This window comes from Phenylobacterium sp. (genome assembly GCF_031984885.1).
In the GTDB taxonomy this organism is placed as follows: Bacteria; Pseudomonadota; Alphaproteobacteria; order Caulobacterales; family Caulobacteraceae; genus Phenylobacterium.
The window spans coordinates 1-112,925 of sequence record NZ_DAMABV010000002.1 but is presented as its reverse complement, the minus strand read 5'-3'; the positions used below and the strand labels follow the sequence as shown (position 1 = coordinate 112,925).

The window sequence follows — 112,925 nt, the reverse complement described above, 5'->3', positions numbered from 1 at the left end:
TGTCCGGCGAGACGATCGGGATCGCGAACTCGAGATAGGCCGAGCTGACGGTGCGCGAACCCTTGGTGTCGGGCGACGGGCTCGACCCGACTAGGTCGTTTTCGTAGGTCACGCCGGTGTTGGCGTTGGTGAAGGTGATCGTGCCGTCCAGGCGGGCGTCGCGGTCGTCCTTCTGGGTTTCGCGGCGATATTCGACGCCCGCGGCGAAGCCGACGTCGCCGCCCGGCAGTTGGAACAGGTCGACCTTCGAAACCTTGAAGTCGGCCAGGGCCAGGGTGCTGGTGTTCTTGCGGACGGTCTGGACGCGGATGGCGTCGATCGCCGCCTGCGAGCTGGGGCGGTTGTCGCCGATGCTCGGATTGTCCAGGCTGCCGCCGTTGAACGGGTTGTAGGCGTCCGGCGTGGCCAGGGCCATCTGGCGCTGCAGCGCGGTGGCGCTGATGCCGTCAGAGGTGTCCTCGACCTGGGCCTTCGAATACAGCAGCGCGCCTTCCCAGTTGAAGCCGAACTTCTGGCCCTTCAGGCCGGCCAGGAGGCGCCATTGCTCGTTCTCGACATCGACGCGGTTCGGGCCGACGTCGACGAAGTTGTAGGCGTTCATCGTCGAAGCGACGCCTTCCGGACCGATGCTCAGGCCGGCCAGCCGGTTCGGGTTGGCCTGGCCGTTGATCGTCGTCGCGCCGAAGGGGTTGTAGTAGTTCGACGCCGCGATCGCGATCGGCAGGGTGCTGAGGTTGGTGGTCGAGGTCTGCACCGCATGGGTGGTGGCGGTGTAGTAGCCGAGCTCGCCGAACGCACGCACGTCGTCGGTGATGTCGTACTTGCCGGTCAGGAACAGGTTGACCCGTTCCAGCTCGGGCATGACCGAGGTGTTGAAGGTGGCGGAGTCGAAACGCAGGTTGCGGTCGGCGCCGGTCGCCGAGGTCGCCGCAGCGCCCGAGGCCAAGCAGATGTCGCCGCCGAGCTGGGCCGCGCAGGCCGAGTTCGTCGAGGGCTGGATGTGATAGGCGCCGGCCGCGGTGGTCAGGGCCACGCCGTTCTGGCGGATGATGCCGCCCAGGGCGGTCAGGCTGCCCCACGGCGTCGCCGTCAGGCGGTCGTCGAGGGTGACGTTGCCGGCATAGGACGTGCCCACGAACAGCGGGGTCTTGTCGAGCGACGAGGTGTAGTCCTGGTCCCAGGCGTTCAGCGCGGTGCGGTTGGCGTAGCTGGCGGACAGGCTGATGTTGCCGCGGCCCTCGTGGAAGTTGTGGCCAGCCTGCACGTTGAACTCGTACTCGCGCAGGTGGGTGCCTTCGGCGGATCCGTACTGCGCATCGACCGTCAGGCCGTCGAAGTCGTCCATCAGCACGGTGTTGACCACGCCGGCCACGGCGTCCGAGCCGTAGAGGGCGGCCGCGCCGTCACGCAGGACTTCCAGGCGCTTCAGGCCGTTCACCGGGATGGCGTTGGTGTTGTAGGTCAGCACCGGCACCAGGTTCTCGTCGGCGCGGCTGGTCGGGTGAGCGACGACGCGGCGGCCGTTCAGCAGGACCAGAGTGTTGCCGACGCCGAGGTTGCGCAGGTTCACCGAACCGACGTCGCCGCGGGCGCTGTTGCTGGAGTTCGGCAGGTAGCTCGTGTTGAAGCTGACGTCGCCCATCTGCGGGATCGAGCGGAACAGGTCATCGCCCGAGGTCGCCGCGACGTTGGCCAGTTGGGCCTGGTCGACCACGGTGACGGGGAGAGCCGCCGTAACCTTCGCGCCCTCGATCTGCGACCCGACGACGACGATTTCCTCGACCGTGGCGTCCGAGGTCTGAGCGGAAGCCGCGCCCGCCATCGAGAGGGCGCAGAGCGCCGAGGTCGCGAGCATGGCGTGACGCCAGGACATGCGAGAATTCATAGAGATTATCCCCTCAACCCATAAGTGTATCGTGGCGAATTGCAGCCCACACCACAAAGATCGCCGTCGGGGCGACAAACACATGATCATTGCCGCCTCGTCACCCTCCTCGCTTTGACTCAGCGAGAAATAACGGCGTCTGTGGCATTGCGGCCACCAAACCGCCGGTGATTGGCCCCTGTACTGGTCGAAATTGAACGGAAACTTAAGCCCGCCCGCAACTCACCACGCAGCATCACGCACGCGGCGGCAGGGCCGTCGCGTGCGCTCGATAGACAAGACGCAATGGAAAGTCGGAACCTCAGTAGAAACTGAGGTTGTCGATCTCGAGCCACATCTTCTCGCCGGCCCCGCGGCCGCCGTCGACGGTGACCTCGAGAACGTCGTCGCCCGTCCAGGGCCCGACGCCGGCGCCGCGGCCCGAGGTGCGCTTCAGGGCGCTGAACGGAACCTCGACCACGCGCCAGTCCGGCCCCGAGGCCACTTCGCCGATCCAGCGGCCGTTGAGCGTATTGATCCCGAGGTCATAGGCGCCGCCGTCGCCGCGCACCTCGAAGCGCACGCCCTTGTAGGCGCGGACGTCGACCGGCTCCACGGAACCACGGCTCAGCGGGATGATCACGCCGGCGTTCGGATCGTCCTTGGCCGACATGCGCGCCGCGATGCTCAGCGCGTGGTCCGTGGCCGTGCGGTTGATCACCTGCGCCACCTGGACGGTGCGGTCGATGCCGCCGTCCATGTCGTCCATCCGCAGGGTGTCGTAGTTCGAGCGGGGACCTTCGAAGTCGTCGATCAGCGGCCCCTTGGCCTTCACGACCGGCATCGCCTTCTGGCTGTTGGCGGGCGGCAGCTTGGTCCCCGCCCCATGCACCTGCACGCCGTCCACGAACACGCGGTCGGTCTTGTAGACGTCGGAGATGTTGGTCCACGGCTGGCCGGCGATCAGCACCAGGTCGGCGCGCTTGCCCTTCTCGATGGTGCCGCGGTCGTCCAGCTCGCCCAGCACCTTGGCGCTGCTGGCGGTGCCCGCGATCAGGGCTTCGGCCGGCGTCAGGCCGGCGCGCACCAGCAGTTCCATCTCCTTCAGCGTCGAGACGCCGTGCGGGGTGCCGACCATGCCGGCGTCGGTGCCCAGCGCGATGGTGACGCCGGCGTCGTGCAGGGCCTTCACGTTGTGCAGGGCGTAGCCGAACTTCACCTCGCTGCGCTGGCGCGCCTCGGCGCTCGCCGCGACGCCGCCCTTGGACGGATCGTAGACGGCCAGGGTCGGGGCATAGGCCGTGCCGCCGGCCTTGATGGCGTCGATGGCCGCCTGGTCGATCTCGCGGTCCTGCAGGCTGTGGGCGATGACGTCGACCTTCGCCCGCCCGGCGATCGCGCCGCGGTCCACGGTGACCGTGTGGGTGAGGACCTTGAGATTGTTGCGGTGCGCCTCATCGACCAGGGCGCTCAGCGTTCCCTCGTCCATGCTGGTGTTGTCCGCCGAGACGCCGTAGCGCCAGCCGTCCGCGAACGCCTTGATGAAGTCGGGCTTGTAGGGAACCAGCGCCTTGACTTCCATACGCGCCGCTTGAGGCGAGTTCACCCACTTGGTCGTGGCGCGGTCGGCCCAGTCGGCGCCGTGGCCGCCCGGCGTGCTCATCCGCGCGACGAAGTTGACGTGCGGCGCGGCCATCGAGCCGAGCCAGCGGCGGCGCGGCTCGAACGATTCCGGCTGCTGGTGGAAGTCGTTCACCGTGGTGACGCCCGCGGCGATATAGGCGTTGGCGATCTCCGGCGAGATGCGCGGCTCGCCGCCCGGGGTCCAGTGCGTGTGCACGTCGAAGAAGCCCGGCAGCAGGGCCTTGCCCTTGGCGTTGACGACCACGGCGCCGCGCGGCGCCTTCACGTCGGGGCCCACCTCGGCGATGCGCCCGTCCTGGATCACCACGTTGGCCAGACGCGGCGCCGCGCCCGTCGCATCGAACACCATTGCGCCGACGATGGCCACCGGCCGTCCTTCAGCCTGCGCCGCGCCGGCGAAAGCCACGACGCCGCTCGCCGCGACCAGTCCAACCGCACGCCAACCGTTCCGAACCACGCTCACTCGAACCCCCCGATACTCGCCACTAGAACTGCGGAACGAGCTCCGCTCATCCCTAGAATAGGTCCAGTTAGGCCGGGGGTGGCAAGAAAGCGATTCATATCGCCGTTCCGAGGGGACGAATTTGCCCTCTCGCCGCGCCGCGGACTCGACGCCGGCCCGACAACGTCTTCATTTGAACGCAACGCAGGCCCATGTAGCCTGGGCGCTGAAAACCTCCTCCCCTGGCGACCTCCACATGAAGCAATTCCTCCTCACCATGGCCGGCGTCTTCGCGGGTCTGGTGCTGTTCCTGATCGGCGTTCCGTTCCTGCTGATCGTCATGGCCGCCGGGGCCGCCAAGCCGGCGCCGACGCCGGCCCAGACGGTGCTGGCCCTGGATCTGCGCGACCCGCTGACCGACCAGGATCCGGTCAATCCGTTCGCCTCGATCGGCCGGCGCTCGATGTCGGTCATGTCGGTGATCGAGACCCTCGATCGCGCCGGCAGGGACGGAAAGATCAAGGCCGTGCTGGTGCGCCTGCCCGAGGGCGGGATGCCCCCCGCCGCGGCCGACGAGATCCGCCTGGCGCTGAAGAAGTTCCGCGCCACGGGCAAGCCGGTGGTCGCCCACAGCCAGGGCCTATACCCCTCGGGGGTGATCACCTCGACCTACATGGTGGGTGCGGCCGCCGACGAGTTCTGGATGCAGCCGGGCGCCTCGCTGCAGGCGACCGGCCTGGCCGCCGAGGACGTGTTCTTCAAGCGCTTCTTCGACAAGTACGGCGTGAAGGCTGACTACGAGCAGCGCTACGAGTTCAAGAACGCGGTCAATCCCTACCTGTACAGCGACTACACGCCGCCGCACCGCGAGGCGCAGCTCTCCTGGATGGGATCGGTCTACGGCACGACGCTCGTCAACGCCGCCACGGATCGCAAGCAGGCCCCGCAGGCCCTGCGCACCAGCCTGGAGGCCGGCCCCTACCTCGCCGAAGACGCCTTGAAGCTGAAGCTGATCGACAAGGTCGGCCAGGTGAAGGACGCCGAGACCGCCGTCCTGGCCAAGGCCGGCAAGGGCGCCGAACTGGTCGAGTTCGAAAAGTACATGCGCGCCAGCCGCGAGCGCGTGCCGCGGCCCGGCCCCGCCATCGCGATCGTCGAGGGCGAAGGCGCGATCATGACCGGCCACGACGGCACCGCCAATCCGTTCTCCTCGTCGTCGGCCATGTACTCCGACGACATCGCCGAGGCGCTGTACGACGCCATCGAGGACAAGGACGTGAAGGCCATCGTCTTCCGCGTCTCCTCCCCCGGCGGGTCCGACACGGCTTCGGAGCAGATCCTGGCCGCCGTCCGCGCCGCCAAGGCGGCCCAGAAGCCCGTCGTGGTGTCGATGGGGACCTATGCGGCCTCGGGCGGCTACTGGGTCTCCAGCGAGGCCTCGGCCATCGTCGCCCACCCCACGACCCTCACCGGCTCCATCGGCGTGTTCGGCGGCAAGTTCGCCCTCGGCCCGGCGCTGGAGCGCTTCGGCGTCGACGTGCGCCAGGTCAGCGTCGGCGGCGACTATGCCGGCGCATTCGGCGCGGGCGGCGAGATGAACCAGGCCCAGCGCGCCGCCTTCGCCGGCTGGATGGACCGCATCTACACCAACTTCGTCGACCGGGTGGCCGAAGGCCGCAAGCTGTCGCCCGAGCGGGTGCGCGAGATCGCCAAGGGCCGGGTCTGGACCGGGGCCCAGGCGCGTGAGATCGGCCTCGTCGACGAGGTCGGCGGCTTCTACCAGGCGGTCGACAAGGCCAAGGCCCTGGCGGGCTTGAAGGGCGACGTGCGCCTCAAGCGCATGACCACCCAGGTCTCGCCGTTCCAGGCCCTGGAAAGCGCCCTCGGCGTCTCGGCCAACTCGGCCCGGACGCTTGCGGCGGCGGCCTGGATCTTCGGCGATCCGCGCGCCAAGGGGCTGCTCGACGAGATGGCCCAGGAGCGCATGCGCAGCTCGGGCGCCATGGTGCTGGCCCCGACCCCGGTGAAGTAGGGATCAGGTCGTCGGGCGACGGCGGCGCGGGCTGCCGGCCGGCAGGGTGAAGATTACCTGCCGGCGCCCGTAGTCCAGGGTGATGGCGTCGAACTGCCGCATGGCGTCGATGCCGATCAGCAGGCTGGGCTTGGCCTTCAGATCCCAGATGTCGAAGACGTGCAGGTCCGCGAACACCGTGGTCAGCCCGGTGATGTCGAGGCCGCCGATCCTCAGCAGCGGCAGCACCGCCAGCTCGCCCCGGGCGGTCTGCCCGGTGGCGCTCAGCACCGGCACCACGTAACGCGGGGCCCGGATCTCGGTCGTGCCGAGCACCAGCCTGCGCAGCGCTGCATTGCCGACCGTGCTCTGCGAGCCTGAGTCCATGAAGGCGGTGACGGGCCGTCCGGAGACGTCGGCGCCGATGATGATGAGTTGACCGAAGCGATAACGCGCCGGGACCACGATCTGACGGCCCGAGAGCGCGTCCGCCTGGGGCAGCCGGCTCGCGGCCGCGGCGCTCAGCGCCAGGTCCGCCTTCGGCGCGCCCGGCCCCCGCGACGGGGTGATCCGGAACTCGTTCTTGAGGAAATCCACCGTCACCCGCCGCCCGCGCAGGACGTCGACGCCCAGCAGGCCGTCCGCGCCGAGGCGGCTGCGGCTCAGGGTCGGGGCCCGGATGGACCGCGTCTCCACCGCGTCGACCTGCAACAGGTCGATCGTCGCGGTGTTGGAGGGCTCGACGCCGGCGACGCCGTGCACGTCCGCGGGGCCTGCGTCCGGCAGACCCAGCCGGGCGGCGAGCTCGCTGGTGATGACGGTGCGATTGGCGCCGGTGTCGACCACGAAGTCGAACGGTCCCTGCCCGTTGATGCGAACCGGCGCCGTCACTCGTCCCGACATGTCGGCGTCGGTCGCCAGTTCGGCGCCGTCGTCGCCCGGTGCGAGGATCGGCGGCGGCGGCACGTCGGCCATGTTGATCAGGACCGGCGGCGGGCGCGGCGCGGCGCAGCCCGTCAGCGCCAGCAGGCCAAGCCCCATCGTTCGCCGATCGATCGTCTGCACGCCATCCTCCCGCGCCGCCTCCGGCGCAATGCGCAGGGGTCCTTGCCCAAAGACATGGCGAGGCCGCGGCGGCATGTCCACGCCCGACATCACCCCTGCGGCGAGCCGTGCGCGCAAAGAAAAAGGGCGGCGGATTGCTCCGCCGCCCTTCGCCTCCCTTGAGGGGGATGCGTCTTAGAAGTTGGCCGTGAAGCCGATGAACATCTTGCGACCCAGCAGATCGTAGGTCGGGTAGGTGTTCGGCAGACCGGTGCCGGCGATACGCGAGTTCACCAGCGGCGGGTCTTGGTCGAGGATGTTGTTCACACCAGCGCGCACCGTGAAGGTGTCGTTGATGTTCCACACGCCCGACAGGTCGAGGTAGCTGCGAGCCGGCAGCAGGTGGTTGAACGGGTCGTTGCCGTTCAGACCGATCGTCGGCTCGTTGGTGTCACGCTCGAGCTTCACCTCGCCGATGTAGCGCCAGGCCGCCGAGAACGTCATGTCCCACGGCGTGGTCCAGTTGACGCGCAGTTGGTGACGCCACTTCGGGTTCACCGTCTGGCATTGCGGGCCGAAGAGGCCGGCGCAGTCGTATTCCGGATCGCCCGGCAGCGGAACCGTGGTCGCCTCGATCAGGTAGGCGCCGTTCAGGGCCAGCGAGACGCGGCCGTAGTCTTCCAGACCGATCTTCTCGATCGGCAGGTTGTAGTTGATCTGAACGTCGACGCCCGAGGTGGTGCCCGAACCGATGTTGACGTTCGCGCCGTTGATGTAGCCGCCGGCGTCGATGTCGTCACCGAACAGCGAGCCGTTGACCCGGTTGCGCACGATCTGGCTGCAGAACGCATCGTCGCCGGTTTCCAGGCAGCGCGTCATGATGACGCCGAGCGGGATGTTCCCGATGGCGCCTTCCAGGTCGATCGTGAAGTAGTCGACGCTGGCGGTCAGGCCGCTCAGGAACGTCGGGGTCAGGGTGAAGCCGACCGAGTAGGTCTTGGCTTCTTCCGACTGCAGGTTCGGATTGCCGCCCGTCAGCACCGCGCACTGGCCCGAGGGGCATTGCACGATCAGGTTGGTCGAGCCGCCGTTGCCGTATTGGCCCTGCGTAACCCCGGTGCGCATGCACTGTTCAAGCGTCGCGGTGGCCGGCGCGCCCTGGTTGGGCGCACAGGGGTCGACCGACACCTGGCTGGTGTTGGTCACCGACTGCGGCGTGTACAGCTCCATCAGGTTCGGAGCGCGGATCGCCTGCTGGAAGGAGGCGCGGAACCGGATGTCGTCGATCGGCGCCCACTGCAGAGCCACCTTGTAGGTGTCCGCGGTGATGCCGGTCGAGTAGTCCGAATAGCGGTAGCCGACGTCCAGAACCAGATCGCGGGCGAACGCCGCGTCCTGGATCAGCGGGATGCGGGCTTCACCGAAGCCTTCGGTCACCGCGATGCTCTCGTCGATGGTCACCGAGGCGCCGCCGGCGCCCGACAGGTCGCCGCTGAGCTGGGCCACGTCGGGCTTGTATTCCAGGTGCTCACGGCGGGTCTGGAAGCCGAAGTTGACCGCCACGCCGTCATTGGCCCACGGCGACTTCACGCCGTACTCCGACAGGTCGCCGGTGACCGAACCTTCGATGATCCGCTGGCTGACCGCGCCGCGCGAGGTGCCGGCGATGTCGAGATAGGCCAGGGCGTCGGAGGTCACGCCGCCGTCTTGGAAGATGTTGAACGGCACGCAGCCGTCCGACTCGTCGATACAGACCGGGCCGTTCGGGCCTTGCACCACCTGCAGGGCGTTCTGGATCTTGGAGATCGAGAGGTAGTTCTGCGAGGCTTGGTACAGGCTGGTGTAGTAGTACGAACCGTACAGGTCGTAGTTCCAGGGGCCGGTGATGTTGCCCTTGGAGCCCAGGACCACGCGGTAGTTCTGGTGCTCGTAGAAGCCGTTACGCCCGCCGCCTTCGATGTTCCGGCGGCCGATGTACATGTCGACGCTTTCGCCGTTGGCGATCATGGTCGGCGTACAGCCGATGGCGCCCTGCTGCTGGCCGCTCATGAACGGGTTGTCGCAGTTGACCAGGAAGCCGCTCGTCGGCGACGGGCCGCTGCCTTGGAACAGGCCGGTCGGCGCGATCTGCACGTTCGTCCGGTCGTTCATGAACGAGAAGTCGGAGTACAGCTTGAAGTGATCGTTCACGTCGTACTTGGCGAAGAAGCCCGCGGTGTAGCGGGTGCTTTGCTGCATCAGGTACGAGTATTCGTTCGAGTTGAAGAACGGCGGAGGCGTCGTCGACGCATTCGCGTCCCACGGCACGAACTGGTTGCCGACCACGGCCAGTTGGCCGCCGGTGCCGTCGGCGCGGAACCACTGGTTCGAGTTCGGCGAACCGGCGCAGCTAGCGACCCCGGTCGCGGTCGCGACGACCTGACAGGCCGACCAGTCGCGCTTGCCTTGGAGCACCGGCTCCTGGTCGTGATAGGTGAAGAAGGCGGTGACGTTGCCGCGGCCGTCTTCGGTGTTGGCGCCGTAGACGATGCTCATGTCACGCGACGCGCCGTCCCAGGTGTTGTCCTTCGGGCGGGCGATCGTCGGGTTGTAGAGGCTCTGAACGAAGTCGTTGTGCTGGTTGTGCTGATAGATGCCCCAGTTGGCGTCGATCTGCAGACCTTCGAAGTCGCGCTTCATGATGAAGTTCACGACGCCGGCGATGGCGTCCGAACCGTAGGTCGCCGAGGCGCCGCCGGTCAGCACGTCGACGCGGTCGATGAGCTGGCTCGGGATCTGGTTGATGTCCGGCGACGGGTTCGGGTTGCCGGTGTTCGGGTCGCCGAGGCCGAGACGACGGCCGTCGACCAGCACCAGGGTCCGGGTCTGGCCCAGGCCGCGCAGGTCGATGGTGGCCACGCCGCCCGGACCCGACAGCGGGTTCGAGGTCGAGGACAGGCCGCTGGCGGCGTTCTGCGAGATTTGCGGCAGTTGGTTCAGGAAGTCCGCGGTGACCGGACGGCCGCCAAGGGTGACTTCCTGCGAGCCGACCACCTGAACCGGGCTGACGCTGGTCAGGTTCGGCTGCGGAATGCGCGAGCCGGTGACGACGATTTCGGAAACTTCCGACTCTTGGGCGGCCGCATGGCCGGCGCCGAGAGCGACGATTCCGCAAATCATCGACGACGCCAGCAGGCGTCCACGTTGCGTAGTCATTTTCAAGGTCTAGATCCTCCAGCGGTCCGCCTACCGCGACGGTGGCGACTCCCGCTCCCCACAAAAGGTTCGGTCCCGGATTCGCATTCGAACCCGGTTACCTTGGAGTTACGGGGCTTACACCGAGAGGGTCAACGCAGTTTGCGCGGCTGCAATCTTGTGGACGCCAACCTGTCGCATTCTGGTCACAGATTGTGCCCTAGCACCGCTTGCGCGCACGATTTTACCCTTTGGGCGTAACAGAATCCGCCTTCGGGGGCGTGCTGTCGGTGACACACCAGTATCGCGCACGGTGCTGGTCGACGATGTTGTCGACGAACCCTGTAACCTTCGGCGACACCAGATTCTTGTTCACGTAGAAGTAGATAGGCGCAACCGGGGCGTCATCGAGCATCAGCGCCTCGGCCTGGGCGAGGTAACCTGCGCGAACCTTGGCGTCGACCTCGGCGTCGGCCTTGGCCAGCAGGGCGTCATAGGCGGGGTTACGATAGTCGCCATAGTTCTGCGGCCCGGTGGCCGACTGCTGCAGATAGAGGAAGCTCATCGCGTCGTTGTAGTCGGCGATCCAGGCCGCATCGGCGACGTCGAAGTCCCTGGAGCGGAAGGCGGCATAGGCGATCTGCGCCTCGTTCTGCACCAGCCGGGCATCGACGCCGATCGCCTTCCAGTCGGCCTGGATGGCCGGCATGAACAGCATCGGATCGGGGGTGTTGCGGTGCTTGATCTCGAAGCGCAGCGGGTTCTTCGGGCCGTAGCCGGCCTGGGCCAGCAGCCTGCGCGCCTCGGCCTGGCGCTTCTCCAGCGGCCATGACGCCCAGGCGGGCGGCGTCGCCGGCTGGTACTCGGCCACCCCCGGCGGCACGAAGGTGTAGGCCGTCTTCTGGCCGCCGCGCAGCAGCTTGTCGGTGATGAAGTCGCGGTCGATCGACATGGTGAGCGCCGTGCGCACCCGCTTGTCCTTGAACGCCGGAACCTTCGAATTGAACGCCAGATAGGTCACGCCCAGGAAGGTGTGGGTGCGCACATAGCCCGGCATGGTCTCGCGCAGGAACGCGATCCGGTTCGACTGGATGTCGGCGTTCATGTCCAGTTCGCCGCGGGCGACGCGGCGCTCGGCCATGGCCGCGTCGGGCGTCGGGTAGAGGTAGATCTGGTCCACGCAGACCTTGTCGGCGTCGTAGAACCGCGGGTTCTTCACCAGCCGCACATAGTCGCCGAGCTTCCAGTCGGTGACGACGTAGGGGCCGTTGGAGAGATAGGTCCCCGGCTGCACCCACCGCTCGCCGACCTTGTCGAGCAGGTGCTTGGGCAGGGGCGACATGGTGTGGTGCTTGGCCAGTTCCGGCAGGTAGGGCGCGGGGTGGTTGAGGGTGATCTCGAGGATCTTCGGCGTCACCGCCCGCACGCCCAGCGCCTCCTTGGGGGCCTTGCCCTCGTTCACCGCCTGGGCGTTCTTGATGAGGTAGAGGACCGAGGCGTACTCGGACGCCGTCTCGGGCAGCAGGATGCGGCGCAGGGAGAAGACGAAGTCGTCGGCGGTGACCGGCGCGCCGTCGGACCAGTCGGCGTCACGTAGATGGAAGGTCCAGACCAGTCCGTCGGGGCTGGTGGTCCAGCGCTCGGCCATGCCGGGGACCGCCTTGCCCTCCGGATCGGAATCCGTAAGCCCGATCAACAGGTTGGCGATGATCCGGTCTTCCCAGGTCCCGGTGGACTTGTGCGGATCGAGCGTCACCGGCTCGGAGACGTTGCCGGCCTGGATGCAGACCTGGCCCTGCGGACAGGGCGGCCGCGAGGGCCCCTTGGGCCCGCAGGCGGCCAGCGAAAACGCCGCGAGGCCAAGCATCAGCGTATTGCCGAGCGCCCGGAGCGCCCTATCAATGCGGAACATCGAAACCATGGGTCACGGATGACACACTTTCCCACGCGCTCAAAGTTGACCGCCCTCGCCCTGCTGGCCGCCCTCGCCGGCTCCGGGCAGGCCGCCGCCCAGGCCCGCCCCGAAGGCCGGGCCGCGGTGCTGCAACGCCTGCTGGACTGCAAGACCATGACCGACCCGGCCGAACGCCTGGCCTGCTACGACGCCGCGGCCGGCGCCATCGACACCGCCGAGCAGAAGGGCGACATCGTCGTCGTCGACCGCGAGCAGGCCCAGGCCGCGCGCAAGCAGGCCTTCGGCCTCAGCCTGCCGACCCTGGACATCTTCAACAAGGCCGAGGCCACGCCCGAGGAGGCCAACCGCATCGAGGACACCGTCGAGCGCGCCTATCGCGGCGGCGACGGCAAGTGGGTGTTCGAACTGACCGGCGGCGCGGTCTGGCAGTACTACGACGCCGCCGACCTGGGCCGGCAGCCGAAGAAGGGCAGCAAGGTCGAGGTCCGCAAGGGCGGTGTCGGCGGCTACTTCCTTAGCGTCGACGGCCAGTCGGGGGCGCGCGCAAAGCGTTTGCGCTGAAGGGTCAGCGGTCCTTCGGGTCGATCGCGTCCCGAAGGCCGTCGCCGATGAAGTTGAAGCTCATCAGGGTCACGACCATGGTGAGCGAGGGGAAGATCAGCAGCCAGGGCGCCAGCTCCATGTCCTGGGCGCCGCCGGCGATCAGGGTGCCGAGCGAGGCCATGGGCGGCTGCACCCCCAGCCCGAGGAAGCTCAGGAAGCTCTCGGCCAGGATAACGGCAGGTATCGTCAGCGTAACATAGACCACCACCGGCCCCAGCAGGTTGGGGATGATGTGGCGCGAGATGATGCCGCCCTGGCTGAGCCCGGCGGCGCGGGCCGCCTCCACGAACTCCTTGTGTTTCAAGCCGAGCGTCTGGCCGCGGACGATGCGGCTCATGGTCAGCCACTCGACCGCGCCGATGGCGATGAAGATCAGGATGATGTTCGAACCGAACGTCACCATCAGCAGGATCACGAAGAAGATGAACGGAAGCGAGTAGAGCACGTCGACGACGCGCATCATCACCTCGTCGAGCACCCCGCCGACATAGCCGGCCACCGCGCCCCAGGCGATGCCGATGGCCAGGGAGACCAGGGTCGCCACCAGCCCGATGGCCAGCGAAACCCTAAGCCCCATAAGGAGTCTGGCCAGCAGGTCGCGGCCCAGCGAGTCGGCGCCCAGCAGGTGGCCGGCGGTCATGGGCGCGGCCCAGACGTCGTTCTTGTTGATCTGATCGTAGCTGAACGGGACCAGGTGCGGGCCGACGATCGCGACCAGCACCAGGACGGCGAGCACGGCCATGCCGCCGACCGCGGCCCAGTTGCGCAGCAGGCGGCGAAGGGCGTCGTCCCACAGGCTGCGGCCTTTCACAGCCTTTTCCATGACTTGCGCGCCGGCGCGCGAACCGGGAGCCAGGATCAAGACAGCCTCACACGCGGATCAAGCGCCGCATAGAGCAGGTCGGCGATCAGGTTCAGGACGAGGATCAGGGCGGCGTAGAAGATCACCATGCCCATGACCACGGTGTAGTCCCGCTGGAGGGCGGAAATGACGAAGAATTTGCCCAGTCCCGGCAGGTTGAAGATCTTTTCCACCACCAAGCTGCCGGTTAGAAGTCCAGCGCAGGCCGGGCCGAGATAGCTGACCAGGGGCAGGATCGCCGCGCGCAGCGCGTGCTTCCAGACAATCCTGTGTTCCGGCAAGCCCTTGGCGCGGGCGGTGCGCACATAGTTGGAATGCAGCACCTCGATCATGCCCGCGCGCGTCAGCCGCGAAATGATCGCGATCTGAGGCAGGGCCAGCACCGCAACCGGCAATATCAGGTTCGCCAGCGCCCCGCCGTTCCAACCCCCGGAAGGCAAAAGCTGCAATTTCGAGCCGAAGAACAGCACGAGCAGCGGCGCGGTGACGAATGTGGGGATGCAGACCCCGATGATGGCCACCGCCATGACCCCGTAGTCGACCAGCCGGTTCTGCCGCAGGGCGGCCAGGACGCCGAGCGTCACCCCCACCACCGCGGCGATGATGATCGCCGAGAGGCCCAGGGTCAGGCTGACCTTGTAGTTCTCCTTGAGGATCTGGAGGACGCTCTTGTCCTTGTACTTCAGGGACGGCCCGAAATCGCCGCGGGTCACGTCCCGGATGTAGTTGAAGTACTGCTCGTGCAACGGCTTATCCATGCCGTACTTGGCCATCACGTTCCGCTCGATCTCAGGCGAGAGCTTGCGATCCATGTCGAACGGGCTTCCCGGGGCGGCGCGCATCATGAAGAAGGCGACGGTGACCACCAGGAACAGGGTCGGGATGGCCACCAGCAGGCGGCGGCCGATGAAGCGGAACATCAGGGGCTCAAGGTGACGGCCGATGATCGGCCGGGCGTTGCGAAACTTTCACCGGCCCCCGATGATGTCAAACGATCGCCCCTCTCCTCCTACCGGTATTGCAGATGACTGACTTTCGACGCGTCACGGACCAGCTCTCGGTCGCCCCCCAGATCTCGACCGCCGACCTGGCGGAGGCGGCGGCCCAGGGCTTCAAGCTGGTGATCAACAACCGCCCCGACGGCGAGGATCCCAGCCAGCCGACCAGCGCCGAGATCGAGGCCGCGGCCCGCGCCGCGGGCCTGGACTACGTCCACATCCCGGTGCGCGGCGGACCGACCCCCGACCAGGTCGAGGCCAATTATCGCGCCGTCGAGGCCGCCGGCGGCCCGGTGCTGGCCTTCTGCCGCTCGGGCACCCGCTCGATCGTCACCTGGTCGCTGGGCCAGTTCCAGGCGGACGAGCGCTCGGCCGACGAGTTGGTCGAACTGGGCGCCCAGGCCGGCTACGACCTCTCCGGCGCCTTCCCGCGCTAGGCGGGCGCGGAGGCGGCGCGATCGCATGTGGCGCTGTCGTCCGCCGCCTGCGATCGTCATCCCCGGCCGCGTATGCGTGCCGGGGATCCATACGCGCCGACGATTTGCGACAAGGCTCAGCGTCTATGGATGGCCGGGACCTGGCGGCCCGGCCATGACGATCCATGGAACATCCATATGCAGCACCCTGCCGCGCTAGGCGGGGCCGCAGGCCGCCCAGGCGCGGTCGCGGTAGCGCTCTATCGCATCGCGCAGCGGCCCGGCCTGCGGCCCGCGCATGAGGATGTCGCGCGAGACCGAGGGCAGCACCCGCCCGCGGGCGGGTGCGAACTTGCGGCCGGTCTCGTCGATGTCGGCGCCCTGCGCGCCGACGCCGGGGGCGAGGATCAGGGCGCCCTTGAGCCGCTCGACCAACGCGGCCTGCGCCCAGTCGATCGTGGCGCCGACGACGGCGCCGACCGCGCCCGGCGCGGCGAGGTCGGCCGCGGCGACATTGTCGGCCAGCGCTTCGGCCACGGTGCGCCCATCCTCGTGGCGGGCGTCCTGCAGCGACCGCCCCTCGGGATTTGAGGAATGGACCACGACGAACACGGCGGTTCCGGTCGTCCGTGCGCGCTCGAAAGCCGGCCGCAGGGCCTGGAAGCCCAGATAGGCGCTGAGCGTCATGGCGTCGCCGCCGAAGCCGCCGCCCGGCCCCAGCATCGCCTGGGCGTAGCCGGTCATGGTCCCGGGCACGTCGCCGCGCTTGGCGTCGATGAGGCTGAGCACGCCCTGGCCGCGAAGCCTGACCGTGACCGCGGCGAGCTCAGCCATCCCTGCCGGCCCGAACCGTTCGAAGAAGCCGGCCTGCGGCTTGACGACCGCCACCCGATCGGCCGCCGCGTCCAGAACGGTCTGGCAGAAGCGATGCAGCCCTTCGGCGTCGCTGGGCAGGCCCCAATGGCGGAATACCTCCTCGGAGGGGTCCAGGCCCAGGCAGAGCGGAGACCGCTGCGACGCCAGGCTCGCGAAGCGTTCGGCGAAAGTCCTCATGGGCGCTGCTCCCTCGTCGCGCCCGATATGCGGCCCCTGTGGACTTGGCGGCAAACGACAAGTCCGTCGCAGATTGTTCGAAAATCTCACATGCTGAAGGGCGCGTGACGCGGGGTCGGGCTATCTCGCCGCCCGAGCCTGGGCTAGGGCTGAGCGGTGAGTTGAACCCGGGCCGCGCCCATGCTCACCTGTTCGGGTTCGCAGCTCGCTACGGCCAGCAGCAATTGCGCCGCAAGGAGACAGAGCAGCGCGAAGGCCGCCCGCTGGAGCCGTTTTGATACATAAATCGCCGCGTCCGCCGCCATGACCGACCTCGTTCCCCAGGTTCGAGAGGGTCAGAGCAAGCCGGGCGCCGCCGCAGGATGTTTTCGATGATCCCCTATGTTCGCGAGATCCATTTCGAGTACGGCGCCTGCGACCAGGTCTCGCCGCTGATCCGCCGGGTGGTGGCCAACAATCCGGGGCCGTTCACCTATCTGGGCACCGGCACCTACATCATCGGCAAGGGCGAGGTGGCGGTGATCGATCCCGGCCCCGACCTGCCCGAGCATCTGGACGCGCTGATGGCGGCGCTGGAGGGCGAGACGGTCACCCATATCCTGGTGACGCACCATCACTCCGACCACTCTCCCCTCGCCCGGCCGCTGCAGGAGAAGACCGGCGCGAAGATCTACGGCTGCGCGGTGGGCGCCAAGGCCGGCGACTCGACGGTGATCACCGAGGCCGGGCACGACCTTTCCTTCACGCCGGACATCGACATCTGCGGCGGCGGGGCGGTGTTCGAGGGACCGGGCTGGACGCTGGAGGCGATCGCCACCCCGGGCCACACCTCGAACCACATCTGCTTTGCGCTGCGTGAGGAGAACGCGCTGTTCTCCGGCGACCACATCATGGGCTGGTCGACGACGGTGGTCTCGCCGCCGGACGGCGACATGACCGCCTATATGGAAAGCCTGGACAAGGTGAAGGACCGGAACTTCGACATCCTGTGGCCGACCCACGGCCCGCCGGTGCTGGAGGTCCGCCCGTTCATCGAGGCCTATATCGCCCACCGCCGCGCCCGCGAGGCGCAGGTGCTGAAGGCGCTGGGCGAGGGCCACGGCAGGATCAAGGACATGGTTCCGGTGCTGTACGCCGAGGTCGACAAGCGGCTGTGGCCGGCGGCGGCCCGCTCGGTGCTGGGCCACATGATCGACCTGGCGCGCCGCGGCGTGGTGCTCACCGACGACCGCCAGCCGGGGCTGGACAGCGACTACCGGCTGGCAGGGTGAGCAGCGAATCCGGCGTCATCCCGGTTTGCGAAGCAAGACCGCGATCCATTGGCGCCGTTCGGACGGGCTGGACGATGCCGAGCCGAGATTTGCGGGGGCAGGTGTTGATGGGTCCCGGTCTTCGGCTTCGCCGAAACCGGGATGACGCCGTGGCGTTTCAACGGGCTTCCATGTGAAGCTGTCGCGCTCTAGCGCGCGACGCCGGTGATTTCCTTGATGGCGGCCTGGACCGAGGCCTTCTCGCCCGCGCCCCAGAGGTTCTTGAGGTAGGCCAGGGTGCGGCCGGCCGGGCCGTCGAACCGCCACTCGCAGTCCTGGAAGCGGCAGTGTTCGAAGATCGGCGGCTCGCCGCCGGCGTAGATCAGGCGGGACTTGAGGAATTCGCAATCGGAGAAGATCTGCCCGTCGAGGCTGACCGTCTCGTGGCTGTACACGACGCTCGTCGACATGGGGCTGTTCAATCCTGATCGGTCTGCGGCGGCGCCGATGCGGCCCGCGCGCGTTCACGCTCTTCGCGCTTGTCGGCGGCCTTGGCCGCATTCTTGTTCGCCTTCTGGCGTTCGCGCTCCATGCGCTCGAACTGATAGTTGGGCTTTCTCACCATCGACGCTCCTTGCGGGGTTGGGACTTACTGGCGGGCCTTGCGGGCGGCGTAGCGCTGGTCGCGCTTGGCCTTCTGCTCGGCCTTGGTGAGCGCCTTGCGCTCCTTGCGTTCGCCACGCTTGGCGTCGAGCGAGGCGGCGGCGGCGGCTTCGTCGGCCTGGCGCGCGGCCTCGGCGGACTCGGCGGCGGCCTGGAGCTTTTCGGCCTTGGCCTGGCGACGCTCGGCGCGCACGCGCTCGAGTTCGGCGGCGCGCGCGGCGCTGCGGTCGGGGGCCTGGGCGGCGGTGATCGTCGGCTTGGGACGGAGCTTGGCGAGAAGCGCCTCGCGGGCGAGCGCGGCGGTCTTCAGGCGCTCCGAAAAGCCAGTGCGTTCAAGTTCGTTCATGAGTGCTTTCGAATGTCAGTCGGCGTGCTGCGCCGCCGCGCCCGGCCTGAAGGCCGCCAGGCAGATGGCCTCCAGGTGGCCCCGCAAGGCCCGCGGCGCGAGCAAGGCGTCCACGGCCCGACAACCATCGGCCTCAAGCTGGCGCTTGAGAGCGGCGATGTCGCGCGCCTGGCCCGACCGCGCGATCTGGAACGCGCGTTCAATGGTGGGTGTCGTCATGGGCTTAGGAGCCTCTCCGCCGGGCGAGCCCGGCGGAGAGAACGACCTTAGGCGGCCTGCAGCGAGACAGCGGACATCTTGCCGCTGCGCGCGTCGCGTTCCAGGTCGTAGCCGACCTTCTGGCCTTCCTGGAGCGAGCCCAGGGTGGAGCGTTCCACGGCGCTGATGTGGACGAACACGTCCGAGCCGCCGTCGTCAGGTTGGATGAAGCCGAAGCCCTTGGTGGGGTTGAACCACTTCACAATACCGGTCGTCATAGTTTTCACCTTTCAGGCGCAAGTTTTCGTGCGCCCCGGATGGAGCGTCAGATCAAATTTTCGGAAAGGTCTTGGTCGGCTCGGGCTCGATCCGAAGAACAAGCGAGGAGAACAACCGAGCCGAAAGCGATATTCGATTTTGTCTTTGTAGCGGAAATATGGGGGCAAGGCTAGCGGCAATTATTCTGCCGTTCGCCGACGCGCCTGCACACCGCATATTTTGGCGGATTTATTGGAGTATTTCGGGGAAATACGGGCGCTGCGAAGGCCCCGCGCCTAGTCCCGGCGGGCGGCGAAGGCGGCCTCGACGCAGGGCATGACCAGCCAGTCGATCTTCTCGCCCACGGAGTTCAGCTCCTTGGCGGTGCTCGACGAGACGTGGAGGAACTGGGCCTCGCAGATGAAGTGCACCATCGGGATGGTCGGGTCGATGCGCCCGGCGACGCCGTGCAGGGTGAACTCCTCGTTGAAGTCGCTGGCCTCGCGCAGGCCGCGGACGATGTGGGTCGCGCCGATCCTGCGGGCGTAGGCGACCAGGCTCTGGTTGGTGAATTCGCCGACCTGCAGCGCGCCCTCGAACAGGGTGTCGGCCTGGGCCTCGCCCGCCGCCTGCGGCCAACGCTCGACGATCGAGCGGAGGATGAGCTGCTGGCTTTGCGCGACCCCGAAGGTGCGCGACTTGCGCACATTGGTCCCGATGGCGACGTGCACGGCGTCGAAGGTCAGCAGCGCCTTGCCGATGATGTCGAGATGTCCGCGCGTGACGGGATCGAACGAGCCCGCATAGAGGGCCTTCGTCATGCCGGACTTGCGCATGTGGACCACCGCTCCCGTGTACCCGCCCGAGTTTCGCGCGGCGGGCGGGAAAGGCAAGCGCGGCGCTAGGACGGCGGCGCGGCGCAGACGTTTTCGCTGGGCGGCTCGCCGCGCAGGCGGGCGTCGAGCCAGGCGAGGATGCGATCCCGGGCGGCGGGCATGATGCTGCGATGGTCGCCGCCTTCGATCCAGTCGACCTCGAGCCGCGAGCCGGCGGCGCAGGCGCGCTGCTGGTAGAGCCGGGTCCCGGCCGGCAGGACGATGTTGTCGGCCGTGCCCTGGACGACGAGCACCGGGGGCGCGGAGGCCTGGCGGCCGGCGTCGTTGCGCTGGAGCGCCTCGGTCCAGCCGGGGGCGGCGGTGACGTCGCCGACCACGCCGGGCGCCGTGGAGCGGCCGATCTGCTTGAAGAGTTCGAGCACGCAGCCTTCGCCGGCGGCGGCGGTCAGCTCGCGGCCGCGATCGGTGAGCATGTCGAGCGGCAGGCCGTAGGCGGCGCCATAGCCGCTCAGGATGCTGTAGCCGTGCGGCGTGCCGGCGCGGAAGAACGGGTCGATCTGGTCGTGCCAGACGACGGCGGGCGGCGCGAGGGCGGCCACGCCGCGGACCGTCAGGTCGGGCGCGTAGGCGCTCGCGATCTCGCCGGCGAAGAGGGCGGCCTGCCCGCCCTGCGACCAGCCCAGCACGGCCACGTCGCGCCCGGCCCGGGCGGCCGGGAGACGGGCGGCGGCGCGGGCGATGTCGAGCGCGCCGCGGGCGGCGGTCTCGCCGACCAGGTACTGGTGCGCGCCGGGCCCGCCCTGCCCCTGATAGTCGGTGGCGACGACGACGTAGCCGCGGGCCAGCAGTTCATCGAGGTAGAGCCCGCCGATATCGACCGGGAAGTTGGCCGCCCCGCCGCGCGGCAGGAAGCTGCGCGCGGGATCGGGCGCCAGCGAGGGGGCGCAGCCGCGGGCGACGCCGGTGGTGCCGTGGGCCCAGGAGAGCACCGGCCGGGGCCCGGGCGCGGCGGCCTCCGGCGCGGCGATCCAGCCGGTGACGGCGACCGGGCGATCGTCCCAGGTGCGCGAGGCGTACATGACCCGCCAGGCCTTGGCCCCTGGCGGCGCGGCGATGGGCTCGGACTTCAGCAGGTCGCCCGGCCTGGCCGCATCCAGGCCGGCGGGGGCCTCGTAGAACGGGGTCAAGGGCAAGGCCGGCGGCACGCTGGCGGCCGCCTCGAAGCCTTGCAGGGGCTGGGCCAGCGCGGCGGTGGCGAGGGAGGCGACGGCCAGGGCGGCGAGCGCGCGGGAGATCATCGGCGGGGTGAAACCTCGGCGGCGGGCGGCGCGGCCTGCGCCGCGCCGGATTGTCGATCCCAGACATAGGCGCACAGCGTCGCGGTGGTGATGGCCAGCACCAGCAGGGCCCGCAGCCAGTACCTGGCCAGGCCGGCCCACACGGCCGCCGCCACGCCGAGGATCCCGGCGGCGACGCCGGCGAGCGCCAGTTGCGGCGCCCACGCCATGGCCAGGACCCCGATCCCGACGCCTTCGCTCATGAGACCGAGCCTGGGGGCGATCACCCCGACGGCGACCAGCACGGCCGGCGCCAGGGCGAGCAGGGTCGCGCCGTGCAGGTAGACGTCCGCAAAACGGCGCGAGATCACCGGCGGCTAGGCGTCGTCGCGCCCGGCCTCCGAGGCGGGCGGCTCGGGCGCGTAGATCTTCGGCTCGGGCGCCGCGGCCAGGGCCACGGCGCCGGTCGCGGTCGGCAGGACGTAGTCCTTCATGCGGTCGCGGATGATCTTCTTGTCGATCTTGCCGGTGGCGCCGAGCGGGATGTCCTCCACGAAGGCCACGTCGTCAGGCATCCACCACTTGGCGATCTTGCCTTCCAGGAACTGCAGGAACTCGTCGCGGGTGGCGACCTCGCCGGCCTTGAGCTTGACCAGCAGCAGCGGCCGCTCGTCCCACTTGGGGTGGGCCACGCCGATCACGGCGGCCAGCTCGGCCTTGGGGTGGCCGGCGGCGATGTTCTCGATCTCGATCGAGGAGATCCACTCACCGCCGGACTTGATCACGTCCTTGGCGCGGTCGGTGATCTGCATGAAGCCGTTGGCATCGAGGGTGGCGACGTCGCCGGTGTCGAAGAAGCCGTCCTCGTCGAGGATGTTCCCGCCCTCGGACTTGAAATACTGGCCGACCACGAACGGGCCCGAGACCTTGAGGCGGCCGAAGGTGTGGCCGTCGTGCGGCAGCGGCTTTTCCTCGTCGTCGACCAGCTTGAGCTCGATGCCGAGCGGGGCGCGGCCCTGCTTAAGCTTGGACTGGAGCTGGGCCTCCTCGTCCAGGGCGGCGATCGCCGCGTTGGGGGTGGCCAGGGTGCCGAGCGGCGAGGTCTCGGTCATGCCCCAGGCATGGGTGACGTCGACCCCGAACTCGTCGCGGAAGCCGCGGACGATGCTCTCGGGCACCGCCGAGCCGCCGATGACGACGCGCTTCAAGGTGGTGAGCTGGCCCTTGGTGGCGCGCAGGTGCTGCAGCAGCATCTGCCAGACGGTCGGCACGGCGGCCGAGAAGGTGACGCCCTCGGTCTCCAGCAGCTCGTGCACCGAGGCGCCGTCGAGCTTCTGGCCCGGCATCACCAGCTTGGCGCCCACGGCCGGGGCCGAGAAGGCCAGGCCCCAGGCGTTGGCGTGGAACATCGGCACGACCGGCAGCACGGTGTCGGTGGCCCGGATGCCCAGCACGTCCGAGCCCATGGTCACCAGGGTATGGATGAAGTTCGAGCGGTGCGAGTAGAGCACGCCCTTGGGATTGCCGGTGGTGCCCGAGGTGTAGCAGAGGCCCGCGGCGGTGTTCTCGTCGAAGCCGCCCCAGGCGGCGTCGGGCGAGGCCTGCTCGATCAGCGTCTCATAGGCCAGGGCGCCGGGGAGCTGGTCGCCCAGGTGCGCGGGGTCGGTGAAGACCACGAATTGCTTCACGCCGGGGATCTGGTCGCGGATGCCGGCCAGGATCGGCAGGAAGGTCAGGTCGGTGAAGATGACCTTATCGTCGGCGTGGTTGATGATGTAGACGAGCTGCTCGGCGAACAGGCGCGGGTTGAGCGTGTGGCAGACCGCGCCCATGCCCATGATGCCGTACCAGGCCTCGATGTGGCGGCCGGTGTTCCAGGCCAGGGTGGCGACGCGCTCGCCGGGCGCCACGCCCAGGGCCTTGAGCGCGTTCGACACGCGCTTGGCGCGCTCGTGGATCTGCGCATAGGTCGTGCGGACGATCGGCCCTTCGACCGAGCGGCTGACGACTTCGCGGCCGCCATGCCAGGCCTTGGCGTGGTCGAGGATCTTGTCGACCGTCAGCGGCCAGTCCTGCATCAAACCTTGCATACTCTCAGTTCCTCCCGACAACGCGGCCCTCTCATGGGGCTGGCGCAAGCTAGATTCCCCAAAGCCTTAACGCAACGAGACTCGCCGAACACGGGGCTTGTGCAGGTTTGGTCCTGCGACATGCTGGCCGCCGGCGTTGACATCGCCGGCCCGCTCCTATCGAAGGGCCGACTTCCTTCCTGCAGGCGCGAGGGCCGAGTGGATCAGTTCGACGTCGTGGTGATCGGCGCCGGCGCGGCCGGCATGATGTGCGCCATCGAGGCCGGCAAGCGCGGCCGCCGGGTGCTGGTGATCGACCATGCCCAGGCGCCGGGCGAGAAGATCCGCATCTCCGGCGGCGGGCGCTGCAACTTCACCAACGTCAACGCCGCGCCGGCCAACTTCATCTCGGCCAACCCGCACTTCGCGATCTCGGCGCTGCGCCGCTACACCGCCAAGGACTTCGTCGCCTGGGTCGAGCGCGAGGGGATCGCCTATCACGAGAAGACCCTGGGCCAACTGTTCTGCGACGACTCGGCCAAGGACATCATCGCCATGCTGACCGGCGCCATGCGCAAGGCCGGCGTGAGCTTGCGCCTGAAGACCAGCGTCGAGCGGGTCGAGCAGGAAGACGAGGGCTTTTCCCTGGCGACCAGCGGCGGACGGGTGACCTGCCAGGCGCTGGTGATCGCCAGCGGCGGCAAGTCGATCCCGAAGATGGGGGCCACCGGCTTCGGCTACGAGATCGCCCGCCAGTTCGGGCTGAACATCGTCAAGACGCGCCCGGCCCTTGTGCCGCTGACCTTCGAGATCGGCATGCTGGAGCGGCTGAAGCCGCTGGCGGGCGTGGCCGTCGACTCCGTGGTCGCCAGCGGCAGGACGACGTTCGCCGAGGCGATGCTGTTCACCCACCGCGGACTGTCGGGTCCCGCGATCCTGCAGATCTCGTCCTATTGGCGCGAGGGCCAGGCGATCACGGTGTCGATGGCGCCGGGCGTCGACATCGCCGCCACCCTGAAGGCGGCGCGCCAGACCCGCGGCAGGCAGGCGGCGATCACCGTGCTGTCCGAACACCTGCCGCGGCGGGTGGCGCAGATGATCCTGGAGGACGCCGCCGCCCCGGCCAACGCCGGCGACCTGTCGGACAAGGCCATCGGCCGGATCGATGCGGCGGTGAACGCCTGGACGGTGAAGCCGGTCGGGTCGGAGGGCTATCGCACGGCGGAAGTGACGCTGGGCGGCGTGGACACCAACGCGCTGGAGTCCAAGACCATGCAGGCCAAGGCCGCGCCCGGCCTCTACTTCATCGGCGAGGTGGTCGACGTCACCGGCTGGCTGGGCGGGTACAATTTCCAGTGGGCCTGGTCCTCGGGCTGGGTGGCGGGACAGGCGGTTTAGCCCCCGCGCCGATGTCATCAAGTCAGTTGAGCTTTTGAGGCAGGGCCGCGCCTCATTCGTCAGGCATGGCGCGAATGGGTCCCGGACAAGCCCTGCGGGCTTTCCGGGATGACACGGGGAGGAGACCCGCGACAAACGCGCCAAAGGCGCACTCCATCCCTCGCACCACGCCATCCGCCCGCCACGGCGCCTTCGTGCTCTTCGTGTCCTTCGTGGTCTTGGTGTTTCAAAATCCGCCGAGCAGCTTGCGCCGAACGCCACCGGAGGAAAAGCAGATGTCATCCCGCGGGTTCGCCTTAAGCCAGCGGCGCGCCGCCGTGCTGGATGGACCAGGCTTCGGCGGCGTCCTGGGCCGGGCCGGAGGCGTCGACGCGGACCCAGTCGACGGGGCCGACGTCGCGATCGAGCTGCATGCGCAGGGTGGCGACGGTGGCGTCCGAGGCGTCGCTCTCCCGGCCCTCGATGCGCCGGGCGAGGACCTCGGGCGGGGCCTGCAGCCAGACGCCGTGGAAGGGCGCGCCGGCTTCCTGGGCCAGGGCTTCGACGCGGCCGCGCAGCTCGGGCTGGATGAAGGTGGCGTCGACGACCACCGCGCGGCCGGCGTCCAGCAGGGTGCGGGCCTCGGCGAACAGGGCGTCGTAGACGTCGTTGTAGAAGGCCGGCGAATAGACGCTGGCCGGCAGCGCGGCGTCGGGGGCGACGCCCAGCAGGCGCTTGCGGATCTCGTCGGTGCGCAGGACCACGGCGCCGGGCGAGGCGCCCAGGCCCGGGGCGATCAGCCGCGCGAAGGTCGACTTGCCCGATCCCGAGAGCCCGCCGACCGCGGTCAGGCTAGGCGGCGGCGGCGAGAGATGGCGCAGGCCGGCGCCGAGATAGGCGCTGGCGCCTTCGAGGTCGCCGCTGTGGGCCTGGACGTGGGCGCGCACGCCCGCACGAACGGCCATCATCAGCGGCAGGGCGGCCAGGCCCGCCAGCAGCCGGCGGTCGAAATGGCGCAGGCCCTCGTCGACATAGGCCGACAGCACCCGCACCGCCGCGTCGCGCCGGCGGCGGAAGTCGAGGTCCATCAGCAGGAAGGCCAGGTCGTACTGGACGTCGATGTCCGAGAGGACGTCGTTGAACTCGATGCAGTCGAAAAGGACCGGCTTGCCGTCCTCCAGCAGGATGTTCCCCAGGTGCAAATCGGCATGGCACTGGCGGGCGAAGCCGGCGTCGCGGCGGGCGTCCAGCAGCGGCTTGCGGCGGAAGAACTCGGCGTCGGTGGCGGCGATCAGCGCCTCGACACGCTCCTCGCCCAGCTTCGGGGCCAGTTCGCGGATCAGCCGGGCGTTGGAGTCGATGGTGTATTTCAGCGCCTTGCCGCCGCCGCCCTGGGGGCGCAGCTCGGCCCTGGCGTGAACCCTGGCGACCTCGCGGCCCAGGGCGTCGGCTAGCGGGCCGTCGACGGCCCAGGGCTGGGCGGAGAGGACGGCGCGCTCGTCGAAGCGGCGCATCTCCAGGGCGTACTCGACCACGGCGCCTGGCCCGTCGAGCTCCAGCCCGCCGCCGGCCGCGCGCGTCAGCTTGCGGACCGCGCGGTAGATGTCGGAGGTGGCGGCGCGATTGAAGCGCAGCTCGCGCTCCAGCGCCCAGAGCCGCAGGTCCAGGGTCGAATAGTCCAGGAAGCCCAGGTCCACCCGCTTCTTGACCTTGAAGGCGGTGTCGCCGGCCAGGAACACCCAGGCGCAGCCGGTTTCGATCTTCCTCTCCGCGGCGCTTTCCAGCCAGGAGACGACTTCGGCCTCCTCGGCGTCGGTCAAGGATAGAGGCGCTGGGTGGTCCAGCCCTCCCCCGCACGCTCGAAGACCAGGCGCTCATGCAGGCGGAACGGCCGGTCGCGCCAGAACTCGATGACCTCGGGCCGGACGCGGAAGCCCGACCAGTGCGGCGGGCGGGTCACCTTGCCGAGGCCGAACTTCAGGCCGATCTCGGCGATGCGCTTTTCCAGGGCCATGCGGTCGGGCAGCGGCCGCGACTGCTCCGAGGCCCAGGCGCCGATCTGGGCCGGGCGGGCGCGGGTGGCGAAATAGGCGTCGGCCTCCTCGGGCGTCACCGCGCTCACCGTGCCGCGGACGCGGACCTGGCGGCGCAGCGACTTCCAGTGGAACAGCAGGGCGGCCTTGGGATTGGCGGCGAGCTGCCGGCCCTTGGCGCTGCCCAGGTTGGAATAGAACACGAAGCCGTCGGGGCCGGCGTCCTTGAGCAGCACCATGCGCACGTCAGGCATGCCGGTCTCGTCGACCGTGGCCAGGGCCATGCCGTTGGGATCGTTGGGCTCCTTGGCGGCGGCGTCCTTCAGCCATTCGGCGAACAGCTCGAAGGGGTCCTGGGCCGACAGCAGCGGCGGCGGCTCGGCCGCGGTCACCTGGCGGACGTACTCGTCCTCGCTGGGCGAGGGAGGGATCTGGGCCTTGTCGCTCATGGCGTCGATATAGCGCCTTGGCGCAAGCTTGCCATGCTTAACGCGCCGTTGACCACGTGGCGTCCACAGTCGGGGCGATGGCCGCGCCCAAGTCACCCATGTTGGACAGGAAGCGGGCGCGCGCAGTGCTGGGGGTAGCGCCGGCCGCGGCGCCCGCCGAGTTGCGCCGCGCCTTTCGCGAGGCGGCCAAGCTGGCCCACCCCGACCGCCCCGGCGGCGACGCCGAGCGGTTCCGGCAGGTGGTCGAAGCCTATCGCCTGCTGAGCGAGCCGGTCCCCGCCGACCAGATCATCCAGCCGCCCGCCACCGTCAGGAAAAACGCCCCGGACGGCAGGATCCTGCCGATTACGCCGCTGCTGGCGCTGAACGGCGGGGTGGTGCTGCACGAGACCGCCGACGGGCGGGGGCTGAAGATCACCCTGCCCGCGGGCCTGCGGAGCGGCGACCTGCTGCGGGCCGGCAAGGACATGTTCGAGATCGCGGTGCGCGGCGACGGGGAGATCATGCTGCGCGGCCACGACCTGTGGGTCACCGCGCCGCTGCACCCGCACGTCCTGGCCCAGGGCGGCCGGGTGGCGGTGGACACGCCGCTGGGCCGGCGGGTGGTCTGGATCACCCGGAAGGCGGCCGAGCGCGGCCTGATCCGATTGGCCGGCCAGGGGCTGCCGGCGCGGGGCGACCATCCCCAGGGCCACCTGTTCCTGCGCCTGACCGAACAGACCCGCACGACCGACACCGCCGCGCGCGCCCTGCGCCGCCGGTTCGCCGCCGCCTGGGCGGCCTAGCTCCCCTGATCGTCATCCTCGGCCGCGAAGCGTGCCGGGGATCCATACGCCGCAGTGCGACCAGCCATGGTTCAGTGTCTATGGATGGCCGGGACCTGCCGGCCCGGCCATGACGAGCGGTGAATGCAGGCGCCCCTACAATGTAGGGCATTGCCGTTGGTCAGGCGTGCGGAAGGCGTTAAAAGCGCCGCCATGTCGCACAACACCTTCGGCCATCTGTTTCGCGTGACCACCTGGGGCGAGAGCCACGGGCCGGCTTTGGGCTGCGTCGTGGACGGCTGCCCTCCCGGCATCGGCCTGACCGCCGAAGAGGTGCAGGTCTGGCTGGACCAGCGCCGTCCGGGCCAGGGCAAGTTCGTCACCCAGCGCCAGGAGCCGGACGCGGTGAAGATCCTGTCGGGGGTGTTCCAGGACGAGCGCACCGACGGCCAGGTGACCACCGGCACGCCGATCTCGATGCTGATCGAGAACGTCGACCAGCGATCGCGCGACTATGGCGAGATCGCCACCCAGTTCCGGCCGGGCCATGCGGACTACACCTATTTCGCCAAGTACGGCGTGCGCGACTATCGCGGCGGGGGCCGGGCCTCGGCGCGCGAGACCGCCGCGCGGGTCGCGGCCGGCGCGGTGGCGCGCAAGATCATCGAGGGCGTCACCGTCCGCGCCGCCGTGGTGCAGATCGGCCCGCACGCCATCGACCGCAGCCGGTTCGACTGGGACCAGCGCCACGAGAACGGCTTCTGGTGCCCGGACGCCGAGACCGTGCCGGTGTGGGAAGAGCACCTGGAGAAGGTCCGCAAGGCCGGCTCCTCGACCGGCGCGATCGTCGAGGTCGAGGCGCTGGGCGTGCCGGCCGGCTGGGGCGCGCCGATCTATGGCAAGCTGGACGCCGAACTGGCCGCGGCGCTGATGTCGATCAACGCCTCCAAGGGCGTGGAGATCGGCGCGGGCTTCGCCTCGGCCGCCTTCTCGGGCGAGGCGAACGCCGACGAGATGCGGATGGGCAACGACGGCCAGCCGCTGTTCCTGTCCAACAGCGCCGGCGGCATCCTGGGGGGTGTTTCCTCGGGCCAGCCGGTGGTGGCGCGGGTGGCGTTCAAGCCGACCTCCTCGATCCTGACCCTGCGCCGCAGCCTGAACGAGGCGGGCCAGGAGGTCGACCTGCGCACCAAGGGCCGCCACGACCCCTGCGTCGGCATCCGCGCCGTGCCGGTGGTCGAGGCCATGACCGCCTGCGTGCTGGCCGACGCCTATCTGCGCCACCGGGGGCAGACCGGCGGCGGCGCCTATGTTCCGGGCGGGTCGGGCAGGATCTGACCCCAGGGCCGCGCGCACGCCGGCATCTCGCAGATCGGCGTTTTCTGGCATTGACCATGCAAGTTGCCCCCCGGTAATCAACGCTCATCGCGGGGGCGACGACGACGAATCGCCCCGCGGACGTCTCGTCGTCACCAGAACCAGCGCGGTGAACTTGCGCCTCGACCGTCTGAAGATCCTGATCGTCGACGACAACAAGCACACGCGCCTGCTGCTGGCGCAGATTCTGCGGGCGCTGGGCGTCACCCAGACCTTCGAGGCCGGCGACGGCGTGGCGGGCCTGCAGACGCTGCGCAACCACGCCATCGACATCGTGCTGACCGACCTGGAGATGGAGCCGCTGAACGGCGTCGACTTCGTGCGGGCGATCCGCAACGGGCCCGAGAGCCCCTGCCCGGCGATCCCGGTGATCATGATCACCGGCCACTCCACCCTGAAGCGGATCCAGGAGGCGCGCGACGCCGGGGTCAACGAGTTCATGGCCAAGCCGATCACCGCCCGCGGCGTGATCGAGCGTCTGCAGCAGGTCGTCGACCACGCCCGCCCGTTCATCCGCACCGACGACTATTTCGGCCCCGACCGCCGGCGGCGCAGCGATCCGCGATACGCCGGCCCCTGGCGGCGGGTGGGCGACCATCGCCACGTCCGGGCGCTGGAGCTTTAGCGTTCGCCACCATTTGGTGATCTTCCGCGGCTAGGCAGGCCCCCTGCCCTCCCGGAGAATTTCATGTCCGCTCACCGCCTCATCGCCCGGCTTTGCCTGCTGGCGGGCGCCGCCCTGACGCTGTCGGGGTGCCTGGCGGTCGCCGCCACCGGCGCCGTGGTCGGAACCGCGGTCGGGGTCACCGGCGCGGCGGTCGGCGTCACCGCCAAGGGCGTGGGCATGGCGGCCGGGGCGATCATTCCGGGCGGCGGCGACGAGAAGGACGCCAAGCGGAAATAGCTTGGGCACATCCGCCACCGCTGGCCCCGGCGAGGACCAGGATCCAAGCGGCGCTTGGGCTTAGCTGGAGCGCCGCTTGCTTGTTTGCGATTCCGCCTGGGTCCCGGCCTTCGCCGGGATGAGCGGATTTCTAGCTAACCGCCATGGCGCAGCTCTCGCCGATGGTCGGGCGCGAGACGACGATGCGCGACAGGCCCGGGAACCGGGGCTTGAGGCGTTCGGCGAAGTAGAGGCAGATGTGCTCGAGGGTCGGACGCTCCAGGCCCGGCTTCTCGTTCAGCAGGCCATGGTCGAGTTCGGCGGCGACCGCCTTCAGCTCGCCGTCCAGGTCGGCCAGGTCGACCACCCAGCCCACCGGCTCCTGCGGCGCGCCGCGCACCGTGGCCTCCACCTTGAAGGAGTGGCCGTGCAGGTTCCGGTAGGGCCGATGCTCGGGCCCTTCGGCGAAATAGTGCGCCGCGTCGAAGGTCGCGGCCTTGGTGATCTCGAAAATCGGCTGGGTCATCGTCGGGTCATGGGGGCGTCCGGCCGCGCGTGCGCGCGTGTCACGGAATGCCCAGATACTTATGAGTTTGGACGCTTAAACGCCACCGGGGGTGCGCAAGGCAATAGGCGATCGCCGCCTGGGTGTTTTCGACGCGCGCGGGGCCGTCCATGGGCTGGAGCAGGAAGCGCTCGAAATCCATGGCCTCGAACCGGGACGGATCGGCCAGCGGCTGCGGGAAGACCAGCTTCAGCTCCTGGCCGCGGGTCTGGACGACCTCGGCGTCGGCCTTGGGGCTGACGCAGATCCAGTCGATCCCCTCGGGCGCCGGCAGGGTGCCGTTGGTCTCCAGGGCGATGCGGAAGCCGCGGGCGTGGAGCGCGGCGATCAGCGGCGGATCGACCTGGAGCAGGGGTTCGCCGCCGGTGCAGACCACCAGCCGATGCTCCAGTCCGCCGGTCCAGGCCGCCTCGACCGCCGCGGCCAGATCCTCGGGCGTGGCGAAGCGTCCGCCCCCCTCGCCGTCCATGCCGACGAAGTCGGTGTCGCAGAACGTGCAGACCGCTTTCGCACGATCCTCTTCGCGTCCCGACCACAGGTTGCATCCCGCAAAGCGGCAAAACACCGCCGGCTGGCCGGCCTGGCCGCCCTCGCCCTGCAGGGTCAGGAAGATCTCCTTGACCGCGTAGCTCATGCCTCGACTTCCGCTCGCCCGCCGGCGACCCACTCGTTCCAGCCCTTGGCGCGCAGATCGCAGGCCGGACAGTCGCCGCAGCCATGTCCCCAATCGTGCAGCTCGCCACGGGTTCCGCGGTAACAGGTATGGCTGTCGCCGACGATGATCTCGATCAAGGCCTGGCCGCCCAGATGCTGCGCCAGGCCCCAGGTCTGGGCCTTGGTCAGCCACATCAGCGGGGTCTGGACGACGAAATCCTGGGCCATGCCGAGATTGAGCGCGCGCTCCAGGGCGTCGAGCGTCTCGCGGCGGCAGTCCGGATAGCCGGAGAAGTCGGTCTCGCACATCCCGCCCACTAGAAATTTCAGTTTGCGGCGATCGGCCAGGGCGGCCGCATAGGTCAGGAAGACGAGATTGCGGCCGGGCACATAGGTGTTCGGCAGGCCCTTCTCGGTGATCTCGAACGCCCGGTCGGCGGTCATGGCGGTGTCGCCGACCGCGCCGAAGCCGGTCAGGTCGAGGACGTGATCCTCGCCCAGGCGGTCGGCCCATTGCGGGAAGCGGGCGCGGATCGCCTCGCGAACCACGGAACGCTGTTCCATTTCCACCGAATGCCGCTGGCCGTAGTCGAAGCCGACGGTTTCGACATGGCCGTGACGGGCCAGGGCCCAGGCCAGGCAGACGCTGGAATCCTGACCGCCCGAGAACAGGACCAGGGCGCGGGACTGCGGAGAAGCTTCGCTCATCGGCCCCATATGCGCGCGCGCGGCCCAAACCGGAAGCCCGCCGCGGCGATCGTTCGCGGGCCCGCCCATACCACGGAGTCTAATTGGCCTTTGCGAACAAGGCCTTCGCATGTGCGGCATCGCGAATACCGCACCCGCTAAAGCAGCCGCCAAATCGACATCTCGAAAACCACCCTGAATTGCGAGGATTGACTTACGTGCATTTCAGCAACAGCAAATGGTTAGTTTTGACCTGAACGTCGATAACTTATCGTCGTCACGTTGACAGACTCCACAAGTGAGCGCGAGCCTTGGCAATTCGGGGGACATGCCGCGATCCCCTGGACGAATGCTTACGCGGCGCAAGGTGACGCACCGGGCCGGTTTGTAGAGAGCCTCGGGCGTCTTGGGAGGAACCTGGAATGGTGAATACTCTGCAGTTGCGGAGCCTGCTGATCGTGGGCGCATCCGCTGTCGCGTTGAGTTCAGTTGCGTCCCCGGCCTGGTCCCAGAACGTCATTCAAGAACTGGTGGTGACCGCCCAGAAACGTGAGGAAGCCCTCCAGGACGTCCCGATCGCCGTGTCGGCCTTCAACCAGGACGCTCTGGAAAAGGCCAAGATCGACGGCGGTCCGAACCTGGTCATCGCCGTTCCGAACGTGAATTTCTCCAAGGGGAACTTCACCGGCTACAACTTCCAGATCCGGGGCATCGGCTCCAAGCTCGTCGCCGGCTCCGGTGACGCCGGCACCGGCATCCACCTGAACAACGCGCCGCTGATCTCCAACAACCTGTTCGAGACCGAGTTCTACGACGTGGAACGGGTCGAGGTGCTGCGCGGTCCGCAAGGCACGCTCTACGGCCGCAACGCCACCGGCGGGGTGGTCAACCTGATCACCGCCAAGCCGATCGACGAGTTCGAGGCGATGATCCGCGGCGAGCTCGGCAACTACAACACCCGCAAGCTGCGCGGCATGATCAACCTGCCGCTGGGCGACCAGTTCGCCCTGCGCGTCGCCGGCTCGTACCTGAAGCGCGACGGCTTCGGCGACAACCTGGTGACCGGCAACGACGCCGACGACCGCGACCTCTACGGCCTGCGCGCCACGCTGGCCTTCAACCCCTACGACACCTTCCACGCCTACTTCCTGTGGGATCACTTCGACGAGGAGGACAACCGCTCGCGGATCGGCAAGCAGTTCTGCACCAAGGACCTGGGGCCGGCCGACATCGGCGGCGTCGGCTATTCGGCCGCGGCCGGCGGGCTGATCGGCCAGATCCAGCGCGGCCTGTTCAGCCAGGGCTGTTCGGCGACCTCGCTCTATTCGCAAGGGGCGCTGGGCACCGTGAACTCGCAGGCCACCCTGGGCGGCCTGTTCGGCGCGCTCGGCGGCTTCCAGACCGGCGACGCCTATGCCGGCAAGATGCAGACGACCAACGTCCGCGACATCGAATCCACCTTCGACCCGATCTACCGCTCGAAGACCGACATCTACGAGTTCAACATCGATTGGGACATCACCGACGAACTGCGGCTGACCTGGCTCAGCGCCTATACGAAGTTCGACCTCTATACGCGCCAGGACTACAACCGCTACGTCCCCAGCGCGAACTTCAACACCACGCCGAACCCGGTCAACGCCTTCGCCGGGGTGCCGGGCTACGACGCCATCTACGGCGCGCTGTTCCCCGGCGGGGTGATCAACGACGCCCAGAACCGGCCGTTCAACCGCTTCACCACCAGCGACATCTCCTCGGCCTTCACCGAGGGCTGGAGCCAGGAGATCCGGCTGCAGTCGGCCTATGACGGCCCGTTCAACTTCAACGTCGGCGCGATCATGGTCCGCTACCAGGGGACCGGCGACTACTACGTGATGTTCAACACCGGGACCGGCTACTACCAGATCAACAACCTGCTGGGCGTCGGCAACCCGAACTGCGCGGGCCCCGCGCCCTGCATCACCATCGACCAGAACTACGAACCGGACCGCTCGGGCCGCAACTACTACGACGCCTACGGCCCCTACGACCTGCGCTCGCACGCCTTCTTCGGCGAACTGTACTGGCAGGCGACCGACACCCTGAAGTTCACCGGCGGCCTGCGCTATACGGTCGACGACAAGGAGGTCGAGAACCACCAGGTCGCACTGGGCATTCCGGGCTTCGGGATGGGCGGGCCGCTGCCGGGCACCCCCGACATCCTGCACGTGGAGTTCAAGGAGACCACCGGCCGCATCGGCTTCGACTGGAAGCCCGACCTCAGCTTCACCGACGACACCCTGATCTACGGCTTCTTCTCGCGCGGCTATAAGGCCGGGGGCCTCAACTCCCCCTGCAGCGGCGGCGCGGGCGTGATCTGCGGCCCGGCGACCTTCGCGCCGGAGTTCATCAACTCCTACGAGATCGGCGCCAAGAACACGGTGCTGAACGGCACGATGACGCTGAACGCCACGGCCTTCTACTACGACTACGAAGGCTATCAGGTCTCCAAGATCGTCAACCGCGCCTCGACCAACGAGAACATCGACGCCAAGATCAAGGGCGTGGAGCTGGAGACGGTGTGGCAACCGCTGCAGGGCCTGCGGCTCAACGCGCAGATCGGCTGGCTCGACACCGAGATCAGCTCGGGCACCTCGATCGACACCTTCAACCGCACGGGCGGCGACCCGAACCTGGTGCTGGTCAAGTCGAGCGCGGCCTCGAACTGCGTGGTCAACCTGGCCGCGGCCCAGACGGCCCTGACCGTCTCCAATGCCACCGACAACCCGTTCGCCCTGCTCGGCGTCTGCACCCCGGCCTCGACGGCCGGCGCGGGCGCCAACATCGGCAGCGGCGCGCTGGCGGTCGGGACCAACGCCTTCGGCGGCCTGGTCAGCGACGGCGTGCCGATCTCGCTGGAAGGCAAGGAGTTGCCGAACGCGCCGCACTGGACCATCGCGCTGGGCGCCCAATACACCTGGGACTTCGGCAACGACTGGTCGCTGACCGCGCGCGGCGACTACTACAAGCAGACCGAGACCTTCGCCCGGATCTACAACACCGAACCGGACCGGCTCGACGACTGGCAGAACGTCAACCTGACCCTGACCCTCAGCAACCCGGCGAACGGCTGGGAAGTCGGCGTCTACGTCAAGAACGCGACCGACGAGGAAGCGATCACCGACTTCTACCTGACCGACGACTCCTCGGGCCTGTTCCGCAACGCCTTCTACACCGAGCCGCGCACCTACGGCGTTTCGCTGCAGAAGCGCTTCTGATCACTGAATTTACCCAGCCGTAAGGCCTTGGCCGCCGCCCCTCGGGACGGCGGCCTTTTTCTTGGCGCCCACAGCGAAATCCGAACGCCATTTTGTGGATCGGGTATGCCGGAGTTTCCGCCAGGCTTGTTTCCGCGCCCACGCTTTCCTTTGATTCACTAAGTCGCCGTCGAACGACGGTCATTTTTGTACGCACGATTTGAAAGCGCGGTATTTCGGCCACAGAAATACGAAAGCTCGACTGAATCACGATCAGTTACCGCGCGTCACATTGACGTTGGCGTCAGTCAGACCGAGGTTCCGCCACCCGGCGCCTCCCCGCGCTGGAAACACCGCACATCATGCGGGCGGATATGAAGAGGGCGCTCCACGCCCCTCCGCCCTGGGAGGATACTGATGGCTACCAACGCCCCGCGTCTGCGGACCATGTTGGCCCTGAGCGCTTCGGTTCTGACGCTCTCGGCAATTTCGACCCCCGTCCTGGCTCAGGACTCCGACGCCTTCCAGATCGAAGAACTGGTGGTCACGGCCGAGAAGCGCGAACAGGCGCTGCAGGACGTGCCGGTGGCCGTCTCGGCCTACACCTCCGAGCAGCGCGACATCCGCGGCATGACCGGCATCCAGGACTTCGTGAACTTCACGCCAGGCATGAACTATTCGGGCACCGACCGCGTGTCGCTGCGCGGGGCCGGCCGCAACACCTTCTACATCGGCAACGACCCGGGCGTGGCCGCCTATACCGACGGCTTCTACTCGGCCTCCTCGTCGGAACTGTTCAAGAGCTCGCTGTTCGTCGAGCGGACGGAAATCCTGCGCGGCCCGCAAGGCACGCTGTATGGCCGTAACGCCATGGGCGGTGCGCTGAACACCATCTCCAAACGCCCGTCGCACGAGTTCGGCGGCGAGATCCGCGCCGGCTACGGCAACTTCGACCGCTCGAAGATCGAAGGCGTCCTTTCGGTCCCGGTGGCCGACAACCTGCGCTTCAAGATCGGCGGCAGCCAGGACTGGCAGCGCGACGGCTTCATCGAGAACATCGGCGGCGCGAACGACGGCGCCACCATCAAGCGCACCTATTTCGAGATCCAGGCCGAAGCCGAGCTGGGCGACAACCTCGACGTCTGGGCGCGCTACTCGCGGTCCAACTGGGACGACTCGACGGGCGTCGGCGACCGTCTGGCGAACCTGATCACGCCCTACGACACCACCCGCTTCTTCCAGCCGATCGGCGGCCTGGTGCCGAACGGGCAGTTCGGCCTGACCACCCCGAACCCGGGCGTCGCCGATCCCTACACCCAGTCGACCAACCGCGATGGCTATGGCCAACTGCGCGGCAACCACCTGTTCACCACCTCGATCACCTACGATCTGGGCTGGGCGAGCCTGAAGTACATCGGCGGTTTCCAGAAGTACAACTACCAGACCGGCGGCGACTACGACGGCGCCAGCCGCACCAGCTCGTACCTGATGAACGGCGTGCCGGTGTTCAGCGACCAGACCACGGACTTCGACGAACACAAGCGGTACTTCTCGAACGAGATCAACCTGTCGTCGAACGGCGACGGCCCGCTGAACTGGATCGTCGGCCTCTACCAGTACAAGGAAGAGTACAAGCAGCGCATCCAGCTCGCGAGCCCGCTGCAGGCTGAGCTCGGCCTGCCCAGCTTCCACTACGGCCCGGCCGGCGTGACGCCGCTGGCGCTGGCCGGCCTGCCGGAAACCAATCCCTCGCGCAACTTCGCCGACAACCAGGCGCAGCTTGAGTCCAAGGCCTGGGCCGTGTTCGGCCAGGCGACCTATGAGTTCAACGACCAGTGGGCCCTGACCGGCGGCCTGCGCTACACCAAGGACCAGAAGGACGGTTACGAGTACCAGCGCCTGGTGCTGTTCAACCCGACCAGCGCCTTCGGCGGCGCGGCCGTGGACGTCTCCAGCGACATGGACCCGACCCTCCCCGGCGTTCAGAACTACCGCAACCTGTCGGACGAATGGAGCGCCGTCACCGGCACCCTGAACCTGGACTGGACGCCGAACGACGACACCCTGGTCTACGCCAAGTACAGCCGCGGCTATAAGTCGGGCGGCTTCCTGCTGGGCACCCTGGCGCCCAAGCCGACTGCGGACGAAGAGTCGGTCAACGCCTATGAGCTCGGCCTGAAGCAGACCATCGGCGGACGCCTGATCCTGAACGCCTCGGCCTTCTACAACGACTTCGAAGGCCTGCAGCTCAACCTGTCGCAGCTCAACGCGGCGGGCACGGCGGCGTCGAACAACTTCGTCAACGTCGACGCCGAAGCCTACGGCCTGGAACTGGAAGCCATGTGGCAGCCGATCCGGCCGCTGCAGATCTCGGCCTCCTACGGCTACCTGCACACCGAGATCACCAAGGGCTGCTGCTTCTACGACCCGGCGGACCCCAGCGCGCTGAAGTCGACGGCCCGCCCGGCCGGCGGCACGGCGGTGACCAACGGCGTGCTGCTGGTCTTCCAGGACCTGGCCGGATCGAAGATCTACCAGTCGCCGGAGAACAAGTTCGCGCTGAACGCCAACTACACCTTCGATTTCGAGCCGGGCTCGCTGATCCTCTCGGGCAGCTACACCTGGACCGACGAGACCACCTACCAGCCCTTCGACAACCCCGACTTCGCCGTGCCGGCCTACGGCACCGCCGACCTGCGGGTGCTGTGGAAGGACGCCCAGGACCGCTACTCGCTCATCGGCTACGTGAAGAACGTCACCGACGAAGAGGGCTTCACCTCGACCTCCTCGACCAACCCGACGGCGGTGTTCGGCGATCCGAACCCTGGCCTGGTGGTCGGCGGGACGGGCTATCTGCGCCAGACCGGCACCGCGATCACCCGCGGCCTGATCCAGCCGCGGACCTACGGCGTGGAGCTGCAATACCGGTTCTAAGACCGGCCAGCTTCTGGAGAGCGAAGGGCGGCGGGAGTGATCCCGCCGCCCTTTTCGCTTGTCGGGAACCCGACGCGCCCTTTTCGCTTCAGCGTCAATTTACGCTAACCCTGGGTGGAATTTAACGTCTCCGCAAGCGCTTCGGCCCATGCTGAGCATAAGTTCCCTTTGGACCCTGGCGTTCATGTCATTGCCCGAGTTCTTCTACGAACGCGTAACGAGCGAAATCCATCAGCAGATGGAGGGGGTTCTGGCCCTGGCCGAACGCCTGGCGCGCCAGCCTATGGGCGCGGATGCGCAGGCGTGCGTGGCCGGCGTCACCGAGGCGGCGCGCGCCGTGCGGCAGATCCTGGCCTCGTCGGCCGATCTCAAGGCCGCGGCCTCCGACGGACTATCCTTCGAACCCCAGGCCAAGCGCGCGGCCGAACTGGCCGACGACGTCCAGGCGCGCTGGGAAGAACGCGCCACCGACGGCGGCGTCACCCTGCTGGTCTCCTATGACGGCGACCCCGACACCCTGGTGATGGTGGACGGCGGGCGCATGAACCAGATCTTCGACGCCTTCATCGCCCAGGCGCTGGCCGGCGTGCGGCGCGGGGCCGTGGAAGCCACGCTGAAAGCGGTCACCGAGGGCGACGTCACCCGGCTGGAAGGCCGCATCCGCGGCTCGGCCGAGCGGGTGATGGGCGACCGCGCCCTCGACATCCGCGAGATCGAGGCGCTGTTCGGCCTGGAAACCGCGCTGGGCGTGGCCCTGGGCGGCCAGATCGTCCAGGCCATGAACGGGCAGGTCCGCTCCGAAGCCAATGTCGGGACCGGCGAGACGCTGGTCTTCGAGGTCCGCGTGCCCACCGCGCACGAAGAGGCGCCCGCCGAGGAGACCCTCGGCCAGACCGAGCGCGCCGCGCACATCCTGGTGGTCGACGACAACGCCACCAACCGGATGGTCGCCGAGACCCTCTGCGAGATGTTCGACTGCACCTCGGAGTCGGCCACCGACGGCGTCGAGGCCGTCGAGGCCGCCCGCACCGGCCGCTTCGACCTGATCCTGATGGACATCAAGATGCCGCGCATGGACGGGGTGACCGCCACGCGCGAGATCCGCGCCCTGCCCGGCGCGCCCGGCCGCGTGCCGATCATCGCCCTGACCGCCAACGCCGACCCCGAAGACGCCGCCGCCTATCTGAAGGCCGGGATGAACGGCGTGGTCGAGAAGCCGATGAAGCCGGAAAACCTGCTGCGCACGCTGCAGGAAAACCTGGGCGGCTCCAATGATGCTGCCGCGGCGTAAGGGCTAGGCGAGCCCTTCGACAGGCGTCATCGTCGGCCCATGGCCACCTTCTACGAACGCCGAATCCTGCCACGGCTGCTGACCTGCGCGTGCGCCTCGCCGCCGATGATGAAGCAGCGCGCCAAGATCGTGCCGCTGGCCGAGGGCAAGGTGCTCGAACTCGGGGTCGGCATGGGCCTCAACCTCGCGCTCTATGACGCCGACAGAGTGACCAGCGTCGCCGGGGTGGACCCGGCCGCGGAATTGCGCGCCCAGGCGCAGGCCGCGCCGCGCGATCCGCGGCTGGCGGTCTCGATCGCCGATGGGACCGCAGAAGCCCTGCCGTTCGAGGACGGCGCCTTCGATACGGTGGTCTGCACCTTCACGCTCTGCTCGGTCCACACGCCGGCCGCGGCGCTGGCCCAGGCGCGGCGGGTGCTGAAGCCCGGCGGCCGGTTCCTGTTCTGCGAGCATGGCCTGGCCCCGGACAGGGACGTCGCCAAGTGGCAGGGGCGGATCGAGCCCCTGTGGAAGCGGCTGGCCGGCGGCTGCCACCTGACGCGGCCGGTGGCCAGCGCCATCGCGGCGGCCGGCTTCAGGATCGAGCGGGTGGAGACGATGTACCTGCCGGGCACGCCGCGGATCGCCGGCTGGAACGAGTGGGGCGCGGCCAGCGTCGCGTAAATCGTTTCGCAAGCCAGCCGCCCTAGGCTGGCGCAACAATTGTCCGGCCGACGGCGAGCGCCTACGAGTTAAGAGGCTGGGAGCTTCCCCATGTCACGTGATACCGCCCCCCAGTCCTCGCTGAACGCCGATGCACGCGGCGGCGCCGTCGACGGCAAGCAGAGCTACACCGTCGCCGAGGCCGCCGATCAGATCATCCGCGGCGAACCGGGCTGGTCCGGCATGCTGGGCGCGCCGGCGACGGTGACCTACGGCTTTCGAGCCACCGCCCCGGCCACCATGCCCGAGGACACCGCCGGCTTCTCGCGGTTCAACGCGGCCCAGATCGCCCAGGCCGAACTGGCCCTGGCCGGCTGGAGCGACGCGGCCAACATCCGGTTCGTGCGCAAGGGGGACGGGTCGTCGGGCGATGGGGCCTATTCCGACTCCGCGACGATCCTGTTCGGCAACTATTCCAGCGGCAGCGACAGCGCGACCGCCTTCGCCTTCTATCCCGGATCGATGGCGGCCTCCTCGCGCGCCGGCGACGTCTGGGTGAACATCACCAAGGGGACCAACGCCGCGCCGGCCCTCGGCAACTACGGGGCCATGGTGCTGGTGCACGAGATCGGCCACGCCATCGGGCTGGGCCACCCGGCCGACTACGACGCCGACGCCGCGCCGACCTACGCCGGCGACGCGCTCTATTACGAAGACTCCCGCCAGTTCACGGTGATGAGCTATTTCAGCGAGCAGAACACCGGCGCCTATTTCGGCGGCCGCTATGCCGCCGCGCCCCTGCTGGACGACATCGCCGCCGCCCAGCTCGAGTACGGGGCGAACATGACGACCCGGACCGGCGACACGGTCTACGGCTTCAACTCCACCGCCGGGCGGCCGTGGTTCGACGCCATCGCCTCGGGCCAGAAGCTGATCTTCGCCGTCTGGGACGCCGGCGGCATCGACACCCTCGACTTTTCCGGCTTCTCGATGCGCCAGCTCATCGACCTGCGCGAAGGGGCGTTCTCCAATGTCGGCGGACTGACCGGCAACGTGGCGATCGCCATCGGCGCGACCATCGAGAACGCGATCGGCGGCAGGGGCGACGACACCGTCTACGGCAACGCCGCGGCCAACACCCTCACCGGCGCGGCGGGCGATGACGACCTCTATGGCGGCGCCGGGAACGACAGCCTGAGCGGCGGCGAGGGCCAGGACTTCCTGCGCGGCGAGAGCGGCGACGACTACATCGTCGGCGGCGCGGGCTTCGACGACATCCACGGAAACATGGGCCGCGACACCGCCTATGGCGGCGAGGGCGACGACTGGGTGGTCGGCGGCCAGGACGGCGACCTGCTGTTCGGCGAGAACGGGGCCGATCTCGTCTACGGCAACATGGGCGACGACACGCTGCATGGCGGCATGGGCGCGGACGTGATGCGCGGGGGCCAGCACAACGACGTCATGTACGGCGAGGACGGCGACGACTGGATGTCCGGCGACCGTGGCGACGACACGCTGTATGGCGGGGCCGGCGCGGACAGCTTCCACACCTGGGGCGAGGCCGGCCTCGACCGGGTGATGGACTTCAACCGCGCCGAGGGCGACCGCGTGCTGGTCAGCGAAGGCGCGACCTGGACGCTGGCGCAGATCGGCGCCGACGTGGTCATCTCACTGAGCGGCGGCGCCCAGATGGTTCTGGCCGGGGTGGCGCTCGCCACCCTCACCGACGGCTGGATCGTGGCGATCTAAAGCTGGTTGTACTCGCCGCAGCGGCACTTCACGACCACGTCGCGCATCTCCGCGGCGTCGCGGCCGGTGACGACGACTTCTTCGCAGGCGCCGCAGAGGAAGACCGAACCGGTCTCGGCGCCGGTGAGCACCGGGCTCTCGACCGCCTGGATGACTTCGCGGCGTCCGATGAACAGGCTGGGGAAAACGCGAAGGGACGTCATGATCATCGGAACTGCCTCATTTTGACCCGTGGCGGGTCTACGCAACTGTGCACTTGCAAAAGTCGAGGTACGCCTATTCTGCTGCAGTGCAATGACGGATTGACGCCGGCGCCCATGAAAGTTGCGGGGCGTGGCGCGCAAGGCGCCTGGCCGCCTTTTCCGTAGGCTGACCGGAACCGTCGCTTCGCGCTCTCGTTTCAAGGGCTCACCCCAGGAGTAAAGGGCGCGGCGCGTCCATCGAGCGGAGAGCACCCATGACCAACGCCTATGGCACCACCGGCGACGCGCGCGAGGCCGTGCGCGAAGCCGCCGACACCTTCAAGGACGCCGCCGGCGACGTGCGCGCCGAAACCAAGCGTGCGGCCAAGCGGGCCCAGAAGAGCGCGGTCGCGGCCTCCGGCGCCCTGGCCGAGGCGGCGACGACCTTCGCCCGCGACGCCCGCAGCGTGGTCGAGGACAAGGTCGGCAAGGCCCGCCGGGAGGCCGAGGTCCAGTACGGCCGGCTGAAGGTGCAGGCCAAGCAGCGCGCCGAGGAGGCCGACGTCTTCGTGCACGAGCGTCCGTACATCGCCCTGGGCGCCGCGGCGCTGGCCGGCTTCCTGATCGGGCACCTGATGAACAGCGGCCGCTCCAACGTCGTCTACCTGCGCGACGACCGCTAGGCGGGCGGGGCTGGCGCCGATCCTGCTCGCAGCGTCGCGAACGCTTCGCGCTAGGATCAATCATGGACAAGGCGCCTCCGCCTGCGGCCTACGAGCTCGAGATCGCCCCCGACGGCGAGCGCTGGCGCTATCGCAGGCGCTGGACGCGGGGCCTGCGCCGGTTCCTGCCCGCGCTCTGGCACGCCACCGACGAGGCCGGGGTGAAGATGCTGCGCCGGGCCACGGACGACGCCCGCTGAGCGGCGCCCGACCTACGGCATGATCACGACGTACCGCTGTTGCGGCGGCGGCGGGCGCGCGGCTCCCTTTTCGGCCGCCGCCGCCGCGGCCACGGCGGCGCGCTTGGCCTCGGCCTGAGCCTGGGGCGAACGGGCGTATCCGCCCCCGCCGCCCCCGCGGTCGGACCAGCTATCGCCGTAGTTGGCCTGGGATGCGGCGAAGCCCCGCTGCGCCCACAACTGGATGTCGCTGGCCTTGTCCCTGAAGTCCCGGGGCGAGCACCCGCCCGCCAGCACCGCGACGCCCGCAAGAACCGTCCAAGTCTTCAACGACAGCGCCCCCCAATCACCCGCCGCGATCATCGCGCAGCCGCGGGCCATTGCAAAGTCGGGCCCGGCTCCCAATCTCTGTCTCGACAGCGAGGCATACCGGTCCCCCCGCCGGCTCGCGTCCACAGAGAAACGCCCGCGCCCCCCTCCCCCCGGCGCGGGCGTTGTTCGTCCAGGCTCGCGGGATGCGCCATGACCAAGCCCATGAAGATCGACTTCGTCTCCGACGTCTCCTGCCCCTGGTGCGTCATCGGCCTGGGCGGGCTTGAGGAAGCGCTGCGCAATGTCGGCGACCTGGTCGACGCGCAGATCCATTTCCAGCCGTTCGAGCTCAATCCGGACATGCCGCCGGAGGGGCAGAACATCGTCGAGCACATCGGCCAGAAGTACGGCTCCACGCCGGAGCAGTCGGCCGCCAACCGCGCGGCGATCCACGCCCGCGCGGCCGAGGTCAGGTTCACCATGAAAACCAGCGACCAGAGCCGGATCTACAACACCTTCGACGCCCATCGCCTGCTGCACTGGGCCGGGATCGTCGGCGGCCAGGACCGGCTCAAGCGCGCCCTGTTCGACGCCTATTTCACCGAGGGCCAGAGCCCCGCCGACCACGAGGTGCTGGTCGCCGCCGCGCAATCGGCCGGCCTCGACGCCGCGGCCGCCCGCGAGGTGCTGAGCTCAGGCCGGTACGCCGACGAGGTCCGCGCCGCCGAACGTCACTGGCTCTCGGCGGGGATCAACTCCGTCCCGGCCGTCATCATCAACGACCGCTACCTGATCTCCGGCGGCCAGCCCGCCGCGGCCTTCGAACAGGCGATCCGCACCATCGCCGCGGAAGAGGCCGCCCGCGGCTGACCCGGCGCGGGCGAGGCTTGTCGCCGTTCGGGAAGGGACCTTGCGCCGAGACTGAGGGGCGCTTGTTCAAAATAGTAGCTGGCGGGCGACCGAGCGGGCCAGTGGTCGGTGCGCGTGAACGCACAGTACCGCATCTGCTTCACCTGGGGTCCGCAAGGCCCCGAAGACGTGGAATTTGTCGACTACCACTAGCGCTCATGGAGGGAAGCCATGGTCCACGATTACACCCGGTTCGCCGCACCGGCCCCGCACCCCGGCGAACACCTGCGCGAGGACTACATGCCGGCCTATGGTCTGACGGCTGGCCGTCTCGCACGCGCCATGGGGCTCGGCGACGCCCGCCAGCGGATCGAAAGGCTCGTGCGCGAGCAGCAGGACATCACCGCTGATACGGCTCTGCGCCTGGGCCGGGTCTTCGGGACCACGCCGGACTTCTGGCTGAACCTGCAGGCGACGCACGACCTGTCGGTGGCCGCGCTCGCCAACCGGGAGGCTATCGAGGCGATCCAGACGCTTGAAGTCGCATGATCCTTTCAAGCGTCGTCTGAACAGCCCTCTGAATCACGCCGTCAGGCTGCTCCTTGTCCACCGGGAAGCTCACCAGACGCTCCGCGCGCGCCGGTCAACATCACCCTGCACGGCGATCTGAGCCATTTCCTGAAAGAACCGGGATCTGACGCTGCCGAACCCAAGTGGGTCTCAGGTGGTAGCTGGGGGCGGGATCGAACCGCCGACCTGTGGGTTATGAATCCACCGCTCTAACCATCTGAGCTACCCAGCCGCCGGGCCATTCGGCGAGGCGCGGTTTATAGGGTGGGTTTTTCGCATCTTCAAGCGGGTTGGATGCGACCTCTCGACCAAAAGCGGATTCCGTTTTGGCGCGGCCCACACTAGGGTCGCCCCGGCATGAGCGTCCTGCATCTTCTGGGAACGGCCGGCGAAGGCGGCGCGGAGACCTATTTCCTCGATCTGGTCGCGGCGCTGGCCGGCGACGGGGTGAAGCAGGCCGCCGCCATCCGCGCCAATCCAAGCCGTGAAGCGGCCCTGGATCGCCTGGACGTGCCGACCGGCGTGTTTCGATTCGGCGGACCGATCGACCTGCTGACCCGCCCGAAGCTGAAGGCCTTCGCCGCCCGCCACGAGGTGAAGCTGGCCCTGGCCTGGATGAACCGGGCCGCGCGCCACACGCCCGCCGGCCCCTGGGCGCGGATCGGGCGGCTGGGCGGCTACTACAACCTCAAATACTACAAGGGCTTCGAGGAGCTGGTCGCCAACACCGAGGACATCGCCGACTGGGTAGTGGGCCAGGGCTGGCCGGCCGGCAGGGTCCGCTACATCCCCAACTTCGCCCTGGCGCCGGCGGACGCCGCGCCCGCGGACCGCGCCGAGCTGAGCACGCCCGAGGACGTCCCGCTGCTGCTGGCCATGGGGCGGCTGCACGACTCCAAGGCGCACGACGTCGCGCTGGAAGCCCTGGCGAAGATTCCCGAGGCCCACCTGTGGATCGGCGGCGCCGGCCCGCTGGAGGCCAAGCTGCGGGCCATGGCGGACGCCCTGGGCGTCGCGCCGCGCGTGCGCTTCCTGGGTTGGCGCAACGATCCGTCGGCGCTGTACAGGGCCGCGGACATCTGCGTCTTCCCCTCGCGCTACGAACCGCTGGGCAATGTGGTCATCCAGTCCTGGGCCCACGGCCTGCCGGTGGTGGCCGCCGCCAGCCAGGGGCCCTCGGCCCTGATCCGCGACGAGCAGGACGGCCTGCTGGTCCCGGTCGACGACGCCGGCGCGCTGGCCGAGGCGGTCAATCGCCTGATCGCCGATCCGATGCTGTGCATCCGCATGGTCCAGAACGGCTCCGAGCGCGTCGAGGCCGAGTTCTCGCCCGCCGCGGTCGTCGCCCAGTGGCGGCGCCTGTTCGCCGACTACGGGGCGGCCTGATGTGCGGCATCGCGGGGATCCTCGGCGCGGGCGGCTCGGCCCGGCCGATGATCGAGACCCTCACCCATCGCGGCCCCGACGGGGTGTTCGTCGAAGAGGGCGAGCGGCGCTCCCTGGCCCACGCGCGCCTGTCGATCATCGACCTGGAGGGCGGCTGGCAGCCGCTGCACGGCGCTGGCTCGACCGTCATCGGCAATGGCGAGATCTACAACTATGTCGAGCTGGCGGAGGAATTCGGCCTCAAGGACCAGCTCCACACCGGCTCCGACTTCGAGCCGCTGCTGCACATCTACGCCCAGGAAGGCCCGGCCGCCTTCGCGCGGCTGCGCGGCATGTACGCCTTCTGCCTGGTGGGCGCGGACGGGCGGACCTGGCTGGCGCGCGACCCGTTCGGCATCAAGCCGCTCTATCTGCTGGAGCATGAGGGCGCGGTCGCCTTCGCCTCGGAACCGCGGGCCTTCCTGGCGGCGGGGCTGATCGGCGCGGAGCTGTCGGAGGACCGCGCGCGCGAATTGCTGGCCTTCAACTACACGCTCACCGAGGAGACGATCTTCCGGGGCCTGCGCCGGCTGGCGCCCGGCGAGATCGTCGAGGTGGTGGACGGGAAGATCACGCCGCGCGAGGTGCGGAGCTGGCTTTCGTCCTCCCCCCTCCCCCGCCCTGCAGGGGAGGAAGAACATCTCCGCCGCCTGGACGCGGTGCTGGAAGACAGCGTGCGGGTGCACCAGCGCTCGGACGTGCCCTATGGCCTGTTCCTCTCCGGGGGGATCGATTCGGCGGCCATCGCCACCCTGATGGCGCGGTTGAACGCCCGGCCGGTGACCGCCTTCACCTGCGGCTTCGAGGCGCCGGGCGCGCGCGACGAGCGGGCGCAGGCCGAGCGGGTCGCCACCGCCCTGAAGCTCGACTGGCGCGAGACCAGCTTCGGCGAGGAGGACTTCTGGCGGATCCTGCCGCAGGTCGCCTGGGCGATGGACGACCCGACCGCCGACTACGCCGCCCTGCCGACCTACAAGCTGGCCGAGGCTGCCAAGGGCACGCTGACCGTGGTGCTGACCGGCGAGGGCGGCGACGAACTGTTCGGCGGCTATGGCCGCTATCGCCGCGCCCTGCGTCCGGCCTGGCTGGGCGGCCGGCCGGCGGAACCGAGGACCGAGGACCGGGGCGTCGTCGAACGCTGGCGGACGGCTGCGAAGGCGCCGGGCGGTCTCAGCGGGCTGCAGCGCGCCCAGTGGGCCGACATCGCCACCTGGCTGCCGAACGACCTGCTGCTGAAGCTGGACCGCTGCCTGATGGCCCACGGCCTGGAGGGCCGCACGCCGTTCCTGGACCCGCAGGTGGCCGAGTTCGCCTTCCCCCTGCCCGACCGCATGAAGGTGCGCGGGCGCTATGGGAAATGGCTGCTGCGCAAGTGGCTGGAGCGGGCCTGCCCGGCCGCCGATCCCTGGGGCCGCAAGCAGGGCTTCACCGTGCCGGTGGACGCCTGGATCGCCCCGCGCGCCGGCGAGATCGCCACGCGCATCGGAAAGGTCGAGGCGGTGCGGCGCGTTCTCGGGGCCGACGCCGGCGCCGGCTTCGGCGCGCAGGCAACCGGACGCTGGCCGCTGTTGTTCTTTGCAATCTGGTCGCTGATCCACCTGGAAGGCGCCGCGCCGGCCGAAGCCCTGGCCGCCGTCGCCGGACCTGTCTGAACCTCGGGAGACCCACGATGCGCCGCCTGCTGATCACCACCGCCCTCGCCGCCCTGGTCGCCGCCTGCGGAGGGTCGGGCGGCCAGGCCCAATCGCCCGCCGCCGCGCCGGCGGACTCCAGGCCGGCCAACGCCCCCGACCAGAAGCCGGCCTTCGCCGGCCAGACCCGGGCGCCGGAAGCGAAGTCGGACGTCGCCGTCCAGGTCACGACGCTCGCCGAGGGCCTGGAAATGCCCTGGGCGCTGGCGTTCCTGCCCGATGGGCGGCTGCTGATCACCGAAAAGCACCTGGGCCAACTGCGCATCCTGGGGACCGACGGCAAGCTGTCCGGGACCATTCTGGGCCTGCCCGCCGTGGTCGGCGCCGACCAGGGCGGCCTGCTGGGCCTGGCGGTCGATCCGAAGTTCGCGGAGAACGGCCTGATCTACTGGAGCTATGCCGAGCCGGCGGCCGACGGGACCAACAACACCGCGGTGGCGCGCGGCCGCCTGGCCGGCGACCGCGTCGAGAACGTCCAGGTCATCTTCCGCCAGACGCCGTCGCTGAACTCGACCAAGCACTATGGCGGACGGCTGGTGTTCGCCCCGGACGGCACGCTGTTCGTCACCACCGGCGAGCGGTCGATCCTGGAGGGCCGCGCCCAGGCCCAGCGCCTGGACGGGACGCTCGGCAAGGTGGTCCGCATCAACGCCGACGGCTCCATCCCGAAGGACAACCCGTTCGTCGGCAAGGCCGGCGTGCGGCCGGAGATCTGGTCCTACGGCCACCGCAACATCCTCTCGGCCGCCATCGACCCCAGGACCGGCAAGCTGTGGGAGGTCGAGCACGGCGCGCGCGGCGGCGACGAGCTGAACCAGCCGGAAGCGGGCAAGGACTATGGCTGGCCGACCATCAGCTATGGGCTGGAATATTCCGGCAAGCCGATCGGCCAGGGCCTTACCGCCAAGGAAGGCATGGAGCAGCCGGTCTACTACTGGGACCCGGTCATCGCGCCGGCCGGCATGGCCTTCTACGAGGCCGACCTGTTCCCGGCGTGGAAGGGCAGCATCCTGATCGGCGGCCTGGCCAGCAAGGCCGTGGTGCGCCTGGTCATGCAGGACGGCAAGGTGGTCGGCGAGGAGCGCCTGCTGACCGACCTGAACGAGCGCATCCGCGACGTCATCGTCGGCCCGGACGGCGCGCTCTACCTGGCCACCGACAGCAAGAACGGCCGGGTGCTGAAGGTAACGCCGAAGGGGTGAGCCCGCGAGATCCTCTGGATCGGCTATAGCCCCAGCCGCCCCGCCGCCTCTTCGCCGATCGCCAGCGACGAGGTGAGCCCGGGGCTTTCGATGCCGAACAGGGCGACCAGGCCCGGCAGGCCGTGCTTCTGCGGGCCGTCGATGCGGAAGTCGGGCTGCGGCTCGCCCGGCCCGTGCAGCTTGGGGCGGATGCCGGCGTAGTCGGGGGCCAGGGCGCCGTCGGGCAGGCCCGGCCAGAACTTGCGGATATAAGCGTAGAAAGCCTCGCCCAGCGCCGGATCGACGCTGTAGTCGATCTGGTCCACGTAATGCAGGTCGGGCCCGAACACCGCCTGGCCGCCCAGGTCGCGGCGATAGTGGGTGCCGAGCGCGCCGGGGATCGGCGGCGGATAGATCAGCCGCGCGAACGGCGCCTTGCCGGTGAGCCGGAAGTAGACGCCCTTGCCATAGTGCAGCGGCGGGATGCCGTCCTTCGGAAAGCCCTCGATCTCGGCGGCGACATGCTGGGCCGAGAGGCCCGGCGCGGTGATCAGCAGGCGCGCGGTCAGGGTCGTGGGCTCGGCGCCGCCGGCGCGGATCGAGAATCCGCCGGCCTCCAGCGGCGTGGCGCCCTCGAACGGCGTCGAGGTCACCACCGCGCCGCCCGCCGCCTCGATCTCGCCCTGCAGGGCCAGCATGTAGCCATGGCTGTCGAACACGCCGCTCTCGGGCGAGATCAGCGCCGCCTCGCAGCTCAGTTGCGGTTCGAGCGCCAGGGCCTGGGCCTTGGTCAGGCGCGCCATGCCCTCGACGTCGTTGGCCTGCGCCTGCTCGAGAATGCCGTCCAGGCGCCCGACCTCGGCGGCGTTGGTCGCCACCACCAGCTTGCCGCAGCGGTCATAGGCGACCTTGTGGGCGTCGAGGAAGCCGTAGAGCGCGCGCCGGCCCTGGACGCACAGCCGCGCCTTCAGCGAGCCGGTCGGATAGTAGAGGCCGCCGTGGACGACCTCGGAATTGCGGGCCGAGACGCCCTCGCCGATGATCGGGCCGGCCTCCAGCACCGCCACCACCAGCCCGCGCCTGCTGAGCGCATAGCCGCAGGCCAGGCCCACGGCCCCCGCGCCGACCACCACCGCGTCGAAATCGAAATCCGCCATGGCCAAGGCCTAGCCGAAGCACGGCGGTATGCAAACTGCTCACGCCTCTCTAGCTTGGCGGTCAATTACAAATAGAGCGGGAGGGCGCCCATGCACGCGAACAAACTCATACTGACGGCCATGGCGCTGACCGCGGGCCTGCACGGCGCCGCGCTGGCCCAGGACCCCGCCCCGCCGCCGGCCGGCGGATCGATCCTGGCCTGGACGCCGGCGCAACAGCGCTACGGCTATCGCAACATGGAAAAGGTCACCCCGGTCCATGTCGTGCCGCGCGGCGCGCAGGTGAAGGAGCTCCCCCTCGCCGACAGGCAGCTCGATCCCAAGTGGACCTGGAACGGCGCGCCGCAGACCCTCGACAGCTTCATGACCGCCATGGACACCTCCGCCGTCGTGGTGCTGCAGGACGGCAAGATCGTGCTGGAGCGCTATGGCCTGGACCGCAAGCCGGACGAGCGCTGGACCTCGTTCTCGGTCGCCAAGTCGGTCACCGCCACCCTGGTCGGGGCGGCGATCAAGGACGGCAGGATCAAGAGCCTGGACGATGCGGTGACCGCCTACATCCCCGAGCTGAAGGGCAGCGCCTATGAGGGCGTGAGCGTGCGCCAGCTCCTGACCATGACCTCCGGGGTGAAGTGGAACGAGGACTATACCGACCTCAATTCCGACGTCGCCAAGGCCGGGGTGACGCCGGGCGAGCCGGGCATGAACCCGATCGTCAGCTACATGCGCAAGCTGCCGCGCGAGGCCGAACCTGGGAGCAAGTTCGTCTACAAGACCGGCGAGACCGACCTGGCCGGCATCCTGGTGTCCAACGCGGTGGGCAAGTCGCTGTCGGCCTACCTCTCCGAGAAGATCTGGGCGCCCTACGGCATGGAGCAGGACGCGATCTGGGTCGACGACGCGGCCGGGCACGAGCGCGGCGGCTGCTGCATGTCGATGACCGCCCGCGACTATGCGCGCCTGGGTCAGTTCATGCTGGAGGGCGGCAAGGCCGGCGGCCAGGACGTGCTGCCGCCCGGATGGGTCGCCGACGCCACCCGCGCCCATCAGGCCTTCCCGCCCGGCGGGGTCGAGACTGGCTACGGCTATTTCTGGTGGATCATCCCGGACGGCTATGCGGCCGAGGGCATCTTCGGCCAGCAGATCTTCGTCTATCCGGCCGAGAAGCTGGTGATCGCGGTCAATTCGGCCTGGCCGGCCGCCTCCAAGGACGAACTGTGGGCGGCGCAGGCGGCCTTCGCCCAGGCGGTGCGGGCGGCGGCGAAGTAGACGGCCCTCAGCCCGCCGCCTCCCATCTGGCCCAGAGCTTGGCCTCGTCGGCCTTGGCGGCCTTCACCGAAGCCTCCTTGATATGGCCAAAGCCGCGGATCGCCTGCGGAACCTGGGCGATCTGCGTGGCCAGGGGCAGGCGCCCGGCGTCGAGGCCGGTCAGCAGCCGGTCGAGGCCCGCCTCGTACTCGGCGATCAGGCCCCGCTCCATCCGGCGCTCCTCGGTGCGGCCGAAGATGTCGAGCGGACCGCCGCGCAGGCCCTTCATCCTGGCCATGATCGGGAAGGCGGTCTCCAGCATCCAGCCGCCGAACTCGATCTTCTTCGGCTTGCCGTCCGGGCCCTTGGGCGCGATCAGCGGCGGCGAGAGCAGGATCCTGGTCTTGCCGCCCTTGAACGCCTTGCCGCGCTCCTGCGCGAACCGGCCGTCGGTATAGAGGCGCGCGACCTCGTACTCGTCCTTGTAGGCCATCAGCTTGTAGAGGTTGACGGCCACCGCGCGCGTCAGCCTGTCCGTGCCCAGCGGGGCCTCGGCCGCGGCGACCTTGGCCACCTTGTCCGCATAGCGCCTGGCGTAGGCGGCGTTCTGGTAGGCGGTCAGCTCGCGGGTGCGGTGGGCGATCAGCTCGTCCAGCGGCATGGTTTCGGGGGTCGGCGCATGATCCTCCGCCGCCTTGGCCAGACTCGGATCATGGGCGACGCGGCGGCCCAGCTCGAAGGCCTGGAGATTGGCCTCGGCCTGCACGCCGTTCAGGCGGATGGCGCGGTAGACGGCGCGGCTGGAGAGCGGGATCAGCCCCTTCTGCCAGGCGAAGCCGACCATGATCATGTTGGCGAAGATGGCGTCGCCGAAGTTGCTCTCGGCCAGGTGATGGGCCGGGCATTGGTCATAGGTCTTGGCCGCGGCCTTGATCTTGCGGGCCATGACGCCGGCGTCGAAGCGCACGTCGCGGTCGGTGACGAAGTCGGCGGTCGGGGCGAAGTCCTCATTGCCGACCGCGGCGGTGCGGTCCTTGGCGTAGAGCGCCAGGGCGTCGGCGCCGGCGGCCGAGAGGATGTCGCAGGCGATCAGCACGTGGGCCGAGGCCGCCGGCACGCGGCCGCCGACCACGGTGTCCTCGTTCTCGCCGATCCGCACGTGGGAGAACACCGCCCCGCCCTTCTGGGCCAGGCCGGTCATGTCGACCACCGACGAGGCGCGGCCATCGACGTGGGCGGCCATGGCCAGGACCGAGGCGACCGTGGTCACCCCGGTGCCGCCGATGCCGGTGAAGAGGATGTTGCGAACCCCCTCCAGCGGTTCGACCGTGGGCAGCGGCGTGGAGTCGGCGGTCAGGGCCGGCATCGCCTTGGCCTGGGCGTTCTGGCCGCCCTCGATGGTGATGAACGACGGGCAGAAGCCCTGCAGGCAGGAATAGTCGGTGTTGCAGCTCGACTGGTTGATCTTGCGCTTGCGGCCGAACTCGGTGTTCAGCGGCTCGACCGAGACGCAGTTCGATTTCTTGGAACAGTCGCCGCAGCCCTCGCAGACCAGCGGGTTGATGAAGACGCGCTTGGTGGCGACCTCCATGGCGCCGCGCTTGCGGCGACGGCGCTTTTCGGTGGCGCAGACCTGATCGTAGAGCAGCACCGTCGTGCCAGGCGTTTCGCGCAGCATCTTCTGCACGTTCATCAGTTCGGCGCGCGGCTTGACCTCGACGCCGGGCGCCAGGTCGGCGACGCCCTCGTAGCGGCTGGGATCGTCGGCCACGATCACGGTCTTGGCTACGCCTTCCGAAGCGAGCTGGCGGGTGATCTGGGCGGGCGTAAAGCCGCTTTCGGCCGCCTGGCCGCCGGTCATGGCGACGGCGTCGTTGAACAGCAGCTTGTAGGTGACGTGGCTGCCCGCCGCGATCGAGGCGCGGATCGCCAGCGAACCGGAGTGGTTGTAGGTGCCGTCGCCCAGGTTCACGAACACATGCGGTTCGGTGGTGAACGGCGCCGAGCCGACCCAGGTCAGGCCCTCGCCGCCCATGTGGCTGTTCAGGTCGGTCTGCGGATCGGAGAAGCTGGCCATGTAGTGGCAGCCGATCCCGGCCAGGGCGCGGGTCCCTTCCGGCAGCCGGGTCGAGGTGTTGTGCGGGCAGCCCGAGCAGAAGAACGGCTTGCGCTGCTGGTCGGCGGCCAGGGTCACGGCCGCCATCGAGGCGGCGGACACCCGGCTCAGATAGTCGTGGACCCGCTCCATGTGCGGGCCGGGGGGAAGCCGGTCGGCGATCGCCAGCGCGACCTCGGCCACCGACAGCGAGCCGAGCTCCGAGAGCAGCGGATGGCCCTGTTCGTCGACCTTGCCGACGATCCTGGGCCGGGCGTGGGCGGGCAGGTCGTAAAGCGCGGCGCGGGCCTGGGTCTCGATCAGCGGGCGCTTGTGCTCGATCACCATCAGGGTCTCGAGGCCGGCGGCGAACGAGCGCAGGCCTGTCGGCTCCAGCGGCCAGGGCATGCCGACCTTGTAGATGGCGACGCCGAGGTCCGAGGCCTGCCTGGCCGAGATGCCCATGGCGGCCAGCGCCTCGATCACGTCCTTGTAGGCCTGGCCCTGGCAGACGATGCCCAGGCGCGGGCGCGAGGAACCGAGCATCACCCGGTCCAGGCGATTGGCGCGGGCGAAGGCCAGCGCCGCGGGGATCTTGAAGTTGCGGAGCCGGCGCTCCTTCTCCAGCGGCTGGTCCTTCAGGCGGATGCCCAGGCCCCCGGCCGGGATGTTGAAGTTCGTCGGCGCGACGATCTGGTGGCGGTTCACCGAGACGTCGATGGTGACGCCGGAGTCCATGGTGTCGGCCAGCGCGATCAGCCCGACCCACAGGCCCGAGAACCGCGACATGGCGATGCCCATCAGGCCGTAGTCGAGCACCTCCTGCACGTCGGCCGGCGACAGCACCGGCATCTCGAAGTCCTGGAAGGCGAATTCCGACTGCGACGGCAGGGTGGAGGACTTGCAGTTGTGGTCGTCGCCGGCCACGGCCAGGACGCCGCCCTTGGCCCAGGTCCCGGCGAAATTGGCGTGCTTGAAGGCGTCGCCCGTGCGGTCCACGCCGGGGGCCTTGCCGTACCACATGCCGGTGACGCCATCGAACTTGGCGCCCGGGAACAGGTTGGCCTGCTGGCTGCCCCAGACGGCGGTGGCCGCGAGGTCTTCGTTGAGGCCTTCCTTGAAGACGACCTCGGCTTCCTTGAGGAACCTGGCGGCGCGATGGGCCTGCTGGTCGAGGCCGCCCAGCGGCGAACCGCGATAGCCGGATACGAATCCGGCCGTGTTGAGGCCGGCGGCCTTGTCCAGGCGATGCTGATCCATCATCACCCGGAGCAGCGCCTGGACGCCCGTGATGAAGACTCGACCTTCCGTGAGCAGGAATTTGTCGTCGAGCGTCACGTCAGCGTGCCGCATAGCAATATCTTTCCTTTTCGGCTCCCCAATGGCTATAGAAGATCATATAAGATCGATGGAATTGCTTGCCAAAGGCGTGCCCCACTTCTCCCATTTCGGGGCAAGAATGACGCTCACTTACGCGGTTTGATGGAGGAAAAATTGTCCGAGGCCCTCGATGCGGTCGATGCCAAGATTCTGGATCTGATCCAGCACGACGCCGGATTGTCGGTCGCAGAGATCGCTGAACGGGTCGGATTGTCCTCCAGCCCCTGCTGGCGGCGGATCAAGCGCCTGGAAGACACCGGCGTCATCCAGCGCCGCGTAACCATCCTGGACCGCGACCTCCTGGGCCTGGGCTTCGAGGTCTACTGCACCGTCAAGCTCAGCCTGCCGACCAAGGACAACCTGGACGCCTTCGAGGGCGCGATCACCAAGCTGGCCGAAGTCGTCCAGTGCGCGACCGTCACCGGCTCGGCCGATTACGAACTGCGCATCGTCACCCGCGACATGCACGCCTTCGACGATTTCCTGCGCGACAAGATCCTCTCCCTGGGCCTGGTGTCGAACATCGAGAGCCGGATCGTCATCCGCTCGGTGAAGCACACCACCGCCGCGCCCCTCGGCCTTGTCAGCCCCTATGTGAGCGCGCAAGGCTAGCCTCCTTCCTGCGCCTCCCCCGCAGGAGGAAACGCAGGGAGCGGGAAAATGATCGACCTCGTTATCGACCAACGGCGCAAGGACCTCGGCGGGTTCGAGGTCGGGCGCGTCCTGCCATACGCCAAGCGGCGGATGATCGGCCCCTTCATCTTCTTCGACCACATGGGACCGGCGCAGTTCCAGGCCGGCTTCGGCCGCGAGGTCGACGTGCGGCCGCATCCGCACATCGGGCTCTCGACGCTCTCCTATCTGTTCGAGGGCGAGATGACCCACCGCGATTCCGTCGGCGTCACCCAGCCGATCCGCCCGGGCGAGGTGAACTGGATGACCGCAGGCAGCGGCATCACCCACTCCGAGCGCTTCGAGACCCTGCGCGAGAAGGGCGGCCGCATGAACGGCATCCAGACCTGGATCGCCCTGCCGGTCGAGGACGAGGAGATGGCCCCCTCGTTCGACCACTACTCGCCGGACGTCCTGCCGACCCACGAGGAAAAGGGCCTGTGGGCGCGGCTGATCGCCGGCCAGGCCTTCGGCGCCGCCTCGCCGGTGAAGACCCATTCGCCGATGTTCTACGTCCACTGGCACCTGAGCGCCGGCGCCCAGGCCCAGTTGCCGGCCGAGTATCCGGAGCGCGCGGCCTATGTGGCGCAGGGGATGGTCGAGGTGGACGGCCGCCAGTTCCACGAAGGCCAGATGTTGGTGTTCGAGCCCGGCCAGCCGGTGCTGTTCACGGCGATCGGCGATGCGATCGTCATGCTGCTGGGCGGCGAGCCGATCGGCCCGCGGCTGATCGAGTGGAACTTCGTCTCCTCGTCCAAGGACCGGCTGGAGCAGGCCAAGGCCGACTGGCGAGCCGGGCGCATGAAGCTGCCGGACGCCGACGACCAGGAATTCATCCCCCTGCCCGAGCCGCCGCCGGAACCCAGCCCTCTCTAGTGAGCTGAGCTCACGGACGCTCGACGCAGAAGTCGTGTGACAAGGGCCGCGCTGTCGCCGAGCCTTCGTCGTGTCGCGAAGGGCCCAGAATGAACCAGACGCTCGACTTCCGGCCGGCCTATCCGCCCCGCCTGGAACGCCCGCTTCCCGTCTGGCGGCAGTTCGTCGGCGAGATGCGGCGCAACCCGTTGCTGAACTGGCCGCAGGCGGCGTTCGAGGAGCCGTACTGGTTCCGGCGCATCGCTACGCTGCGCTACCATCTGGTCAACGATCCGGACGCCATCGGCCACGTGCTGCTGACCAACGCCGGGGGCTACGCCAAGCCTCGGATCGTGAAGCGCCTGTTCAGGTCGATGATCGGCGAGGGCCTATTCCTGGCTGACGGCGAATCCTGGAAGGATCAGCGCCGCCTGATGGCGCCGGTGTTCACCCCCGGCGCCGTGGCCGAGTTCGCGCCGATCTTCCTGGACGTGGCGGGACGCTCGGCGGATCGCTGGGCCCAGCAGTCGGAAGGCCGCATCGACGCGTCCGCCGAGGCCGTGCGCGCCACCTTCGATGTGATCGGCCAAGCGCTGTTCTCGGGCGAGACCGCCCTGACGTCCGACGAGGCTTCGGCTCATATCCATGCGGCGCTGGCTGGCCTGGCCGAGTACCGGCCGGGCGTCCTGTTCGGCGCGCCCTGGCTGGACCGCTCGCCGACCGCGCGCCGCGGCCAGGCCGGTCAGAAGTACTTGCTCGCCCGGTTGACCGAGTTCATTCGCACGCGCCAAGCCGACCCCGACCCGCCAGCGGACTTCATGAGCCGGATCATCGAGGCCTTCGCCAAGACGCGCTCGCCCGAGCAGGCGGCCAAGCTCACCCTCGACAACGCCGTGACCTTCCTGGTCGCCGGACACGAGACAACCGCCAACGCGATCACCTGGAGCCTCTACCTGCTGAGCCGGGCCCCCACGGTGCAGGAACGCGCGGCGACGGAGGCCATGACCGCCCTCGCCGCTGGAGGCGGCGCAAGCGAGATCGCCGCGCGCCTGCCCTATGTCCGCATGGTGCTGGAGGAGGCGATGCGGCTCTATCCGCCGGTGCACCGCATCGAGCGCGAGGCGCTGGCGGACGACGTCATCTGCGGCCATCGGGTACGCAAGGGCGACATGGTCTCGATCTGGCCCTGGGTGGTGCACCGCCATACGGCGCTGTGGCGGGACCCCGACGGCTTCGATCCCGAGAACTTCAGCCCCGAGGCCAAGGCCGGCCACCATCGTTTTCAGTACATCCCGTTCGGCGCCGGCCCGCGCGTCTGCATCGGCGCCCAGTTCGCGATGATCGAGGGGGCGCTGATCCTGGCCTCCTGGCTGGCGCGCTTCCGGTTCTCGCCCGATCGCGACCATCAGGTGTTTCCGACCGCCGACGTCAGCCTGCGGCCGCAGGGCGGGCTGCCCTTGCAGGTCGCCCTGCGAGATTGAGCTTGATCACCCTCGCGTAAGCCTGCGCATCCTGCCGGCCAACAAAATTGCCAGGGAGGACGGCATGAAACTCTATACGTCGATGGGCCCCAATCCGGCCGTCGTGACCATGTTCCTGGCCGAAAAGGGCGCGGAGATCCCGACCGAGAAGGTCGACCTGATGGCCGGCGAGAACCGCCAGCCGCCCTATGTCGCCAAGAACCCGGCCGGCCAACTGCCGTGCCTGGAGCTCGACGACGGCTCGCACCTGGCCGAAATCACCGCCATCTGTGAATATCTGGACGAGAAGTTTCCGGGCGTCTCGCTGATCGGGAGCACCCCGGAGGAGCGCGCCGCCACCCGCATGTGGGTGCGCCGCATCGACCTGAACATCTGCGAGCCGATGGCCAACGGCTTCCGGTTCGCCGAGGGCCTGCCGCTGTTCCAGAGCCGCCTGCGCACCATCCCGCACGCCGCCGGCGACCTGAAGGAACTGGCCCAGGAAAAGATCACCTGGCTGGACGGCCTGATGAGCGGCAAGACCTGGGTGGCGGGCGAGCGCTTCACCCTGGCCGACATCCTGCTGTTCTGCTTCCTGCAGTTCGGCGCCTCGGTCGGCCAGCCGATCAACCCCGACAACAAGAACATCGTCGCCTGGATCGAGCGCGTGAAGGCCCGCGCCGCCGAAAAGGCCCCGGCCTGACCTGACCAGGCCCCCTTCGTCTGATCGTCATCCCCGGCCGCGCAAGCGTGCCGGGGGTCCATGCGCGCCAGGTGTTTCGGCAGAACTCAGCGTCTATGGATGGCCGGGACCTGCCGGCCCGGCCATGACGAACAATCGCTCCGCCTTCTCGGGAAGGATCCCAGAGCGATCTACAGCGCGCTGAGCGCCTTGCGGGTCTGTTCCCAATACTGGGCGCCGGTGATCAGGGTGACGATGGTCGCAAGCCACATCAGGCCGTGGGCGAACAGCACCACCGGCTGCTCGATGGCCGGATCGGCCGGCAGGCCGAAGGCGCCCCACGAGGCCACCAGCAGTTCGGCCGCCAGGGCGGTGAGCTGCAGCGTCGTCTTCCACTTGGCGAGCAGGGTGACCGGCAGCTTCACGCCCTTGCCGGCGCCCACTTCGCGCAGGGCGCTGACCGTGAATTCGCGAAACAGCATCAGTCCGGCCGGCAGCACCACCGCCGGTTGGCCGCCCATGGCCAGCAGGCCCAGGATCGCGCCGCAGACCAGCACCTTGTCGCCGATCGGGTCGAGGATCGCCCCCCAGACCGTGACGGCGTCCAGCTTGCGCGCCAGCCAGCCGTCGAAGAAGTCGGTGACCGCGGCGATCACGAACGACCAGAAGGCCCAGCGCTGCAGCGAGAACTGCGCCTCGGGCGTCAGGCGCTCGCTGACATAGGGGACCGCCCCCGCCGCCGTCGCCAGCGCCAGGAAGACGAAGAGGGTCAGGACCAGCCGCAGCGAGGTCAGGATGTTCGGCAGAGCTTTCATGGCGGCTTTACCGCAGAGCGGTCCTTTAGGTGGCCGGCGTCAGCTCGACCTTCTGGGTTTGCTTGACATAGACGCAGATTCGCTTGTCCGCGCCTTCCCGTAGCACGGCAATCCCGTAGGTTTCCGTACCCAGCGGGTGGACCACCACCTCCGGGGTCTTCATCCCGCTCGCCTTGGCGGCGGCCAGGCACCTGGCGCCGACGTCCGCGCGGAACTCTTCCCAGGCCTGCGGCGAGCTGGCCTGGCTCGCGGCCGGGATCAGGGCGGCGAACAGGGCGACGGCGGCGATGCGGAACATGGGCGTCTCCTCGTGGGTCGGGACACGCAGACTAGCCGCTGGCTCAACCCTTGCGGAAGAAATCGAAGATCCGCTGGGCCAGGGCCTCGCTGACCCCGTCCACCTTGGCGAGGTCGTCCACCGAGGCGCGGCTGACGCCCCGCGCCGAACCGAAGGCGTGCAACAGGGCGCGCTTGCGACCGGGGCCGACGCCGTCGATCTCGTCGAGCGGGTTCTTCTTGATGTCCATGGCGCGCCGGGTCTGGTGGCTGCCGTTGGCGAAGCGGTGCGCCTCGTCGCGCAGGCGCTGCAGGTAGTAGAGCACCGGCGACTTCGGCTCGAGCATGAAGGGCGTCTTGCCCTCGATGAAGAAGCGCTCCAGCCCGGCGTCGCGGTCCGGCCCCTTGGCCACGCCGACCACGTCGATGTCGTCGACGCCCAGGTCGGCCATGATCTCCAGCACGGCCGCCAGTTGGCCTGCCCCGCCGTCCACCAGCACCAGGTCGGGCCGCGGCGGGTTCTCGCCGGCCTCCTCGTCCTTGACCATGCGCGAGAACCGGCGGCGCATGACCTCCTTCATCATCCCGTAGTCGTCGCCGGGGGTGAGGTCGGTCCCCTTGATGTTGAACTTGCGGTACTGGCCCTTCTGGAAGCCGTCGGGCCCGGCGACGATCATGCCGCCGACCGCATTGGTCCCCGAGATGTGGGCGTTGTCGTAGACCTCGATGCGTTCGGGCGGCGCCTCCAGCCCGAAGGCCTCGCCGACCCCGGCCAGCAGCTTCGACTGCGCCGAGCTCTCGGCCATCTTGCGGCCCAGGGCCTCGCGGGCGTTGGTCAGGGCGTGGTCGACCAACTGGGCCTTCTCACCGCGCTTGGGCCGGTTGATCTCGACCTTGCGCCCCGCCTTCAGGGCGAAGGCTTCCGACAGCAGCTCGCACTCCGCCGGCTCGACATTGGCCAGGATCAGCTTGGGGATCGGCTTGTCGTCGTAGAACTGGCCCAGGAAGGCCGACATGACGTCGGGGTCCTCGTCGGACTTGTCCACGCGCGGGAAATAGGCGCGGTTGCCCCAGTTCTGGCCGGCGCGGAAGAAGAACACCTGCACGCAGGCCTGGCCGCCCTCGGCGTGCAGGGCGAAGACGTCGGCCTCCTCCAGGGTCTCGGGATTGATCTGCTGCTCCTGGGAGACCGAGGCCAGGGCCCGGATGCGGTCGCGGATGCGGGCGGCGCGCTCGAACTCCATGTCGTCCGAGGCGGCCTGCATCTCGGCCGACAGCCTGCCGACCACGGCCCGGCTCCTGCCGCGCAGGAAGTCCTCGGCCTGTTCGACCAGGCCGGCATAGTCCTCCAGGCTGATCAGCCCCGTGCAGGGCGCGGCGCAGCGCTTGATCTGGTGCAGCATGCACGGCCGGGTGCGGCTTTCGTAGACGCTGTCCGAGCAGGAGCGCAGCAGGAACGCCTTCTGCAAGGTGTTCAGCGTCTTGGTCACCGAATGGGCCGAGGCGAACGGCCCGAAATAGTCGCCCTTGATCGTGTGGGCGCCGCGATGCTTGCGCAATTGGGCGGCCGGGTGGTCGCGACGGATGACGATCTCGGGGAAGCTCTTGTCGTCGCGCAGCAGCACGTTGAAGCGCGGCTTGAGCTGCTTGATGAGGTTGATTTCCAGGAGCAGGGCGTCGGTCTCGGTGCGGACCGTGACGAACTCCATCGACCGGGTCAGGTCGACCATCAGGGCGATGCGCTGGGTGTGGAACCGGCCTTGCGCATACTGCAGCACCCGCTTCTTCAGCGAGCGCGCCTTGCCGACATAGAGGACCTCGCCGCCCTCGCCCATCATGCGATAGACGCCCGGCGCGTCGGGCAGGCGGCGCACCTCGTCCTTGATCAGGGCCGCGCCCTGCAGGGGCGCTTCTGCGGTCACTTCGGTCGGCATGGGGCCAATATAGGCGAGTCCGCGTTCCGGCGCAGGGCGTGCGGCGCTACAGCTTGACGCCGCCGGCCAGGATCTTGGCGTAACCGGGCTTGGTCATCTTCAGATAGCCCTTGTTCGGGTCCTTGTAGTACATCGCGCCCTTGACCGCGGCGGGATCGAAGCCGTCGGCCACCAGGTCGATCTTGCGGTACTTGAAGGTCCCCGTGGTCTCGATCGCCGGCAGGATCCGCACGAACACCGGCTGGGCGTAGGGCGGCAGCTCGCGCAGCACCGCCTCCTCGAAGACCTTGATGTCGAAGCCCGGCTCGACCACCAGGCCGGCCATGCCGGCGCGCCCGTCCGCGCCCTCGACGGCGACGCCGTAGACATTGGCCTCGGCGACGCCCGGAATGGCCTGGAGATGCCCGGCCACCTCGCCGGTGGAGACGTTCTCGCCCTTCCAGCGGAAGGTGTCGCCGATCCGGTCGACGAAATAGAAATAGCCGTCGGCGTCGGTCTTCATCAGGTCGCCGGTGCGGAACCAGGCGTCGCCCTTGGCGAAGACGTCGCGCAGCACCTTCTTGTCCGAGGCGGCCTTGTCGACATAGCCGGTGAACTCGCTGCGCGCGTCGTGGCCGATCTTGCCGATGCACTCGCCGATCTGGCCGGGCCCGGCCTCGACGCAGAGGCCATTGAGGCCCCGGATCTCTTCTTCCTTCTCGACGTCGAACTGGACGAGGCGGAAGTTGAAGCGCTCCTTCAGCCACTTCGGCGCCCGCCCGATCGCCCCGACCTTGCCGTCGAAGTTGAACATCGAGACGTTGCCTTCCGTCGCCCCGTAGAATTCGAGGATCTCGGGAATGCGGAAGCGGCTCTTCATCTGCGCCCAGACGTCGGCGCGCAGGCCGTTGCCGAAGGCCAGCCGGATCTTGTGCTGACGCTCGGCCTCCACCTCCTCGTGGTTGATCAGGTAGCGGCAGAGCTCGCCGATATAGACGAACATCGTGCAGTTCTCGGCGACCACGTCGTCCCAGAAATGGCTGGCGGAGAACTTCTTCTTCAGCACCACCGAACCGCCGTTCAGCAGCGCCGCGCCCAGGGCGCAGAGCCCGCCGGTGGCGTGGTAGAGCGGCAGGGTCACATAGACCCGGTCCTTCTCGTTGGCCCCGGTCGAGCCGGCGAAGCCGCGCATGTAGAGCTGGGCGCGGACATGGGTGATGCGCGCGGCCTTGGGCAGGCCCGTGGTGCCGCTGGTGTAGATGTAGAGGGCGGTGTCCTTGGCGGTCATGCCGTCGCGGACGGAGCGGTCCGGCGGCAACTGGCTGCAGCTCTTGAGCGCCTGGCTCAGGTCGCGCTGGTCGCCGTGCGCCTGGCCGCCCAGCACCCATTGCAGCATCGGCCGCTCCAGCAGCCCCCTGGCCTGTTCGAAGGCCGGCGAGGTCTCGGCGTCGACGATGACGTGGGCCGCGCCCGAGATGTTCAGGCAATGGGCCAGCGGCGATCCCGCAAGCTGATTGTTGATCAGGGCGGTCACCGCGCCGATCTTGGTCAGGCCGTACCAGATCGGGAAATATTCCAGCCGGTTGGGCAGGAAGAGCGCCACGGTCTGGCCGCGCCGCACGCCGATCCCCTTGGCCCAGTGGGCGAAGCGGTTGGCGATGGCGTCCATCTCGCCATAGGTGATCGTCTTGAACTCGAAGGTCAGGGCCGGCCGGTCACGCCACTGTTCCACCGCCGCCTGGATGTCGTCGCAGACCAGGTTGGGCGACGTCGGCGCGATCGTCTTCACCCTCTTCAGGGTGCGGTTGAGATTGCGAAAGAACCGCCAATCACGCTCCAGACGGGCCTTGAGTCGCATTCATTCCCTCCGACTTGCGGCCACCTTGGAGGCGCCCGGTCGGGGGGGTCAAGCTGGGGCGTCGTCGCGCCCGGTCACACACGCGTCAGGCGAGCCCAAAACGTGGCGCAAAGGACTCACTTCGTCCGCGGCGCCTGGAATCGCACGGCTTTCGCTGGCACTGGAACTGGGCATGAGCCCCATGCCCAAAGCGATTCTCTTCGACCTCGACGAAACCATCATCTCGTTCGGGTCGCGCCGCCTGGTCCTGCAGACGGTGATCGAGGAATTCGCCGCACGCTTCGCGCCGGTCGCGCCGGAGGACGCGGCCCTGGCCATGGAGGCCGGCTTCCGGCGCTTCTGGTCGGACGAGGCCCGGGCCGCGATCTGGCGGCAGGATCTCGGCGCCGGCCGCATCCTGGCGGTGGAAGGGGGGTTCGCCGAACTCCGCGACCGCGTTCCCGGCCTGGGCGCGGACTTCGCCCGCACCTTCGGCCAGCGCTTCCACGCCTACCGCGAGGAGCAGGCCGCCTTCTTCCCCGGCGCCCTGGAGACGATCCGGGCCTTCCGCGCCCTGGGCGTGAAGCTGGCCCTGGTGACCAACGGCGCCGCCGAACCCCAGCGGGCCAAGGTCGAGCGCTTCAACCTCGCGCCGCTGTTCGACCACGTGCAGATCGAAGGGGAAGCCGGGTTCGGCAAGCCGCAGGAACAGGCCTATCTCCACGCCATGCAGGCGCTGGGCGTGGAGCCGCACGAAACCTGGATGGTCGGCGACAATCTGGAATGGGAGGTCGCCGCGCCACAGCGGCTCGGGATCTACGCCATCTGGCACGATCACATGGGCGAGGGCCTGCCGCCGGGCTCGGCCGTCACGCCCGACCGGATCGTTCGTTCCATCGCCGAACTGAACCCGAACCTGGCGAAATAGAAGCCCGCCGAACGGGAGTCGCCTTTTTCGTGTACGAACCTCGACCACACCCTCCCTTAACCACCTTGCCCCCAGTGTCCGAAGCCGAAGTGCCGAGTGAGGGGCCGACGAAATGCGGCGGGAGTCCGAGTTTAGGTTGCTGGCGCCGCTTGTCGTGCTGGCCCTGGGCGCCATGGCGGTGTTCGTCGCCAGCCTCCTGATCTGGGCGCGCCAGGTCGATCGGGACGTCCAGGAGCGCGAGGTCGCCCTGGTCGAACGCGGGGTGAGGGCCAACATCGCCGAGATCGAGCGCTCGATCCTGCCGGAAACCAATTGGGACGAGGCGATCGTCAACCTCGACAACCGCTTCAACCACGCCTGGGCCGACGCCAACCTCAACGACTACTTCTCGCAGAACATCGACTTCGAGCACCTGTTCGTCCTCGATAGCGACAACCGGCCCATCTATGCGCGCCTGCACCGGCAGACCGTCGCGCCGTCGACCTATCGGGCCTTTCAGGGCGCAGAACCGCTGATCGCCAGGATCCGCCAGGCCGAAGCCGAGCGGGGCCCCATCGCCAGGCGCAGCCCGGACGCGCCTCGGACGCTGGTCTCCCGAGCCATCCAGACCAGCGACTTCATCGTCCGCGACGGCGCCATCTACCTGGTGTCGGCCACCCTGGTGCAGCCCGACTTCGCCACCGCCGTGCCGCGCCGCCCCTACGCCCCCATCGTCGTCATGGCCCTGAAGATCGACCCGCGGTCGCTGGGAAAACTTCAGGAGCGGCTGCAACTGCGGAACCTGCAGTCCAGCGTCGGTCGCTCGCTGGCGGGTCCCGGCGACGCCGAACTCATGCTGCCGACCGGCAAGGGCGCCGCGCCGCTCTATCTCAGTTGGACGCCGCAGAAGCCGGGCGCCGAACTCGCGCGCGCCGCCGCGCTTCCGGTGGCGCTGGTGCTGCTCGTCTTCGGTCTCGTCGGCGCGGTGATGATCGCGCGCATTCGCGCCGCCGCGCTCCAGTTCCTCGCCAGCCACCGTTCCCAGAGCGAGTTCCTCGCCAATATGAGCCACGAGATCCGCACGCCGCTCAACGGCGTCAACGCGATCGCGGCCGCCCTGGGCCGCACGCCGCTGAATACCGCGCAGGCGGAAATGGTCGGCATCATCCAGGGCTCGGGCGAGGCGCTCGAGCGCCTGCTGTCGGACGTCCTGGACCTCTCGCGTATCGAGACCGGCACGATCGAGGTCCTGCGCCAGCCCTTCCACCTGGGCGAGGCCATTCGCGCGGTCGCGGCCCTGGCCGCCACGCGCGCCCAGGAAAAGGGCCTGGACCTGATCGTCGATATCGACCCGGCCGCGGAGACCGTCGTCGCCGGCGACGCCGTGCGGATCAAGCAGGTGCTGATCAACCTGGTCTCCAACGCGGTGAAGTTCACCAGCGAGGGCTATGTCGCCATCGCCGTCCGCGCCGAAGGCCCCGACCGCTGGAAGATCGACGTTCAGGACACCGGCGTCGGCTTCGACCTGGCCGAGAAGGCCCGCCTGTTCGGCCGTTTCGAACAGGGCGACGGCTCGGGCACCCGCCGGTTCGGCGGCGCCGGCCTTGGCCTGACCATCGCCAAGCAACTGGTCGACCTGATGGGCGGCGAGATCGACGCCGCGGGCGCGCCGGGCGAAGGCGCGACCTTCACCGTCCGCCTGCCGATCGCCCTGACCAGCGCCGCGCCGCATCCAGCCGCCGAACCGGACCCGGAGGCCGCGCCCGACCGGCCGCTCCGGGTCCTGCTGGCCGACGACCATCCGACCAACCGCCGGGTCGTGCAGGTGCTGTTCGCCGAACTTCCGGTCGACCTGGTCTGCGTCGAGAACGGCGAGCAGGCCTGCGAGGCCTTCGCCATCCAGCGCTTCGACCTGGTGCTGATGGACATGCAGATGCCGGTGATGGACGGCCTGGCCGCGGTGCGGACGATCCGCGACCGGGAGCGGACGCGCGGCATGGTCCCCACCCCGATCGTGATGCTGACGGCCAACGCCCTGCCCGCCCACGAGGCCGCCAGCCTGGCCGCCGGGGCGGACCTGCACATGCCCAAGCCGATCGAGGCGGCCAAGCTGTTCGGCGTGCTGCAGGCGGTCGCCGACCGTCAGACGGTGGCGGCCGCGGCCTGACGGCCAAGCGACCCCTTGCCACATTCCCGAACGCCGTTCTCTGTGGCTTTTGCCCGGCTCGCAGTCGCGATCGATTGAGGACTACTGATGCTGAAGCTGTTGTTTTCGAGCTGGGGCGCCGAGTGGGGCACCGCGGGTCTCGTGTTCTTTGTCAGCGCCGCCGTCGGCCGTTTCGCCGCCGAGGGCATGAACACGCTTCAATGGTGCGGCGCGATCACCGCCGTGCTCGCCTCGATCACCGCGGCCGTGGCCGTGCGGGTCTGGAAGGCCGAGCCGGTCAAGGCGCGCATCGAACGCGACTGATCACTCGGCGTGGACGTCCACGCCCATCGCGTTCAGCAGGCGATACTGCTGATCGAGCGTAATCTTCATCCCCTGCAGGGTGGCCAGTTCCGAGAGGTTCAGGCCGCTCACCTCCGCCCCGCGCAGGTCGGCCCTGGCCAGCTTCGCGCCGACGGTCAGGGCCTGGAAGAGGTCGCACTCGCGCAGGTCCGCGCCCTCGAGGTCGGCGTCCACCAGCACCGCCTCCCGCAGGCTGGAGCGGTTGAGGTCGCCCGTCGGCAGGCGAAGCTGGGTCAGGTCGGCCAGTTCCAGGTTGCAGCCCTTCAGCGCGCCGGCCCACTGCACGATGTTGCGCCCGAAGGCGCGGCTGAAGTCGGCGCGGACGAAGGCCGAGCCCCGCAGGTTGCAAGCCTCCATCTCCACGCCCCAGAGGCTTGAGCGCTCGAACCTGGCGAACGACAGGTCGCACTTGCGCAGCCGCGCCTCCTCCAGCCGGCAGAATGCGAACGCCGCGCCGATGTGCCCGGCGTCGTCGGCGAAGTTGCACGCCTCGAAGACCGCCTCGCGCAGGTCGGCGTGGGCGAACCGGCAGCGGATCAGCCGGCAGCCCGTGAACCGCGCGCCCTGGAGCGCCGCGCCCTGGGCCTGCACCTCGCGCAGGGTGCAGTTCTCGAACACGGCGTCCGTGAGGTCGGCGTCGGTCCAGTCGAGGTCGGACAGGTCCAGGTCGACGAACCGCCCGCCCGCCTTCAGTTCAGTCGCCATCACCACCACCGCTCAACCCACCCAGGCCAGGACCCAGGCCGATTCTCGATCGAATCTACGTCGCAATCGGTCATAGACGAACGGGCCGCTCACCCCGGCCTTTCGCCGGGGTGAGCGAGCGTCGGATCAGCTCTCGGCCTTCACATAGATCTCCCCGCCCTCGGCGCGGAACTTCTCGCTCATCTGCTCCATGCCGGCGGCGACGTCGTTCTGCTTGGCGGCGGCGTCGCGGATGTCCTGGCTGATCTTCATCGAGCAGAACTTCGGACCGCACATCGAGCAGAAGTGGGCGGTCTTCATCGCCTCCTTGGGCAGGCTCTCGTCGTGGTATTCGCGCGCGGTCTCGGGATCGAGGCCGAGGTTGAACTGGTCCTCCCAGCGGAACTCGAAGCGGGCGCGGCTGAGCGCGTCGTCCCAGGCGCGCGCGGTCGGATGCCCCTTGGCCAGGTCGGCGGCGTGGGCGGCGATCTTGTAGGTTATCACCCCTTCCTTGACGTCCTCGCGGTCGGGCAGGCCCAGGTGCTCCTTGGGGGTGACGTAGCAGAGCATGGCGGTGCCGTACCAACCGATCATCGCCGCGCCGATGGCGCTGGTGATGTGGTCGTAGCCGGGCGCGATGTCGGTGGTGAGCGGGCCGAGGGTGTAGAACGGCGCCTCGCCGCAGGTGGCGAGTTGCTTGTCCATATTGGCCTTGATCTTGTGCATCGGCACGTGGCCGGGGCCTTCGATCATCACCTGGACGCCATGCTTCCAGGCGATCGGGGTCAGCTCGCCCAGGGTCTCCAGCTCGGCGAACTGGGCCGCGTCGTTGGCGTCGGCGATCGAGCCGGGGCGCAGGCCGTCGCCCAGGCTGAACGAGACGTCATAGGCCCGCATGATCTCGCAAATCTCTTCGAAGTGCTCGTAGAGGAAGTTCTCCTTGTGGTGCGCCAGGCACCACTTGGCCATGATCGAGCCGCCGCGCGAGACGATGCCCGTCACCCGCTTCGCGGTCAGCGGCACATAGGCCAGGCGGACGCCCGCGTGGATCGTGAAGTAGTCCACGCCCTGCTCGGCCTGTTCGATCAGGGTGTCGCGGAAGACCTCCCAGTTCAGGTCCTCGGCGATCCCGTTGACCTTCTCCAGCGCCTGGTAGATCGGCACCGTGCCGATCGGAACCGGGCTGTTGCGGATGATCCAGTCGCGGATGTTGTGGATGTTCCGGCCGGTGGACAGGTCCATGACCGTGTCGGCGCCCCAGCGGATCGCCCAGACCATCTTGTCCACCTCGTCGGCGACGGTGGAGAGCACCGCGGAGTTGCCGATGTTGGCGTTGATCTTGACCAGGAAGTTGCGGCCGATGGCCATCGGCTCGAGTTCGGTGTGGTTGATGTTGGCCGGGATGATCGCGCGGCCGCGGGCCACCTCGTCGCGGACGAACTCGGGGGTCACGAAGTCGGGGATCGAGGCGCCGAAGTCCTCGCCGTCGCGGATCGCGCCGTCGTTCTCCTGGCGGCGCAGGTTCTCGCGGATGGCGACATATTCCATCTCCGGCGTGATGATCCCGCGGCGGGCGTAGTCGAGTTGGGTCACCGCAACGCCGGGCTTGGCGCGATAGATCCGGCGCGGGGCGTTGAACTGCGGCGCCAGATGCTCGCCCTTGGCGAAGCCGTTGTCCTCGGGCTTCACCTCGCGCGGGTTCGCCACGATCTCGATGTCGCCGCGCGAAACCACCCACGGCTCGCGGGTGCGGGCCAGGCCCTGGTCGATGTCGATCTTCACCTTGGGGTCGGTGTAGGGGCCGGACGGGTCGTAGATCGTCACCGGCGGCTCGTTCGCCGACGGATGCACCGCCACCTCGCGGAACGGCACGCGGATGTCCGGCCACAGCACGCCGGGCTGGTAGACCTTGCGCGAGCCGGGGCGCTCGCCAGTCGGGATGGCGTCTTTAACGGGCGTCTGGATGTTCACCGGCGCAAGCTCCTCTGCGGCCAAGGGTCCGCCGGCGACCGGGAATCCGGGCATGCGCATGCCCGGAACGCCTTCCCTTCGCCGGCATGACCCGGATCAGGTTCTACGGGTCGCGGGCTCGCCCGCCTCTCAGCCGCCCAAGCGCGGCCCCCCGAGGACTGCGCCAGTCATAGGCGCGAACGACGCCGATTGAAAGCGCCGCCGTCCAGCCGCAATCTCGCGCATACTCCGCTTCATAGGAGGATCGTCATGCAACGCCTGTTCCTCACCGCCGCCGCGGCGCTCACGGCCCTCGCAGCCGCCCCCGCCTTCGCCGCAGAACCCGCCGCCCCCGCCGCGTCCAGTTCGCAGTGCTTCCGGATGAGCCAGATCCGCAACCACACCAAGGGCGACAACCAGACGCTCTATCTCTCTGTGCGCTCGAAGGACGTCTATCGCCTCGGCATGTCGGGCGCCTGCCTGGCCGGCGCGACCTCCAACGACGCCCTGGTGCTGCAGCCCACGGCCGGGATCGATCTCATCTGCCGCCCGCTCGACCTGGACCTCAAGGTGCGCACCGGCGCGGGGATGCTTTCGCCCTGCATCATCAAGGACATAACCAGGCTGACGCCCGACCAGATCGCGGCCCTGCCACCCAAGATCAAGCCATAGCGCCGCCAGAGAATCTGGGCTCGCGAGCGCCCTTGGCCGCATGCTAGGCAGGCGGCCAAGGAGTACCCCATGCAGCTTGCCAAGTTCCCCCGCGCGCGGTTCGCGCATCTCCCCACCCCGCTGGAGGCCGCCCCGCGCCTGGCCGCGGAACTCGGGATCGCCAAACTCTACATCAAGCGCGACGACTGCACGGGCCTGGCCGGCGGCGGCAACAAGACCCGCAAGCTGGAGTTCCTGGTCGGCGAGGCCCTGGCCCAGGGCGCCGACACCCTGGTCACCCAGGGCGCGGTGCAGTCCAACCACGTGCGCCAGACGGCCGCCGCGGCGGCCCGCTTCGGCCTGGCCTGCGAGATCATCCTGGAGGAGCGCACCGGCTCGAAGGCGGTCGACTACACCGGCTCGGGCAACGTCCTTCTCGACAGGTTGCTGGGCGCGTCCATCAGGAACGTGCCGGGCGGCAGCGACATGAACGCCGAACTTGAAAAGACCGCCCAGGCGATCCGCGCCCGCGGCGGCAAGCCCTACGTCATTCCCGGCGGCGGCTCGAACGCCATCGGCGCGCTCGGCTATGTCGACTGCGCGCTGGAGCTGGCGCGACAGGCGGACGCCCAGGACCTGGCCATCGACCGCATCGTCACCGCGACCGGCAGCGCCGGCACGCACGCCGGGCTGGTCGCCGGCCTCGCCCTGCTGGGCGCCGACATCCCGGTGCTGGGGATCGGCGTGCGGGCGCCGAAAGACGTCCAGGAAGCCAATGTCCACAAGCTGGCGGTCGAGACTGCGACCCTGCTGGGTCACGGCGAGCGCGTCGCCCGCGAGATGACGGTCGCCAATTGCGACTATGTCGGCGCCGGCTATGGCCTGATCGACCAGGGGGTGATCGACGCCCTGAAGCTGGCGGCGCGCACCGAGGGCCTGCTGTTCGACCCGGTCTATACGGGCAAGGCCGTCAAGGGCCTGATCGACCTGGCCCGCAAGGGGACCTTCAGGGACGAGACCGTGGTCCTCCTGCACACCGGCGGCGCGCAGGGCCTGTTCGGCTATCACAGCGAGATGGAAGGATCGCTCCGGTGAGCCTGGTCCTGGGCGTGCTGGGCGGCATGGGCCCGGCCGCCACGCTCGACTTCCTGGCCAAGCTGCAGGCCCTGACCCCGGCCGAACGCGACCAGGACCACATCCGCACCCTGGTCGACATCAATCCGCAGGTGCCCGACCGCAACGACCTGCTGAACAAGCCAGGTCCGGTGCTGGCCGAGATGGCCGGCGCCCTGCGCGGGGCCGGCGCCGACGTGCTGGCCATCGCCTGCAACACCGCCCACGCCTATGCCGACATCATCACCCGCTCGAGCGGGCTGCCGCTGATCGACATGATCGGCACGGCCTCGGCCGCCGCCCGCGACAGCGGCGCCCGGCGGGCCGGGGTGCTGGGCACGCCCCAGGCGCTGAAGCTCTATCGCGAGTACCTGGCCGCCCAGGGCATGGGCCTGGTCACCCTGGCGCCCGATCGCCAGGAGCTGTTCATGAGCCTGATCTACGCCATCAAGCGCGGCGATTGCGGCCCCGAGGTGCGCGGCCAGATGGCCGCCCTGACCGCCGACCTCGCGGCCGGCGGGGCCGAGACGATCATCGCCGGCTGCACCGAGGTTCCGCTGGTCTTCGAGGCCGGATCGGGCCGCCTGCCCTTCATCGACGCCGGCGAGACGCTGGCGCGCCGCTGCGTCTCGGTGTGCCTGGGCCTGGAGCCGGTCCCGGCGCTCTAGAGCCGCCCGGCGCGGAAGGTGTCGCAGGCGGCGGGGTCGCCCTTCTGCACCCCGATCCGGAACCAGCGCATGCGCTGCTCGCTGGAGCCGTGGGTGAAGGCGTCGGGCATGACGCGGCCCTGGGACTGCTTCTGGATGGCGTCGTCGCCGACCGCCGCGGCGGCGCGGATGCCGTCCTCGATGTCGGCCGGGTCGAGCGCCACCTGGCCGCCGGACGCCGCCGGCGCGTGCGCCACCCAGACGCCCGCATAGCAGTCGGCCTGAAGCTCCAGCCGCACGGCCGAGGAGTCGGCGCCGCGCGAGCCGCGTTCGACGTTGTTGGTCGCCCCGGTGAGGTTCTGGACGTGGTGGCCGACCTCATGGGCGATGACATAGGCCCGCGCCGCCTCGCCCTTGGCGCCGAAGCGGCTCTCCAGCTCGTTCCAGAACGCCAGGTCCAGATAGATCTTGCGGTCGGCCGGGCAGTAGAACGGCCCCATGGCCGACTGGCCCATGCCGCAGCCGGTGCCGGTGGCCTGGTCGTAGATCACCACCGAGGCCGGCCGCTGGTAGCGCTGCCCCTCGGCGGCGAAGATCTGGGTCCAGACATCGGTCGTCGACTGCTCGATCACGTCGACGAACTGGCCGCCCTCGTCCTGGGTCGTGCCGCGCACGCCCTCCTGCTGCTGGGCCTGGCCCCCGCCCTGCACCACCGACATGGTGGTCGAGGGATCGATGCCGAAGACGAAGTAGCCGATGAGCGCGAGGGCCAGGCCGCCCAGGCCGATGCCGCCGACCCCGGCGGCGCTCATGCCGCGGCGATCCTCGATGTTGCCGCCTCTGCGACCGCCCTGCCAACGCATGTCGTGCTCCTCCAGAGACGCCGAACGCCCAAGTCCGGCGCGAGGATGCGATCTAATGGCCCGGCTGTCAGCGCCTGTTTTGCGAAGCCGCACGCACGCGGGCGTTGGACGAGGCCAGGGCGGCGTCCGGGATCGAGGCGAAGTTGCTCATGCTCAGGGCCGGCGGCTGCACGGCGCTTTCCAGCGGCGCGGGCGTCGAACGCGGGCGCATGGCCTCCAGGCCCTGCAGGCGCTCCTGGCTCTGGATGCGCGCGTCGAGGGTGTTGAGCTGGTTCTCCAGGGCGATCGCGCGCTGCCGGTCGATCATCTGCTGGGCCTGATACTGCTGGTTCTGGATCTCCAGGTCGCGGGCGACCGGATCACGCGCCACCTGGGCCGGGGCCGGCGAGGCGGACGCGGCGAACACGGCCAGGGCGAAGATCAGCAGCTTCATATCCACCAAACGCCTGAAACCCGCCCAGGGGTCCGCGTCACCGTCGCGAGACGGAGAACCGGGTGAGCTGCTCGCGCGGGGCCGCCCAGTCGGGCGCGATCTCCAGCGCCTTCTGGTAGTCGAAATAGGCCGACTTGGGGTCGTCGAGCCCCTCATGGGCGAGGGCGCGGTTGTAATAGGCCTTCTCCGGCTCGCTGACGCCCAGCTCGATGCTGCGGTTGATGTCGCGCAGGCCGTCCGCATAGCGCTTGCGGCCGATCGAGGCCGCGCCGCGATTGACATAGGCCTCGCCCATCTCCGGCTGCAGGCGGACCGCGGCGTCGAAATCCTGGGTCGCGTCGGAATAGGCCGCCCGGCGCAGTTTCAGCACGCCGCGATTGACGAAAGTGCCGGCGCGGTCGCGCGGATTGAGCAGCTCGGTCTCCAGGGCCAGGGTGCAGGCCTCCTGGAACCTCGGATCATCGTCGCCGCGAATGGCGGCGTCCGAGCAATCCTTAGCCAGGGCTCCGCCCAGCACGGTGATCGCGCCCTCCGCGGCCCCGGCGACGGCGAACGCCATCACGGTGATCGATGCAAGCAATGCGCCCTTGAGCATGGTCGGCCTCCTGCGCCCTGTCGAACGGGCGGGCCAGGCGCGAAAAGGCCTGACGCGCATCGGTCCGGCACGCGGGAAGAGTCCTCCCGTAACGCGGGTCTGTCAATGTGGAGGTCAGGCGCGCCGCAGGCGCCGGGTCTCGCGATAGAGGATGTAGACGCCGCTGGCGGCGACCACGAGCGCCCCGGCGATGGTCGCGGCGCGGGGCAGCTCGTCCCAGACCAGGTAGCCGATGATGCTGGCCCAGATCAGTTGGCTGTAGTCGAAGGGCGCGACCACCGCGACCGGCGCGCGGCGCAGGGCTTCGGTCAGCAGCAGTTGGCCCGCGCCGCCGACCAGGCCGGTGGCGATCAGCATGGCCAGGGTCGGCAGGTCGGGGATCGTCCAGCCGCCGAACGGCAGGCTGGCCAGGCCGAGCAGCATGCCGGCCAGGGTGAAGTAGAAGACGATGGTGGGGCCCGGCTCGGTCCGGCCGATCTCGCGGATGGCGATCATCGCCCCGGCCGCCCCCAGCGCCCCGAGCAGGGCGAAGACGGTTCCGAGGCTGGCCATGTGGCCGGGATCGGGGCGCACCATGATCAGCACGCCGACGAAGCCGACCACCACCGCGCCCCAGCGATGGACGCCGACCACTTCCTTGAGGATCAGCGCCGAGAGCGCGGTCATGAACAGCGGCGAGGCGAAGGACAGCGCCGTGGATTCGGTGAGCGGCAGCATCGAGACGGCCGTGAAGCCGCAGACCATGCCCACCAGGCCGACCCCCGCGCGGGTGGCGTGACCGCCCAGGCGGTTGGTCTTCAGCACCGAAAAGCCCGTGGTGCGCCCGACATAGAGCAGCACCGGGACGAAGGCGAAGGCGTTGCGGAAGAAGACGATCTCCAGGATCGGCGCGCCGCGCTCGGCGCAGGCCTTCACCAGGGCCGCCAGCACCGCCATGCAGGCCATGGCCGCGACCCGCAGCGCGATCCCCGCGCCGTTGCTTTGCTTGACGGCGTGGGCTGGGGCGCTGGCGGACACGGGTCTCTCCTGGGAACCGCCGTGCATAGGCGTCCCGCGGCCCCCGCGCCATAGGCCGTTGCGCCGCGGCCGCGCTTCCGACTCGCGGGGCGGCGGGTTGCAGACCACACTGGCGCCAACCACGGGGAGATTCGGCATGACGATCGGTTTGATGATGGCGGCCTGGACGCTGGTCCTGGCCTTCGCGCAGATCCTGCTTTTCGATATCGCCAGGACCAGCCAATACGGCCTGAAGTGGAACACCGGCCCGCGCGACGGCGAGATGCCGCCGCTGAGCGACCGGGCCGGGCGCCTGAAGCGCGCCCAGGACAACCTGTTCGAGACCCTGCCCCTGTTCCTCGGCGCCGTGCTGATCGCCCACGTGGCCGGCAAGGAGAGCGAGACCACCGCCCTGGGCGCGCAGATCTATTTCTGGGCGCGGGTGGCCTATGTGCCGCTCTACGCCTGGGGCGTGCGCCATCTGCGCTCGCTGGCCTGGCTGGTCAGCATCGTCGGCCTGGGCATGGTCGCGCAGGCGATCCTGCTGCCCTAGGCGGGACGCAAGGGGCCAAGGACAACGCCTGGACGCGCTGGGACTTAAGGAACCACCCGGCGCGCGCGCCCGTTGGATCAGGCGGGACGGCGTAACCCAGCGAGGTTCGCGATGAAACTCAGTCACACGACCGCCGTGGTCGGCTCGGTCCTGATCCTGGCCGCCTGCGGCACCACCACGACAGAGAGGGCGGCGACCGGCGGCCTGGCCGGCGCGGCGATCGGCGGCGCGGTCGACAGCTCCTGGACCGGCGCCCTGATCGGCGGCGCGGCGGGCGCGGCGCTGGGCGCGGCGACCACGCCCAAGCACGACAACGTCAACCGCCGCCAGTATTACGACGAGCGGGCCGGCCGGTACTATTACTACGATCCCGGCGCGCGCCGGTATTACTGGGAAGACGGCAGCCCCCGGTACTGACGCCAGGGGCCGCCTTGCGATCTAGGCGGCGAGCGCGTAGCCGGCGTCCCTGATCGCCTGGGCGATGGCCTCGCGGCGTTCGCCGCCCTGGACGGTGACGCGGCCTGTGGCCAGATCCACGGCGACCACGGCCTTGGGCTCGACGCCCTGGATCGCCTTGGTCACCGTCTGCACGCAGTGGCCGCACGACATGCCTTCAACCTGAAAACTCAACATCGGGATGCTCTCCTACTGGATAGGTCGGCCTCCTTCTGGGGCTTCCCATCATGGGAAGGTCAATGGGCGAAACTTCGCTTGACCCTCCCATGATGGGAAAGTTCATTGATGACGGGCATCGCACATCCAGGAGCCCGCCATGTCGCAGATCACCCTCAAGCCGCTGGAGATCCCCATCCTGGGGATGACCTGCGCCTCGTGCGTCGGGCGGGTCGAGAAGGCGATCGCGGCGGCGCCCGGCGTCGCCGCCGCCAGCGTCAACCTGGCCGCCGAGCGCGCCCATGTGGAGCTGACGCCGGAGGGCGACATCGCCGCCGTCGTCGCGGCGATCCGCAAGGCCGGCTACGAGCCGCTGGACCGCAACGTCGAACTGAAGATCGGCGGGATGACCTGCGCCTCCTGCGTCAGCCGGGTCGAGAAGGCGCTGAAGGCCGTGCCCGGCGTGCTGGACGCGCAGGTGAACCTGGCCACCGAGCGGGCCCAGGTCCGCGCCCTGGCCGGCGGGACCGAGACCGCGGCCCTGATCGCCGCCGTCGCCGCGGCCGGCTACAGCGCCGAGGCCGTCGACGCGGCCGCCGCCCCCGACCTGGCCGATCGCGAACGCGAGGCCCGCGAGGCGGAGATCGGCGGCCTGAAGCGGGCGGTGGCCGTCGCCGCCGCCGGGACCCTGCCGCTGTTCCTGATCGAGATGGGCCGCCACTTCATTCCGGGCGCGCACCACTGGCTGGCCGCGACCATCGGCGAGCAGCCCTGGCGACTGGCGAGCTTCGTGCTGGCCGCCGTCGTGCTGTTCGGGCCGGGCCTGCGGTTCTTCCGCAAGGGCGTGCCGAACCTGATCCGCCGCACCCCGGACATGAACTCGCTGGTGGTGCTGGGGACCACGGCGGCCTTCGCCTATTCGGCGGTGGCGACCTTCGCGCCGTTCCTGCTGCCGGCCGGCGCGGACCACGTCTACTACGAGGCCGCCGCAGTCATCGTGACCCTGATCCTGCTGGGCCGGCTGTTCGAGGCCCAGGCCAAGGGCCGCACCAGCGAGGCGATCAAGCGGCTGATGACCCTGCAGGCCAAGACCGCCCGCGTCGTGCGCGGCGGCGAGGAGGTCGAGATCCCGATCGCCGAGGTCATCGTCGGCGACGTCGTGGCCGTGCGTCCGGGCGAGCGGGTCGCAGTCGACGGCGAGGTCGTGGACGGCGCCTCGTTCGTCGACGAATCCATGATCACCGGCGAGCCGATCCCGGTGGAGAAGACCCTCGGCGCCGCCGTGGTCGGCGGCACGGTCAACAAGACGGGCGCCTTCCGCTTCCGCGCCACCAAGGTCGGCTCGGAGACGATGCTGGCCCAGATCGTGCGCATGGTCGAAGCCGCCCAGGGCTCGAAGCTGCCGATCCAGGCGACGGTGGACAAGGTGACCGCGTGGTTCGTGCCGGCGGTGATCGCCGCCGCCGTGCTGACCTTCGCCGCCTGGATGGTGTTCGGGCCGAGCCCGGCCCTGGCCTTCGCCCTGGTCAATGCGGTAGCGGTGCTGATCATCGCCTGCCCGTGCGCCATGGGCCTGGCGACGCCGACCTCGATCATGGTCGGGACCGGCAGGGCCGCCGAGCTGGGCGTGCTGTTCCGCCGCGGCGAAGCGCTGCAGGCGCTGCGCGACATCAAGGTGGTGGCCTTCGACAAGACCGGCACCCTGACCCTCGGCCGCCCCGTCCTCACCGACCTGCAAGTCGCCGAAAGCTTCGACGAGCCCGCGGTCCTTAGCCTCGCCGCGGCGGTGGAAAGCCGCTCGGAGCACCCGATCGCCGAGGCCATCGTCGAGGCGGCCAGGGCCAGGGGCGGCGCGGTCGCCACGCCCCAGGACTTCGAGGCGGTTCCCGGCTTCGGCGCCCAGGCCAGGGTCGAGGGCCGGCTGGTCCAGGTCGGCGCCGACCGCTTCATGGAGAAGCTCGGCCTCGACGTCGGCGTCTTCGCCGCGACCGCCGCGCGGCTGGGCGCCGAGGCCAAGAGCCCGCTCTATGTCGCGCTCGACGGCCGGCTGGCGGCGATCCTGGCGGTGGCCGATCCGATCAAGCCGACGACGCCCGAAGCCCTGGCCGCCCTGCACGCCATGGGGCTGAAGGTGGCGATGATCACCGGCGACAACGCCCACACCGCCCGCGCCGTGGCCGCCAAGCTGGGCCTGGACGAGATCGAGGCCGAGGTCCTGCCCGACGGCAAGGTGGCGGCCATCGCGGCGCTGCGCGCCCGGTTCGGCGCCATCGCCTTCGCCGGCGACGGGGTCAACGACGCCCCGGCCCTGGCCGCCGCCGACGTCGGCATCGCCATGGGCGCCGGCGCCGACGTGGCCATCGAGAGCGCCGACGTGGTGCTGATGCGCAGCGACCTGCGGGCGGTGGCGACCGCCGCGGCGCTCAGCCGGGCGGTGATGAACAACATCCGCCAGAACCTGATCTGGGCGTTCGGCTACAACGTCATCCTGATCCCGGTGGCGGCGGGCGTCCTCTTCCCCAGCTTCGGCCTGCTGCTCTCGCCGATGGTGGCGGCCGGCGCCATGGCGCTGTCGAGCGTCAGCGTCCTGACCAACGCCCTGCGGCTGAAGGCCTTCCGGCCTCCGGTCGCAGCCTGAAAGGAGACCCTCATGAACATCGGACAGGCGGCCAGGGCGTCCGGCGTGACGACCAAGATGATCCGCTACTACGACGAGATCGGGCTGGTGCGCCCCTCGGCGCGGACCGACGCCAACTACCGCGAGTACGACGAGCGCGAGATCAACGAACTGCGCTTCATCCGGCGCGCCCGCTCGCTGGGCTTCTCGATGCCGGAGATCACCCAGTTGCTGTCGCTGTGGCGCGACCGCGACCGGCCCAGCCGCGAGGTGAAGGCCATCGCCGACAAGCACCTGGCCGACCTGGACGCCCGCATCGCCGAGATGCAGTCCATGGCCGAGACCCTGCGCCACCTTTCGCACTGTTGCGCCGGCGACGACCGGCCCGACTGCCCGATCCTGGCCGACCTGACCCAGGGCGCCCTGCCGGCCGATCCGAAGCCCAGGTCGCGGCAGGCCCATGTTCACGGGAGCTGAAGCCCTCGCCTACGGCGCCAAGATCCGCGCCCGCGTTCCCGGCTACGAGGCGATGCACGAGATGATCGCCGCCGCGCTGCTCGCGGCGCTGCCGGCCCAGGCCCGGCTGCTGGTGGTCGGAGCGGGCGACGGCGAGGACCTGCTGGCCCTGGCCAGGGCCGCGCCCGGCTGGAGGTTCGTCGCCCTGGATCCCGAGCCGGACATGATCGCCCTGGCCCGCGAGCGCGCCGAACGGGCGGGGATCGCCGCACGCATCGGCTTCCACACCGGCTACACCCCGGACTTGGGCGAGGCCGGCTTCGACGCCGCCACCGCCATCCTGGTCGGCCATTTCCTGGCCGACGACGGCGGGCGGAGCAGGTTCCTGACCGACATCGCCGCCAAGCTGAAGCCGGGCGGCGTGCTCGCCTGCGCAGACCTCATGGCGGACCTGTCGCCGCCCGGCGCCTATCGCGCCTGGCTGGTCGCGGCCGGTCTCGATCCCGTCACGCTGGCCAAGGCCGAGCAGCGGATGGCCGCTGAGTTCCATCCGGTCAGCGAGCGGCGGCTGACCGACTTGCTCGGCGAAGCCGGGTTCACCGCGCCGGCCAGGCTCTACCAGGCGCTGGGCTATGCGGCTTATCTGTCGGCCAGGCCAGGCTGAGCGCCGCCTCCACCGTTCCTGCACCGATCCGATGGACAAACCCGCCATGCGACGCGACCTGCACGAGGCGAACCGCCTCTCCTGGAACGAGGCGACCAAGGCCCATAACAGCCACAAGGGCGACCAGGCAGCGTTCTTCCGCGCCGGCGGATCGACGCTGTTTCCCGAAGAACTGGAGTTGCTCGGCGACGTCGCCGGGCTGAGCCTGCTGCACCTGCAGTGCAATTCGGGCCAGGACAGCCTCAGCCTCGCCCGGCTGGGCGCGCAGGTGACCGGCGTCGACATCTCGGACGAGGCTATCGCCTTCGCCGCACGGCTCTCGGCCGACAGCGGCCTGCCCGCCCGCTTCGAGCGCTCGGACCTGTTCGACTGGTTCGAGGCGGCGCGGTCGGATGGGCGCAGGTTCGAGCGGGTGTTCACCTCCTACGGCACGATCTGCTGGCTCTCGGACCTGAAGCCGTGGGCCCGCGGGATCGCCGACATGCTGGCGCCCGGCGGGCGGTTCGCCATGGTCGAGTTCCATCCCTTCGCCTTGGTCTTCGACCCGAAGTGGACGCCGCGCCACGACTACTTCGCAGAAGGAGCGATCCCCGAGCCGGACGGGGTGGGCGACTACGTGGCTGCGTCCGGCGAGACCCTGGCGCTGGACGCCTATCACTCCGGGATCGAGGACTTCCGCAATCCGAACCCGGCCTTCGAGTTCTGTTGGGGCCTTGGCCAGGTGGTCAGCGCCCTGGTCGAGGCGGGCCTGCGGATCGAGCAGTTGAAGGAATATCCCTACGCCAACGGCTGGGCCGGTTTCGAGGCGATGCGCGACCTTGGCCAGGGACGCCTCGCCCCGCCCGACAACATGCCCCGCATTCCTCTGATGTACGGCCTCGCCGCCACCAAGCCCGCCTGAGGCGCCGCCGCCGGGCGCACCCGCCTACATTGCGAATGATAATAAGAATCGATTGCAATTAAGAGGCCAAGCGCTAAACCCGCGTCCGTCACCGGCGCCTTGGGGGCGACGGTCAGTATCGGGGTTCAGTCGTTGCACAGTTCGCGTTCCGCCAAGATCCGCCCGGCCGCCTTGGCCTTGTCCCTGCTCGCCGCCACCGCCCTGACGACCCCCGCCTTCGCCGACGAGGCGGACTCCACCGTCGAGGGCGTGGTCGTCACCGGGGTGAAGGAAGGCTACGCCGCCAAGGTCACCGAATCCGCCGCCAAGCTGCCGCTGTCCCTGCGCGAGACCCCGCAGTCGGTGACCGTCATCACCCGCGAGCGGATGGACGACTTCGGCCTGGCGACCATCGCCAACGTGCTGGAGCAGACCACCGGCATCACCGTCCAGGAGAACGATTCCAACCGCGTGAACTTCACCTCGCGCGGGTTCTCGATCTCGAACTTCCAGCTCGACGGCGTGCCGACGGCCTATTCGTCGGGCAGCAGCGTGATGGGCGACACCGTGCTCTATGACCGCGTCGAGGTGGTGCGGGGCGCGACCGGCCTGGTGACCGGATCGGGCGATCCCTCCGCCACCGTCAACCTGATCCGCAAGGCCCCGACTCGCGAGGTCAAGGGCTCGATCGCCGCCCTCGTCGGCAGTTGGAACCGCGGCCGGGTCGAGGCCGACCTCTCCGGCCCCGTCTTCGCCGAAGGCCGCGTGCGCGCGCGTGTCGCCGGGGCCTTCGAGGACAGGGAGTCGTACATCGACTTCTACGAGGAGAAGAAGAAGATCGGCCTGGCCGTCGTCGAGGCCGACGTCACCGACACCACCCTGGTCCGCCTGGGGTACGATTACACCGAGGTGACGCCCAAGGGCACGACCTGGGGCACCTCGCCGCTCTATTACCGCGACGGCTCGCCGACCAGCTTCGAGCGCGCCTACAACGCCGCCGCGCGCTGGAGCACCTGGGACCGCAACACCTCGAACCTCTATGCGGTGCTCGAACAGCGGCTGCCGGGCGACTGGAAGTTCCGCGCCGCGGTCAACAAGCGCCAGAGCGAGTCCACCGCCCTGCTCTACTACGGCTACGGCGGCTACCCCGATCCCAACGACGGCAGCGGCATGATCGTCGCGGATTACTACAACGTCTTCGAGCAGGAGGAGACCGCGTTCGACGTCTACGCGACCGGCCCGTTCGAACTGTTCGGCCGCAAGCATGAGCTGGTGATCGGAGCCAACGGCTACGACCGCGAGGGCACGACGATGAACGACGCCATCGACGCCTCCCGGCGCCCCTATGCGATGACCATTCCCAACATCTTCACCTGGGACGGCCGCATCCCCGAGCCGGCGCTGCTGCGCTACGGCACCCCCGCGCAGATCGAGCGGACCAAGGAGAGCGGCGTCTACGGCGCCGTGCGCTTCAACCCGACCGATCGCCTGAAGGTCATCGTCGGCGCGCGCAGCAGCCAGTGGGAGACCAAGGTCGACCGCTATGACCTGGCCGGCGTCTACGACCGGACCACCAACGCCTACTCCGAAGACAAGGTGACCCCCTATTTCGGGGCGATCTTCGACATCACCTCGCAGATCTCGGCCTATGTCAGCTACTCCGACCTCTTCAAGCCGCAGAGCAACAAGGACAGGAACAACGCCCAGCTCCCGCCGGTCGTCGGGACCAACTACGAAGGCGGCCTGAAGGGCGAGTTCTTCGAGGGCCAACTCTATGCGGCGGTGGTCGGCTTCTATGTGAAGCAGGACAATCTCGCCGAACTGGACCCGACGGTTCCCGACGGCTTCATCCTGCCCGACGGCGGCTCGGCCTTCCGGGCGGTGACGGGCGCCGAGACCCGCGGCTTCGAGGCCGAGGTCACCGGCCAGCTCACCCCGCGCTGGCGCATCGCCGGCGGCTACACCTACGCCTACACCGAGAACGCGGCGAAGGTGCGGATCAACACCCTCAACCCGCGCAACATCGCCCGCATCTATACGACCTACGACCTGCCCGGTCCGCTGGAGGGCCTGACCATCGGCGGCGGCCTGAACTGGCAGAGCGAGATCTACACCGCCGCGACCATTCCGGTTCCGGGCAACACCAGCGCGCCGGGGACCAACCCGCCGACCATGCGGGTCAATGTCAGCCAGGACGCCTATGTGCTGGCCAACCTGATGGCGCGCTATCGCTTCAACGAGAAGCTGAGCGCCACGCTCAACGTCGATAACCTGTTCGACGAGACCTACTATCGCCGCGTCGGCTTCTACAACGGCGGCTACTACGGCGAACCGCGCAAGGTCACGCTCACCCTGCGAGCGGCGTTCTAGGGCCATGGCCGTGACGCAGACCGCGCCGGACGCCAGGCGCAAGGGCCCGAGAGGGCCGACCCTGCGCCAGCGCCTGGATGTCGCCGCCCGCGCCGTGGCGGCCATCCTGATCGGCTACCTCGTCGCCGCGCTGTCGACCGCGGTGCTCGCCCGGCTGCTGCCCGGGGGACCCGAAGAGGCCGCCATCGCCGCCACCCTGCTGTCGTTCGCCGTCTATGCGGCGGTCGCCGTCTGGTGCTTCGCCGATCCCAAGACCTGGCGGGTCTGGCTGGGCCTGGCGGCCGGCTGCGCCCTGCTCGGCGGCGTCCTCTGGCTGTCGCTGCTGTGGGAGCCGCGCATATGAACGGTTCCTTCCGCCAATCCATGGCCTGGCTGCACACCTGGAGCGGCCTGCTGGTCGGCTGGGTGCTGCTGGCCATGTTCCTGACCGGCACGGCCACCTACTTCCGGCCCGAGATCACCCGCTGGATGGAGCCGGAGACCGGCATGCCGGCGGACTATCGCACCGCCGCTGCGGGCGCGGCGGCCTACCTGTCGAGGGTCGCGCCCGACGCCAAGAGCTGGTCGATCACCCTGCCGGACGAGCGCCAGGCCACGGCCCGGGTCTTCTGGCAGCCGCAGCCCCAGCCCGGCGAGGAGGACCGCCCGCGCCGTCGCGGCCGCAACCGCGACACCCAGGCCACGCTCGACGCGGCCAGCGGCGAGGTCGTCAAGCCGCGCGACACCCGCGGCGGCGAGTTCTTCTATCGCTTCCACTTCCAGATGCACTACATGCCGGTGCTGTTCGGCCGCTGGGTGGCCGGCTTCTGCGCGATGTTCATGCTGGTGGCGATCGTCTCCGGGGTGATCACCCACAAGCGCATCTTCAAGGACTTCTTCACCTTCCGCCCGACCAAGGCGGCGCAGCGGTCCTGGCTGGACGCGCACAACCTGACCGCCGTCCTGGCGCTGCCGTTCCACGCCATGATCACCTACACCGGGCTGGTCACCCTGATGGCGATGTACATGCCCTGGGGCGTGCTCGCGAACTACAAGACCGAGGACGCCTACTTCAAGGCCCTGTTCCCGCGCGCCGAGGAGGTGGAGCGCAGCGGCGTTCCCACGCCGCTCGCCCCGCTGCCCAAGGTCCTGGACGAGGCCTCAAGGGTCTGGGGCGGCGGCCGCCCCTGGATCGTCAGCGTGCGGAACCCGGGCGACTCCACCGCCACGATCGAGGTGACCCGCCATTCCGGCGACAAGCTCTCCTATCGCGGCGGATCGCTGACCTTCGACGCCTTGGGCAAGCTGCTCTCGGCCTCGCCGCAGCCCGGTCCCGCCAATGTCGCCAACGGCGCCATGTACGGCCTGCACATGGGCCGGTTCTCCGAACCCGTGCTGCGCTGGATCTACTTCCTGTGCAGCCTGGCCGGCTGCGCCATGGTGGCGACCGGCCTGGTGCTCTGGACGGTGAAGCGTCGCCAGCAACTGCCCGATCCCGGGCGCCCGCATTTCGGCTTCCGGCTGGTCGAGCGCCTGAACATCGGCACGATCGCCGGCGTGCCGGCCGGCATGGCCGCCATGCTGTGGGCCAACCGCCTGCTGCCGGTCGGGATGGCCGAGCGCTCGGCCTGGGAGGTGCACAGCATGTTCATCCTCTGGGGCGGCATGATCCTCTACGCCTGCCTGCGGCCGGCGAAGAAGGCCTGGGTCGAGACCCTGGGCGCGGCGGCCGTCCTGGTCGCGGCCCTGCCGGTCGTCAGCGCGATCACCACGCCCTCGCGCAACCTGGCCGCCAACGCCCTGCACGGCGACTGGGCCATGGTGGCGTTCGACCTGACCCTGGTGGCCCTGGGCGGCGTCCTGGCCTTCTGCGGCTGGAAGGCGGCCCGCTACAAGCCGGCGGTGAAACCCAAGCGCAAGGCGGCGCCCGCGCTCGCCAAGGAGGCGGCGTGATCCACATCGCCATGCTGTTCTTCGCCTATGCCGGCTTCGTCGGCATCTGCGCCTCGATGGCCAAGCACCAGCCCGAGCTGCTGGGCCGCAAGCTGGAGCCCGTGCGCCAGCGCCAGTATCGCTGGGGCGCCGCCGCCGCCCTGGCCGCCGCCTTCGGCTGCTCGGTGCTGGCCGACGGCTGGAAGTTCGGCCCGGTCCAGTGGGTCGGGGCGATCATGCTGGCCGCCCTCGCCCTGACCCTGCTCATCCCCTACCGCCCGCGCTGGGCCGCTCCGGCCGGGGCGGGCGCGGCCTTCGTCGGCGCGATGCTGCTGGCCAGCGCCCTGTTGCTCATGATCAAGTAGGAGTTCCAGACGATGACCGCCGTCACGGCCGCCCCCAAGGCCAACGCCGCCTTCAACGTCGAGCACGTCACCCACGTCCACCACTGGACCGACCAGCTCTTCACCTTCAGGACCACCCGCTCGCCGGCCCTGCGCTTCCAGAGCGGCCAGTTCGTGATGATCGGGCTGGAGGTCGCTGGCCGCCCGCTGGTGCGCGCCTATTCCATCGCCAGCCCGCACTACGCCGAGGAGCTGGAATTCTACTCGATCAAGGTCGCCGACGGCCCGTTGACCTCGCGCCTGCAAAGCATCCAGGTCGGCGACGAGGTGCTGGTCGGCCGCAAGCCGACCGGCACCCTGGTGCTGGACGCGCTGCTGCCGGGCCGCACCCTCTACCTGCTGGCCACCGGCACCGGCCTCGCCCCGTTCCTGAGCCTGGCGCGCGACCCGGAAGTCTATGACCGCTTCGAGCGCGTGGTCCTGACCCACACCTGCCGGGCCGAGGCCGATCTCGGCTATCGCGAGCTGCTGGAGACCCTGCACGCCCATCCCGAGCTCGGCGAGTTCGTGGGCGAGCGGCTGTCCTACTATCCGACCCTGACGCGCGGCGCCTTCAAGACCCAGGGACGGATCACCGACCTGATCGAGTCCGGCAAGCTGGCGCGCGACCTCGACCTGCCGCCGCTCGATCCCTCGAACGACCGGCTGATGGTCTGCGGCGGCCCGCCGATGCTGGCCGACCTGCGCGCGCTGCTCGACGCCCGCGGCTTCGCCGAAGGCTCGCTGGCCGAGCCGGGGGCCTATGTCTACGAGAAGGCCTTCGCCGGCTGACATGACGGCGCGGCGCGCGGCGGCCGTTGCCGAGCGCCGCGCGGTGTGCGCAAGACTGGCGCCCTTCGCCCCGCCGCGGGCGCCGATCGGGAGCCCGCGGGCGGATGATCCAGGCCGAGTCGAGCAGCCCCGCCCCGGCCGAGCGGATTCTGGACGCGGCGCGCACGCGCCTGGCGGCCGGCGGCTTCCGCGACCTCACCCTGCGGCCCCTCGCCGAGGCCAGCGGCGCGACGGTGGCCGCGCTCACCTATCACTTCGGGTCCAAGGGCCAGTTGATCGAGCGGCTGGTGGCGATCGAGCGCGAGGCCGACGCCGCGCGGCATGCGGCCTTCGCCCAGCGGTTCGCGGACCTGCCGGGCCTGCGGCCCGGGGCCATCGCCGCCCTGCTCGAAGCCTATCTGGACGAGGCGGCCGGGCCGGCCCGGGTCACCAGCCTGATCTGGTGCGAACTGCTGCTGGCCGCGGTGAACGACCCCGAGGCGCGCAGCCTGATCGCGCCCTGGATCACGGCGCGCCGCGCCTTCTGGCGCGAGCTGTTCGCGGGGCGCGTCGACGATCCCGCCGCCTGGGCCAACGCTGCGATGGGCTACGTGACCGACGAGACCGTTCACAGCCTGGCTCAGGACGGCGAGGCGGACTACCGGCTGATGCGGCGCATGACCCTGGAGCGGCTGGCCGGACGGGGCGACGGCCTTGGCCTCTCGGACCCCGCCTTCTTCGAGGCGGTGGTGCGGCGGCTCGACCCGGCGCTGGAGCTGCCGGGCCCGGCCTCGCGCGAGCCGTTCTCCGGGCGCGCGCAATCCATCGCCCTGGCGGCCGGCGAGGTGATCGTGGCGCGCGGCGCCGAAGGGGTCACCCACAGGGCGGTGGGCGAGCGCGCCGAGGCGCCGGCCTCGTCCGTCGCCTACCATTTCCGCACGCGCCTGGACCTGCTGCACGCCGGGCTGACGGTCATCTACCTGGTCGCCCAGGGCCGGCTGACCCCGCCGCAGGGGCCGGTCGAGGCGTTCGTCGCACGCGGCACGATCTCGGTGGCGCTGGCCGCGGCCCGCGAGCCCGAACTGCGCCCCTACGCCGTCGACCTGCGGCGGCTGCGCGGCGAGAACCTGCGGCGGCGGCTGGCCGAGCGGACGGGCGCCGAGATCGATCTCTGCACCGCCCAGTGCGCGTCCATCGCCCGGCTGGGGGCGACCCTGCTGGCGCGCGCGGCGGGCCAGGACCCGCCCCTCGGCGTCGTCGACTGGATCGTCGGGCGCGAAACCTGAACACTTGTTCTGCGGAATGACGATCGCGGCCGCAATCCGTCGCAAAAATTTCGCACAACTGTTTTCCTGAGCACTCCCTTGAAGCCCTAGAAGGCGCCGGTCCGAGCCACAGGGGATCAATAATGCTCAAGACCGCGCACGTTCGCCGCCGCACGCTGCGGGCGCTTCTGGCCATCGGCGCCAGCGCCATCGCAACTGAACAAGCGTTCGCTCAGGCCGCCACCGACCCGCTGGCGGTCGAGGAGGTCATCGTCACCGCCCAGAAGCGCGAGCAGAAGCTGAAGGACGTGCCGATCTCCATCGCCGCCTTCAGCGGCGCCAACCTCGAACAGCAGAACCTCACCGACTTCGAGCGGCTCTCCACCCGCACGCCGGGCTTCTTCGTGCAGCAGCAGACCGACTCCTCGGCCAGCTTCGTCATGCGCGGCATCGAGGCCGGCAACGCCGGGGCGGTGTCCGAGCCCAGCATCTCGTTCTTCCTCAACGACGTCGACACCAGCCGCTCGCGCGGCATGCTCAAGGAACTGTTCGACATCGAGCGCGTCGAGGTCGCCAAGGGCCCGCAGGGCACCCTCTACGGCCGCGGCTCGCAGATCGGCGCCGTCGCCGTCGTCACCCGCCGCCCCGACCTGTCGCAGGCCGGCTGGTCGCTGGAGGGGCAGTACGGCTCCTACAACCTCTACAGCATCACCGGCATGGCCAACCTGCCGATCATCGAGGACGAGCTGGGCCTGCGCGTGGCGGTGCGCCGCCGCGAGCGCGAGGGCTACGCCAACAATCTGGGCGGCTCCAAGAAGCTGAACGACGACGACCTGTGGACGGCCCGCGCCTCGCTGCGCTGGACGCCGAGCCCCGACCTGACCTTCGACCTCATCCTCGACCACCAGGCCGACAACGACGCGGCGGCGATGACCAAGGCCATCAACATCGCCTCGCCCGGCGGCGACACCGATTGGTTCTCGGACGCCGGCCAGACCCGCTACCAGCCGCCGCAGAAGCGTCGCCAGAGCGGCGCGGCCCTGCTGGCCGACTGGGACTTCGCCGAGGGCTGGAACCTCAAGTCGATCAGCGCCTGGCGCGAGGTGGACTTCTCCGAATCCTGGGACGTCGACGGCACCACCTACGACTTCCTGATCGGCCGCAACCTGGCCGACGACCAGAGCATCCTGAGCCAGGAGTTCCGCCTCGCCTACGACCAGGGCGGCGCCTTCCGCGCCGTCGGCGGGGTCAGCTTCTACAAGGACAAGACCTTCAACCAGTCGGAGTTCGTGATCAACGAACAGTTGCTGCTGGCCGGCTTCCCCAGGAGCACGACCCCGGTCGCCCTGTTCCCCGTGCCGGGCACGAACATCCTGCTGCCGGTGACCACCGGCAACTCGACCCTCTCCGACACCCGCAACGACCGCGAGAGCTGGTCGGCCTACGCCAACGGCAGCTACGACATCACCGATCGCCTGGTGCTGGACGCCGGGGTCCGCTTCACCCACGACAAGGCGACCGTCCGCAACTCGTCGCTGGTCAGCACGGTCGACGGCGTCCAGCCGATCGCCCTGCCCAACGGCCTGTCCAACTCGCTGGGCCACGAGTTCGCCAACAGCGCCGACTACGACATGGTCCAGCCGCGGATCGCCCTCACCTACCGGCTGACCGACCAGGTCAACATCTATGCCGGCGCCTCGCGCGGGCTGAAGGCGGGCTATCCCCAGACCACCTTCGGCGCGCCGGTGAACGGCCAGCCGACCCCGGTGTTCGGCGAGGTGAAGACCGAGGAGGTCGTGAACTTCGAGATCGGCGCCAAGGGCACGCTGATGGACCGGCTCTACTTCGAGGCCGCGGCCTTCACCTACGACTACAACGACTTCCAGACCCGCGCCGTCGACCTGACCGTCGGCGTCGTCAACGCCGGCAAGGCCTCGGCCTGGGGCGTGGAGCTGAACGGCGGCTTCAAGGTGACGCCCGAGCTGACCCTGTCGGGCGCCTACGCCTACCTGCACACCCAGTACGACGAGTTCCGCGAGGTGGTCGGCGGCCAGTTGGTCGACCGGTCGGGCAACGTGTTCCGGATGGCCCCGGAACACACCACCTCGCTCAGCGCCGACTACCGCCGCCCGCTGGCCGGAAGCTGGGACGGCTTCGTGAACGCCAACTACGCCTGGCGCTCGGAGTACTTCCTCAACAACGACAACCTCGACACCGAAAAGCAGAAGGCCTTCGGCCTGGTGGACCTGCGGATCGGCGCCGAAAGCGCCGAGGGCCTGCTGGTCGAAGCCTATGCCGAGAACCTGCTCGACCAGGACTGGGTCCGCGACGTCGGCAACGGCGGCAAGTTCTTCGGCGTGCCCACCTCGATCCGCGCCAATCCCCGCATGGTCGGCGTTCGCGTCCGCATCGTCCGCTAGCCTGAAGAGATCCTCATGCAAAAACTGATGACCAGCCTCGCGGCCCTGGCGTTCGCGTCCGCCGCCTCGGCCGCCCCGGCGCCGGGCGATGACCTGAAGCTCAACCAGATCCAGGTGGTCGGCACCCACAACAGCTACAGCCAGCCCGCCGACCCGCGCGTGTTCTCGGTGATGAAGCCGCTGATCCAGCCGACCCTGGACGGGATGATGAAGATGATGCCCCCGGCCATGGCCGCGCGCTTCGCCGACGAGCATCCCAACCCGCTGGCCGCGGACCTGCAGGCCGGGCTGGAATACGTCCACCCGCCGATCGAGATGCAACTGCGCGCGGGCCTGCGCAGCCTGGAGTTCGACCTCAATGTCGACCACGAGGGCGGCCGGTTCTCCGATCCCCTCGCCTACCGGCTGCTGCGCGAGAAGGGCGCCAGGGACCTGGCCCCGCTCTATTCCGACGCGCTCAAGGAGCCGGGGCTGAAAACCCTGCATGCGGCCGACATCGACTTCCGCAGCAGTTGCCCGACCTTCCGGCTGTGCCTGCAGCAGATGCGGGCCTGGTCGGACGCCAATCGCGGCCACTCGCCGGTGTTCGTGCTGCTGGAGCCGAAGTTCAGCAGCCTGGCCGCCTTCGCGCCCGACGCCACCAAGCTGATCCCGTTCGACGCCAAGGCCTTCGCCGAGATGGACGCCTCGATCGGCGAGATCATCGGCCGCGAGCGCGTGGTCGCCCCCGACGACCTGCGCGGCCGTCACCAGACGCTGGAAGAGGCCGCCCTGGCCGGGGCCTGGCCGACCGTGGGCCAGGCGCGCGGCAAGTTCGTGTTCCTGATGATCGTGCCGGGGATGAACCTCGAGGCCTTCAAGCCCTATCTGGACGGCCATCCGAACCTGGAGGGCCGGCTGGCCTTCGTCCAGGGCGAGCCCGGCATGGCCCATGCGGCCTTCGTCATGGTCGACAACGCCCTGACCCGCGGAAGCGAGATCCGCGAGCTGGTCGCCAGCGGCCGCCTGGTCCGTTCACGCAGCGACATCGACACCTTCGAGGCGCGCCAGAACGACGTGACGCGCCGCGACGCGGCCCTGGCCAGCGGCGCCCAGATCGTCTCGACCGACTATCCCTGGGCCCCGAACGTCTTCGGCAACGACTATGAGGTGAAGCCGTTCGCGGGCGGCTTCCGCTGCAACCCGGTGACCGGCGGCGCCTGCTAGGCCGCCGGACAGCGCCTGCGCAGCCGGCTCACGGCTCCGCAGGCGCCCCAGCGAACCTCGGGTCTAGCCGGCGACGGCGTCCTTGAGCGCCTTGCCGGGCTGGAAGACCACCTTGCGGGTCGCGGCGATCTCGATGGTCGCGCCCGTGCTCGGGTTGCGACCCGTGCGGGCCGGCTTGTCCTGCACCTTGAACTTGCCAAAGCCGGGCACCGACACTTCTTCGCCGCGCACGGCGGCGGCTTCGATCGTCTTGAAGACGGCGTCGACGATCTGCTTGGCCTGGGCCTTGGTGATCTTGCCATCCAGTTGCGCGACGGCGTCGGCGAGTTCGGTCGTATTCATCTGATGGGTTCCACGATTGAGAGTGTGCGCTTACGCGATGCCCGCAGATGGCCCCGATTCCCCGCCGCGCGCACGCGCTGGTCACTGATGGAAAAGACAGGTGGTGCGGGCGGTCGGGCTCGAACCGACACTCCTTTCGGAACCGGATTTTGAGTCCCCTCCGATTCCACCAATCTTTTGATTCTAATATATTTTATTTCCGCGTCAAGCGAGCTGTGTAACCGACTGTGTAACTCGTGCGGTACGGCGACATATGCGGCGGGGTCCAGCCGCTTCGATGCGGCAGCACTGTCACGGCTTCACCACCTGTGGCGGCGGATGGAGTCGAGCTCAGCCCAAGGCCGCCACCTCGGACGCAACGTCGATCGCCGCCCAGCCAATGGCGCCGAGGCCGGGGAGCACCGTCATGGCGATGCCGAAGGCGCGACCGCCCGCGCCATGCGGATAGCCGCGCAGGAAAGTCACCCGCCCGAGGCTGAAGAGCACGACGGTCGCAATAACGTAGGCTAGCGCCGCTTCGCCGCCGACCGTAGCGAGTGCGAGGATTGCGACGACCGTGATGAACGCCTGTTCGAGGGTGTTCTGGAGGAAGGCTCTTGGCACCGCTAGGCGAGGACTTGGCCGGCTGTAGGCGGAACCTGCATTGTCCTCCGCGGACTCAAACCGCACCTTGGCGACCATCCGCACGCCCAGCACGACCCAAAGCACGACTACGAGTCCGGCCCTGAGTGCGAAGGCCAGTCGCTCCACCAGGGGCTCGGGAAAGGTGAAGATCCTGGGCAGGCCCAGGCTAGCGATCACGAGGATCGGGGCGCAGACGGCTAAGGCCAGGAGCGACTGCTGAAGCACGGCTCGCTGCTCCTTCGGAAGGTCGACGTGCGGCGACACAAGGGGCTGTCTCACCTCGATGGCCTCCTAGGACGGGCCCAGAGCCGATAGGTGTCCCCGAAGGTCTCGGGATACTGCAGCTCGTACCGATGCAGACGCTCGAAATCGCGCAGGGCGGCCGTTCGCTGGTTCTCCGCAAGGTAACGCGCCTGATCGGCCGCATGGCCGAACTGCACGCCGAGGAACTCGAGCCCGGCACCGCCCAGCAATTCGCCGACCTGCAGCAGGGTGAAGCGATGCTCGTTCACGTGGAACAGTAGGTCCCGACAGTCCGAGAGCGTCCAGAAGTCGGAGGCCGGGCTCATCACGCCCTCCAGCTCCGGCGGCTCGCCGTCGAGCATCAGGTCCCGCCGCAACGCCCGTATGCCTTCGGCGTCATCCCGATAGCCGGACCGCGCGATGTGCGCTCGCGCCGCCACCACCGCTTGCCTGCCGATCTCGCTGTAGAGACCAACGAGAAGGAATCCTTCGGGCTTGAGCAACTCGGCGACAACCTGCAGCGCCTTGGCCGGATCGGCCATGTGGTGCAGCACTCCGAAGCTGTCGATTAGGTCGAAGCGCTCGCTGAGCGCTGGCAGGTCGAGGATGTCGGCCTGCAGGTGCTGGACCTCGGTCAGCTCGTATTCCCGGGCCTTGCGCATGGCGTAGCCGAGGCTCGTCGCACTGAGGTCGACGGCAAGGATCGAGGCGCCGCGGTAGATGTTCGCCACGCGCAGGGTTTCGAGGCCCGTGCCGCAGCCGGCCACAAGCACGCGCGGCCGCTCAAGGTCAGGAACCTCGCAGGCCGGCAAGTCCGGGACAGCGCTCTGCACCGCCGAGCGGAAGGCCAGCGGCTCGTCAAGGCTGCCGCGGGTCCAGCGGGGATAGGGATTCTGCTCGTACTGCGCCCGGACCGCGAGCGAGACGGCGTCGGTTGGAGACTTGAGAATCGGAAGGGCGGCGCGCAGCGCCGCCTCCTCGGCCGGCTCGGCTAGCTGTTCGCGCAGCAGGTCGGCAAGCGCCGGCAGGGGCCTGGCCCGGAGACGCGCGGCTAAGGGCGTCGACGCCAGCGGCCGATAGGCGGCCACGATCGCGACCCGCGCCGCGTCTCCAGCGTCCAGTTCGCCGTGGTCGAGGGCGGCGATCTGGGCGTCCACCCGCCGTTGCTCCTCCGCTTCGGCGAAGTGGGCGTACTCGTTGAGGAACGCCTGCCGGGCGAGCGCAACCGCGAGGCCGAGCTCCCCTTCGAGCGCCTCGGGTTCTCGGTCTGCAAGCACCAGAAGATCCGCCCGCAGTTGCACAAGCAGCAACTCGATCCCGACGTCCGGGATCGGCGCTGAGGCCAGGAGGCCTCGGAACAGCGGATCCGCCACCAGCCGAGTGGCGGCCGCGGCCTCGCGCTCCAGCGTCTTCGCCAACATCCGCGGGGCAACGGCGATCGATCCGAGGAGCCGATCGATCTCCGGATCCTGACGCAGGACGGCGATGGCCGCGGTCGCCAGGTTGCGGGGATTGACGTCAGTGCGATCGAACAGCTGGAGAAGGAGCGCGCGAAAGACGGGCGTCGCCGGAGCCACGCGCGTGTGCCGCAGCGCCCGGGCCAACCGCCGCCAAGCCCCGTCGTCGTCGGGGGCTGCCTCCACGGCCTGCGCGAGCGCGTCGAGCCCCCCAACACCTTGCCCGAGCTGCAGAAGCGCAAGGCCGAGGTTCGTGAGCAGGGCGGCTCGCAATGGATGGCCGAGCGACGTTGCACTCAGGCCCGCAGCGAAGAGGTCGGCGGCGCCGGCCGGATCGCTGACGCCGAGGCGCAACAGGCCATACCCGCTCAGCGCCGCGGCCAAGGCCGGTGCGATTCGAAGCGCCTTCTTGTAGTGAGCCTCGGCCTCGCCGCTTCGGCCGAGCCGCCGAAGCGTGTCCCCGGCGGCGGCGAAGGCCTCGGCGAAATCCGGCTTCAGCCGGCCGGCGCGTACGAACGCCGCGGCGGCAGCCTCGTAAGCTTGCGCGCGCCGGTGGGCCTCCCCCAGGTTGTACTGAATGAACGGATTTTTCGGCTGCCCTGTCGCCGCCCGCTCGAACCACGTGATGGCCTCCCCGGCGCGCCCCGTGTTCAACGCGACCGTGCCGAGCACATTCATGGCCGACGGGTCCCGAGGCTGCACGGCCAGGACCCTCTCTGCATAGCCCCGGGCGTCCGTCCAGCGACCGGCGTTGGCGTGCGCCACGGCCTGATGCAGATCTTTGACCGCCCGCGCCGGCAATCCCAGCGGCGCCCTGGGAGACAATGGCGTTGGACCGCGTCTCATCCCCGCACTCATGCCGCCGCCAAGAGGCGCGCCTCGCGCAGGTCCGTCCGCGCATGGCGGACGATCGACCAGGAGGATTGAAGGAAGAGGCCCGCGATGATCACGGCCACGACGAGGTCGGGCCAGGCCGTGCCGGTCCAGGCGACGAGGCCCGCGGCGATGACTACGGCGAGGTTGCCGAGCGCGTCGTTGCGCGAGAACAGCCAGACCGCCTTCGCGTTAGCATCGCCGCTCCGGTGCGGCACGAGCAGGAGCGCGGCGATCACGTTGGCGACCAGGGCGATCACGCCGAAGACCCCCATGATCTCGGCCTCCGGACGGTTGAGCACCAGCACCCGATAGGCCGTGTTGAGCAGGACGCCGGCGCCCAGCAGCCCTAGGAATACGCCCTGCATGAGGGCGGAGCGCGCGCGCCAAACGAGCGACCAGCCGATGGCCAGGAGGCCCAAGAAGGTGATGGTCCCGTCGCCCATGAAGTCCAATGCGTCGGCCTTAAGCGCCTGCGAGCCTGCCACAAAACCGGCGGCCATCTGGACCAGGCCATAGCCAGCGTTGATCAAAACGACGAGCCAGAGCGCCCGCTTGTAGGCCGGCGTAACATGACTGAGGTCCGGCAAATCGTCGTCGTCCGTAACCGCTTCTCGCAGCCGGTCGAGCCGATAGCCGAGCGACTCCACCGCCTGCTCGACCGTCGGCGCGCGGAGCGCCGGGTTGTCAAGCTTCAGCGTCATCAGCGACGTGGCGATGGAGACGCGTGCTTCCTCTACGCCGGGCAGCTTGCCGACCGCCTTCTCGATCTTGGCGGCGCAGTCGCCACAGTCCATGCCGGTGATCCGGTAGCGAACCACGTCTAGGGCGCTAGCGTCGGTCTTCGTCATCGTGGGCGACCTTGTTTCCAAGCCGACCCTAATTGCTCTAGCTGCTAGAGGATCAACCAGAAAAATGCGCGCCGGACCCACTCGCCTCCCACCGCCAAGCGCACACGCTGCCGGGCTTCTTTAGCCCTCGATCTGCCGCGTCGCCCTTGCGTGTCACGAAGAGACCTAGGTCTCGCCGAACTCGCACGCGTGAATCATGAAAGCGCCTCCCTGCACGTTCAGGCGCTTCGAACTATGCGAGCGTGATCACCGGCGCAAATCCGCCTCCCGGCGTCCGGAAGTTGGTCGTCTGGCCCTGATAGAGACGCGCGGCGGCGAGCATCGTCTCGCCGGCATAGGTGTAGAGGCGGACGTCCATCTTTCGGGGCTGCGGGTCACCGTCGACCTGGACGTGGCGCTCGCTGGGCGGCGCAAAGTCCTGAGCGATGTAGCCGCCCCGGACGATCGTCTCCCAGACGCCGCGCGTCAGCTTGTCGCCGCGATAGACCGCCTTCCCGGCATGGCCGTTCGCCGGCTTGAAGAACAGCGATTTTCGCCCCCGCCAAAGCGCGTCGGCGTTCTCGGGCGTCACCAGGCGCGCATCAGGTAGGCGAGCCAACGCGCGGCGGAGGCCCGTTGGAACACCCAGCTCTTCCAACCGCTGTGGGTCCGACAGTATCGTCAGGTTGCGCTTGTCAGCCAGCAGGGCGTGATTGCGCGGGTTGGGAGTCACGACCACGTCGCCGGTCGAATAGGCCTGCCGAAGGACGGCGTGTTCGGGCCGGCAAAACGAGAAGTCGACCAGGCGATTGTAGACCATGTCGATGGCCACGCCGCCCAGGCGCAGGCGCCCGCCTTCTAAGCGCAGGTCTCGGGGATCCGCGATCAGCGCCTCCACGCCGTGGCGCTCAAAGAAGGCCTGGGCCAGCAGGAACTCGGGATAGAGATACTGCTCCTCCGGCCGCTCATCGATGATGGCGACAACGCGCGAATGCCCTGCCCTTCCCTGCAGTCGCCACTCGGCCTCGAACATGCGCCAGGCGGCGGCCTCGAAATCCTCCAACGGCGTCGCCGCCGGCACGAGCGCCCGCACCTGAGGGCAGCAGGCGACCTGGGCCTGCGCCAGCAAGGCGTTCAGGAAGGCGCCTCCGGCGTTTGTGTTGACCTCGATGAGCTTGGGCCCCTCAGGGGTCAGGTGGAAGTCGTAGCCCATGAAGGCGCCGCGCGGCCCAGGGTCAGCCTTCGCGATCTCTGGCGCCCAGCCCAGCACGAGGTCCTGGAAGGCAGGCAACTCTGCGACCGCCTCGATGGCCGCCACGACGGCTTGCATCGCCGCCAGGTCGGCGGCCGACAGGAACACCGGGGCCTCGGAGAAGAGGTGCGGACGTGCGGCCTTCAGCACGTCGAGCGGGACGACGCCGCCCCCTGCCCGGTCGACAATCGACCAGACGTGGTCCGGATCCACGTCGATACAGAAGCAATCTCGGTTGAGCTGCTCTTCCTGAGTGAGCGGCCGCACTAGCTGGCCTTCCGCTCATGAGCCATGGCGATGGCGCCCAGTTCGTCGCCGACCGTCACCCGCCCCTCGGCCTTCCGCTCGCTATAGCGGTCGACCAGATAGTCGGAGCGGCCTCGGGTCAGCAGAGTGAACTTCACCAGTTCCTCCATCACGTCGACCACCCGATCGTAGTAGGCCGACGGCTTCATGCGGCCGGCCTCGTCGAACTCCTGATAGGCTTTGGCCACCGAGGACTGGTTCGGAATGGTGATCATTCGCATCCAGCGTCCCAGCAGGCGCAGCGTGTTCACGGCGTTGAACGACTGTGAGCCGCCGCTGACTTGCATGACCGCCAGCGTGCGTCCTTGCGTCGGGCGAACGCTGCCGACCTCCAGAGGAATCCAGTCGATCTGGGCCTTCATGATCCCGGTGACCGCGCCGTGGCGTTCGGGACTGCACCACACCTGGCCTTCCGACCAGAGGGACAGTGCGCGCAGTTCCTGCACCTTGGGGTGATCGGGCGACTCCGCGTCCGGCAGAGGCAAGCCGGTGGGATCGAAGATCTTCGTCTCTGCGCCAAGGCGCTCAAGGATGCGAGCGGCCTCCTCGGTCAGGAAGCGGCTGTAGGACCGTTCGCGCAGCGAGCCGTAGAGCAGCAGGATGCGCGGCGGGTGCGAGGAGACCTTCGGCGGCTCCAGCTTGGCGAGCGTCGGGGCGTCAAGGAACTGCGGCTCAAGGGCCGGAAAATCGGTCATCGGGTACTCAATTTTGCGAAGCAGCTAGCGCGAGCGTCATTGAACGGTCGCATATTTCATGTATGTTGGAAATATGGAAATGAAAGCCGCCGTCACCAGCCTCGCCGCGCTCGCCCACGAAAACCGCCTCGCCGCCTTCCGCCTGTTGGTTCAAGCCGGCCCGTCTGGTTTGGCGGCCGGAGAGCTGGCTCGCAGGCTTGAGATTTTGCCGAACACGCTTTCGGCGAGCCTCACCGTCCTGAGCCATGCCGGCTTGGTCGGCTCGCGCCGCGAAGGCCGCTCGATCATCTACACCGCCCACTACGACGCCATGAGCGCGCTGCTGGCCTTCCTGATGGAAGACTGCTGCGCCGGATCGCCGGAGATCTGCGCGCCCTTGGCCGACATGCTCAGCCGCAGCGCCTGCTGCGCGGACGACCTCGTCAAAGCCTAGGGAACGCGCCATGCTCCACCCCGAGAAGAAGCTGCCCTTCAACGTCCTCTTCCTCTGCACCGGCAATTCGGCGCGATCGATCCTCGCGGAATCGATCATGAACCGGGTCGGGGCGGGCAAGTTCAAAGCCTACTCCGCCGGCTCCATGCCGGCCGGCAAGGTCAATCCCTACGCCATCACGCTGCTGCAGAAGCTCAACTACCCGACCGACCAGTTGCGCTCGAAGCCCTGGGACGAGTTCGCCGCGCTCAACAACCCCGAGGCCCCCGAACTCGATTTCGTATTCACCGTCTGCGACAACGCCGCTGGCGAGGTCTGCCCGATCTGGCCGGGTCAGCCGATGAGCGCCCATTGGGGTCTGCCTGACCCCGCAGCGGTCGAGGGTAGCGAGGCCGAGAAGACCCTCGCCTTCGCCGACGCCTACCGGATGCTGAACAATCGCATCAGCATCTTCGTGAACCTGCCGATCACCTCGCTCGACAGCCTCTCGCTGCAGAAGCGCCTGGACGACATCGGCAAGACCCAGGGCGAGCCCGCCGGGACCGAATGACTTTGAGAGGATGACTGTGTCGCGTGAACAGACGGCGCCCGAAGCGCCGAAAGCCATGTCGCTTTTTGAGCGCTACCTGACCCTCTGGGTAGCGCTCTGCATCGTGCTCGGCATTGGTTTGGGCCACTTCTTTCAGCCTGCCTTCCAGCTGATTGGCTCGGCCGAGGTCGCCAAGGTCAATCTGCCGGTCGCCGTCCTGATCTGGCTGATGATCATTCCGATGCTGATGAAGGTCGACTTCGGCGCGATGCGCCAGGTCGGCCGCCATTGGCGCGGGATCGGGGTGACCCTGTTCATCAACTGGGCGGTGAAGCCGTTTTCGATGGCAGCCCTGGGCGCCTTCTTCATCGGCTATCTGTTCCGCCCCTACCTGCCGGCCGGCGAGATCAACAGTTACATCGCCGGGCTGATCCTACTCGCGGCTGCGCCTTGCACCGCGATGGTGTTCGTCTGGAGCAACCTGACGCGCGGCGAGCCGAACTTCACGCTCAGCCAGGTCGCGGTGAACGACGCCATCATGATCGTGGCTTTTGCTCCGATCGTCGGTCTGCTGCTGGGCATTTCCGCGATCACCGTGCCCTGGGAGACCCTGATGCTCTCCGTCGGGCTCTACATCGTCATTCCGGTGATCATCGCCCAGGTCGCCCGCAAGGCCCTGATGACCCGCGGCGAAGCTGCGCTGCAAGGCGCGCTCGCCACGCTCGGCCCGGTCTCGATCATCGCGCTCCTGGCGACGCTGGTCCTGCTGTTCGGCTTCCAGGGCCAGCAGATCATCGCCCAGCCGGCGATCATCGCCATGCTGGCCGTTCCGATCCTGATCCAGGTCTACTTCAACTCCGGGCTGGCCTATCTGCTTAACCGCGCTAGCGGTGAAGCCCACTGCGTCGCCGGGCCGTCGGCCCTGATCGGGGCCAGCAACTTCTTCGAGCTGGCGGTCGCCGCCGCCATCAGCCTGTTCGGCTTCACGTCGGGCGCGGCTTTGGCGACCGTCGTCGGCGTTCTGATCGAAGTCCCGGTCATGCTCTCGGTCGTCGCGATCGTGAACGCCAGCAAGGGTTGGTACGAGCGTGGCGGCGCCGTGCGCCGGGTGGCCGCCCGCGAACAGACCCCAACTCCGAAAGCCTCGCCGGTGAAGTCATGAGCTCATCCGAATTTCCGATCGCCATCTTCCACAATCCGGCCTGCGGCACCTCCCGCAACGCCCTGGCGATGATCCAGGCGGCCGGCTACGAGCCGGCCGTCGTCGAGTACCTCGAGGCCGGCTGGACCCGCGAACAGCTTGTCCATCTTCTGAGCGAGATGCACGCCGCACCGCGCGACATCCTGCGCGAGAAAGGCACGCCGGCCGCCGAACTTGGCCTCCTAGATCCCGATGTCAGCGACGATGCGCTGCTCGCGGCAATGGTCGAACACCCGATCCTGGTGAACCGGCCGATCGTCGTGACGCCGAAGGGCGTCAGGTTGTGCCGGCCTTCGGAAGCGGTTCTCGACCTGCTCGACCGCGCACCGGAGACTTTCACGAAAGAAGACGGCGAGGTCGTCCGCCTCTAAGTCGCGCGGAAGCTCCGCCCGCCAGTGACACTTCAGCCAATCGGGCGGATAATGTCCGTATGGCGCGACTTCTAATCGCCATCCTCGCCATTCTGGCCCTGGTGGCCAGCCCGATCACCGCCTCGGCGGCGACCATTGAGTGCGGCGTGGAGGCATCAAGGCCAAACGCCATGGCGTCCATGGATGAGCCTCCCGGCGAACAGCCGAGCGCCCCGATCACTCCCTGCTGCGACAAGGCGCTGAAGAACTGCGCCGCAACGTGCGCAAGCATCTGTGCCGGCGCGGTCGCAGTGCTGTCGGCGACGCCGAGTGGGGCGGCCCTAGCCGCTCAAGTGGCGCCTGAGCCTGGAAACGGTCCCGCCGTGCATCCCCATAGGCCTCCCGGCCCAGATCGGCCCCCGAAACTGTTGGCCTGAGGCCGACGACGAAATCGTCGGTTCCACCGCGCCTGCGCCGGCCGCTCGCGAGCGAGATCCGGCCCCAGCCCAGGCGCCGTCTCGCCGGGACGGCTCACCGCCCGGCGGATCCATCAATCTTGGGGAAGACCCATGACCATTCGCTTCACCATCACCGCCTTGGCGCTCAGCCTGCCGCTGGCGACCGGGGCCTGCGCCGTGTCCGGACAGTACGCCTATCGCACCGCGCCGCCATCCTCGAACCCACACGACTACTTCCGCACGGTGACCCGTGAACCGCTCGCGGCCGAAGGCGAAAAGGCCGACGCCGTCGCGGTCGAGCGGCCTCGCTGACGCACCTAGTCTGCGTCGATTCCGAGGGATCGGCGCAGGCGCCGCGTATTGCTCAATGACGGCCCGGTTGATCGTCCAGGCCGTCGCCGCCGAACTGTGACCTTGCGCAAACCGAAGCTCGGGCATACCCCTATCGCCTCATGTGGAACCTGATCCGCATCGTCGTCGCAGCGCTCGCCCTGGTCGGCTTCGTCGGCCAGACGACGGCGCGTGCTATGCCAATGATGGCGATGGTCGAGGCGGCTGCACCGGCTGACCACGTTGCAATGGCTGGGATGGACTGCGCCGATATGCCTGGCATGTCGCAAATGGCCGATGCGCCCAGGCCGGTCTCCAAGCCGACACCATGTAAGGGCGTCACGCTCGATTGCATTGGTAAGATGGGCTGCGCCACGGTGCCGCCGCCAGTTCCGGCGATTGCGAGCATCCCGCATACGTTCACCTACGAGGGCGTGCACTTCGCGCTCTCCGACCTAACGCGCGAGGGCGTGCTCGCCCCCTTGCTCTTCCATCCTCCTAGACCGCTGGCCTGACGCGCTGGCGTCAGCGTCTGCAGGAGCTCTCAACGAGCGACCGCGGACGCGCGCATGACGCCGCTCAATCAGATCAGCCCGTCCGTCGGACGGGCGCCATCGGCATGGAGAAGGATCATGACCTTCCGAACACTCACTGCGATCAGCGCTGCGGCGCTGACGCTCGGCCTGTCAGCCGCGGCCCATGCGGCCGCCGCTGAGCCGCAGGGCGACTACCGCCTGCGGGTCGCCCCGCCGTCCTCGAACCCGCACGACTACTTCCGCACAGTCGAAAAGGTCCCAGGCTCGCCCGCTGCGGGTGACCAGGCACGGGCGGCGGATTGCGACTGCCCGATGATGAAGAGCGACGCGGCCATGCGCGACATGTGCATGAGCATGGGCCGCCACAGCCCGCAGCCGAAGGGCTAGCCGACTGCCAATCCCCGCGCCGTCTATCCCCTGGCGCGGGGATGCAGGGGCGCCGGCGGTGATCAACCGTCGGCGCTACCGGCCCTCGTTTCATCATGATCACGACCGGAACTCCGATGCGTCTTGTCTTGACCCTGGCCTGCGCGGCGTTAGGCGGCGCGGCCCAGGCTGCGCCACTAACCTTCGATGCCGCGCTCAGGCTCGCCGACACCTCAGCGCCAAGCCTCTTGAGCAAGGACGCCGATGTCGCCGCGGCGCGCTCCGCAGCCGTATCCGCTGGCCGCCTACCCGACCCGAAGCTCGCCGTGGGTCTCGGCAACTTCCCGATCTCAGGACCTCCAGCGGGGACCTTCGACCGCGACAGCATGACCATGGCCACGGTCGGTGTGAGCCAGGACATGCCCAGCTCCGCCAAACGCCGCGCGGACCGTGAACGCGCCACCGCAGACATAGAGGCAGCCGAGGCCGGCGCACGGGTCGAGGCGCGGGCGGTCCGTCTTGCGGCCTCCCTGGCCTGGATCGACCTCTTCTACGCCAGGAAGCGGCTCGCGGCGTTGGATGAGGTGGAGCGCGCCCTCACGCCCCTGCGCGCCAGCGCGCCGTCGCAACTGGCGTCCGGATCGACGCGGCCCGCCCAAGCCCTCGAGCCAGACCAACTCAGCGCCGCCCTCGACGATCGGCGCGCCGAACTGGTCGCCGCGGTTGGCAGGGCCCGGGCTGAACTCGTTCGTTGGACTGGCGAGGCCGATGCTGATGTGGCTGGCCCCCCGCCGAACTTCCAAGTCGATCCGGCCAATTTGCGCGCCGGCCTCGAGAGGCTGCCCGCGCTCCGGGCCTATGACGCCGCCGGCCGCCAAGCCGACGCCGATGTCTCGGCCGCAAAGGCGGAGAAGCGGCCGGATTGGAGCTGGGATCTCACCTACCAGCACCGCGACCCGATGTATGGCGACATGGTCTCGCTTGGTGCGTCGGTCAGCCTGCCGCTGTTCGCCGCCAAACGACAGGACCCGATGGTCGCCGCTCGCGCCTCCAGCGCCACCCGCGTCCGCTACGAACGGGAGGCGGCGCGCCGGGCGCTGGCCGCAGCGCTGGAGGCCGACCTCGCCGACCACGCCATGCATCACGACCGTCTCATGCGCGGCCGCACGACCCTGGAGCCGCTGGCCGCCCGCCGCGCCGACCTGGAGACGGCGAGCTATGCCGCCGGCACGGCGGGGCTGTCGGACGTACTGGGCGCGCTGGTCGCCCTCGCCGAAGCCAAGATCGACATTCTCGACCGCGAGGCCGCCGTCCAGCGCGACGCGGTCCGCATCGTCCAGACCTACGGAAGCGACGCCCAATGATCGCCCTCTCCCGCACTCAGCTCGCCGCCGCCGCGGCCGTGGTCGCCCTCGCCGCCGGCGGGCTCGGTTATGGCTTGGCTCACTTGCAGAGGCTCCCAGCCCCATCGGCCGGCACGCCCGGATCGGAGGGGCGCAAGATCCTCTACTGGTACGATCCGATGGTCCCAATGGAGCGCTATCCGGGGCCCGGCAAGTCGTCCATGAATATGGACCTGATCCCCAAGTACGCCGACGAGACCGAAGCGGGCGGCGGCGTGCGGATCGACCCAGCGGCGGCGCAGAACCTCGGCGTGAGGTTGGCCCGGGTCGAGCGCAGCGCGTTCGCCCAGAGCGTCGAGGCGACAGGCGTCCTCGACTTCAACCAGCGCAGCGTCGCCATCGTCCAGGCCAGGGCCGACGGTTTTGTGCAACGGGTCCATGCCCGCGCGCCTGGCGATGTCATCGCCGCCGGAGCGCCGATCGCCGACCTGCTCGTGCCGTCCTGGAGCGGCGCCCAGGCCGAGTACCTCGCGGTGCGAAAGTCTGGCGACGCGAGGCTGGAGGCTGCCGCCCGCCAGCGACTGGCGCTGCTGGGTATGCCGGATCCGCTGATCGACCAGGTCGCTCGCACCGGTCGCCCCCGCAACGTCATCACGGTCAGCGCCCCGATCGGCGGCGCACTCCAGACCCTGGACGTGCGCCAAGGCATGACCGTCAGCGCGGGGCAGACCCTTGCGCAGGTGTCGGGCCTCTCAAGCGTCTGGCTCAACGCGGCGGTCCCGGAGGCCCAGACCAATCAGATCAAGATCGGCCAGGCCGTCACGGCAACTCTCGCTGCATTCCCCGGCGAGACCTTTAGCGGCCGGATCGCAGCCATCCTGCCGGCCGCCCAGGCGGAGAGCCGGACGCTCACCGTTCGGGCGGAGCTGCCTAATCCTAGCGGACGACTGCGGCCTGGGATGTTCGCCACGGTCCATCTCGGCGGCGAGGCGCAGACGGCCTTGTCCGTGCCGTCCGAGGCGGTGATCCGCACTGGCAAGCGCAGCCTCGTCATGGTGGCCGGCGAGCAAGGCCGGTACGCGCCGGTGGAGGTTCGGGTCGGCCGCGAGAGCGGCGAGCGCACCGAAATCCTGGCCGGCCTCAGCGAAGGCCAGCAGGTCGTTGCTTCCGGCCAATTCCTGATCGATTCCGAAGCGAGCCTCGCCGGGCTGCAGGCGCGGCCGCTCGCGACCGGTGCGGGTACGCCGACCACGGCGCCGGGCGCGCTCCATGAGACGCGGGGTCGGATCGAGGCTCTGTCGGCCGAATCCATCACCCTCAGTCATGAGCCCGTGCCCGCGGTTGGCTGGCCCGCCATGACCATGACCTTCAAGCTGGAGCCGGCCGCCCTGGCCAAGGGCCTGAAGGTCGGCGACCAGGTGGCGTTCGGCTTCGAGCAGCGGCCGGATGGAGCCGTCGTGCGTCGTATCGCCCGGATGGGGGCGGCGCGATGATCGCCGCCCTGATCCGCTGGTCGGTCCGCAATCGTTTCTTCGTTCTGCTCGCCGCCGTGGCGCTTATCGCGGCCGGCGCGCTCGCGGCGCGCACGACACCAGTCGACGCCCTGCCCGACCTATCCGACGTGCAGGTGATCATCCGCACCCCCTATCCCGGCCAGGCGCCGCAGATCGTCGAGAACCAAGTCACCTATCCGCTGACCACTACGATGCTCTCGGTACCGGGCGCCAGGACCGTCCGCGGCTACTCGTTCTTCGGCGACAGCTTCGTCTATGTGATCTTCGAGGACGGGACCGACCTCTACTGGGCCCGCTCGCGGGTGCTGGAGTACCTGAACCAGGTCCAGGCCCGCTTGCCGGAAGCGGCCAAGCCGGCGCTGGGGCCGGACGCCACCGGGGTCGGCTGGGTCTACGAATACGCCCTGGTCGACCGCACCGGCCGCCATGACCTGTCGGAGTTGCGGTCCCTGCAGGACTGGTTCCTGCGCTATGAGCTGAAGAGCCTGCCGGGCGTGGCGGAGGTCGCCAGCATCGGCGGCATGGTCAAGCAGTACCAGGTCGTGCTCGACCCGGTGAAGCTCGCCGCCTACGGCATCACCCACCGCCAGGCCGTAGAGGCGATACAGCGGGCCAACAGCGAGACCGGCGGCTCGGTGCTGGAGCTGGCCGAGGCCGAGTACATGGTCCGCGCCTCCGGCTATCTCACCAGCCTCGACGACTTCCGGGCCATTCCGCTGAAGACCGCCGCCGGGGGCGTGCCGGTGCGGCTGGGCGACGTGGCCATCGTCCAGCTCGGTCCGGAGATGCGCCGCGGCCTGGCCGAACTGAACGGCCAGGGCGAGGTCGCCGGCGGCGTGGTGATCCTGCGTTCGGGCAAGAACGCGCGGGAGACCATCGCCGCCGTGAAGGCCAAGTTCGCGGACCTGAAGAAGAGTCTGCCGCCCGGCGTCGAGGTTGTGACCACCTATGACCGATCCCAGCTCATCGACCGGGCGATCGCCAATCTGCGCGAGAAGCTGGTCGAGGAGTTCGTGGTCGTCGCCTTGGTCTGCGCAATCTTCCTTTGGCACGCGCGATCGGCGCTGGTGGCGATCCTGACCCTGCCGCTGGGCGTGCTGTTCGCGCTGATCGTCATGCGCGCCCAGGGCGTCAACGCCAACATCATGTCGCTGGGCGGCATCGCCATCGCCATCGGGGCTATGGTCGACGCCGCCGTGGTGATGATCGAGAACGCCCACAAGAAGATCGAGCGCTGGGAGGAGGAACACCCCGGCCAGCCGCTCGAGGGCGAAACCCGTTGGCGGGTCATCACCGACGCCGCGGCCGAGGTCGGCCCGGCCCTGTTCTTCAGCCTAGTGATCATCACCCTCTCGTTCGTGCCGGTCTTCACGCTCCAGGGGCAGGAAGGCCGCCTCTTCTCGCCGCTGGCCTTCACGAAGACCTACGCCATGGCTGGAGCAGCGATCCTGTCGGTGACCGTGGTCCCGGTGCTGATGGGCTACCTGATCCGCGGCCGCATCCCGCGCGAAAGCGACAACGCCCTGAACCGGTGGCTGACCGCCGCCTACAAGCCGGCCCTGGACTGGGTGATGGACCGTCCGCGGACCACCCTGATCATCGCTGCATTGGTCTTCGCCACCACGGCCTGGCCGCTCAGCCGGCTTGGCGGCGAGTTCATTCCGGCCATGGACGAGGGCGACCTGCTCTACATGCCCTCGGCCCTGCCCGGGCTCTCGGCGCAAAAGGCCGGCGAGCTGCTGCAGCAGACCGACCGGCTGATCAAGACCGTGCCGGAGGTGAAGACCGTATTCGGCAAGGCCGGCCGCGCCGAGAGCGCCACCGACCCCGCGCCGCTGGAGATGTTCGAGACCACCATCCAGTTCAAGCCGCGCAGCGAGTGGCGGCCCGGCATGACGCCCGACAAGCTGGTCGAAGAGCTGGACCGTGCGGTGAAGGTCCCGGGCCTGGCCAATGTCTGGGTTCCGCCGATCCGCAACCGCATCGACATGCTGGCGACCGGCATCAAGAGCCCGATCGGGGTGAAGGTCTCGGGCGCTAACCTCGCCGAGCTCGACCGCATCGCCCGCGAGGTGGAGACGACCGCCAAGAGTGTTCCCGGCGTCAGCTCGGCCCTGGCCGAACGGCTGACCGGCGGGCGCTATGTCGATGTCGACATCGACCGCGCCGCCGCGGCCCGCTTCGGGCTCAACATCGCCGACGTACAGGAGATCGTCGCCGGCGCCATCGGCGGCGAGACTGTCGGCCAGACCGTCGAGGGCCTAGCCCGCTATCCGATCAATGTCCGCTATCCGCGCGAGAGCCGCGACAGCCTGGAGGGGCTGCGCAACCTACCGGTCCTCACTCCGGCCGGGCAGCAGATCACGCTCGGGACGGTGGCAAGGATCGAAATCGCCGACGGACCGCCGATGCTCAAGACCGAGAACGGCCGGCTCTCGACCTGGGTCTATATCGATGTGCGAGACCGCGACCTGACCTCCGTCGTCGCCGACCTGCGGGACGCCGTCGCCAAGGACGTGAAGCTCTCGCCCGGCGTCTCAATCGCCTATTCGGGCCAGTTCGAATATCTGCAGCGGGCGGTCGAACGGCTGAAGCTTGTCGTGCCGGCGACGCTCCTGATCATCTTCGTCCTGCTCTATGTGATCTTCCGGCGCTTCGACGAGGCGGCCCTGATCATGGCGACCCTGCCCTTCGCGCTCACAGGCGGCATTTGGGCGCTCTATCTGCTCGGCTATCACCAGTCGGTGGCTACAGGCGTGGGCCTCATCGCGCTCGCCGGCGTCGCCGCCGAGTTCGGCGTCGTGATGCTGATCTATCTGAAGGATGCGCTGAAAGACCGGGGCGAGCATCCCTCCCCTGACCAGGTCAAAGCCGCCGTCCGCGAAGGGGCCCTGCTGCGGGTACGCCCCAAGGCCATGACCGTGGCGGTGATCCTCGCCGGCCTCGCCCCGATCTTGATCGGGCATGGCGCCGGCTCAGAGGTCATGAGCCGGATCGCCGCCCCGATGATCGGTGGCATGCTCACCGCCCCTTTGCTCTCCATGCTGGTCATCCCGGCCGGCTATCTGCTGCTCCGCCGCAGATCCTCGCACACGCCCTTCCCACCCGCTTCCAGACAAGGAGATATCCGATGAAGCGCACCACCCTGACTGTCATGGGCCTCGGCCTGACCCTCGCGCTGGCGGCCTGCGGCCAACCGGCCGAACAGAAGGCCGCGGAAGCTCCTGCTGCCCCCGCTCCGGCAATGCCGGCTGGAGACAATATGGCCAGCATGGCGTCCGATGCAGCAGCCGCCAAATCTGTGAAGGCGAAGGGCGTCGTCACAGCCGTCGACGTTGCGGCCGGCACGATCACGCTCGACCACGAGGAGATCCCTGAGGTGAGCTGGCCGGCAATGACCATGGGCTTCAAGGCCACGCCAGAACTGGCTCAGTCCGTGAAGGTCGGAGACAAGGTCGCCTTCGACCTGACCGTCAAGGATGGAGCCGGCGAGATCACCGCGATCCAGAAGCAGTAAGCTCAGCGTGGGCGACGAAAGTCGCCCACCACTCAGCCGCGCTGTGAGCACCAGCGTTCGCGCAACGCCCGGCGACCATTCTGGACGCACGGCCGCCCTACAACGCGACCGAAGCGAAATGGAGCAATCGCCCGTGTCCGGCCTCCCTTACGACGAGGCACGTACGGACGCGGTTCGGCTGTTTCGAATGAAACCGAACACCATCACCAGAAGTGTTGCAAATTGGGCGGCGACACCTTGCCAGGTCGGATAGAGGCCGAGGATCTCGATCCGCGGCAGTCCTGCGATAGGCCGAATTCCCAAAAGCCCGGCCTCCTGAAGCCCGGCCACGCCCTTGCCCGCGAGGATCACCGCGAGGATGGCGATGAGAATTGAGCTGAAGGCGAAGAACTGGGTGATGGGGAGCTTGCGGCTGTAGCGCAAGAGCGCCCAACCGACCACCGCCAGCACGACCGCGCCGGAGGCGGCGCCAGCCAGCATCGCCATATGTCCACCCTGGCTCCAGAGCGCGGCGTAGAAGAGGATGGTTTCGAAGACCTCCCGGTAAACGACCAGGAAGGCCAAGGCGAAAAGGAACCAGGCCGACTTTCGCGACAGGGCCTTGGAGAGCTTATCGCGGATGTAGCGTTGCCAGACATCAGCGCGGCTCTTGCCGTGCATCCAGATTCCGACCGAAACCAGCACTACAGCGGCGATGATCGAGCCGAAGCCCTCCATCAGCTCGCGGCTCGCGCCGCTGATCGAGATCAGATAGGTAGCGGCCGCCCAGGTCAGTACCCCGGCGCCCAGGGCCGCGCTCCAGCCGCCATGCACATAGGGCAGGACATCGGCCCGCCCAGCCTTGCGCAAAAAGGCGACCATCGCCACTACCACCAGCAGCGCTTCTAGGCCCTCGCGCAGCAAGATCGTGAAGGCGCCCAGGAATGCAGAGGCCTGACTGGCCTTCTCGGGCGCAAGGGCGCGCTCGGCGGCGTCCATGTAGGCGGCGAGCTGTTCGGCCTGGCCTTGCACCGCAGCCACGGGCTGACCGGCTGCTATCGCTGATCGATAGGCGCCCATACCGCTCTCTATCCGGCTCATCAGCGCCGGATCGCGCGCCTTGAGAAGCGGCTCGACCGGCTCGAAGCCGTCGAGATAGGCCGACAGCGCCAAGTCAGTCGCCCGTCGCGGGTCGCCCCCCGCATAGGCCGTGGCGCTCTCTGCAAGCCGCGCCCTCGCCAGATCAAGATTGGGGCCCTGTCCCGAGAGCGCCTTCGGCGTCTTACGAAGGTAGGCGGTGAGCGCCTGCGCCTTTTCGGGGCCGAAGTCGGCGGCCAGGGCCTGCGGCGTCGTCTGGGTCAGCGCCGCAAGGGTGCTGAACCGAGCGCGGACTTCCGCATCTTGGCGCCAGAGCCGCTCGCCAGCCTTGGTCTGAGCGTCTTCATAGGCGAGGCCTCCGACGTAGAACGCGAGCGCCCAGCGGTCCGATTCTGAGAGATGTGCGTAGCTGGCCATGGCCGTGCCGTCCAAGCCCTGCCCGATGACCTGATAGAGACCGAAGAGGCTCCGCTGCTGCGCTCGCGCCAAGTCGGTGAACGCGATCGGGGGCGGGTCGAGTCCTTCGGCGTTCGGCCCGTCGCCGGCGCCGTTGGCGCCGTGGCAGGCCGCGCACTGCTCGGCGTAGAGACGCGCGGCGCGGTTCAGGTCCGGAACCATGCGCGGAGCCAGAGGCGTTGGATAGGCGGCCAGCAGCGCGCTCGCCAAGTTGTGGGCGTCACGGCTCACTTGGGCCGGTGGAGCCTTGGCCAGAACCGCCGCCTCCAGCGCAGCGGCGTCACGTACGAGCTGCGGGCGAGCCGGAGTCGCCGGCAAGGTGGCAAGGCGCGCGCGGACCGCCCCGGCGAACTCCACCATCTCCGCATACTCGGCTGGGCTAATGACCTGCCCGTTGTCGACGGCGCCGGCGTAGTCGACCGCGACATAGTCCAGCAGTCGCCACGCGGTCTGCGCCGAACTGCTCTCCTGCGCCATGGCCGGCAACACGAGGAATGACAGGGCCGCAACGACAGCGGCGACGAAGTTGGACAGGATGCGCATGGAGAACCTGATGCTATCAATTCTCCTTATCAGGGCATTGCGCCGCTTGGCGAGCCACGACCTCAAGCCTGCCAGTGACGACGGCCGCTTGATCCTCTAGCGACTTGAGGATGTACCGTCGCGCGATCGTGTATCGGAGGAGAGGTCAATGATCACGGTTCGGCGAGAGGTAGCCTCCACCAGATCGGGAGGCGCATCGTGAGCACAGCTCTGACCCTGCGCGTCGACGGGATGGACTGTGGCGCCTGCGCGACGAAAATCGAGAACGCGCTCAAGCGAGTCCCGGGCGTCAGCGATATCGACGTGAACTACAGCCTGCAGCGGCTGACGCTCGCCTATGACGCCGATCGCACGTCGCCGATCGTCATTCGGGAACGCATTCGCGGACTGGGCTACACGCCGAGCGACGATGGCGGACCCATCTCCGAAGTTGGCGCGCCCAGCGACGAAATCTGGTGGCGATCGCGCAAGGCGCAATTGGCGCTGGCCTCGGGCCTGGCGTTGGCTGTTGCCTTCGTGATCGCGCGCTTGGCGCCGGAATGGACCACATGGGTCTACGCGATCGCGACCCTGGTGGGCCTAGTGCCCATCGCCCGACGCGCGATCGCCGGCGCGGTGTCCGGCACGCCGTTCAGCATTGAAACCCTGATGTCGGTGGCCGCCGCCGGCGCGATCGCCATCGGCGAGGCTGAGGAAGCGGCGGTCGTCGTCTTTCTCTTCACGGTCGGCGAACTGTTGGAGGGAGTGGCTGCGTCGAAGGCCCGAGCGGGTATTCGCGCTCTTGTCGATCTCGTCCCCCGCTCGGCCTTGCGCGAGCGCGACGGCGTCATTGAACAGGTCGCCGCCGCCGAGTTGGCGGTCGGGGATATCGTGGTGATCCGCCCCGGCGATCGCGCGCCGTCTGACGGCGAAGTGATCAGCGGGACCTCGGAGGTCAACCAAGCCCCCGTTACGGGGGAGTCCGTCCCGGTGACGAAGGAACCGGGAGCAGAAATCTATGCCGGGAGCATCAACGGCAACGGCCAACTGCGGGTCGCCATCACCAAGGCCGCCGCCGACAACACGATCGCGCGGATCATCCATCTGGTCGAGGAGGCCCAAGGCGCCCGCGCGCCGATGGCCCGTTTCATCGACCGCTTCAGCGCCTGGTACACGCCCGCCGCGATGGCGGTCGCCGCCCTGATCATCGTGCTGCCCCCCCTCCTCTTGGGCGCGGAATGGCATACGTGGATCTACCGTGGCCTGGCGGTTCTGCTCATCGCCTGTCCTTGTGCACTGGTTATCTCGACCCCAGCGGCGATTGCGTCCGGCCTCGCCGCGGGTGCGCGCAAGGGTCTGCTCGTGAAAGGCGGCGCGGCCCTGGAAACGCTCGGCAAGGTCGCCACGGTGGCCTTCGACAAGACCGGCACGTTGACCCTCGGCCGCCCCCAGGTCAGCGACATTGTCGCTTTCGAGGGCGAGCCAAGCGATTTGCTAGCTAAAGCCGCAGCCGTCGAGAAGGGGTCGAGCCATCCCCTTGGCTTAGCGATCATCGCCCGCGCCGAAGCCGATGGTCTGACGCTGCCTATCGCCTATGGCGTGACCGCCACACCGGGCAAAGCGGTCACCGGCCGCCTGAAGAGCGGTTTTGTTTCGGTCGGCTCGCCACGCTTCGCCGCCGAGCAGGCGCAGTTGAGCGCCGAGCAGGTCGCACGCCTGCAGGCGCTTGAGAGCGAAGGCAAGACCGTGGTTGTGGTGCTGGAATCCAAACGCGCGCTCGGCGCCCTGGCTCTGCGCGACGAACCCCGCCCCGACGCCGTCCAAGGACTGGCGCAACTGCGCGCGATGGGCCTGCGCACGGTGATGCTGACCGGCGACAATGCCCGCGCCGCTCGAGCGATCGGCGAGGCGCTGCAGATCGAGGCCGAAGCGGAGCTGCTGCCCGACGTCAAGCTATCGCGTATCCAGGACCTGCGTGCGCACGGTCCCATCGCCATGATCGGCGACGGCATCAATGACGCGCCGGCGCTCGCCGCGGCCTCGGTCGGCGTTTCCATGGGGGGCGGAACCGACGTCGCCTTGGAGACCGCCGACGCGGCCCTCCTCAACGACAAGGTGACTGGCGTCGCAGATCTGGTGCGCCTGTCGCGCGGCACGCTGCGTAACATTTGGCAGAATGTCGCCATCGCGCTCGGTCTTAAGGCGGTCTTCCTCGCAACGACCCTGATGGGAACCACGCCGCTCTGGATGGCGATCCTTGCCGACACGGGCGCAACCGCCCTCGTGACTGCCAACGCCCTGCGCCTGCTGCGCTTCGAACGCAGCCGCTCGTCAGACCTCTAGATGGGCGGCCTCTGGTCCGGCGCGTTCGAGGCGGGCGATCACTGGGCGATCTGGCGCGGAGCGGTCGGCGACAGCCGCCTCCACCGGCACCTGGCGGCGCAGGCAGTGGTCGCCCCGGCGCCCGTGACGGTGATCGACGCGGCCGGGCAGCGAGCGATCGGGCGTGTCATCCTCATCGATCCGCTGGTTCCGCATCGGCTGGAGCCGGCGGCCGAAGCCGAGATCGTGTTTATCGAACCGACCCTCGCCTCGCTGCCGCTGCAGTTCGCCCGGTCGTGGTCGGCCGCCGCCTCCCCCCCTCCGGTTATCGTCGCACGAGCCTTCGCTGGGCATGACGCATGGACCTGGGCGCGCGTTCTAGACACCCCGCTCCCACCGCGGCCGACCCTGACGCGACTTCAGCCGGCCCTGGCGGAAATCGACCGCCTGCTGCCCCTAGGCGCAGTCCCGCTTGAGGCGGCTGCAGCGAAGACGGGGCTGTCGGCGGAGCGCTTCCGACACCTCTTCGTGGACGCCATGGGCCTGCCGTTTCGGCGATATGTGCTTTGGCGGCGGATCGGCTGGGCTGCCCAGGCCCTCAAGGCGGGCGACGACGCGACCACGGCCGCGCACGGTGCGGGCTTCGCCGACGCAGCGCATTTTTCCCGAACCCTGCGGGCGATGTTCGGCATCGCGCCCAGCGCCTTGCGGCTACCCAGGCCGCCGGCCCGACGCAGCCGCTATGTTCATGCGGGTTCGTCAGGCGAGGCCTAGGCGATATCGACATTCAGGATTCTCACGATGTGAGATGTCTGATTCATAGGG

104 protein-coding genes, 1 tRNA gene and 1 riboswitch (1 of these 106 running past the window's edge) are annotated in these 112,925 nt (G+C 68.9%); of the genes, 59 read left to right on the top strand and 46 right to left on the bottom strand.

Annotation, left to right across the window (positions count from 1 at the left end; all coding sequences use genetic code 11):
• Nucleotides 1-1,885: the 5' portion of a TonB-dependent receptor domain-containing protein gene (locus RTL41_RS03975; RefSeq protein WP_312161566.1), read on the bottom strand. The gene continues 1,160 nt to the left of window position 1, outside the view; only the first 1,885 of its 3,045 coding nucleotides appear in the window; the start codon lies at nt 1,883-1,885; its stop codon lies beyond the left edge, outside the window.
• Between the two features lie 301 nt (nt 1,886-2,186).
• Nucleotides 2,187-3,914: an amidohydrolase family protein gene (locus tag RTL41_RS03970; RefSeq protein ID WP_312161564.1), complete on the bottom strand. Its 1,728-nt coding sequence runs from the start codon at nt 3,912-3,914 to the stop codon at nt 2,187-2,189.
• 292 nt (nt 3,915-4,206) lie between these two features.
• Here RTL41_RS03970 and sppA point away from each other — a divergent pair, with 292 nt between their 5' ends.
• Nucleotides 4,207-5,982 (top strand): signal peptide peptidase SppA, encoded by a 1,776-nt coding sequence (gene sppA / locus RTL41_RS03965; RefSeq protein WP_312161562.1) that lies wholly within the window; start codon nt 4,207-4,209, stop codon nt 5,980-5,982.
• Nucleotides 5,983-5,985: 3 nt separating this feature from the next.
• Here the strand turns inward: sppA and RTL41_RS03960 are convergent, their stop codons facing one another.
• From RTL41_RS03960 to RTL41_RS03950, 3 genes are all read right to left on the bottom strand, one after another.
• Nucleotides 5,986-7,026: an aspartyl protease family protein gene (locus RTL41_RS03960; protein WP_312161560.1), complete on the bottom strand. Its 1,041-nt coding sequence runs from the start codon at nt 7,024-7,026 to the stop codon at nt 5,986-5,988.
• A 174-nt stretch (nt 7,027-7,200) separates the two neighbouring features.
• Nucleotides 7,201-10,200: a TonB-dependent receptor domain-containing protein gene (locus tag RTL41_RS03955; protein WP_312161558.1), complete on the bottom strand. Its 3,000-nt coding sequence runs from the start codon at nt 10,198-10,200 to the stop codon at nt 7,201-7,203.
• Nucleotides 10,201-10,423: 223 nt separating this feature from the next.
• A complete protein-coding gene (locus RTL41_RS03950) occupies nt 10,424-12,091 on the bottom strand; it encodes a peptide ABC transporter substrate-binding protein (RefSeq protein ID WP_312161555.1) in 1,668 nt (555 codons plus the stop codon).
• 45 nt (nt 12,092-12,136) lie between these two features.
• Between RTL41_RS03950 and RTL41_RS03945 the strand changes: the two genes are divergently transcribed.
• Complete coding sequence (locus tag RTL41_RS03945; RefSeq protein ID WP_312161554.1) at nt 12,137-12,655, top strand: hypothetical protein; 519 nt, start codon at nt 12,137-12,139, stop codon at nt 12,653-12,655.
• Between the two features lie 4 nt (nt 12,656-12,659).
• Here RTL41_RS03945 and RTL41_RS03940 read toward each other — a convergent pair whose 3' ends face one another.
• A complete protein-coding gene (locus tag RTL41_RS03940; RefSeq protein WP_312161553.1) occupies nt 12,660-13,559 on the bottom strand; it encodes an ABC transporter permease subunit in 900 nt (299 codons plus the stop codon).
• Nucleotides 13,556-14,479, bottom strand: a complete 924-nt coding sequence (gene oppB / locus RTL41_RS03935) for an oligopeptide ABC transporter permease OppB (protein WP_312161551.1) — start codon at nt 14,477-14,479, stop codon at nt 13,556-13,558. Before oppB ends, RTL41_RS03940 begins: the two co-directional genes overlap by 4 nt.
• 104 nt (nt 14,480-14,583) lie before the next feature.
• Here oppB and RTL41_RS03930 point away from each other — a divergent pair, with 104 nt between their 5' ends.
• Nucleotides 14,584-14,994, top strand: a complete 411-nt coding sequence (locus tag RTL41_RS03930; RefSeq protein WP_312161549.1) for a TIGR01244 family sulfur transferase — start codon at nt 14,584-14,586, stop codon at nt 14,992-14,994.
• A 195-nt stretch (nt 14,995-15,189) separates the two neighbouring features.
• Here the strand turns inward: RTL41_RS03930 and pyrF are convergent, their stop codons facing one another.
• Both pyrF and RTL41_RS03920 read right to left on the bottom strand, forming a co-directional pair.
• Nucleotides 15,190-16,026, bottom strand: a complete 837-nt coding sequence (gene pyrF, locus RTL41_RS03925; protein ID WP_312161547.1) for an orotidine-5'-phosphate decarboxylase — start codon at nt 16,024-16,026, stop codon at nt 15,190-15,192.
• Nucleotides 16,027-16,169: 143 nt separating this feature from the next.
• Nucleotides 16,170-16,331: a hypothetical protein gene (locus RTL41_RS03920; RefSeq protein WP_312161544.1), complete on the bottom strand. Its 162-nt coding sequence runs from the start codon at nt 16,329-16,331 to the stop codon at nt 16,170-16,172.
• Nucleotides 16,332-16,397: 66 nt separating this feature from the next.
• Between RTL41_RS03920 and RTL41_RS03915 the strand changes: the two genes are divergently transcribed.
• The gene (locus tag RTL41_RS03915) at nt 16,398-17,297 is read left to right on the top strand and encodes an MBL fold metallo-hydrolase (RefSeq protein WP_312161542.1); all 900 of its coding nucleotides are present in this window, start codon (nt 16,398-16,400) and stop codon (nt 17,295-17,297) included.
• A gap of 188 nt (nt 17,298-17,485) precedes the next feature.
• Here the strand turns inward: RTL41_RS03915 and RTL41_RS03910 are convergent, their stop codons facing one another.
• From RTL41_RS03910 to RTL41_RS03870, 9 genes are all read right to left on the bottom strand, one after another.
• Complete coding sequence (locus RTL41_RS03910) at nt 17,486-17,746, bottom strand: hypothetical protein (RefSeq protein ID WP_312161540.1); 261 nt, start codon at nt 17,744-17,746, stop codon at nt 17,486-17,488.
• Between the two features lie 8 nt (nt 17,747-17,754).
• The gene (locus RTL41_RS03905; RefSeq protein WP_312161538.1) at nt 17,755-17,901 is read right to left on the bottom strand and encodes a hypothetical protein; all 147 of its coding nucleotides are present in this window, start codon (nt 17,899-17,901) and stop codon (nt 17,755-17,757) included.
• Nucleotides 17,902-17,925: 24 nt separating this feature from the next.
• Nucleotides 17,926-18,285 carry a DUF6481 family protein gene (locus RTL41_RS03900; RefSeq protein ID WP_312161536.1) on the bottom strand — a complete coding sequence of 120 codons (360 nt, stop codon included), beginning with the start codon at nt 18,283-18,285 and terminating at the stop codon, nt 17,926-17,928.
• A gap of 15 nt (nt 18,286-18,300) precedes the next feature.
• Complete coding sequence (locus RTL41_RS03895; RefSeq protein ID WP_312161534.1) at nt 18,301-18,504, bottom strand: hypothetical protein; 204 nt, start codon at nt 18,502-18,504, stop codon at nt 18,301-18,303.
• A gap of 47 nt (nt 18,505-18,551) precedes the next feature.
• Nucleotides 18,552-18,761, bottom strand: a complete 210-nt coding sequence (locus tag RTL41_RS03890) for a cold-shock protein (protein WP_312161533.1) — start codon at nt 18,759-18,761, stop codon at nt 18,552-18,554.
• 276 nt (nt 18,762-19,037) lie between these two features.
• Nucleotides 19,038-19,577, bottom strand: coding sequence for a pantetheine-phosphate adenylyltransferase (coaD, locus tag RTL41_RS03885; protein ID WP_312161530.1), 540 nt, complete (start codon nt 19,575-19,577; stop codon nt 19,038-19,040).
• A 65-nt stretch (nt 19,578-19,642) separates the two neighbouring features.
• Entirely contained in the window at nt 19,643-20,875 is a 1,233-nt protein-coding gene (locus tag RTL41_RS03880) for a lipase family protein (RefSeq protein ID WP_312161527.1), read from the bottom strand.
• Nucleotides 20,872-21,225: a hypothetical protein gene (locus tag RTL41_RS03875; protein WP_312161524.1), complete on the bottom strand. Its 354-nt coding sequence runs from the start codon at nt 21,223-21,225 to the stop codon at nt 20,872-20,874. Before RTL41_RS03875 ends, RTL41_RS03880 begins: the two co-directional genes overlap by 4 nt.
• Nucleotides 21,226-21,231: 6 nt before the next feature.
• Nucleotides 21,232-22,944 (bottom strand): long-chain-fatty-acid--CoA ligase, encoded by a 1,713-nt coding sequence (locus RTL41_RS03870; protein WP_312161521.1) that lies wholly within the window; start codon nt 22,942-22,944, stop codon nt 21,232-21,234.
• 198 nt (nt 22,945-23,142) lie between these two features.
• Here RTL41_RS03870 and RTL41_RS03865 point away from each other — a divergent pair, with 198 nt between their 5' ends.
• Nucleotides 23,143-24,321, top strand: a complete 1,179-nt coding sequence (locus RTL41_RS03865; RefSeq protein ID WP_312161519.1) for an NAD(P)/FAD-dependent oxidoreductase — start codon at nt 23,143-23,145, stop codon at nt 24,319-24,321.
• 296 nt (nt 24,322-24,617) lie between these two features.
• Here the strand turns inward: RTL41_RS03865 and RTL41_RS03860 are convergent, their stop codons facing one another.
• Both RTL41_RS03860 and pdxH read right to left on the bottom strand, forming a co-directional pair.
• On the bottom strand, nt 24,618-26,120 hold the full coding sequence (locus RTL41_RS03860; RefSeq protein ID WP_312161517.1) for an AAA family ATPase: 1,503 nt from the start codon (nt 26,118-26,120) through the stop codon (nt 24,618-24,620).
• The gene (gene pdxH, locus RTL41_RS03855; protein ID WP_312161514.1) at nt 26,117-26,782 is read right to left on the bottom strand and encodes a pyridoxamine 5'-phosphate oxidase; all 666 of its coding nucleotides are present in this window, start codon (nt 26,780-26,782) and stop codon (nt 26,117-26,119) included. The genes RTL41_RS03860 and pdxH overlap by 4 nt, the downstream gene beginning before the upstream one ends.
• A 125-nt stretch (nt 26,783-26,907) precedes the next feature.
• On the opposite strand from pdxH, the gene RTL41_RS03850 reads away from it, so the two are divergent.
• The 4 genes from RTL41_RS03850 (at nt 26,908) to RTL41_RS03835 (ending at nt 29,827) form a co-directional block, all read left to right on the top strand.
• A complete protein-coding gene (locus RTL41_RS03850; protein ID WP_312161511.1) occupies nt 26,908-27,567 on the top strand; it encodes a DnaJ domain-containing protein in 660 nt (219 codons plus the stop codon).
• Between the two features lie 192 nt (nt 27,568-27,759).
• Nucleotides 27,760-28,884: a chorismate synthase gene (aroC, locus tag RTL41_RS03845; RefSeq protein ID WP_312161509.1), complete on the top strand. Its 1,125-nt coding sequence runs from the start codon at nt 27,760-27,762 to the stop codon at nt 28,882-28,884.
• A 154-nt stretch (nt 28,885-29,038) separates the two neighbouring features.
• Entirely contained in the window at nt 29,039-29,548 is a 510-nt protein-coding gene (locus tag RTL41_RS03840) for a response regulator (RefSeq protein ID WP_312162230.1), read from the top strand.
• A 63-nt stretch (nt 29,549-29,611) separates the two neighbouring features.
• Nucleotides 29,612-29,827, top strand: a complete 216-nt coding sequence (locus RTL41_RS03835) for a hypothetical protein (RefSeq protein ID WP_312161507.1) — start codon at nt 29,612-29,614, stop codon at nt 29,825-29,827.
• Nucleotides 29,828-29,957: 130 nt separating this feature from the next.
• On the opposite strand, the gene RTL41_RS03830 is transcribed toward RTL41_RS03835, so the two are convergent.
• Genes RTL41_RS03830 through queC form a run of 3 tightly spaced genes read right to left on the bottom strand, consistent with a single transcriptional unit; the run spans nt 29,958 to nt 31,733 of the window.
• Nucleotides 29,958-30,332: a 6-carboxytetrahydropterin synthase gene (locus RTL41_RS03830; RefSeq protein ID WP_312161505.1), complete on the bottom strand. Its 375-nt coding sequence runs from the start codon at nt 30,330-30,332 to the stop codon at nt 29,958-29,960.
• Nucleotides 30,333-30,372: 40 nt separating this feature from the next.
• On the bottom strand, nt 30,373-31,005 hold the full coding sequence (gene queE, locus RTL41_RS03825; RefSeq protein ID WP_312161503.1) for a 7-carboxy-7-deazaguanine synthase: 633 nt from the start codon (nt 31,003-31,005) through the stop codon (nt 30,373-30,375).
• Nucleotides 31,002-31,733 carry a 7-cyano-7-deazaguanine synthase QueC gene (gene queC / locus RTL41_RS03820; RefSeq protein ID WP_312161501.1) on the bottom strand — a complete coding sequence of 244 codons (732 nt, stop codon included), beginning with the start codon at nt 31,731-31,733 and terminating at the stop codon, nt 31,002-31,004. Before queC ends, queE begins: the two co-directional genes overlap by 4 nt.
• 401 nt (nt 31,734-32,134) lie before the next feature.
• Between queC and RTL41_RS03815 the strand changes: the two genes are divergently transcribed.
• The 5 genes from RTL41_RS03815 (at nt 32,135) to RTL41_RS03795 (ending at nt 41,567) form a co-directional block, all read left to right on the top strand.
• Entirely contained in the window at nt 32,135-34,969 is a 2,835-nt protein-coding gene (locus RTL41_RS03815) for a TonB-dependent receptor (protein WP_312161499.1), read from the top strand.
• 396 nt (nt 34,970-35,365) lie between these two features.
• Nucleotides 35,366-37,882 carry a TonB-dependent receptor gene (locus tag RTL41_RS03810; protein WP_312161497.1) on the top strand — a complete coding sequence of 839 codons (2,517 nt, stop codon included), beginning with the start codon at nt 35,366-35,368 and terminating at the stop codon, nt 37,880-37,882.
• Nucleotides 37,883-38,066: 184 nt separating this feature from the next.
• Nucleotides 38,067-39,173, top strand: coding sequence for a response regulator (locus tag RTL41_RS03805; protein WP_312161495.1), 1,107 nt, complete (start codon nt 38,067-38,069; stop codon nt 39,171-39,173).
• A gap of 39 nt (nt 39,174-39,212) precedes the next feature.
• A complete protein-coding gene (locus RTL41_RS03800) occupies nt 39,213-39,836 on the top strand; it encodes a class I SAM-dependent methyltransferase (RefSeq protein ID WP_312161494.1) in 624 nt (207 codons plus the stop codon).
• Between the two features lie 90 nt (nt 39,837-39,926).
• Complete coding sequence (locus tag RTL41_RS03795; protein ID WP_312161492.1) at nt 39,927-41,567, top strand: M10 family metallopeptidase C-terminal domain-containing protein; 1,641 nt, start codon at nt 39,927-39,929, stop codon at nt 41,565-41,567.
• Here RTL41_RS03795 and RTL41_RS03790 read toward each other — a convergent pair.
• Entirely contained in the window at nt 41,564-41,770 is a 207-nt protein-coding gene (locus RTL41_RS03790; RefSeq protein WP_312161489.1) for a hypothetical protein, read from the bottom strand. The genes RTL41_RS03795 and RTL41_RS03790 overlap by 4 nt on opposite strands.
• A gap of 254 nt (nt 41,771-42,024) precedes the next feature.
• Between RTL41_RS03790 and RTL41_RS03785 the strand changes: the two genes are divergently transcribed.
• Together RTL41_RS03785 and RTL41_RS03780 are read left to right on the top strand one after the other, a co-directional pair.
• Entirely contained in the window at nt 42,025-42,432 is a 408-nt protein-coding gene (locus tag RTL41_RS03785; protein WP_312161487.1) for a hypothetical protein, read from the top strand.
• A gap of 62 nt (nt 42,433-42,494) precedes the next feature.
• Nucleotides 42,495-42,671, top strand: a complete 177-nt coding sequence (locus tag RTL41_RS03780) for a hypothetical protein (protein WP_312161485.1) — start codon at nt 42,495-42,497, stop codon at nt 42,669-42,671.
• Nucleotides 42,672-42,683: 12 nt separating this feature from the next.
• Here the strand turns inward: RTL41_RS03780 and RTL41_RS03775 are convergent, their stop codons facing one another.
• The gene (locus tag RTL41_RS03775) at nt 42,684-42,980 is read right to left on the bottom strand and encodes a hypothetical protein (protein WP_312161483.1); all 297 of its coding nucleotides are present in this window, start codon (nt 42,978-42,980) and stop codon (nt 42,684-42,686) included.
• Between the two features lie 192 nt (nt 42,981-43,172).
• Here RTL41_RS03775 and RTL41_RS03770 point away from each other — a divergent pair, with 192 nt between their 5' ends.
• Together RTL41_RS03770 and RTL41_RS03760 are read left to right on the top strand one after the other, a co-directional pair.
• The gene (locus RTL41_RS03770) at nt 43,173-43,832 is read left to right on the top strand and encodes a DsbA family oxidoreductase (RefSeq protein WP_312161481.1); all 660 of its coding nucleotides are present in this window, start codon (nt 43,173-43,175) and stop codon (nt 43,830-43,832) included.
• A gap of 210 nt (nt 43,833-44,042) precedes the next feature.
• Nucleotides 44,043-44,360, top strand: a complete 318-nt coding sequence (locus RTL41_RS03760) for a HigA family addiction module antitoxin (RefSeq protein WP_312161479.1) — start codon at nt 44,043-44,045, stop codon at nt 44,358-44,360.
• A 176-nt stretch (nt 44,361-44,536) separates the two neighbouring features.
• Here the strand turns inward: RTL41_RS03760 and RTL41_RS03755 are convergent.
• Nucleotides 44,537-44,613, bottom strand: a tRNA-Met gene (locus RTL41_RS03755).
• Nucleotides 44,614-44,738: 125 nt separating this feature from the next.
• On the opposite strand from RTL41_RS03755, the gene RTL41_RS03750 reads away from it, so the two are divergent.
• The 3 genes from RTL41_RS03750 to RTL41_RS03740 are packed head-to-tail and all read left to right on the top strand — an operon-like array spanning nt 44,739 to nt 48,699.
• Complete coding sequence (locus RTL41_RS03750) at nt 44,739-45,767, top strand: glycosyltransferase (protein ID WP_312161477.1); 1,029 nt, start codon at nt 44,739-44,741, stop codon at nt 45,765-45,767.
• Entirely contained in the window at nt 45,767-47,458 is a 1,692-nt protein-coding gene (gene asnB, locus RTL41_RS03745; RefSeq protein ID WP_312161475.1) for an asparagine synthase (glutamine-hydrolyzing), read from the top strand. The genes RTL41_RS03750 and asnB overlap by 1 nt, the downstream gene beginning before the upstream one ends.
• Nucleotides 47,459-47,475: 17 nt before the next feature.
• Nucleotides 47,476-48,699, top strand: coding sequence for a PQQ-dependent sugar dehydrogenase (locus tag RTL41_RS03740; protein ID WP_312161473.1), 1,224 nt, complete (start codon nt 47,476-47,478; stop codon nt 48,697-48,699).
• Between the two features lie 23 nt (nt 48,700-48,722).
• Here the strand turns inward: RTL41_RS03740 and RTL41_RS03735 are convergent, their stop codons facing one another.
• Entirely contained in the window at nt 48,723-49,835 is a 1,113-nt protein-coding gene (locus tag RTL41_RS03735) for an NAD(P)/FAD-dependent oxidoreductase (protein ID WP_312161471.1), read from the bottom strand.
• Between the two features lie 90 nt (nt 49,836-49,925).
• Between RTL41_RS03735 and RTL41_RS03730 the strand changes: the two genes are divergently transcribed.
• Nucleotides 49,926-51,104, top strand: coding sequence for a serine hydrolase (locus RTL41_RS03730; RefSeq protein ID WP_312161468.1), 1,179 nt, complete (start codon nt 49,926-49,928; stop codon nt 51,102-51,104).
• Between the two features lie 7 nt (nt 51,105-51,111).
• On the opposite strand, the gene RTL41_RS03725 is transcribed toward RTL41_RS03730, so the two are convergent.
• Nucleotides 51,112-54,531 carry an indolepyruvate ferredoxin oxidoreductase family protein gene (locus tag RTL41_RS03725; protein ID WP_312161467.1) on the bottom strand — a complete coding sequence of 1,140 codons (3,420 nt, stop codon included), beginning with the start codon at nt 54,529-54,531 and terminating at the stop codon, nt 51,112-51,114.
• Nucleotides 54,532-54,672: 141 nt separating this feature from the next.
• Here RTL41_RS03725 and RTL41_RS03720 point away from each other — a divergent pair, with 141 nt between their 5' ends.
• The 4 genes from RTL41_RS03720 to RTL41_RS03705 all read left to right on the top strand — a co-directional run bounded on the left by RTL41_RS03720 (nt 54,673) and on the right by RTL41_RS03705 (nt 58,248).
• Nucleotides 54,673-55,170 carry an Lrp/AsnC family transcriptional regulator gene (locus tag RTL41_RS03720; RefSeq protein ID WP_312161465.1) on the top strand — a complete coding sequence of 166 codons (498 nt, stop codon included), beginning with the start codon at nt 54,673-54,675 and terminating at the stop codon, nt 55,168-55,170.
• 48 nt (nt 55,171-55,218) lie between these two features.
• A complete protein-coding gene (locus RTL41_RS03715; protein WP_312161463.1) occupies nt 55,219-56,106 on the top strand; it encodes a pirin family protein in 888 nt (295 codons plus the stop codon).
• A gap of 89 nt (nt 56,107-56,195) precedes the next feature.
• Complete coding sequence (locus RTL41_RS03710; RefSeq protein ID WP_312161462.1) at nt 56,196-57,566, top strand: cytochrome P450; 1,371 nt, start codon at nt 56,196-56,198, stop codon at nt 57,564-57,566.
• A 64-nt stretch (nt 57,567-57,630) separates the two neighbouring features.
• Entirely contained in the window at nt 57,631-58,248 is a 618-nt protein-coding gene (locus RTL41_RS03705; protein ID WP_312161460.1) for a glutathione S-transferase family protein, read from the top strand.
• A 170-nt stretch (nt 58,249-58,418) separates the two neighbouring features.
• On the opposite strand, the gene pgsA is transcribed toward RTL41_RS03705, so the two are convergent.
• Genes pgsA through RTL41_RS03685 form a run of 4 tightly spaced genes read right to left on the bottom strand, consistent with a single transcriptional unit; the run spans nt 58,419 to nt 63,089 of the window.
• Nucleotides 58,419-59,042 (bottom strand): CDP-diacylglycerol--glycerol-3-phosphate 3-phosphatidyltransferase, encoded by a 624-nt coding sequence (gene pgsA, locus RTL41_RS03700; RefSeq protein ID WP_312161459.1) that lies wholly within the window; start codon nt 59,040-59,042, stop codon nt 58,419-58,421.
• Between the two features lie 25 nt (nt 59,043-59,067).
• Nucleotides 59,068-59,340: a hypothetical protein gene (locus tag RTL41_RS03695; protein ID WP_312161458.1), complete on the bottom strand. Its 273-nt coding sequence runs from the start codon at nt 59,338-59,340 to the stop codon at nt 59,068-59,070.
• 43 nt (nt 59,341-59,383) lie between these two features.
• Entirely contained in the window at nt 59,384-61,252 is a 1,869-nt protein-coding gene (uvrC, locus tag RTL41_RS03690) for an excinuclease ABC subunit UvrC (protein ID WP_312161457.1), read from the bottom strand.
• Nucleotides 61,253-61,298: 46 nt separating this feature from the next.
• The gene (locus tag RTL41_RS03685) at nt 61,299-63,089 is read right to left on the bottom strand and encodes a long-chain-acyl-CoA synthetase (RefSeq protein ID WP_312161455.1); all 1,791 of its coding nucleotides are present in this window, start codon (nt 63,087-63,089) and stop codon (nt 61,299-61,301) included.
• A gap of 181 nt (nt 63,090-63,270) precedes the next feature.
• On the opposite strand from RTL41_RS03685, the gene RTL41_RS03680 reads away from it, so the two are divergent.
• From RTL41_RS03680 to RTL41_RS03670, 3 genes are all read left to right on the top strand, one after another.
• Complete coding sequence (locus RTL41_RS03680; RefSeq protein WP_312161454.1) at nt 63,271-63,996, top strand: HAD family hydrolase; 726 nt, start codon at nt 63,271-63,273, stop codon at nt 63,994-63,996.
• Nucleotides 63,997-64,132: 136 nt separating this feature from the next.
• The gene (locus RTL41_RS03675; RefSeq protein WP_312161453.1) at nt 64,133-66,142 is read left to right on the top strand and encodes an ATP-binding protein; all 2,010 of its coding nucleotides are present in this window, start codon (nt 64,133-64,135) and stop codon (nt 66,140-66,142) included.
• 87 nt (nt 66,143-66,229) lie between these two features.
• Complete coding sequence (locus RTL41_RS03670) at nt 66,230-66,445, top strand: hypothetical protein (protein ID WP_312161452.1); 216 nt, start codon at nt 66,230-66,232, stop codon at nt 66,443-66,445.
• On the opposite strand, the gene RTL41_RS03665 is transcribed toward RTL41_RS03670, so the two are convergent.
• Nucleotides 66,446-67,189, bottom strand: a complete 744-nt coding sequence (locus tag RTL41_RS03665) for a pentapeptide repeat-containing protein (RefSeq protein WP_312161450.1) — start codon at nt 67,187-67,189, stop codon at nt 66,446-66,448.
• Nucleotides 67,190-67,315: 126 nt separating this feature from the next.
• Complete coding sequence (gene thiC / locus RTL41_RS03660; RefSeq protein ID WP_312162226.1) at nt 67,316-69,139, bottom strand: phosphomethylpyrimidine synthase ThiC; 1,824 nt, start codon at nt 69,137-69,139, stop codon at nt 67,316-67,318.
• A gap of 70 nt (nt 69,140-69,209) precedes the next feature.
• Nucleotides 69,210-69,296: riboswitch (TPP riboswitch) on the bottom strand.
• A 92-nt stretch (nt 69,297-69,388) separates the two neighbouring features.
• Between thiC and RTL41_RS03655 the strand changes: the two genes are divergently transcribed.
• The 3 genes from RTL41_RS03655 to RTL41_RS03645 all read left to right on the top strand — a co-directional run bounded on the left by RTL41_RS03655 (nt 69,389) and on the right by RTL41_RS03645 (nt 71,550).
• Complete coding sequence (locus tag RTL41_RS03655) at nt 69,389-69,790, top strand: DUF6491 family protein (RefSeq protein WP_312161448.1); 402 nt, start codon at nt 69,389-69,391, stop codon at nt 69,788-69,790.
• Between the two features lie 69 nt (nt 69,791-69,859).
• Complete coding sequence (locus RTL41_RS03650; RefSeq protein WP_312161447.1) at nt 69,860-70,864, top strand: D-cysteine desulfhydrase; 1,005 nt, start codon at nt 69,860-69,862, stop codon at nt 70,862-70,864.
• On the top strand, nt 70,861-71,550 hold the full coding sequence (locus RTL41_RS03645) for an amino acid racemase (RefSeq protein ID WP_312161446.1): 690 nt from the start codon (nt 70,861-70,863) through the stop codon (nt 71,548-71,550). Before RTL41_RS03650 ends, RTL41_RS03645 begins: the two co-directional genes overlap by 4 nt.
• Here the strand turns inward: RTL41_RS03645 and RTL41_RS03640 are convergent.
• The 4 genes from RTL41_RS03640 to RTL41_RS03625 all read right to left on the bottom strand — a co-directional run bounded on the left by RTL41_RS03640 (nt 71,547) and on the right by RTL41_RS03625 (nt 74,437).
• A complete protein-coding gene (locus RTL41_RS03640) occupies nt 71,547-72,392 on the bottom strand; it encodes a neutral zinc metallopeptidase (protein ID WP_312161445.1) in 846 nt (281 codons plus the stop codon). The genes RTL41_RS03645 and RTL41_RS03640 overlap by 4 nt on opposite strands.
• A gap of 67 nt (nt 72,393-72,459) precedes the next feature.
• Nucleotides 72,460-72,825, bottom strand: a complete 366-nt coding sequence (locus RTL41_RS03635) for a hypothetical protein (RefSeq protein ID WP_312161443.1) — start codon at nt 72,823-72,825, stop codon at nt 72,460-72,462.
• Between the two features lie 37 nt (nt 72,826-72,862).
• Entirely contained in the window at nt 72,863-73,420 is a 558-nt protein-coding gene (locus RTL41_RS03630) for a tetratricopeptide repeat protein (protein ID WP_312161442.1), read from the bottom strand.
• Between the two features lie 114 nt (nt 73,421-73,534).
• Nucleotides 73,535-74,437, bottom strand: a complete 903-nt coding sequence (locus RTL41_RS03625; RefSeq protein ID WP_312161441.1) for a DMT family transporter — start codon at nt 74,435-74,437, stop codon at nt 73,535-73,537.
• 136 nt (nt 74,438-74,573) lie between these two features.
• Between RTL41_RS03625 and RTL41_RS03620 the strand changes: the two genes are divergently transcribed.
• Nucleotides 74,574-74,969, top strand: a complete 396-nt coding sequence (locus RTL41_RS03620) for an MAPEG family protein (protein WP_312161439.1) — start codon at nt 74,574-74,576, stop codon at nt 74,967-74,969.
• 111 nt (nt 74,970-75,080) lie between these two features.
• On the top strand, nt 75,081-75,386 hold the full coding sequence (locus RTL41_RS03615) for a hypothetical protein (protein WP_312161437.1): 306 nt from the start codon (nt 75,081-75,083) through the stop codon (nt 75,384-75,386).
• Between the two features lie 21 nt (nt 75,387-75,407).
• On the opposite strand, the gene RTL41_RS03610 is transcribed toward RTL41_RS03615, so the two are convergent.
• Nucleotides 75,408-75,602: a heavy-metal-associated domain-containing protein gene (locus RTL41_RS03610; RefSeq protein WP_312161435.1), complete on the bottom strand. Its 195-nt coding sequence runs from the start codon at nt 75,600-75,602 to the stop codon at nt 75,408-75,410.
• A gap of 139 nt (nt 75,603-75,741) precedes the next feature.
• Here RTL41_RS03610 and RTL41_RS03605 point away from each other — a divergent pair, with 139 nt between their 5' ends.
• From RTL41_RS03605 to RTL41_RS03550, 12 genes are all read left to right on the top strand, one after another.
• The gene (locus tag RTL41_RS03605; RefSeq protein ID WP_312161432.1) at nt 75,742-78,219 is read left to right on the top strand and encodes a heavy metal translocating P-type ATPase; all 2,478 of its coding nucleotides are present in this window, start codon (nt 75,742-75,744) and stop codon (nt 78,217-78,219) included.
• A gap of 12 nt (nt 78,220-78,231) precedes the next feature.
• Nucleotides 78,232-78,675 carry a Cu(I)-responsive transcriptional regulator gene (cueR, locus tag RTL41_RS03600; protein ID WP_312161429.1) on the top strand — a complete coding sequence of 148 codons (444 nt, stop codon included), beginning with the start codon at nt 78,232-78,234 and terminating at the stop codon, nt 78,673-78,675.
• On the top strand, nt 78,659-79,318 hold the full coding sequence (locus tag RTL41_RS03595; RefSeq protein WP_312161427.1) for a class I SAM-dependent methyltransferase: 660 nt from the start codon (nt 78,659-78,661) through the stop codon (nt 79,316-79,318). Before cueR ends, RTL41_RS03595 begins: the two co-directional genes overlap by 17 nt.
• Nucleotides 79,319-79,364: 46 nt before the next feature.
• Nucleotides 79,365-80,219, top strand: a complete 855-nt coding sequence (locus RTL41_RS03590) for a class I SAM-dependent methyltransferase (protein ID WP_312161424.1) — start codon at nt 79,365-79,367, stop codon at nt 80,217-80,219.
• A gap of 171 nt (nt 80,220-80,390) precedes the next feature.
• The gene (locus RTL41_RS03585; protein ID WP_312161422.1) at nt 80,391-82,568 is read left to right on the top strand and encodes a TonB-dependent siderophore receptor; all 2,178 of its coding nucleotides are present in this window, start codon (nt 80,391-80,393) and stop codon (nt 82,566-82,568) included.
• Nucleotides 82,569-82,572: 4 nt separating this feature from the next.
• Complete coding sequence (locus RTL41_RS03580) at nt 82,573-82,911, top strand: hypothetical protein (RefSeq protein ID WP_312161420.1); 339 nt, start codon at nt 82,573-82,575, stop codon at nt 82,909-82,911.
• A complete protein-coding gene (locus RTL41_RS03575) occupies nt 82,908-84,500 on the top strand; it encodes a PepSY-associated TM helix domain-containing protein (RefSeq protein ID WP_312161417.1) in 1,593 nt (530 codons plus the stop codon). The genes RTL41_RS03580 and RTL41_RS03575 overlap by 4 nt, the downstream gene beginning before the upstream one ends.
• A complete protein-coding gene (locus RTL41_RS03570; RefSeq protein WP_312161415.1) occupies nt 84,497-84,844 on the top strand; it encodes a DUF3325 domain-containing protein in 348 nt (115 codons plus the stop codon). The genes RTL41_RS03575 and RTL41_RS03570 overlap by 4 nt, the downstream gene beginning before the upstream one ends.
• 12 nt (nt 84,845-84,856) lie before the next feature.
• On the top strand, nt 84,857-85,654 hold the full coding sequence (locus RTL41_RS03565) for a ferredoxin--NADP reductase (RefSeq protein ID WP_312161413.1): 798 nt from the start codon (nt 84,857-84,859) through the stop codon (nt 85,652-85,654).
• Nucleotides 85,655-85,758: 104 nt separating this feature from the next.
• Nucleotides 85,759-86,919: a TetR family transcriptional regulator gene (locus RTL41_RS03560; RefSeq protein WP_312161411.1), complete on the top strand. Its 1,161-nt coding sequence runs from the start codon at nt 85,759-85,761 to the stop codon at nt 86,917-86,919.
• A 122-nt stretch (nt 86,920-87,041) separates the two neighbouring features.
• Entirely contained in the window at nt 87,042-89,318 is a 2,277-nt protein-coding gene (locus tag RTL41_RS03555) for a TonB-dependent receptor (protein ID WP_312161408.1), read from the top strand.
• A gap of 15 nt (nt 89,319-89,333) precedes the next feature.
• Nucleotides 89,334-90,524 carry a Ca2+-dependent phosphoinositide-specific phospholipase C gene (locus RTL41_RS03550; RefSeq protein ID WP_312161405.1) on the top strand — a complete coding sequence of 397 codons (1,191 nt, stop codon included), beginning with the start codon at nt 89,334-89,336 and terminating at the stop codon, nt 90,522-90,524.
• 63 nt (nt 90,525-90,587) lie between these two features.
• Here the strand turns inward: RTL41_RS03550 and RTL41_RS03545 are convergent, their stop codons facing one another.
• The 6 genes from RTL41_RS03545 to arsH form a co-directional block, all read right to left on the bottom strand.
• Nucleotides 90,588-90,866, bottom strand: a complete 279-nt coding sequence (locus RTL41_RS03545; protein ID WP_312161402.1) for an HU family DNA-binding protein — start codon at nt 90,864-90,866, stop codon at nt 90,588-90,590.
• Between the two features lie 330 nt (nt 90,867-91,196).
• On the bottom strand, nt 91,197-91,715 hold the full coding sequence (locus RTL41_RS03540) for an MAPEG family protein (protein ID WP_312161399.1): 519 nt from the start codon (nt 91,713-91,715) through the stop codon (nt 91,197-91,199).
• Between the two features lie 50 nt (nt 91,716-91,765).
• A complete protein-coding gene (locus tag RTL41_RS03535) occupies nt 91,766-94,036 on the bottom strand; it encodes a methyltransferase domain-containing protein (RefSeq protein WP_183776785.1) in 2,271 nt (756 codons plus the stop codon).
• 8 nt (nt 94,037-94,044) lie between these two features.
• A complete protein-coding gene (locus tag RTL41_RS03530) occupies nt 94,045-94,914 on the bottom strand; it encodes a cation transporter (protein WP_183776781.1) in 870 nt (289 codons plus the stop codon).
• Between the two features lie 232 nt (nt 94,915-95,146).
• Nucleotides 95,147-96,412, bottom strand: a complete 1,266-nt coding sequence (locus RTL41_RS03525; RefSeq protein WP_183776776.1) for a hypothetical protein — start codon at nt 96,410-96,412, stop codon at nt 95,147-95,149.
• Nucleotides 96,412-97,146, bottom strand: coding sequence for an arsenical resistance protein ArsH (gene arsH, locus RTL41_RS03520; RefSeq protein WP_183776772.1), 735 nt, complete (start codon nt 97,144-97,146; stop codon nt 96,412-96,414). The genes RTL41_RS03525 and arsH overlap by 1 nt, the downstream gene beginning before the upstream one ends.
• Before the next feature lie 73 nt (nt 97,147-97,219).
• On the opposite strand from arsH, the gene RTL41_RS03515 reads away from it, so the two are divergent.
• The 11 genes from RTL41_RS03515 (at nt 97,220) to RTL41_RS03465 (ending at nt 107,723) form a co-directional block, all read left to right on the top strand.
• Nucleotides 97,220-97,579, top strand: a complete 360-nt coding sequence (locus RTL41_RS03515; protein WP_183776765.1) for a helix-turn-helix transcriptional regulator — start codon at nt 97,220-97,222, stop codon at nt 97,577-97,579.
• Nucleotides 97,580-97,589: 10 nt separating this feature from the next.
• Complete coding sequence (locus tag RTL41_RS03510; RefSeq protein ID WP_183776763.1) at nt 97,590-98,129, top strand: arsenate reductase ArsC; 540 nt, start codon at nt 97,590-97,592, stop codon at nt 98,127-98,129.
• 55 nt (nt 98,130-98,184) lie between these two features.
• Nucleotides 98,185-99,270: an ACR3 family arsenite efflux transporter gene (gene arsB, locus RTL41_RS03505; protein WP_183776761.1), complete on the top strand. Its 1,086-nt coding sequence runs from the start codon at nt 98,185-98,187 to the stop codon at nt 99,268-99,270.
• The gene (gene arsC, locus RTL41_RS03500; protein WP_183776759.1) at nt 99,267-99,680 is read left to right on the top strand and encodes an arsenate reductase (glutaredoxin); all 414 of its coding nucleotides are present in this window, start codon (nt 99,267-99,269) and stop codon (nt 99,678-99,680) included. Before arsB ends, arsC begins: the two co-directional genes overlap by 4 nt.
• Before the next feature lie 548 nt (nt 99,681-100,228).
• Nucleotides 100,229-100,429 carry a hypothetical protein gene (locus tag RTL41_RS03495; protein ID WP_183776751.1) on the top strand — a complete coding sequence of 67 codons (201 nt, stop codon included), beginning with the start codon at nt 100,229-100,231 and terminating at the stop codon, nt 100,427-100,429.
• A gap of 140 nt (nt 100,430-100,569) precedes the next feature.
• Nucleotides 100,570-100,962 (top strand): hypothetical protein, encoded by a 393-nt coding sequence (locus RTL41_RS03490; protein WP_183776749.1) that lies wholly within the window; start codon nt 100,570-100,572, stop codon nt 100,960-100,962.
• 117 nt (nt 100,963-101,079) lie between these two features.
• Nucleotides 101,080-101,370, top strand: a complete 291-nt coding sequence (locus tag RTL41_RS03485) for a hypothetical protein (RefSeq protein ID WP_183776747.1) — start codon at nt 101,080-101,082, stop codon at nt 101,368-101,370.
• Between the two features lie 116 nt (nt 101,371-101,486).
• Nucleotides 101,487-102,713, top strand: a complete 1,227-nt coding sequence (locus tag RTL41_RS03480) for a TolC family protein (protein WP_312161392.1) — start codon at nt 101,487-101,489, stop codon at nt 102,711-102,713.
• Entirely contained in the window at nt 102,710-104,185 is a 1,476-nt protein-coding gene (locus tag RTL41_RS03475) for an efflux RND transporter periplasmic adaptor subunit (RefSeq protein WP_183776745.1), read from the top strand. Before RTL41_RS03480 ends, RTL41_RS03475 begins: the two co-directional genes overlap by 4 nt.
• Nucleotides 104,182-107,340 carry an efflux RND transporter permease subunit gene (locus RTL41_RS03470; RefSeq protein ID WP_183776744.1) on the top strand — a complete coding sequence of 1,053 codons (3,159 nt, stop codon included), beginning with the start codon at nt 104,182-104,184 and terminating at the stop codon, nt 107,338-107,340. Before RTL41_RS03475 ends, RTL41_RS03470 begins: the two co-directional genes overlap by 4 nt.
• Nucleotides 107,337-107,723 (top strand): copper-binding protein, encoded by a 387-nt coding sequence (locus RTL41_RS03465; RefSeq protein WP_183776743.1) that lies wholly within the window; start codon nt 107,337-107,339, stop codon nt 107,721-107,723. Before RTL41_RS03470 ends, RTL41_RS03465 begins: the two co-directional genes overlap by 4 nt.
• 147 nt (nt 107,724-107,870) lie before the next feature.
• Here the strand turns inward: RTL41_RS03465 and RTL41_RS03460 are convergent, their stop codons facing one another.
• Nucleotides 107,871-109,799 (bottom strand): cytochrome c/FTR1 family iron permease, encoded by a 1,929-nt coding sequence (locus RTL41_RS03460; RefSeq protein ID WP_183776742.1) that lies wholly within the window; start codon nt 109,797-109,799, stop codon nt 107,871-107,873.
• A gap of 198 nt (nt 109,800-109,997) precedes the next feature.
• On the opposite strand from RTL41_RS03460, the gene RTL41_RS03455 reads away from it, so the two are divergent.
• Nucleotides 109,998-112,121: a heavy metal translocating P-type ATPase gene (locus RTL41_RS03455; RefSeq protein ID WP_312161387.1), complete on the top strand. Its 2,124-nt coding sequence runs from the start codon at nt 109,998-110,000 to the stop codon at nt 112,119-112,121.
• The gene (locus RTL41_RS03450; protein ID WP_183776741.1) at nt 112,122-112,874 is read left to right on the top strand and encodes an AraC family transcriptional regulator; all 753 of its coding nucleotides are present in this window, start codon (nt 112,122-112,124) and stop codon (nt 112,872-112,874) included.
• The last annotated feature ends 51 nt before the right edge of the window (nt 112,875-112,925 follow it).

What these genes read in the sequence shown, in the direction of transcription:
- sppA (WP_312161562.1), top strand. Translation starts at nt 4,207, where the DNA reads ATGAAGCAATTCCTCCTCACCATGGCCGGCGTCTTCGCGGGTCTGGTG.
- RTL41_RS03955 (WP_312161558.1), bottom strand. Translation starts at nt 10,200, where the DNA reads ATGACTACGCAACGTGGACGCCTGCTGGCGTCGTCGATGATTTGCGGA.
- RTL41_RS03950 (WP_312161555.1), bottom strand. Translation starts at nt 12,091, where the DNA reads ATGTTCCGCATTGATAGGGCGCTCCGGGCGCTCGGCAATACGCTGATG.
- oppB (WP_312161551.1), bottom strand. Translation starts at nt 14,479, where the DNA reads ATGTTCCGCTTCATCGGCCGCCGCCTGCTGGTGGCCATCCCGACCCTG.
- RTL41_RS03930 (WP_312161549.1), top strand. Translation starts at nt 14,584, where the DNA reads ATGACTGACTTTCGACGCGTCACGGACCAGCTCTCGGTCGCCCCCCAG.
- pyrF (WP_312161547.1), bottom strand. Translation starts at nt 16,026, where the DNA reads ATGAGGACTTTCGCCGAACGCTTCGCGAGCCTGGCGTCGCAGCGGTCT.
- RTL41_RS03920 (WP_312161544.1), bottom strand. Translation starts at nt 16,331, where the DNA reads ATGGCGGCGGACGCGGCGATTTATGTATCAAAACGGCTCCAGCGGGCG.
- RTL41_RS03915 (WP_312161542.1), top strand. Translation starts at nt 16,398, where the DNA reads ATGATCCCCTATGTTCGCGAGATCCATTTCGAGTACGGCGCCTGCGAC.
- RTL41_RS03910 (WP_312161540.1), bottom strand. Translation starts at nt 17,746, where the DNA reads ATGTCGACGAGCGTCGTGTACAGCCACGAGACGGTCAGCCTCGACGGG.
- RTL41_RS03905 (WP_312161538.1), bottom strand. Translation starts at nt 17,901, where the DNA reads ATGGTGAGAAAGCCCAACTATCAGTTCGAGCGCATGGAGCGCGAACGC.
- RTL41_RS03900 (WP_312161536.1), bottom strand. Translation starts at nt 18,285, where the DNA reads ATGAACGAACTTGAACGCACTGGCTTTTCGGAGCGCCTGAAGACCGCC.
- RTL41_RS03895 (WP_312161534.1), bottom strand. Translation starts at nt 18,504, where the DNA reads ATGACGACACCCACCATTGAACGCGCGTTCCAGATCGCGCGGTCGGGC.
- RTL41_RS03890 (WP_312161533.1), bottom strand. Translation starts at nt 18,761, where the DNA reads ATGACGACCGGTATTGTGAAGTGGTTCAACCCCACCAAGGGCTTCGGC.
- coaD (WP_312161530.1), bottom strand. Translation starts at nt 19,577, where the DNA reads ATGCGCAAGTCCGGCATGACGAAGGCCCTCTATGCGGGCTCGTTCGAT.
- RTL41_RS03880 (WP_312161527.1), bottom strand. Translation starts at nt 20,875, where the DNA reads ATGATCTCCCGCGCGCTCGCCGCCCTGGCCGTCGCCTCCCTCGCCACC.
- RTL41_RS03870 (WP_312161521.1), bottom strand. Translation starts at nt 22,944, where the DNA reads ATGCAAGGTTTGATGCAGGACTGGCCGCTGACGGTCGACAAGATCCTC.
- pdxH (WP_312161514.1), bottom strand. Translation starts at nt 26,782, where the DNA reads ATGAGCGACAAGGCCCAGATCCCTCCCTCGCCCAGCGAGGACGAGTAC.
- aroC (WP_312161509.1), top strand. Translation starts at nt 27,760, where the DNA reads ATGTCGCACAACACCTTCGGCCATCTGTTTCGCGTGACCACCTGGGGC.
- RTL41_RS03835 (WP_312161507.1), top strand. Translation starts at nt 29,612, where the DNA reads ATGTCCGCTCACCGCCTCATCGCCCGGCTTTGCCTGCTGGCGGGCGCC.
- RTL41_RS03830 (WP_312161505.1), bottom strand. Translation starts at nt 30,332, where the DNA reads ATGACCCAGCCGATTTTCGAGATCACCAAGGCCGCGACCTTCGACGCG.
- queE (WP_312161503.1), bottom strand. Translation starts at nt 31,005, where the DNA reads ATGAGCTACGCGGTCAAGGAGATCTTCCTGACCCTGCAGGGCGAGGGC.
- queC (WP_312161501.1), bottom strand. Translation starts at nt 31,733, where the DNA reads ATGAGCGAAGCTTCTCCGCAGTCCCGCGCCCTGGTCCTGTTCTCGGGC.
- RTL41_RS03815 (WP_312161499.1), top strand. Translation starts at nt 32,135, where the DNA reads ATGGTGAATACTCTGCAGTTGCGGAGCCTGCTGATCGTGGGCGCATCC.
- RTL41_RS03810 (WP_312161497.1), top strand. Translation starts at nt 35,366, where the DNA reads ATGGCTACCAACGCCCCGCGTCTGCGGACCATGTTGGCCCTGAGCGCT.
- RTL41_RS03805 (WP_312161495.1), top strand. Translation starts at nt 38,067, where the DNA reads ATGTCATTGCCCGAGTTCTTCTACGAACGCGTAACGAGCGAAATCCAT.
- RTL41_RS03800 (WP_312161494.1), top strand. Translation starts at nt 39,213, where the DNA reads ATGGCCACCTTCTACGAACGCCGAATCCTGCCACGGCTGCTGACCTGC.
- RTL41_RS03795 (WP_312161492.1), top strand. Translation starts at nt 39,927, where the DNA reads ATGTCACGTGATACCGCCCCCCAGTCCTCGCTGAACGCCGATGCACGC.
- RTL41_RS03790 (WP_312161489.1), bottom strand. Translation starts at nt 41,770, where the DNA reads ATGACGTCCCTTCGCGTTTTCCCCAGCCTGTTCATCGGACGCCGCGAA.
- RTL41_RS03785 (WP_312161487.1), top strand. Translation starts at nt 42,025, where the DNA reads ATGACCAACGCCTATGGCACCACCGGCGACGCGCGCGAGGCCGTGCGC.
- RTL41_RS03780 (WP_312161485.1), top strand. Translation starts at nt 42,495, where the DNA reads ATGGACAAGGCGCCTCCGCCTGCGGCCTACGAGCTCGAGATCGCCCCC.
- RTL41_RS03770 (WP_312161481.1), top strand. Translation starts at nt 43,173, where the DNA reads ATGACCAAGCCCATGAAGATCGACTTCGTCTCCGACGTCTCCTGCCCC.
- RTL41_RS03760 (WP_312161479.1), top strand. Translation starts at nt 44,043, where the DNA reads ATGGTCCACGATTACACCCGGTTCGCCGCACCGGCCCCGCACCCCGGC.
- RTL41_RS03750 (WP_312161477.1), top strand. Translation starts at nt 44,739, where the DNA reads ATGAGCGTCCTGCATCTTCTGGGAACGGCCGGCGAAGGCGGCGCGGAG.
- asnB (WP_312161475.1), top strand. Translation starts at nt 45,767, where the DNA reads ATGTGCGGCATCGCGGGGATCCTCGGCGCGGGCGGCTCGGCCCGGCCG.
- RTL41_RS03740 (WP_312161473.1), top strand. Translation starts at nt 47,476, where the DNA reads ATGCGCCGCCTGCTGATCACCACCGCCCTCGCCGCCCTGGTCGCCGCC.
- RTL41_RS03735 (WP_312161471.1), bottom strand. Translation starts at nt 49,835, where the DNA reads ATGGCGGATTTCGATTTCGACGCGGTGGTGGTCGGCGCGGGGGCCGTG.
- RTL41_RS03730 (WP_312161468.1), top strand. Translation starts at nt 49,926, where the DNA reads ATGCACGCGAACAAACTCATACTGACGGCCATGGCGCTGACCGCGGGC.
- RTL41_RS03725 (WP_312161467.1), bottom strand. Translation starts at nt 54,531, where the DNA reads ATGCGGCACGCTGACGTGACGCTCGACGACAAATTCCTGCTCACGGAA.
- RTL41_RS03715 (WP_312161463.1), top strand. Translation starts at nt 55,219, where the DNA reads ATGATCGACCTCGTTATCGACCAACGGCGCAAGGACCTCGGCGGGTTC.
- RTL41_RS03710 (WP_312161462.1), top strand. Translation starts at nt 56,196, where the DNA reads ATGAACCAGACGCTCGACTTCCGGCCGGCCTATCCGCCCCGCCTGGAA.
- RTL41_RS03705 (WP_312161460.1), top strand. Translation starts at nt 57,631, where the DNA reads ATGAAACTCTATACGTCGATGGGCCCCAATCCGGCCGTCGTGACCATG.
- pgsA (WP_312161459.1), bottom strand. Translation starts at nt 59,042, where the DNA reads ATGAAAGCTCTGCCGAACATCCTGACCTCGCTGCGGCTGGTCCTGACC.
- RTL41_RS03695 (WP_312161458.1), bottom strand. Translation starts at nt 59,340, where the DNA reads ATGTTCCGCATCGCCGCCGTCGCCCTGTTCGCCGCCCTGATCCCGGCC.
- uvrC (WP_312161457.1), bottom strand. Translation starts at nt 61,252, where the DNA reads ATGCCGACCGAAGTGACCGCAGAAGCGCCCCTGCAGGGCGCGGCCCTG.
- RTL41_RS03685 (WP_312161455.1), bottom strand. Translation starts at nt 63,089, where the DNA reads ATGCGACTCAAGGCCCGTCTGGAGCGTGATTGGCGGTTCTTTCGCAAT.
- RTL41_RS03680 (WP_312161454.1), top strand. Translation starts at nt 63,271, where the DNA reads ATGCCCAAAGCGATTCTCTTCGACCTCGACGAAACCATCATCTCGTTC.
- RTL41_RS03670 (WP_312161452.1), top strand. Translation starts at nt 66,230, where the DNA reads ATGCTGAAGCTGTTGTTTTCGAGCTGGGGCGCCGAGTGGGGCACCGCG.
- RTL41_RS03665 (WP_312161450.1), bottom strand. Translation starts at nt 67,189, where the DNA reads ATGGCGACTGAACTGAAGGCGGGCGGGCGGTTCGTCGACCTGGACCTG.
- RTL41_RS03655 (WP_312161448.1), top strand. Translation starts at nt 69,389, where the DNA reads ATGCAACGCCTGTTCCTCACCGCCGCCGCGGCGCTCACGGCCCTCGCA.
- RTL41_RS03650 (WP_312161447.1), top strand. Translation starts at nt 69,860, where the DNA reads ATGCAGCTTGCCAAGTTCCCCCGCGCGCGGTTCGCGCATCTCCCCACC.
- RTL41_RS03640 (WP_312161445.1), bottom strand. Translation starts at nt 72,392, where the DNA reads ATGCGTTGGCAGGGCGGTCGCAGAGGCGGCAACATCGAGGATCGCCGC.
- RTL41_RS03635 (WP_312161443.1), bottom strand. Translation starts at nt 72,825, where the DNA reads ATGAAGCTGCTGATCTTCGCCCTGGCCGTGTTCGCCGCGTCCGCCTCG.
- RTL41_RS03630 (WP_312161442.1), bottom strand. Translation starts at nt 73,420, where the DNA reads ATGCTCAAGGGCGCATTGCTTGCATCGATCACCGTGATGGCGTTCGCC.
- RTL41_RS03620 (WP_312161439.1), top strand. Translation starts at nt 74,574, where the DNA reads ATGACGATCGGTTTGATGATGGCGGCCTGGACGCTGGTCCTGGCCTTC.
- RTL41_RS03615 (WP_312161437.1), top strand. Translation starts at nt 75,081, where the DNA reads ATGAAACTCAGTCACACGACCGCCGTGGTCGGCTCGGTCCTGATCCTG.
- RTL41_RS03610 (WP_312161435.1), bottom strand. Translation starts at nt 75,602, where the DNA reads ATGTTGAGTTTTCAGGTTGAAGGCATGTCGTGCGGCCACTGCGTGCAG.
- RTL41_RS03605 (WP_312161432.1), top strand. Translation starts at nt 75,742, where the DNA reads ATGTCGCAGATCACCCTCAAGCCGCTGGAGATCCCCATCCTGGGGATG.
- cueR (WP_312161429.1), top strand. Translation starts at nt 78,232, where the DNA reads ATGAACATCGGACAGGCGGCCAGGGCGTCCGGCGTGACGACCAAGATG.
- RTL41_RS03595 (WP_312161427.1), top strand. Translation starts at nt 78,659, where the DNA reads ATGTTCACGGGAGCTGAAGCCCTCGCCTACGGCGCCAAGATCCGCGCC.
- RTL41_RS03590 (WP_312161424.1), top strand. Translation starts at nt 79,365, where the DNA reads ATGCGACGCGACCTGCACGAGGCGAACCGCCTCTCCTGGAACGAGGCG.
- RTL41_RS03580 (WP_312161420.1), top strand. Translation starts at nt 82,573, where the DNA reads ATGGCCGTGACGCAGACCGCGCCGGACGCCAGGCGCAAGGGCCCGAGA.
- RTL41_RS03575 (WP_312161417.1), top strand. Translation starts at nt 82,908, where the DNA reads ATGAACGGTTCCTTCCGCCAATCCATGGCCTGGCTGCACACCTGGAGC.
- RTL41_RS03565 (WP_312161413.1), top strand. Translation starts at nt 84,857, where the DNA reads ATGACCGCCGTCACGGCCGCCCCCAAGGCCAACGCCGCCTTCAACGTC.
- RTL41_RS03560 (WP_312161411.1), top strand. Translation starts at nt 85,759, where the DNA reads ATGATCCAGGCCGAGTCGAGCAGCCCCGCCCCGGCCGAGCGGATTCTG.
- RTL41_RS03555 (WP_312161408.1), top strand. Translation starts at nt 87,042, where the DNA reads ATGCTCAAGACCGCGCACGTTCGCCGCCGCACGCTGCGGGCGCTTCTG.
- RTL41_RS03550 (WP_312161405.1), top strand. Translation starts at nt 89,334, where the DNA reads ATGCAAAAACTGATGACCAGCCTCGCGGCCCTGGCGTTCGCGTCCGCC.
- RTL41_RS03545 (WP_312161402.1), bottom strand. Translation starts at nt 90,866, where the DNA reads ATGAATACGACCGAACTCGCCGACGCCGTCGCGCAACTGGATGGCAAG.
- RTL41_RS03535 (WP_183776785.1), bottom strand. Translation starts at nt 94,036, where the DNA reads ATGAGACGCGGTCCAACGCCATTGTCTCCCAGGGCGCCGCTGGGATTG.
- RTL41_RS03530 (WP_183776781.1), bottom strand. Translation starts at nt 94,914, where the DNA reads ATGACGAAGACCGACGCTAGCGCCCTAGACGTGGTTCGCTACCGGATC.
- arsH (WP_183776772.1), bottom strand. Translation starts at nt 97,146, where the DNA reads ATGACCGATTTTCCGGCCCTTGAGCCGCAGTTCCTTGACGCCCCGACG.
- RTL41_RS03515 (WP_183776765.1), top strand. Translation starts at nt 97,220, where the DNA reads ATGGAAATGAAAGCCGCCGTCACCAGCCTCGCCGCGCTCGCCCACGAA.
- RTL41_RS03510 (WP_183776763.1), top strand. Translation starts at nt 97,590, where the DNA reads ATGCTCCACCCCGAGAAGAAGCTGCCCTTCAACGTCCTCTTCCTCTGC.
- arsB (WP_183776761.1), top strand. Translation starts at nt 98,185, where the DNA reads ATGTCGCTTTTTGAGCGCTACCTGACCCTCTGGGTAGCGCTCTGCATC.
- arsC (WP_183776759.1), top strand. Translation starts at nt 99,267, where the DNA reads ATGAGCTCATCCGAATTTCCGATCGCCATCTTCCACAATCCGGCCTGC.
- RTL41_RS03495 (WP_183776751.1), top strand. Translation starts at nt 100,229, where the DNA reads ATGACCATTCGCTTCACCATCACCGCCTTGGCGCTCAGCCTGCCGCTG.
- RTL41_RS03490 (WP_183776749.1), top strand. Translation starts at nt 100,570, where the DNA reads ATGTGGAACCTGATCCGCATCGTCGTCGCAGCGCTCGCCCTGGTCGGC.
- RTL41_RS03485 (WP_183776747.1), top strand. Translation starts at nt 101,080, where the DNA reads ATGACCTTCCGAACACTCACTGCGATCAGCGCTGCGGCGCTGACGCTC.
- RTL41_RS03480 (WP_312161392.1), top strand. Translation starts at nt 101,487, where the DNA reads ATGCGTCTTGTCTTGACCCTGGCCTGCGCGGCGTTAGGCGGCGCGGCC.
- RTL41_RS03475 (WP_183776745.1), top strand. Translation starts at nt 102,710, where the DNA reads ATGATCGCCCTCTCCCGCACTCAGCTCGCCGCCGCCGCGGCCGTGGTC.
- RTL41_RS03470 (WP_183776744.1), top strand. Translation starts at nt 104,182, where the DNA reads ATGATCGCCGCCCTGATCCGCTGGTCGGTCCGCAATCGTTTCTTCGTT.
- RTL41_RS03465 (WP_183776743.1), top strand. Translation starts at nt 107,337, where the DNA reads ATGAAGCGCACCACCCTGACTGTCATGGGCCTCGGCCTGACCCTCGCG.
- RTL41_RS03460 (WP_183776742.1), bottom strand. Translation starts at nt 109,799, where the DNA reads ATGCGCATCCTGTCCAACTTCGTCGCCGCTGTCGTTGCGGCCCTGTCA.
- RTL41_RS03450 (WP_183776741.1), top strand. Translation starts at nt 112,122, where the DNA reads ATGGGCGGCCTCTGGTCCGGCGCGTTCGAGGCGGGCGATCACTGGGCG.